This is a genomic window from Rhizobium skierniewicense Ch11, from assembly GCF_023757665.1.
GTDB classification, from domain to species: domain Bacteria; phylum Pseudomonadota; class Alphaproteobacteria; order Rhizobiales; family Rhizobiaceae; genus Agrobacterium; species Agrobacterium skierniewicense.
The window spans coordinates 170,574-285,916 of the sequence record NZ_RXPG01000028.1 but is presented as its reverse complement, the minus strand read 5'-3'; the positions used below and the strand labels follow the sequence as shown (position 1 = coordinate 285,916).

Here is a 115,343-nt window from a genome sequence, read left to right as displayed (position 1 = left end):
GACGTTCTCGGGGTTCTCCCTCGCTCTGTTATTCGGATTTTTTTCTTGATGATGCGCGCATTGGGGAAGGCATTTGTTGCGAAACAAAACGTCGCAAGGTTCGGTGCGATTGCCAGCAAAGCGCTAGGGTTTGTTTTTGGGTACGCCTTTTTCGATGATACCTTTCAGCCCGTTTTCACCTATGGCAAACGGTGGCTGATCGTCGTTGGGTGTCTTGGCCTTGGCTTTCTTGTCGGTAAGGTCATCGAAAAATATATCCGCAAATTTTATCTGGCACCGATTTCATCCGACGATGGCGACGGCGCTTCGATTATGGACCAGCCCCCTCAACGAAGATTCGGGTTGGCGCGCAGCCGTGTCAAACGAGGGGCCGTGCTGGCCCTCATCATAACCGTTTATGCCTCTACCTTTATATTTGGCTCCGCGGCCCTCGTTTTCCTTCTCCTGCCATTTGCGTTCCTGGTTGCAGCAGATACCTATATTTCATTGAACGCGGCGGATCGACATGTCAGAGCGTCAGTTGTCAGCGAGCTGGTTTCGGGTACTTTCTGCGGCCTATTTACCGGATATGCGTTTCCGATATCGTCGCTTTAGTTAGCGGTTACGCCTTTGATACCGCGCCCGTAGCCAGAAGATCAGGAAGAAGGCCAGCACGGCCACTGTGTCGAAGATGGCGGCGACCCAGACTGAGTAGCGGTCGGCTAGCCAGAGCGTGATGGTCGGCATGAGGTAGAACAGCAGGCCGAAGCCCAGAACGATCGCGATGGCGGCAATGGCAGCCGATATGCTTTTGCCGGTCATGTGGACAGGCCTGCGCGAATGTCTTCGAGCTTCTGTTTCTGGAGGCCTTCGGGGCCAAAATTGTCCGGCGCGAGCCATGTTTCGAAGGCTTGTCTTAGCACCGGCCACTCGCCGTCGATCATCGAGAACCATGCGGTATCGCGATTGGCACCCTTGGACACCATGTGCTGGCGAAAGACGCCTTCGAACAGGAAGCCGTAGCGTTTGGCGGTGGCTTTTGAGGCTTCGTTTTCGTTGTGGCACTTCCATTCGTATCGGCGATAACCGAGGTCATCGAACACATGGCGTGCCATGAGGTAATGCGCTTCGGTTGCAAGGGCGGTGCGCTTCATCGCCGCGCCGTGCGCGACAGAGCCGACTTCCACCACGCCGTTCTTGGGATCGGGGCGCATATAGCTTGCCATGCCGACGACATCGCCCGTGGCATTTTCGATGAAGACGAGGGTGACCCAGCCGAACGCGGTCTGCGCGCCTTCGATCCAGTCGCCAAAGGCCTGCGAGTTCAAAAAGCCGTCCTGCGGGAAATATTTCAACAGGTCGTTGATGCCAAGACCACCCAGCGCGTTCCACAGCTTGTCGAGATGCTGTGCCCGCTCAAACGGCGCGGCCGTGACGAGACGACCTTCGAGCGTGACGGGTTGCGGGGCCGGACATCCCTTGAACTGGCTGAGATCGCGCATTCTTTTCCTCATAAAATGACGAAAAAGACTTACGGTAGGCGGGTGGTAAAGACAACAGGGGATTGGGTTCGGAGCATCCCCTGTTGTCTGCGAAAGTGGCATCAGGCAGCGCGGCGCGTGGTGTCGACCGGCTGCAGCCTGAACTGTCCGACCATGGCCGACAGCGAGGTGGTGGCTTCCGCAATCGTTTGGCTGACGGCGTTGGTTTCTTCCACCATCGCGGCATTCTGCTGGGTCATCTGGTCGAGCGAGTTGACGCTGCTTGAGATTTCCTGGAGGCCTGTGGACTGCTCGCGGGCGGCGGTTGCGACGCTGTCGATGTTGGTGTCGATGCGCGAAACGAAATCCTCGATATCGGTCAGCGCATTGCCGGTGGACTGAACAAGTCTGACGCCGCTTTCCACCTGCTCTCCGGATTTGCCGATGAGATCGCGGATTTCCTTCGATGCCTTGGCCGAGCGCTGCGCAAGCTCGCGCACTTCCTGTGCCACGACTGCAAAGCCCTTGCCAGCCTCGCCGGCGCGTGCGGCCTCGACACCGGCATTCAGCGCCAGAAGATTTGTCTGGAAGGCGATTTCGTCGATGACGCTGATGATGGACTTGATTTCGCCCGATGCGCTTTCGATGCGCTGCATGGCCGAGATCGCCTCGTTGACGACGCTTGAGGACTGGGTTGCGGAGCGGCGTGCTTCCTTGACCAGATCGCGTGTCTCGTTGACGCGCGCTGTCGATGTCTTGACTGTGGAGGCCACCTCTTCGAGGGCAGCGGCCGTCTCCTCCAGAGCTGCGGCCTGCTGTTCGGTGCGGCGCGCAAGATCGCTGGCGGCGCCATTCATCTGGTGTCCCTGACCGCGCAGATGATCGGCCTCGGCCAGGATTTGTCCGAGCGTTGACTGGAGATTGAGGACAGAGGCGTTGAAATCCTGGCGCAGGGTTTCGAATTTGGCGTCGAAACGGCGATCAAGCGTCTTGCTCAGGTCGCAATTGGACAGGTTGTTCAGGCCGCTTCCCAGTTCTTCGATGGCAAAGCGAAGCGCATCCGCTTCCGCCAGACGTTCCTTTTCGCGGTTTTCACGCTCTTCGTTGGCTGCCAGGCGCGATTGCTCGGCTTCGCTTTCAAGCTGGCGCTTGGCCAGACCCGCATCCCGGAAGATTGCCAGCGCGCGCGCCATGGCGCCGATTTCGTCATGACGATTGAGGTGCGGCGGTGCTTCTTCGAGGTGGCCCTGGGCCATGTGGGTCATCGTCCGGGTGATCTGCGTGATCGGGGCGATGGCGCGGCGGCGAAGGAAGATGGTGGTTGCGATGGACAGGATGATGAGCAGGCCGCCCAGGATGTAGTTGGTATCTTGCAGGAAGGCGGTTTGTGCGGCAGCCTCGGTCTCCTTCGCCTTGCCATAGACGGTGCCCATGTCCACCAGTTGATTGACCGCATCCTCATGCGTGTGGAACGCCGTGCTGAGGTCGTTCAGTGAGGTGGTGATCCTGGCTGCGTCTGCCGATGCAAGTGCTGGAAGGGTGTCGGTTTCCAGAAGAGCCCAGAAGGCGTCGCCCTTGATGAGCACATCGTTTTGCAGCTTCTGTTTCAAGGTGTCCGGGAGCGTGGTTGTCTTCCAGTATTCGCGTCGCTCCTGATACTGACCTTTCAGTACCTTGATCCGATCGACATTCTTTGCCATCCGGTCCTGGTGAAGCGCGGCCTCGTTTGTTACGGCATAGGTCTCGATCAAATAGAGCGGCGGCGGCAGGATGTCTGCGATCAGATCCTTGCTATCGACGATTTCCTGATAGATCGGGCCGTTGACCTTCAGCTTGTCCAGCGCATATCCGCCGGTCAAAAGAGTGAGGATGACGCCGGTGGCCAAAGCGACGCCGGTTGCGGTGACGAGTGCGGAAATAGACAGTTTCATTGTGAAAGATCCAGAGACGGAGCGCATGGCTTGGGAGAATGAATTTTATGTATCGTCTGCCGAAAATCGGCGGCATTGAATGATTTCGAGCCACGCTGTCATACGGCAGCCTGTCGTGCTCCAGAGCACTGGTATGTATGCTGGCATAACGAGGCGGCTGATAAACAGTTCACCACAAGCTTTGCGGGGTCATATTTCACCATCAGATATTTATTTTTCATTAAGATGGTGAAATATCTAAATCATTGTTTTAATGTAGTTTTTTCTAAATTATATCTTTCTTCTGAATTTGAGTAAAAATGACCTGTCGCCTTTAAACTTTGGGTGACTTTTGGTGTCAGAAACTGCCGCTGAAGCGCGACGAAACGGCACTGCCGCGACAGGCGGCATCGCCATCCTAGACATCCATTCCGTGTGCGATTTTTCCAGGGAGGCCTCGTTTGCTTGCCATGAGCTTTCACGAGGCTGGTCTCAAGGGCCGTGACCGCACCGCCCAGCGTCGATCTTGGTGTCTGCAACGACAAAGACCGTGATTACAACGCGAAGAAGCATCGCCACGAGGGCAGCCTCTTAGCGTCTGATCGCCAATGCATGGCGTAGAAACGGGCCATTATCGGGTGAACCTGTGGCGGGCGGGGAGTTGAAAAGCTCCCCTTTTTTAAGGACGCCATGCCGATAGGATGAGGTGATCACATCGCCCTCTACGCCGTGTTCGACAATCGCAGGTAATATCCGTCCGGATCAACGACCCGAAAATCGGTGACACCCCATGGATGGGTGGCCAGATCACCGGAAATTGGCCATCCGCTCGCCTTTACCCGGTCGTATAGCGATTGCAGGTCATCGACCTCAATAACGATTTCAATCCCCCGACCGGCGCGTTCACCAGTCACCACTTTCGTTGGATGATCCTCTGGAAGAGAGTCATTCCTGTTCAGAGATAAACGAATATCGCCCTTCGAAAGAGGTGTGTAGCCGCCGTAACCCTCTAGGCCCGCGGTGAAATCAAGCACGCTCGTGTAAAAGCTTTTCGACCGGGCAATGTCCGCCACGAAAAGCTCAACGCATAATTTCGGCCTTTTGGTATCCATCGACGGTCTCCGAAATCGCAATAGGGGTAGCTGTACCTCGTAGCCTGCGAACGATCGCTGTTTCAACGAAATGACGATGGGGCGTTTACGCTGTGATATCCACGATGCCGCAATCGCCGGCTTCGGATGCAAATGCCAGCAGGTTGCCGTTGTTGCTCCAGTCCATGGAGGTGATGGCACCCTTGCCGGGGCGGCGCAGCAGCGCTTCCTTCTGGTCGGCGATGCGAACGCCCAGGATCATGCCATCGGCAAAACCAATGGCCAGCACTTCGTCCAGCGGATGGAACGCGACATGGGTTACCATGATGTTGGCGCGCGTGCCAAGCTCCAGCGGAGCCTTGCCCATCGGGCCATCCTTGCCGGAGAAGGGCCAGACGATGGCGGCCGGCGCGCCGGATGAAGCCAGCCACTTGCCCTTGTGCGACCAGGAGATGGATTTGACCTTGGCGGGATAGCCCGTCATGCGCATGTGGCGCGTTTCCATGCCGCCCTTGGTCGCTTCCATCTTCCAGCCGTGCAGGGCGTTTTCCTGCATGGTGGTGACGAGGAATTTGCCATCTGCCGAGAAGGTGACGCCGGTATGGGCACCCTTCCAGTCGAGATCGATCGGGTCGCCAGCGCTTGCCACCCAATGGAGCGTGACACCATTGTAGCGAGCGGCGGCGATGCGCAGACCTTTCGGTGCGAAGGCGATGGCCTCGACCGTACGTTCTTCCTTGAATTCCTTGACCGTGCTGTCACCCAGACGCACGAAGCTCGACTTGCCGACGCCATAGGCGATGGCGTTTTGGGGGCCGCCTGCGACGACGCTGATCCATTTGCGCGGCACATGCGCAAGCTCGGTGACGGAGCCATCATGGCCGATGCGCAGCACCTTGCCATCTTCGCCGCCGGTCAAAAGTGTTGCGCTGTGGGGATCGCGGATACAGGTGAGCAGGCCCTGATGCGCTTCAACGACCTTTTCGCCACCATCCAGCCGGTGAATATTGCCGGACGCGGTGGCAAAAAGTGGTACTTCGCCCAGAAAATGCGTCGCGACGACGTGGCCTTCAAGGTCAAGAGGAGCAACGGTGGGCATGGGTATCGGGTCTTTCCGTGATTTGTTTTTACTCGGTAGTGGAAAGAGCACCTTGATGGCGAATCCCTTTCCGTCGTCATGCTCGGGCCTGTCCCGAGCATCTTCTAAGGCTCGATTTTGGTGAGGTGGTTGATCCTCGGGACAAGCCCGAGGATGACGACGGAGAGGGTCGTGCCGGTTCCGTCCCACTCACCGCAGTGCAACTCAATCAGGCAGCGGCAACGCATGCGTTGAAGCTGTTTTCGAGCTTTTCGCGGTCCAGATCGCGGCCGATGAAGACGAGGCGGCTTTCGCGCTTCTCGCCGTCTTTCCATGGTCGCTGGTGATCACCTTCGATGATCATGTGCACGCCCTGAACGACATAGCGTTCGGCATCGTCCTTGAAGGCTATGATGCCCTTGAGGCGCAGGATTTTGGGGCCATCTGTCTGCGTGACCTTCTGAATCCACGGGAAGAAGCGGTCGGCATTCATCTCGCCACCGCGCAAGGACACGGACTGAACCGTCACATCATGGATAGGCGAGGGGGCGTGGTGGTGTCCGTGGTCATGGTGGTCGTGATCATGCCCGTGGCTATGGTCATGATCGTGATGATGGTGATCATGCCCATGGTCATGCCCATGATCATGACTGTGATCGTGGTCGCAATCGGGACCACAGACGTGGTCGTCATGGTCCTGCGCGAGGAAGTGCGGGTCGTTTTCCAGCGCGCGCTCCAGGTTGAACGCGCCCTGGTTGAGCACGTGGGCGAGATCGACGCCGGAGCGGCTGGTCTTGTGAATGCGAGCCGACGGGTTGATGGCGCGCACGACGTCCTCAATCACGGCCAATTCCTGCGGCGTGACGAGGTCCGTCTTGTTGATGACAACGACATCGGCAAAGGCGATCTGGTCTTCGGCTTCGCGGCTGTCTTTCAGGCGCAACGGCAGGTGCTTGGCATCCACCAGCGCAATGACGGCGTCGAGCTCTGTCTTGGCGCGCACATCGTCGTCCATGAAGAAGGTCTGTGCGACGGGGACAGGATCGGCAAGGCCGGTGGTTTCGACGATGATGCCGTCAAAGCGGCCCGGACGGCGCATCAGGCCTTCCACCACGCGGATGAGATCGCCGCGGACGGTACAGCAGACGCAGCCATTGTTCATCTCGTAGATTTCTTCGTCCGATTCGACGATGAGATCGTTATCGATGCCGATTTCGCCGAATTCATTGACGATGACGGCGTATTTCTTGCCGTGAGTTTCCGACAGGATGCGATTGAGAAGCGTGGTTTTGCCCGCGCCCAGGTAGCCCGTCAACACGGTAACGGGAATAGGCTTGATGGTTGGTGCTGCTTCGGTCATGAGAAACCTCTGAAGAGAATGGGCCGCGACGCGGCTTTGAATGCGTTGCCGTTCATATAGGCGTGTGGCGGAATGAGTTCAAAGAGAATCTGCCGAAGATTTTTGATCCGAGCTTTCAAGCAAATTCATGTCGAAGGCGCAGACGTCTTCTAGAAGCTCCAGCAGGCCCGCCACCGCATGGGCGATGATCGCCCCACCCTTTTCAGCCGTTGCGGCGGCTGCATTGCCTGCCACGCCCTGCGGGTTGAGGTCCGACATGCGCCAGCCGAAAGCATGGGGGCCATAGGCGCGCAGGTGTGTGAAGCGCCGGACAAATTGCGATTGGTTCGACGAAAAATTTTCCGCCTTCTCCATCCGCACCAGCTCCGGATGTAAAGCCAGCATGACGGAGGTTTCGATGTCGCCACCGTGAATGTCGATGGCTTTTTCCTCCGGAGAAATAACGCTGTGCGGCATGCCGAAACGGGTCCAGCTGGTGGCAACCGCCAGCATGCCGAACCGCACCCGCGCTTCGGTGGCAACGATGGTCATCAGCGCAGAATTGCCGCCATGGGCGTTCAGCATGACGAATTTGCGGACGCCCTTGCGGTGCTGCGCTTCAGCGATCTTGAGCCAGCGTTGGACGGCTTCATCGAAGGCCAGCGTTTTCGTCCCGGGGACATCCATATGTTCGATGGAGTATCCGACAGGTTCGGTGGGCAGGAAATGGATGGGGGAGGAAGAAGCAAGCGCTTGCTTCAATCGCTCCACCACCCCTTGAGCGATCAGCGTATCGGTCTCGAACGGCAGGTGGGGTCCGTGCTGTTCGTGCGCCCCTAGAGGAAGGACGCTGACAATCTCGTTTTGCGCTGAAGATGCGGCTGTTACGTTATTGTCGTGAATATGCGTATATGTGTCTGACATCTGGCGATCTGCGCGTGCATTCGTTAAGTGTTACCAAGAACATATCGTCGTCCGGGACTTCAGGAAAGGCATTTGCTGATGAGCAAGGATAAGCTGGCCAAAAAGAACAAGTCCGAGAAGAAAGCCAAGTCCGGCAAAAAGAAGGACGTCCCGTTCAACCCGGAAGAACTGGCCCAGTCCATCACGCAGGCCGCACGCTCCATGCGCACGGCGCTGAGCCACAACCTTTCCGCCAGCGGTCTTTATGCAGGGCAGGACGGGGTGATCCTCGCGCTGGCGCAGGAAGGCAGCATGACGCCGGGCCAGATTGCCCAGAAGCTTGGCGTCAAGGCACCGACCATGACACGCACGATCGGCCGGATGGAAGCACAAGGTTTTGTCGAGCGCAGCGCAGGCGACGGTGATGGGCGGTTGACGATGGTAAAGCTGACGGAGGCGGGTCTGAAAAGCGTCGAACACATCAACACGTCTCTGGCCGACTGTAACTCCCGCGCCGTGGATGGATTGTCCGCCAAGGAGGTGAAAACAGTGGTCAAGCTGCTGCGGACCATCGACGCCAATTTGCAATCCTTTGAATCAATCGATTAAAATTTTGAATTTCATTCTGCCATCGCCTTTAACCTCTTAAAATCGTTGCGCGCTTTGTTTAAATTGTTTAGTCACAATTTAAAGGCTGCGGAGGCGGCTTGCGTGACTGTGGGAGGGACCTGTGGCGCAAAAAATCAAACTATCGACCATTGCCGAAAGCCTTGGGCTATCAACCGCGACCATCTCGCTGGCATTGCGCGACAGTCCGCTGGTGGCGGCCGATACGCGCGAAAAGATCAAGATTCAGGCGAGGGCGCTGGGTTACATCTACAACCGCCGCGCTGCCAGCCTGCGCACCTCACGCTCCGGCATTATCGGTGTGGTGTTCCACGATGTGATGAACCCGTTCTACGGGGAGATTCTCAAAGCGATCGAAAGCGAGCTGGACCGCAGTCGCCAGACCTTCATCCTGTCCAACCATTACGATTCCGTCGAGAAGCAGCGCACCTTTATCGAAACGCTGCTGCAGCTGGGCAGTGACGGCATCATCATGTCGCCTGCCATCGGCACGCCGCTGGAAGACATGACGCTGGCTGAGGAAAACGGCATGCCCGCCATTCTGGTGGCGCGCTCTATGGATGGGGTGGATATGCCGACGTTTAGGGGCGATGACAGCTATGGCATCTCGCTGGCCACCAACCATCTGATCAGCCTTGGCCACCGCACCATTGCGATGGTGGGCGGCACCGACCAGACATCGACCGGTCGTGACCGCTATCAGGGCTATGTCAATGCGCTGCGCAAGGCTGGCATCGAGGTTGACCCCAACCTGCGCATTCCCGGTGCACGCTCCAAGCAGGGTGGGTTCGAGGCTGCGGTGAACTTTCTGTCGCTGCCCCAAAAGCCGACCGCTGCGGTGTGCTGGAACGACCTTGTTGCCATCGGCCTGATGAACGGTGTCTCCCGCGCCGGCTTCGTGCCGGGCAAGGATATTTCCGTGACCGGCTATGACGATCTGGAAGAGGCAGCGATTGCGACACCGGCGCTGACGACCGTTTCCAACGGTCAGGCGGAAGTCGGGCGGTTGGCGGCGCGTGCGCTGCTGGACCGGCTGGCGGGCAGCCATGAGCCTGACGGTATCCACCTCATCAAGCCGGAAATGCGCATTCGTCAGTCCACCAGTCCCTGCGTTCCGCGCACGTAGCTTTTTGGGTTCCGCTTTGTGAGCCTATCGGCTAGCTTGGCCTCATGCATCGTAGGAGGATATAAAAGCATGTCAGACAGCAAAGCCGTGGTTCTCGTTCCGGGAAAAATCCATCCTCGCGTTCTCGAGCGCTTCGAGGGCAAGGTGGAGGTCATCAAGGCACCGGCGGGACCAGAGCCGACCCTTTCTGCTGTGGATGCGCAGCGCGTGACGGCCGTTGCGGTTGCCGGTGGCTTTAATGCCAAATGGATGGACGGGCTGCCCAATCTGAAGGTAATCGCCAATTTCGGCGTCGGCTATGATGGGGTGGACGTGAAGCATGCCGCCTCTCGCGGCATCATCGTCACCAATACGCCCGACGTTTTGAACGACGAGGTGGCCGATACGACGATTGCCCTGCTGATCAGCACCGTCCGGCGCCTCTATCAGGCGGAAAAGCATCTCCGTGATGGCAAATGGGTGGCCGAAGGGCCGTTTGCGCTTTCACCGTTTTCGCTGCGCGGCCGCAAGGTCGGCCTGTTCGGCATGGGCCGCATCGGCCAGGAAATCGCCAAGCGGCTGGAGCCGTTCAAGCTTGAGATCGGCTATCACACCCGCAGCAAGCGCGACGAGCTTTCCTACACCTATTACGGCTCGCTGAAGGAGATGGCCGAGGCTGTCGATATCCTCATCTGCATCGTGCCCGGCACGCCAGCAACGCACAAGGCCATCAATGCCGACATCCTCGCCGCACTCGGTTCGAACGGAGTGTTCATCAATGTGGGTCGCGGTTCCAGCGTGGACGAAGACGCGCTGCTGACGGCACTTCAGGACGGCACGCTGGGGGCTGCTGGTCTCGACGTGTTCTACGAGGAGCCGAAGGTGCCGGAGGGCTTCCTCTCTCTGCCGAATGTGACGTTGCTGCCGCATGTGGCATCGGCGTCCGTGCCGACGCGCAATGCCATGGCCGATCTGGTGGCGGAGAATGTGCTGGGGTGGGTGACCAGCGGCAAGGTGGTGACCCCGGTGCCGGAAACCCCTGTCAAGGGGTGAGGGGGTGATGAGCTCTCCCCTTGTGGGAGAGGACGAACATCGTGATCTGAGCTCAGGCTAAGTCAGGGATTTTTCAGGACAGACGTGGGTGAAGGGTGCTGCACACCCCTCACTTGCGATTTCTGACACGTCAGCAAGCTTAAGATACGGAAAACACCTTCTCTCCCACACGGGGAGAGCTGAACGCCGCGAACTTGGATTCGATCTTGCCTGCCTGATATTTCCTAACGGCTCGTCCGAACGCCTCAAACAGCGCCCGGGATGGCGCGTCGGTCTGCGCCCAATATTCCGGGTGCCACTGTACGCCGACAGCGAAGCCTTTCGCGTCGATGACGGAGACGGCTTCGATGGTGCCATCCTCAGCCGTTGCTTCCACCCGAAGTGATGGTGCCGTCTGCGCGATGGCCTGGCGGTGGAGTGAGTTGATCTGGACTTCGCCTGCCATACCCAGATGCTGGGCGATGCACGATCCCTGGCGGATGAAGACCGGCTGGCGGATGGCAAAGGCCTTGTCACGGTCGACATCTTCGGGTTTGCGGTGGTCCCAGTTGCCGGGTTGTTCCTGAATTTCGCTGGCGAGCGTGCCGCCCAGCGCCACGTTCAATTCCTGAATGCCACGGCAGATGGCGAGCATCGGAATGCCGCGTTCGATGGCGCGGCGGATGAGCGGCAGGCTGGTCGCATCGCGCGCGTGATCGAACGGGCCGTCGCTGTCCTTGGCTTCTGCGCCATACAGCGAGGGGTGCACGTTGGTCGCGGAGCCGGAAACGAGCAGGCCATCGACGCGGTCCAGAATGGCGTCGACATCATTGCCCTCTTCGAGTGCAGGGATGATGAAGGACATGACACCGGCCACGTTGAGCGCAGCGGACAGATACTGCGTCTGGGCTGCGTGCCATTCCGCACCAGCAAGAAACCTGATATCCGCGGGAATGGCGATGATGGGTCTGGACATGATGGCTCCGATGTCAATGTCATGCAGTGTGACGTCGTAAGGGGGCATTCGTCAAGCTTTACGCCCGCTGTTTTCGCTTATCTCTTTATTCTAAAGTATTAGGAAGGACTTATTCTTGAGCGATATGCTTGTCAGCATCTCAGACCCGTGCTTTGCTTGCGACAGGCCTGATAGCGGAGGGGAATTCGGCTGGAGGCTTCAAGATTCGTATCTGGGAGGATATTTATGGATCGTCGTTCGTTTATTAAAAAAGGTGCCGTTTCGGGTGCCGGAGCAGCCGCTGCTACCGTTCTCGCAGCACCGGCCCTTGCCCAGCAGAATACCAAGATCACCTGGCGCTTGACCTCTTCGTTCCCGAAATCGCTGGATACGATTTTTGGCGGTGCGCAAGACGTGGCAAGCCATGTTGCGGCAGCAACCGACGGCAATTTCAACATTCAGGTCTTTGCCGCCGGTGAAATTGTTCCGGGCCTGCAAGCCGCAGATGCGGTTACATCCGGCACCGTCGAAATGTGCCACACATGCTCCTATTATTACGTCGGCAAAGACCCGACCTTTGCGATCGGTACCGCCATTCCGTTCGGTCTCAACGCGCGTCTGACGAATTCCTGGTTCTATGAGGGCAATGGCAACACGCTGCTCAACGAATTCTACGCCAAGCATAATCTCTACGGCCTGATTTCCGGCAATACCGGCGTGCAGATGGGTGGCTGGTTCCGCAAGGAGATCAACACCGTCGAGGACTTCAAGGGCGTGAAGATGCGTATTGCTGGCCTGGCCGGCAAGGTGGTCGAAAAGCTGGGCGTGGTGCCGCAGCAGATTGCAGGCGGTGACATCTATCCGGCGCTCGAAAAGGGCACCATCGATGCCGCCGAGTGGGTCGGCCCCTACGACGACCACAAGCTGGGCTTCCAGAAAGTGGCGAAATACTACTATTACCCAGCCTTCTGGGAAGGTGGCCCGGTTATCCATTCCTTCGTCAATCTGGACAAGTGGAACAACCTGCCGAAGCACTATCAGGCCGTATTGAAGGATGCCTGCTCCTTTGCCAACACCAACATGATGGCGAAATACGACGCCAAGAACCCGACTGCGATCAAGCAGATCGTGGCGGAAGGCGCTGTGCTGCGACCGTTCAGCCAGGATATTCTCGATGCCTGCTACAAGGCCGCGCTGGAGGTCTATGCCGAGATTTCGGCCGTCAATCCCGATTTCAAGAAGGTCTACGAAGATCAGGTCGCCTTCAAGCGCGAAGGATATCTCTGGATGCAGCTCGCCGAATATACGTTCGATACGTTCATGATGATCCAGCAGCGCAACGGCAAGCTCTGAACGTCGTTATGGGTTGGGCAAAAATCGCAAACCCGGATCGAAAGATCCGGGTTTTATTTTGCGCCGAATGGTTGTCGGCACTCGACAAATACATCCTCAACCCTATGATCGCAATGGTTGAGCGCTAAAGCAGCACACTCCGGGGCCAGACGGAGTATCGGCGGAGACAGGCCCCGCCGACCTTGGCAACGGCCTTGCTGTTCAACTGTGGAGGTGATGCGATGCGAAAGCCGCTGAGCATTACGCTATTGTTTAGAAAAAGCCGGACAGGCTGGTCAATAGCTGTCCGGCTAACATTTCTAAGCAGGTAGTAAACCGGAAGGTAGAGTTAGCGCTCTGCCTTCCACTTCACCAGTATAATCTGTTTTAACACACGTAACAAGTGTTCTGCCTTACGGGCCGATCTTTGGTGGCTCGTTGAGATTGGGCGCGGCTGGAGCAGGCTGGGTTGGTTGCGGCCCTCCGAAGTTCAGCGGTGGCAAGCCAAGGCCGTTCTGCAACTGGGTGCCATTGCCGCCTCCAAGCGGTGGCAGTGAAAGCCCACCACCCGTGCCGAAACTGTCAGGTATGTCCAGTTTGATCGTGGTCGGATCCGCTGTCGGATTGTCGGTCTTGTAGTGCATGACCAGTCCGGGGAAGAAGATCACCACCATGATCATCATGAACTGGATGACGATATAGGGGAAAACACCCTTGTATATTTCCATGGTCCTGACACCCGGCATGGTCCTTTTGGTGACCTTGTCGACCCAAGGCGATTTGGGAGCGATCGAGCGCAGGAAAAACAGCGAGAACCCGAACGGCGGCGTCAGGAACGATGTCTGGAGATTTATGCCGAGAATAATACCGAACCAGACGAGATCGATTCCGAGCTTTTCTGCGACAGGTGCCAGCAGCGGCACCATGATGAAGGCGATCTCGAAGAAATCGAGAAAGCAGCCCAGAATGAAAATGATGATGGTGACGGCGATCAGAAAACCATATTCGCCGCCCGGCAGTGCCAGAAGCAGTTCCTCGATCCAGACATTGCCGTTGATGCCGTAGAATGTCAGGCCGAAGACGCGTGCGCCGATGAGGATCATCATGACGAAAGCGGACAGTTTCGTCGTTGCATCCAGAGCGTTTTTGATGATGCCGATCGACAGCCGTCTTTTGGCCAGGGCAAGCAACAGCGCACCGGTGGCGCCCATGGCACCGCCTTCCGTGGGGGTTGCGATGCCGAGGAAAATGGTGCCGAGGACCAGAAAAATCAGTGCAAGTGGCGGTACGAGGACGATAATGACCTGTTCCGCCAGTCTTGAGATGATGTTCAGCTTGTAGACATTGTTGGCAAGGGCCAAGCCATAGACGACAAAGACCGCAAAGGCGAGCGCTGCCACCAGTTGCCATTCGGGGCTGGAAATTCCCGCAAACAGCACATGCATTCCCAGAAAATACAGGGCGCAGGCAGAGGCGATCATGACGATCAGCGATGTTACCCCGTTTCCGAGTGTGCGCGCTTCGATGGGAAGAGCGGGAACCATGGCGGGACGGAACATTGAAACGGCGAAGATATACAGGCAGTAGGAGGCAATGATCAGCAGTGCCGGATAGAGCGCGCCGACATACATATCCCCCACCGAGCGACCGAGCTGGTCAGCCATCACGATCAGGACCAGCGAAGGTGGCACGATCTGCGCCAGTGTACCGGAGGCGGCAATCGTGCCGGCAACCAGAGGCCGATTGTAGCCATAGCGCATCATGATCGGCAGCGAAATCAGGCCCATTGCCATGACGGACGCGGCAACCACGCCCGTCGTTGCACCCAGCAGCGCGCCCACTAGGATGACGGCATAGGCAAGGCCGCCCCGGATTGGGCCGAACAGCTGCCCTATCGTGTCAAGCAGGTCTTCCGCCATGCGTGACCGTTCCAGAATGATGCCCATAAAGGTGAAGAACGGGATCGACAGTAGGGTATCATTGTACATGATGCCGTAAATGCGTTCCGGGTGGGATTGCAGCAGGGGCCAGAACAATCTGATTTCAGGTGAAATCCAGGAGAGCTCCACACCGATGGCGAAGTAGATCAATCCACCGGCGGCCAGGGTAAAAGCAACGGGATAACCGAGCAGCAACATCAGCATGACGCTGCTGAACATGACCAGTGGCAGGTTGTGAGCGATAAAATCGATCATGTCAGTTCCCCGCTGTTTCTGGTTTGCCGCTGCTATCCTCTATCTCTCGCGGGTCCTGGATCCGCCCGGTCAGCACCGCATATCGCTTGATGATCTCCGAGAATGCCTGGATGAGGAGAAGTCCGAAGCCGAGCAGCACGACAAGTTTGGCTGGCCAGATGGGCAGGCCGCCGGCATTGGACGAGACTTCTGCTGATAGAAAAGACGACCAGAACCATGGCCAGGCCAGATAGGTCATCAAGGCTGCAAACGGGACGAGGAACAGGATGTGCAACACCAGATCGACAAGATCGCGCGTGCGTTTCGACCAGTTTGCCGAGAGAACGTCGATGCGAACATGCTCGTTTTTCAGCAATGCATAGGCTGCGGCCATCATGAAAACGGTACCATAGAGATACCACTGGATTTCAAGCCAGGCGTTTGACGACACATTGAAAGCCTTGCGAACCACGGCGTTGGTGGCGCTGATCAAGATTGCGGCCAGCAACAACCATGAAACAGATTTCCCGATGGCTTCCGTAACTTTGTCTACGGTCGCGCTGAGCACGAGTAAAAATTTCATTTCCCCTCCTCCTTATGCTTGCGGCTCGTCGTTCAATCGACGTTTAGCCGTCCACCCTCTTGTTTTGCATCTTCATGAAATGGCTCGATCAAAGCCTTTTTTCTCTTAGAGCGCATTTTGCCAAATGCAACCGCATCGCATCACACCCACACTGCTGAATGCTATTTTGGTGGTACATCAATTATTAGCATGTTGCACTGCTTTTGGCTGGGACACCATGGCGCGGCAGAGTTTTACAGCATCCAGTCATTGTCTATTGGTCTAACGATCGGATTTTTCGTGCTGGTGTTGCTCACAAGGGTTTCCGATATCTTTGAACCTTGTGGGGTGAGTGGATTGCGTGTTTTGCAAACTTCATGTTACGTCTGGTGGTGGAGTTGGTTCGATGTTCTTAGCGCCACGGTGAGGCTGCCCTTGTGGCGGGGCACGAGGCGTTCAGCATCGTATGATTGAAGGGGAAATGGCATGAGCGAGCATCACAATGGTCCACTCGAAGTGGGCGCGCCGATGAACTATTCCGAGCACGAAAAGACCTATAACGGTTTTCTGGCTGCCTCGAAATACGGCACGATGATGGTGTGTGTCCTCATGCTCGCCATGGCCGTGGGCTTCTTCACGACTGGCGGCTTTTTCGGCGGGCTTCTCGTATTCGTCATTCTGACAGCGGCCGGTTTCGTCCTGCTCAGCTAATCCTTTTCGACCTTGTTGATCGGGATCGTGAAAGGCTTCTGTCTTTCACCCCTTCGTCGTGCGGTGTGATCTCTGCAAGTTTCCATTATGTCGTGCAATCTCAGATAAAATTTTGTCTGGGGAAGCAATCCATGGTTAAATCCTGGCGATTCTCGATGCTGTCGCCTTTCCTTTTCAGTTTTTCTGTCGGGTACCATGGCTTTTTCAGACTTCGTCTATCGCCCGTTCGAAGGGTTGATCCGTCCGCTTGATATTCCCTATACGCCACTACCTTCGCAGGGGCCGTTTCATCTTTTGATGCATTTCGTGCGGATGTTTCGTGGGGTGCTGATTGCGGTCTCGCTGTTCGCGATGTTGATGGAGGCGACCAACCTTTTTCTGATCTGGAGCTTTTCGAGCATCGTGGATGGCGTGACGGCGCAGGGTGCGAGACCATTTCTGGACAATGAGTGGCCGCTTTTGGCGATCATGGTTTTCCTGCTGTTTCCCGTGCAGCCGGTCCTCGCATTCCTGACCAATACGCTGTCGTCGCAAGCACTTGGGGTCGGCATGCCCGCAGCAATCCAATGGCAAGGGCACAAGTCGGTTGAGCGTCAGGATATGCGCTTTTTTCATGACCTGTTTGCCGGGCAGGTTGCCTCACGTCTGTCGCAGGTCGCCTCGGCTGTGCAGCAACAGGTTGTGGTGGGCTTCTACTCCATCCCGTTTTTCCTGATGCAATTCATCGGTTCGCTTTTCTTGCTTGGTAGCGTTGCATGGCCGCTGGCGGTGCCTGTCCTCATCTGGATCATCTTCAGCATTGTGATTGCCGTTCGCGCCGTTCCGAAATTTTCAGAACTGAGTCGGCGCTCGGCCAAGCAGCGTAGCCTTCTGGTGGGCTCGATGACCGATCTCTACGGCAACATACAGATGGTCAAGCAATTCGCGGCTGAAGACAGTGAAGCGGGAATGTTGCGCAAGGTGTTTGGCAATGTCATCGAAACCCAGCACAAGGAGCGGCGGGTCTATCTGACCACACGGTCCAACGTCCTTCTTCTCAGTGTCTGTCTCTGGATCGCCATGCTGGCCATCGGGTTCTGGGGCATGGTCGACGGCTTTGTCACCACCGGCCAGTTTGCAGGCTCCATCTATCTCACCCAGCGGCTTTCTGGAAATGCCCGTGCCTTCCTCGATATGGGACAGCAAATCTTTCAGGCAATTGGCACCATTCGTGACGCGATGCCGGTGATGACGACGCCACCGACCGTTATCGATGCGAAGGATGCACAGCCGCTCCGTGTGCAGCGAGGCGAGATTTGCTTCGATAAGGTCCATTTCAGTTATCGCCCCGACAAGACGGTGATCGATAATTTGACCTTGACGGTCGGGGCCGGTGAAAAGGTCGGTCTTGTGGGTCTTTCCGGTGCTGGCAAGACAACTCTGGTCAACCTGTTGTTACGGTTTTACGACGTGAATGCCGGTGACATTCTGATTGATGGCCAGAGCATCCGCTCCGTGACGCAAGGTAGCCTCCGCGAAAATATTGGTGTCATCTCACAGGATGTGTCGCTGCTGCACCGGTCGGTTGGCGACAATATTCACTATGGCAAGCCGGACGCCTCGTTCGAGGCGATCGAGGCGGCAGCGCGGGCAGCACAGGCGGAAGGATTTATCGCCGATTTGACCGACAGCGAAGGGCGCCGTGGCTACGAGGCCTTTGTTGGTGACCGGGGCGTCAAGCTTTCGGGTGGCCAGCGCCAGCGTGTGGCCATTGCGCGCGTGCTTTTGAAGGACGCGCCGATCCTCATTCTGGATGAGGCGACGTCTGCGCTCGACAGTGAATCGGAAGCCGCCATTCAGGATAAGCTCGATGTGCTGATGGCGGGCAAAACGGTGATCGCCATCGCCCACCGCCTTTCGACCATCTCGCGGATGAACCGGATCATCGTGCTCGACAAAGGGCAGATCGTGGAGGAGGGCGCACCGGCGGCTCTTCTCGAACAAGGCGGACTTTATGCCCAGCTGTGGCGCAGGCAGACTGGCGGATACATTGCCGACAGGCGCGAGTGATGAGCTTTGGGTTTCATCTTCAAATGACAGTCAAGGGAAGGATGCCGATGAGGGCGCTGATATATTCTTTTTTCATCATGTGTATTGCAGGCCCATCTTCGGCGCGTGATCTGACAGATTTCGAATTGATGACGCTTCATGTGGAGATTGCGGGGTACGAGACGGCGATGAAGCGTCACGATCTGGCAAAAATCAGCGAGACAGTTCCCCCTCGAATCATACATTTCGTCGCCCAACGCGCAGGCGTTCCGGACGCGCAAGTCCGCAGTGTGCTGACGGCGGAATTGCAGACCATCATGGCAACGGTCACATTTCTCAAATTCGAGATGGACGAAAAGAATATCGCTTTCAGGCAGACCCCGACCGGCGTTCCCTATGCCCTGGTCCCCAGCATGACACTCATGGAGATCAAGGGCGTCAAAATGGAAGCGAATTCGGAAACTCTGGCGATCATCGATGGTAAGGACTGGTACCTCTTGCGGGTCGACGACGAAAGCCAGATCTCGGCCTTGCGCCAGGTTTATCCTGATTTTGCCGATGTGACGTTTCCGACCGGGTCGGTGAAGGAGGTCGAGTGAAGGAGCTGGACGCCTGACCCTTCTCTCCTTTGCACCGTATCAGGCGTTGGAACCTCACGGTTTTCTATGGCTGGGAAGGTCGGGGCGTGGGGAGTGGAACGTCGTCGTTTGCGGTTTCGCTTTGCCAGGTGGAGATGGTGCGGACCTGTCCAGGAATCTGGTCGGTCAGGAAGGATTCGTGGCCCGGCAGGCCCATGGGATAAAGCGCTTCGCGTTCCGCTTCGTAAGGAATGCTCTTGTCCGTACACAGGCGAATGCGCATGTCCTGCGGGGCAACATCCGGGCGGTTCTGGATTGCGTCTACCGGGCCGGACGGGGGCAATTGACCGTTAAAGGCCTGCGTCAGGAATTGGGCGGCGCGTTCGTCGCGTTCGCGTTCCGTCGTCGCCCCCATCATCACGACCATGATGCGTTTTCCATTGCGGGTGGCAAGGCCGACATAGTTTCGGCCGGAAGCGCAGAGGAAGCCGGTCTTCATGCCGACGGTGCCGCTGAAACGGGTCAGCAAAGCATTGTTGGATTTGACCTCCTTGCCGTCGATGATGACGGCCGAGCCCTGAAAGAAGCGCGCATAGTCGGGAAATGTCTTGTCGATTTCCATGCCGAGGATCGCAAGGTCGCGGGCTGTCGAATAATTCGTCTTGTTGAACAGGCCGTTGGGGCTGGCAAAATGCGTTCCCGTCATGCCAAGGCGCACGGCCTGCGCGTTCATGCGTTGAACGAAGGCGGCCTCATCGGGTGCGACGGCTTCGGCCAGTGCCACGGCGACATCGTTGGCGGAGGCGGTGAGGGCGGCAAACAGGGCGTCTTCGAGCGTCATGGTCCGCCCAAAGGTCAGGCCCGATTCCAGAAAGGCCTGTTTCGTCGCGTTGCGCGTCATCATGACCGGCGTGGCCAGCGTCACCTGTCCGGATCGCAGGGCTTCAAAAACGACGAGTGCGGTCATGAGCTTGGTGGTGGAGGCCGGATACCAGGGCACGCCGGCATCTTCCTGATAGAGCACCTGGCGTGTTGCCGTATCAACGACCAGCACAGGTGTGGCGCTGGCCACGCTGCTTGCCAACAGGGACGCCGCAAACGCCAGATGGGTCCAAAGCCGTGCGGCTAATATAGTCTTTGTCATCTACCATTCTCCACGGAATGGTATTCTCATGGCATGAGTGGCCTTGCCGGTACAAGGGTTCGATCACGCTCATGGCCGACAAGGTGAACAGATGGTCGCGAGAAGACGGAATCACCACCGCTCGGGCACAGCGGGTCCGCTCTGCCCTCATGGAGCAGAGACGGCCCACGTGACTGGTCACGATGCTTATTTCGTGACGGTGAGGGTGGCGTGCATTCCGGCCTGGTAGTGACCCTTGATGTTGCACAAAAGCACATAGGAGCCTGGCGAGAGCTTGGCTTTCAACGTGCCATTGGCACCGGGTTTCAGATCGGAAACCTCGCCCATGCTTTTCAGCTTCTTCTCATCGATGCGGTTCTTGCCCGCAACGACTTCGAGCTTCTGGTCCGGCGACTTCAGTTTTACCAAGACCATTTCATGGTCTTCCGACATTGCGTCATTGTGAACCAGAAATGTCGTCTCGCCGGCGGTGATGGTCGATTTGTCCAGCATCAACGTCATCGGTCCACCACCTTCACCGCCTTCTGTGACCTTGATGGTGGTCGCGGCAAAGCTTTGCGATGCCATCATGAGAACGGCGGCGGCGGCGAGTGTGTAACGGATGTGTTTCATGGTTATGATCTCTCCTCGTTGATGCACGAAGGAGTAGAACGCCAGGCTGACACGAAGCTGAATGCAATGAGGTCGGTTGCCTGTTGAAAACGCCATAGTGGAAGTCAAAACGAAAAGCCGGACTGGGTCCGGCTTTTCTATCAAATGGCAGCGATGCGGCTTAGGAAGCGCTGGCGCCGCGTGTGCGGGCAAGGCCATCCACGGCGGGCTTGTATTTGGGGTCAAGACGGGCGGCGTGGCCATAGGACTTGGCGGCCTTGTCTTTTTCGCCACGGCGCTCGTAGACCAGCGCCTGGTTCGCCCAGGACTCGGCCAGATTTCCATCGAGCGCAATCGCGTGGTTGAAGTCGGCGAAGGCGTTTTCGTCGTCATTCAGCGCGACATACGAGATGCCGCGACCATTGTAGGGCTCCGGCGAGTTCGGTGACAACGAGATGGCTTTCGAGAAGTCCTCGATGGCCTGTGTGTGCTGGTTGCGCAACTGATAGATCAGGCCGCGATTGTGCCATGCGCGGCCGTCTGTCGTATCCAGATTGATGGCGGCAGAGAAGTCGTTGAAGGCTTCGTTGACGCGGCCCGTCTGGCGATACAGATTACCGCGACCGATCAACGCTACATCATAGCTTGGGTTGATCTGGAGCGCGCTGTTGTAATCCTGAAGCGCTTGGCTCTGCTGGCCGCTGTTGCGGTAGACGAGCGCTCGGTTGGCATAGGCCTGGTAGAATCGCGGATTGAGCTGCAATGCGCGCTCGAAATCGGCGATGGCGCGCTTGGAATCGCCAGCGCGACCGTAAGCTGAGCCACGGACGTTGTAGCCTTCGGGATCTTGCGGATTGGCGTTGATGACGGACGTCAGCGATGTGATGTTTTCAGCCGAGCCCTGCGCGCGATCGAGCTGGAAAACGTCATTCGTTTGCGTGGTGGTGGCGCAGCCGGACAAAGCGGCGACAAGGCCACAGACGATCAGGGAAGAACGAAACCGCATTTTGTCTCTCTGGGATACACCGCTTGAAAACGGATTTCTAAAATCACGGGGATCAACAGCGTTCATGCGATTTGGGTTCCCTCTAGCAAGCCCGTTCCATGGCCATAAACTCAAAGAGCGGCGGCGAAAAAATCGCCCCCGCCCCATAAGCATACAAAAACGTCTAAAAGACGACCTATCAGCGAGCCGGAGCGCGCGGACCAGCAATCAGACCTTCGCGCTGCATGCGCTTGCGTGCCAGCTTGCGAACGCGGCGAACGGCCTCAGCCTTTTCGCGAGCGCGCTTCTGGGAAGGCTTCTCGTAGAAATCACGCATCTTCATTTCGCGGAAAATGCCTTCGCGCTGCATCTTCTTCTTAAGAGCGCGAAGCGCCTGATCAACGTTGTTGTCGCGGACTAGTACCTGCACGTGAATCCCGTTCCTTTGGTTGGTTATTTTGCCGTGTGAATAGTGGCATTCGCAAGCAAACAAAAAATCGTTCGGTTGGCCGTTTGGCCGCGCGATTGGTGAAGGGCAATATCAGATCATTTTTGCGAAGTCCAGCCGTTAACGCAAATGCACCGAGGGAAACGCATGTTTTTAGGGGTCTCATCCGTCAATTGTGGCATTGACCCCTGGTTGCTGGTGAGATTGCCGAGCGTTTTCGAGATGGATCCACCTTGATCAACGATCGTCCAGGTCCATGTCAGATGCCGTGTCATTTGCCGCAGCGCTGACGTGGTGTACCACGATTGTCGTGTAACACGCGTGAAGAGGTTACGGGCTCCTTTCGACATGGCTTTCTTGCAATGTCGATACTGTCTGTCGCGGCGTCGCAAAATGGACATGACTGTGCTTATTGATTTGTCATGTTCTGACTTACGCCGGCAGCTGTGATCCGGTCATCTGAGGAGTGGTTCGTCCATGCGCAAATATTCGGTTTTCGCTGTCGCTCGCGAGGCTTTGCGCGGGCACAAGGGCTGGGATGCGCAGTGGGCTTCCCCCGAACGACGCAAGGAATACGATGTCATCATTATCGGTGGTGGCGGGCATGGACTGGGTGCTGCTTACTATCTGGCCAAGGAGCACGGCATTACCAATATTGCGGTGCTGGAAAAAGGCTGGATCGGCGGCGGCAACAGCGGGCGCAACACCACCATTATCCGCTCCAATTATCTCTATGAAGAGAGCATGGACATCTACGAGCATTCCCTGAAGCTGTGGGAAGGCTTAAGTCAGGATCTCAATTATAATGTGATGTATTCGGCACGCGGCGTGATGATGTTGTCGCATAATGTGCATGACCAGCAGTCTTTCAAGCGCCACATCAATGCTAACCGTCTTTATGGTATAGACAATGAATGGCTGACGCCGGAGCAGGCGAAGGCCTATTGTCCACCGCTCGATATTTCCGCCAATGCGCGTTACGCCATCAACGGCGCGGCCTTGCAGCGTCGGGGCGGCACGGCGCGCCATGATGCCGTGAACTGGGGTTATGCGCGTGCGGCATCCGATCGTGGCGTTCACGTGATCCAGAACTGCGAGGTGACCGCCATCCGGCGCGGGCCTGATGGAGCGGTGACGGGGGTGGAGACCAATCGCGGCTTTATCGGCGCCAAGAAGATCGGCGTTTCGGCGGCGGGGCATTCCTCTGTCGTCATGAAGATGGCGGATGTGCGGGTACCGCTGGCCTCCAATCCGTTGCAGGCGCTGGTGTCGGAGCCGCTCAAGCCGATTTTCCCCTGCGTGGTGATGTCCAACACGGTGCATGCCTATATCTCGCAATCCGACAAGGGAGAGCTGGTGATTGGTGCGGGGACGGACCAATATAATTCCTATTCCCAGACCGGTGGTCTGCAGATCATTACCCACACGCTGGATGCGATTTGCGAGCTGTTCCCGATTTTCCGCCGCGTGAAGATGATGCGCCAATGGGGTGGCATTACCGACAATACGCCGGACCGTTCCGCCATTCAGAGCGTGACGCCGGTGCCGAACCTGTTCCTCAATTGCGGCTGGGGCACGGGCGGGTTCAAGGCGACACCCGGGTCGGCGCATCTGTTTGCGCACCTCATCGCGCGCGGAGAGCCGCACAAGCTGGCGGAAGGCCTCAACCTGGACCGGTTCCGTTCGGGACGGCTAATCGATGAGGCGGCGGCGGCGGCGGTGGCGCATTGAAAAGGGCGGTCGCGCTTCTTGCTGCTGTTTTTGCGGCGAGTGCGGCGAGAGCCGACGGCTTTATGCCGCAGGCCAAGGACGTGCGTATGCAGACGATCCGCAAAGCGCAGGGCGAGACGAATTGGCCTTTTGTGGCCGATGAGGGTTTTCTGTCCTGCGTGCCGGGCGGGGGAGAGCGTCTGGTCTATTTCGTGCCCAAGGGTGCACCCGGCGAGAACGTGTTCGCGATCAACCTAAACACCAATGTCATGGCGATGGCGTTGATCAATATCGGGCGCGGGGATGCATTCCGGCCCTATGCCAATTTTGAAGACCTGATAGGCAGGCTATCTCCCTACATCACCATGGGAAAGCGCCTGTGTGACCAACCCGCCGGAACGGTCGTTCCGGAAAGCTCTCTTTGAGGCAAAACATGCTGCTGATCCGTTGTCCCTATTGTGAAGAAGAGCGTTCCGAGCTGGAGTTCCGCTGGGCTGGGGAGGCGCATATTGCGCGGCCTGAAAATATTTCGGCCATTTCCGACGAGGAATTCGCCGAATATTTCTTCATGCGCGACAATGACAAGGGCATGGTGTTCGAGCGCTGGCGGCACATTCATGGCTGTGGGCGTTTCTTCAATGCGGCGCGCCACTCGGTGACCGACAAAATCCACCTAACCTACAAGGCAGGCGAGCCGAAGCCGGATGAGGCCACCATTCTCGCTGGACATGAAGGAGCAGCCCGATGAGCGGCGCCTATCGCATCAAGGGCGCTGGCCGCCTGACACCGGCGCGCACGGCGCGCTTTACCTTCGACGGCAAAATCTACACGGCGCTTCAGGGTGACACGGTGTCCTCTGCGCTGCTGGCGAATGGTGTGCATCTGATCGGCCGCTCGTTCAAATATCACCGTCCGCGTGGGTTTCTCTCCGCCGGTCCTGAAGAGCCGAATGCGCTGATTGACGTGTCACGCGATAGCAGCCGCAAACAGCCGAATGTGCGCGCCACGGTGCAGGAAGTGTTCGACGGGGCGATCGTGTCTTCGCAGAACCGGTTTCCATCGCTGTCCTTCGATGTCGGTGCCGTCAATGATTTCCTGTCGCCGCTGTTCGTGGCGGGATTTTACTACAAGACCTTCATGTGGCCCAAGGCTGCGTGGGACAAACTCTATGAGCCGATCATCCGCCGTGCCGCTGGGCTGGGCAACGCGCCCAAGGAAGGTGACGCAGACCAATACGCCAGCCGTTATGCCCATTGCGACGTTCTGGTGGCAGGTGGTGGCGTCGCCGGGTTGACGGCGGCACTTGCCGCAGCAAAAACCGGTGCCAAAGTCATGCTGGCAGATGAAAATCGAGAGGTTGGCGGCGCGCTTCGCTTCGATACCGGCACGACCATCGACGGTATCAACGGCTATGAGTGGGCGCAGAAGGTGCTCGCCGAGTTGAAGGCCATGCCGAATGTTGAGGTGCTGACGCGTACCACCGTGTTCGGCTACTACAATCATAATTTCATAGCGCTGGCAGAGCGCGTGACCGACCATCTGGCGACACCGGGACATGCGCCGCGCGAGCGGCTGTGGCAGGTGCGGGCGAAAAAGGTGGTGCTGGCCACGGGTGCTATCGAGCGGCACATGGTGTTTGCCAATAATGACCGGCCGGGCATCATGCTGGCATCGGCGGCGCGCACCTATCTCAACCATTACGGCGTGACGGTGGGTCACACTGTGGGTGTCTATACCGCCCATGACAGCGCCTATGAAACCGCATTCGATCTGAAGCGGGCAGGTGTGACGATTGCCGCTATCGTGGATTGCCGCACCAACCCGGACGCGAAGCTTCTGGACGAGGCGCGGGCGCTGGGTATCGAGGTGCTCGCTGGCCACAGTGTTTACAATACGTTGGGGCGTTTGCGCGTGTCCTCCATCACCGTCGGGCGCAATGGCGGGTCTTCCAAACGCAAGATCAAGGTCGATGCGCTGGTGGTGTCAGCGGGCTGGACGCCGTCTGTGCATCTGTTCTCGCAATCACGTGGCAAGCTGACATATGATGCTGAGAACCAGCGTTTTCTCCCCGATGTGCATGTGCAGGATTGCATCTCCGTCGGTGCCTGTAATGGCACGGATGATCTGGGTGCCCTGATTGCCGAGGCTGCTGCCGCTGGCGGCGGCACGGTGGAGTTTTCCGGCCACAATGCGCATGCCTGGACCGGTGGAATGATTGGCGCTGGCGAAGGGGCGGGCGAAGGCGACAATGTCAAAGCCTTCATCGACTTCCAGCATGATGTCTGCGCCAAGGATATCCGCCTTGCGGTGCGCGAAGGCATGCATTCTATCGAGCATATCAAGCGCTTTACCACCAATGGTATGGCGTCGGACCAGGGCAAGATGTCCAACATGCATGGTCTGGCCATCGCCTCCGAAACGTTGGGTCGTGATCTGCCGAAGGTAGGGCTGACGACATTTCGTGCGCCCTATACGCCTGTCACTTTCGGCACGCTGGTGGGGCATTCCCGCGGCACGCTGTTCGACCCCGCCCGTAAGACGCCGATGCATGCACTGGAAGAGGCGGCAGGTGCCGCCTTCGAAGACGTGGGCAACTGGAAGCGCGCATGGTTCTATCCGCGCGCCGGTGAAGACATGCACCAGGCGGTGAACCGCGAATGCAGGACGGTGCGCGCAGCGGTGGGCGTTTTCGATGCGTCAACACTGGGCAAGATCGAGGTTGTCGGGCCTGATGCGGCCAAGTTCCTCAACCTGCTTTACACCAATGCCTGGGATACGCTGAAACCCGGCCGCTGCCGCTACGGCATCATGACCCGCGAAGACGGTTTCGTTTACGATGACGGCGTGGTGGGACGCTTGGCGGAAGACCGTTTCCATGTGACGACGACAACAGGCGGTGCGCCGCGCGTGTTGCAGCACATGGAAGACTATCTCCAGACGGAATTCCCTGATCTCAACGTCTGGCTGACATCGGCCACCGAACAATGGGCTGTGATTGCCGTGCAGGGGCCCAAGGCGCGTGAGGTGATTGCGCCGCTTGTGGAGGGCATCGATCTTTCGCCTGAAGCCTTCCCGCATATGGCGATTGCCGAGGGTACGATCTGCGGCGTGGCGACACGGCTGTTCCGCGTATCGTTTACGGGCGAACTGGGTTTCGAAATCAACGTGCCCGCGGATTTCGGCCCTACCGTCTGGAAAGAGATTGCGGAGCGCGCGCAAGCCGTCGGCGGTTGCCTCTATGGCACCGAAACCATGCATATTCTGCGGGCCGAAAAGGGCTATATCATCGTCGGTCAGGACACCGACGGCACGATGACCCCTGACGATGCGGGGCTTGGCTGGGCGGTTTCCAGGAAGAAGACGGATTTCGTCGGTATTCGCGGGCTTCAGCGCCCGGATTTGGTGCGCGATGGCCGCAAGCAACTGGTGGGCCTGTTGCCGAAAAATCCGCATGACGTGCCGGAAGAGGGCGGGCAGATCGTGGCCGATCCGAACCAGCCGAAGCCGATGACGATGCTGGGGCACGTCACATCATCCTACTGGTCGGAAAATCTCGGCCGTTCCATCGCCTTCGGGCTGGTGGCCGGGGGCCGGGCGCGGATGGGCGAAACGCTTTACATTCCGCTGGCCGACAAGACGATTGCAGTGGAGGTGACGGACATGGTGTTCTTCGACAAGGAAGGAGGCCGCATCAATGGCTGATCTGGCAAACCGTACACTGGTTCTGGACGGCGCCCGCGCTGGCTCCGCAAATGTCTCCATCAAGGTCGCGGCACCCGCTTACCGGCTGTCGCTGCGGGCCAAGGCGGATGCGGTGACCGAGCTTTCGCAAGCGCTTGATATCAGTCTGCCGCAGACCCCGAAAACCTCCACCACATCAGCCTTGCGGGCTGCGCTCTGGCTCGGGCCGGACGAATGGCTGGTGATCGATCAGGGCGAGAGCAACCTGATGGACGCCTGCGCGACCGTCTCCGCCCCTCATTCCGCCACCGACGTCTCCCACCGCAACGTGGCCATCACCGTTTCGGGGGATGGCGCGGAAGCCACGTTGAACGCGGGCTGCCCGCAGGATCTGTCGCTTGCAGCATTCCCGGTTGGTGCTTGCTCGCGCACGCTGTTCGGCAAGGCCGAAGTTGTGCTTTTGCGCGTGACGGACGATACGTTCCGGGTGGAATGCTGGCGCTCGTTTGCGGAGTATGTGTTCGGATTGCTGGACGAGGGCGCGCGGGATGCTTGAGGCCTAATTGGATGAAGTTTTGGGTTTGTACAGTGCTGCGCCCGCTTTTTGTGCCGCAGCCGCCAATCGCTTGTCTCTGGTCCACAAGACGGCTCTGGTGTCAATCAGCGTCGATGCAAGCAGGTTTGCGTCGGTGTAGCCAATACCCATGCTGAAGAGCGAATGCCGGTCGATCATGACCATGACTTCATCGTGGGTCGCGACGAGTACCTCTTGTTGGGCAGCCAAAAACGTTATCACATCATTGCGGTTGCGAAGACTGCCGAGCCCCAGCTCGCCAATGATGGCGGGGTGACAGAGAAGGTTATCCGCCTCGATGATCTTCCGTAATTCGTCATCATGGTGACGAAAATGATCAATCCAGATGGACGTGTCTACCAGTATCACTTCGTCGTATCGCCCCGGCGGCGGGGGGCTGCCTCCGCGTGAGGCATTGAACTTCCGAGCGCAATGAGGCGCTTGCCGGATTCGATCCGGATCAGCGTCTCCAATGCCTGCCGAACCAGGGCAGCTGTTTCGTTCGTGCCCGTCAGTGATTTTGCCCGATCCAGAAGGGTGTCATCAAGATTGATCGTTGACCGCATATCAGCATCCTGCTCAGAAGTGGCACGGGTTTATGAGATATATCTAGCACCAAATGGTGCAGAAATCCATGCGTCGTTTCACTTTACCCTGAGCCGAATGTTTTTCCAAAGGTTGACACCGCAACCGCTGATTTCAAGCCGCCTTCTGCTGCATCTTCATGAACCCAACCGTTGCCGCCCACAGCGCTACGCCGATCAGCAATAACACGCCCGCAATCGAGTACTGCACCATGTCTCGCCCCGTCCATGGGCCGACGAGGAAGAAGCAGCTGATGGCGCCGATGATCGGCAGGATGGTCGGCGTGCGGAAGTGTTTGTGGGCAACCTTGTCCTTGCGAAGCACGAGAACCGCGATGTTCACGATGGTGAACACGCCGAGCAGAAGCAGCGCGGTGGTGCCGCCGAGTGCCGGGACGCCGCCTGCAAAGGCGATGAGGCCGATGGCGATGATCGAGGTGAAGACAATGGCGACGTAGGGTGTCTGGCGGCCCTTGTGGACTTTGCCCAGCGCTGCGGGCAGCACGCCTTCGCGGCTCATGCCATAGATCAGGCGGCTGGCCATCATCATGTTGATGAGCGCGGAATTGGCGACGGCAAACATGGTGATGATGCCGAAAATGCCGATAGGGAAGTTCGGTGCGCCAGCGGCGACGACCTTCAGCAGTGGTGTTTCACCTTCACCAAGGTCGGACGCCGAGACGAGGGTGATGGCCGATATCGCGACCAGAATGTAGATGATGCCGGTGATTACGAGGCCGCCCAGCAGCACCTTCGGGAAGATGCGCGAGGGCTGCTTGCATTCCTCGGCCATATTGACTGAGTCCTCGAAGCCGACCATGGCGAAGAAGGCGAGCGTCGTGGCCGCAACCACTGACCAGATAACGCCGTGATCTCCCGCAGGCTCGAAGGTCCAGACGCGTGATACATCGCCCTGGCCGTTGCCGATGGCCCAGAAGCCAATGCCGATGATGATGAGAAGGCCGGTCAGTTCAACGATGGTCAGGACAACATTCATCTTCACGCTTTCCCCGACGCCCCGGAAATTGATGAGCGCGATGGCGGCGATGAAGGTGATGGCAACGCCGGTGACACCGAAAGCGCCGAAATCAAAGCCCGTCACCGTCGTGAAGTTGGCGGCGAAGGCGCGCGAGGCGGTGGAGGCGGATGTCACACCCGACGACATGACGGTAAAGGCGACGAGAAATGTGATGAAATGCACGCCGAACGCCTTGTGCGTATACAGTGCGGCACCTGCTGCTTTCGGATATTTCGTCACCAATTCGAGATATGAGCAGGCAGTCAGAAGCGCGACGCCGAAGGCGATGAGGAAAGGCAGCCAGACAACGCCACCGACCTCTGCTGCTACCTGACCGGTCAGCGCATAGATGCCCGTGCCGAGGATATCGCCCACGATGAACAGCAGCAAAAGCCCTGGGCCGATGACGCGTTTGAGTTCGGTTTGCGGCTCAGCGGAGTCGTCGGGTTGAGTCACATTTTGCGCCATTGAATCGTCCCCCATGCAATGTGTTGCATTGAACGCAGAAAGGGGGACTAGGTTCCCGTTTTGGTGAGCAAAACGTTGTGCGCAATGCATGATCGTCGGCGGACTGGAAAGATTGAGGAGCATCGCGTATATATCTTCTGAAGAGGAGGCCGTCCGATGCAGGTTCAGGTCAATCAATATCCACAGCTAAGAACGCTCTGCTGGAACCGTGCCGACGACGTGGTTCTGGACAGCGGAGAGGCATTTTCCCTCTACGAACGGAACTGGCGGTTTGTGGATCAAGACGTGCTGACGACGGAGGAAATGGCTTTGCTGCAAGACCTTATAAAGGAGCACGGGCCATTGCTCGTGGCGGCTTAACAATTGCTTCTGTTTCGCCGTCCGCACCACAATGCAGTCTTGGCGGTTCTTCATGCGTTGAACGGCGCATTGTTCAGGGAGGCTGATTGCTATTTTGGAGGCGGCACTGCAATTGCACTCGAGCTCGATGAATACCGTGAGAGCGTGGATGTCGATTTTCTCTGCTCATCGCAAAAAGGATATCGAAAACTGCGTGAGTCGGTATGGGTTGATGGTTTTACAGCGTTGACCAAGCCTGGTGCCAAAGTTAGCGCGCTGCGTGATCTTCAAAGTGATCAATATGGGATACGCACATTCGTTCAGGCCGGCGATGTCAGGATAAAGTTCGAAATCGTTCGTGAAGCGCGTATCGCGTTATCTGGCGCCATGGACGAGCGCTATGGCATTCCAGTCTTGGCGCGGAGCGACATGTTTGCGGAAAAGCTGCTTGCAAACGCTGACCGTTGGCCTGACCGCGCTGTGCGCAGCCGTGATATTATCGATCTGTCGATGATGATCTCACGCTGGGGTGATATTCCGCCGTCATCTTGGAAAAAAGCCCGTCTTGCCTACGGCGAGACGGTGGATCGCGCCTATGAGAGTGCAGTCGATGCCATTCGTGATGTCAAATGGCTTGGCGACTGTGCACAAGCCATGCAGATGGATGAGGCATTGGTTCCAGAAATTTTGAACGTTCATGGCGGGCCAAAGCCTTCAATCGTTTGACGCTCAGTCTTCCGGCCTGTCTTCCGGGTTGAACTGGCTGATCGTTGTCCACCGCGCCGTCAGTGCCGGTTTCTTTTCGTCTTCGATTTCCACCGTCACGTCATAGGTGTTCATCAGCATTGCGCCGCCGCGGAAGCGGGCTTCTGCGAGCGTGAAGTGGCCGCGGATGCGGGCGCCGCTTTTGACGGGGGCGACGAAGTGGAGTTTTTCGAAGCCGTAATTGATGCCCATGGTCTGTTCGCGGATTTTGGGCAGGGCGCTGTAATTCATGGCCGAAAGCAGCGAGAGCGTCAGGAAACCGTGTGCGATGGTGCCGCCGAAGGGGCTTTCGGCGGCGGCGCGTTCCGGGTCCGTGTGGATGAACTGGTCGTCGAGCGTCGCCTTGGCGAAGGCGTCGATCATCGGCTGATCAACGGTGATCCAGTCCGATACGCCAACCTCGGAGCCGACGAGATCCTTAACGTCAGCCAGAGAAATTTCCTTGGGCATGTTTCCTCGCGAAGACAGGACGTTTGAGCACGGTGACGTGCCGAACTCTACAGCGGCGGGCCTAAAGAACAATGGCCTTTTTGCAATGCAGCATTCAAGGCTTCAGATAGAACACCACCGAACGGGCTGGCAGGTGGGCGGGATTGCCGAAATCCGTGCCGATGGCTTGCCAGCCCTCGCCGGGAAGCGAAAACGGCACGACGGCGCCAGTTCGGTTAAACAGGATGGCCAGCCGGGCCGGTTCATCGGTCGTGGTATCATGGGTTTTGACGATAACGGCGAGCGGGGTGCCTTGCGGGTTTTCCCAGTTCGTTGCGGTCATCGGTTCTCCGGACGGCGACAGCCAGCAGATGTCGTCGGTGTGGGGCGAGAAGAAATGCATCTCGCTGAAAGCACCGAAGCGCTTTCGCAGACTGGACAGGAACGCCGTGTGCTCGATCAGTTCTGGCGAAAGTGCTGACCAATCGACCCAGGTGACCGCGTTGTCCTGACAATAGGCATTGTTGTTGCCCTGCTGGCTGCGTCCACCTTCGTCACCGGCCGTCAGCATGATCGTGCCGCGCGTGGCAAAAAGCGTTGAAAGCATGGATTTGACGTCGTTGATACGGGCCGTAAGGATGGCCTTGTCATCCGTCGCGCCTTCGACGCCATTGTTCCAGGAGTAATTTTCGTTGTGGCCATCGCGGTTGTCTTCGCCGTTGGCCTCGTTGTGTTTGTGGGCATGGGACACGAGATCGAACAGGGTGAAACCATCGTGGGCGGCAAGGAAGTTGACGCTGCGGGTTTCGGTTCTGTCGTGGCGGGAAAAGACGGGCGAGGAGCCAGCCAGCGCATCGGCGAGCGCGCCAGTCGTCGAGGCGTCTCCACGCCAGTACCGGCGCAGGTCGTCGCGGGCGCGATCGTTCCATTCAAGAAAGTTTTCCGGGAAATTGCCGAGCTGGTAACCGCCGGGACCGATGTCCCAGGGTTCTGCAATCATCACGCGGTCGTGCAGCAAGGGATCGGTATGGAGGGCGGCAAGTGTTTCGCTGGTAGCGTCGAAGCCGGTTGACGTCCGGCCAAGAATGGGCGCAAGATCGAACCGGAAGCCATCGATACCGGCATGCGCCACGAAGTGCCTGAGCGTATCAACGATCAGTTGGCGGACCTGGCTGTGGTCGCAGGCGACCGTGTTGCCTGTGCCGGTATCATTGACCAGTGTGCCGGGATCATCGGGTAAATGGCGGTAATAGGTGAGGTTATCCAACCCGCGCAGGGAAAGCGTCGAGCCGAAGTGGTCGCTTTCGCCGGTGTGGTTGAAGACGAGATCGAGGATAACGCCGATGCCATTGTCGTGGAGGGTCGCCACCGTCTCGCGCAGTTCCTTGATGCCGCCGGGGCACAGGCGCGGATCGAGAGCCATGAAGCCGACCGGGTTGTAGCCCCAGCCGTTGGTCAGGCCAAGCGGCGGCAAGTGACGCTCATCGATCCAGGCGGTGATCGGCATGAGTTCGATGGCATCGACGCCGATGTTTTTGAGATGAGCGATGATAGCCGGGTGGGCGAGAGCGGCCACCGTTCCCTTGGTGGCTTCTGGCACATCCGGGTGCAGCATGGTGAAGGGCTTGACGGCGATTTCGTAGATGAGGCCGCCCGGCGAAAACAAGGGTGGCTGGCGCTTGACCGGCTGGTACTGCGAAACGATGGCCTTCGGCATGATCGATGCGGTGTCTGTGCCAAATGTCAACAGGGCTGGATCATGGGTGAACGGTCGGTCGATCTGCGTGGCATAGGGATCGAGCAGGAGTTTCGAGGGGTCGAACCACAGGCCGTGGTCGGGCGCGTAGATGCCATCGGCGCGAAAGCCATACCGGGTGCCGGGGGGTGCGTCCGTGGTGATGTGGTGAATGTCGTTTTCCCCACGCTGCATGGGAATGCGGGTGGTCTGGATGTTGCCGGTGGGGTCGAAGAGGCAAAGGTCTATGTGTGAGGCGTGGCGGGAGTAGACGCAGAATGCCGTTCCGTTTTCCGTGGGGTTGGCGCCGAGGGGAGGGACGGTAGGGTTTGGCATTCAGGGGTCCGTTCGTTAGGGTTGGGTCCGCGTTTAAGGTTTGTGGGTGGGCCTACCCCCCTCTGTCCTGCCGGACATCTCCCCCACAGGTGGGGAGATCGAATCGCCGCACCCTTTCGGCCATATTGACTGTCGAGATTTAAGTGCTGTCGTCGCGCCCAGCCGATCTCCCCACCTGAGGGGGAGATGCCCGGCAGGGCAGAGGGGGTAAGCCCACCCAGTGCCCTGGCAAACTGTCAGGTAATCACCGTCGGAGCATCGCGCCCGGTGTGCTTCTTGATGCCCGCAATCGCATCGGCTGCCGAAATCAGGTCGGCCAGAGCCTCCTGCGTCTCGATATTGTGGCGCGATGCGTCTCCTTCGTAGCGCTCGACGTAGAGGCGGAGCGTTGCGCCCGCCGTGCCGGTGCCCGACAGACGGATGACGATGCGGGAGCCGCCCTCGAAGAGGATGCGAATGCCCTGATTTTTGCTGACCGACTGATCGACCGGATCATTATAAGCGAAATCATCGGCAGCTTTGACCTTCAACGCGCCGTAGGTGGTGCCGGGAAGGGTTGCGAGTTTTTCGCGCAGGATCGAGACCAGCGTGTTGGCGGCATCGCTATCGACCTCTTCATAGTCGTGGCGCGAATAGTAGTTGCGGCCATATTCGGCCCAATGCTTCGTCACGATGTCCTTGACGCTCTCCTTGCGAGCAGCGACGATATTCAGCCAGAACAGCACGGCCCAGAGACCGTCCTTTTCGCGCACATGGTTGGAGCCGGTGCCGAAGCTTTCTTCACCGCAAACGGTGACCTTGCCGGCGTCCAGCAGATTTCCGAAGAACTTCCAGCCCGTCGGCGTCTCGTACATGCCGATACCGAGCTTTTCGGCCACGCGGTCAGCGGCGGCACTTGTCGGCATGGAACGGGCAATGCCGGAAATACCAGCGGCATAGCCGGGCGCCAGCGTGGCGTTGGCAGCGATGATGGCAAGGCTATCGGACGGCGTCACGAACATGCCCTTGCCGACCACCATGTTGCGGTCGCCATCGCCATCCGAGGCCGCGCCGAAATCCGGGCCATCGGCGCTCATCACATCGTCATACATGTCCTTGGCGTGGACGAGGTTGGGGTCGGGATGGTGGCCGCCGAAATCGGGAAGCGGTACGGAATTGCGCACCGATCCCGCGGGCGCACCCAGGCGCTTTTCGATGATCTCGACAGCGTAGGGGCCGGTGACGGCGCTCATGCTGTCGACCACGACTTTGAAGCCACCGGCGATGAGGTTACGGATGGCGGAAAAATCGAACAGCTCTTCCATGAGGGTCGCGTAATCGGCAACGGGATCGATGACCTCAACGGTCATGCCGTCAACGTCGCAGGTGCCGATCGTGTCGAGGTCGATATCGGCTGCGTCGGAGATGCAATAGGTCTCGATGGCCTTGGTGCGGGCGAAAATGGCATCGGTGATCTTTTCGGGAGCCGGGCCACCATTGCCGATATTATACTTGATGCCGAAGTCTTCGTTGGGGCCGCCGGGATTGTGGCTGGCCGACAAAACGATGCCGCCGAACGCCTTGTATTTGCGGATGATGTTGGATGCTGCAGGCGTCGAGAGAATGCCGCCCTGACCGACCAGAACCTTGCCGAAACCGGCTGCGGCTGCCATCTTGACCGTCTTCTGGATGACGTCGCGATTGTAATAGCGGCCATCGCCGCCGATCACCAGCGTCTGCCCCGCAAAGCCTTCCAGGCTGTCGAAGATCGACTGGATGAAGTTTTCCGCATAGTTTTCCTGCGCAAACACAGGCACTTTCTTGCGAAGGCCCGACGTGCCAGGTTTCTGATCCTGAAATGGTTTTGTCTGAACAGTGGTGATCGTCATTTATTGGCCTTTCGAAATGAGCTGGGCATAAAGCTGGGCATAAAGCCCTGCACTTTTTTCCCAGGAAACGTCCGATTTCATGCCCTGCTTCTGCATTTGCGTCCATAATTTTGGTTCGCGGTAGAAGCGCACGGTGCGGCGAATGGCATGCCGCAGCCCGTCGGCGGTGATGGAGGAAAACTGCACGCCGGTCGCGACCTTGGCAGCGATGGCGGCATGGTTGGCATCGATGACCGTATCGTTCAGCCCGCCATTGCGTGCCACGACCGGAATGCAGCCATAGCGCAGGGCGTAAAGCTGGGTCAGGCCGCAGGGCTCGAAACGCGAGGGGATGATGATGGCATCGCAGCCCGCCTGCATGAGGTGAGACAGCGGTTCGTTATAACCGATGGCGACGCCGACGCGGCCCGGATGACGCGAGGCCGCTGCCAGAAGCGCACCTTCCAGCGAGATTTCGCCAGCACCCAGAACGACCAGACGACCGCCCATGGCGACGATGTCATCAACGACTTCGCTGACGAGATCGACGCCCTTTTGCCAGGTCAGCCGCGAGATGACGCAAAACAGTGGCCCGCTGTCCTGATCGATGCGGAAATGGCTGGCAACGGCAAGTTTATTCAGCGCTCGCAGCTTGAGATTGGCGGAGGAATAATTGTGGTTGATCAGGTGGTCGCTTGCCGGGTCCCAGACCTCGGCATCGATGCCGTTGACGATGCCGTGCATGACATGAGCGCGGCTTCTGATAACACCTTCCAGCCCCATGCCGAATTCTGGCGTGAGAATTTCTTCGGCGTAGGACGGGCTGACGGTGGTAATGGCCGTTGCGGTTTGGACGCCACCCTTCAGGAAGCTGATGTCGTTGTAATATTCGATGCTTTCGGTGTTGAAGGCATGCGCGGGCAAGCCCAGCTGGCTGAAGATATTGGCGCCGAACTGGCCCTGGAAGGCAATGTTGTGGATGGTGAGAATGCTCGGAATTTCAGGCGTTTCGGCGTAGCGCATATAGACCGGGGCCATGGCGGCCTGCCAGTCATGGGCGTGCATCAGGTCCGGTTTCCAGCCGGGCAGCTTGCCGATGGCAATCTCCGCCGCCGCATAGGACAGGGCGGCGAATCGCTTCCAGTTGTCGGCGAAATCCTTGCCTGTCGAGTCCAGATAGGGGCCGGCGGGGCGATCGTAATAGGCGGGGGCATCGACAATCAGAAGGTCCAGACCTTCGTGATGTGCCTCCAGAATATCGGCATGTTCGCCAAGCAGGTCAATCTCGGCGATCTTCACGGCATCCGGACATGCAGACTTGACCGCCGGGTAACCCGGAATGAGCGTGCGGGTGGTAACGCCGAATTTCTTGAGCGTGATGGGAAGCGCGCCAGCAACATCGGCGAGCCCCCCTGTCTTGATGAGTGGATAGACTTCGGACGCAACCGAAAGAACATTCATGAGGTCTACAAATCCAGCTTGTCGATCATCGATTGGGTTATCAGGCAGATGCCGCTTTCCGTGCGGCGGAAACGCTTGCCATCCAGTTCCGGGTCCTCGCCCACGATCAGCCCTTCGGGAATGACCACGCCATGGTCAATCACCACTTTGCTGAGTTGCGCGTGGCGACCGATCTTCACACTCGGCAACACGACGGCATCTTCCAGACGCGAATAGGAATTGGCCCTGACGCCTGTGAACAACAGGCTGCGGTTAAGGGACGAGCCTGAGATGATGCAGTCGCCCGCAACAACAGACGAAGTAGCCGAACCACGGCGCTTATCATCATCATGTACGAATTTGGCGGGCGGCAGAATTTCCGCATAGGTCCAGATCGGCCATGACTTGTCGTAGATGTCGAGGTCGGGCACGATGTCTGTCAGGTCGATGTTGGCCTGCCAGTAGGCGTCGATCGTGCCGACGTCGCGCCAGTAGGGGCCGTTTTCGAAATCGGAGCGCACACAGGAAGCCGCAAAACGATGCGCAACCGCTTTGCCGTGACGCACGATATGGGGAATGATGTCCTTGCCGAAATCGCGACTGGAGTTGGGGTCGGCGGCGTCGCGGCGCAGGCACTCCATCAGGAACTTGGTGTGGAAGACGTAGATGCCCATGGAGGCAAGCGCCATATCCTCATTGCCGGGAATGCCCGGAGGGTCGGCGGGCTTTTCGATGAAATCGATGATTTCATCCTTCTCGTTGACGTGCATGACGCCGAAACCGACGGCTTCCATGCGAGGCACTTCCAAGCAACCGATGGTGACGTCTGCACCGGAATCCACATGCTGTTGCAGCATGTATTCATAGTCCATCTTGTAGATGTGGTCGCCGGCCAGAATGACCATGTATTCGGGGCCATAGGGCTCGATGATATCGATGTTCTGATAGACCGCGTCGGCGGTGCCTTCATACCATTGCGTTTCGGATACGCGCTGGGAGGCGGGCAGAATATCGAAGCTCTCGTTACGCTCCGGGCGGAAGAAGTCCCAGCCGCGCTGAAGGTGGCGGATGAGCGAGTGAGCCTTGTACTGTGTGGCGACGCCGATGCGGCGAATGCCGGAATTGAGCGCATTCGACAGCGCGAAATCGATGATGCGGGCCTTGCCGCCGAAATAGACGGCCGGCTTGGCGCGCCGGTCCGTCAACTCCTTCAGGCGGCTGCCGCGGCCGCCAGCAAGCACATAGGCCATCGCATCACGTGCCAGCGGTTGAACTCTTTTCTCACTCATAGCAATCCTCCCGAAAAAATGTCGTCTGTTCCCATAATAGCAAAGCGCCGATTGTGTGTTCGGCGCCTGTTTTATTCAAGCTCGAGCATGATCACGGCGAGCGGCGGCAGTGTCAGTGTCGCGCCGACCTGGCCGCCTGCATCGACCGCCTGCACGCGTCCGCCATTGCCCTTGCCGGTGCCGCCATAGATCTCGGCATCGGTGTTCAGCACTTCGCGCCAGCGACCGGCTGTCGGCAGAGGCACGTAAAAATTCTCCCGGTAGACAGGCGTCAGATTGGAGATAACCGCGACCGGCTTTTCACCCGGTGCGAGGCGCAGCCAGGCCAGAACCGAATTCTCGTGGTCATCGGCAATCAGCCACTGGAAGCCTTCCGGCTCGCAATCGCGCGCATGCAGCGCACCCTTGGAGCGGTACATGAAGTTCAGGTCGCGAACGAGGCGGCGCATGCCCTCATGCATATGATATTGCAGCAGGTTCCAGTCGAGAGAGGTCTTTTCGTTCCACTCGCTCCATTGCGCAAATTCCTGTCCCATGAACAGGAGCTTCTTGCCGGGGTAACCCCACATGAAAGCGTAGTAGGCGCGCAGATTGGCGAATTTCTGCCAGTCGTCGCCTGGCATCTTGGCAATCATCGAGCCCTTGCCGTGCACCACTTCGTCGTGTGAAATCGGCAGCACGAAGTTTTCGCTGAAGGCGTAGAGCAGGCCGAAGCTGAGCTCCTGATGGTGGAACTTGCGGTGCACGGGCTCGCGCTGGAAGTAGCTCAGCGTGTCGTGCATGAAACCCATGTTCCACTTGAAACCGAAGCCCAGCCCGCCCTCATGCACCGGCTGCGACACCTTCGGCCACGAGGTGGATTCCTCGGCAATGGTCATGACACCTGGGTGGTTGCCATAGATAAGCGTGTTCATCTGCTGGAGAAAACGCACGGATTCAAGGTTCTCGCGCCCACCATATTCGTTGGGTACCCACTCGCCTTCCTTGCGGGAATAATCGAGGTAGAGCATCGAGGCGACCGCATCCACGCGCAGACCATCGAGATGGAATTTTTCGGCCCAATAGAGCGCGTTGTTGATGAGGTAGGACATGACCTCGACACGCCCGAAATTGTAGATCGCGGTGTTCCAGTCGGGGTGGAAGCCCTGACGAGGATCGGCATGTTCATACAGGGCCGACCCATCGAACCATTTCAGGCCGTGCTCATCAACCGGGAAGTGGGCGGGAACCCAATCCAGGAGAATGCCGATGCCGACCTTATGCGCGCCGTTGACGAAGCGGGCAAAGCCTTCCGGCTCGCCGAAGCGCGCGGTGGGCGCATATAGGCCGGTTGTCTGGTATCCCCAGGACGGATCGTAGGGATGCTCGGAAATCGGCATGAATTCGATGTGGGTGAAGCCCATGTCGGCGCAGTAGGGAATGAGGCGTGCGGCCAGTTCATCCCATGTCAGAAACGCGCCATTTTCGCCATATTGCCACGATGAGGCGTGAACCTCGTAGATGGTGATGGGCTGGCGGCGCTGGTCGATGCTGGCCCAATGCTTGCGATGCGCATCGTCATCCCATTCCTGCACGAGTTCAGGCGTGGTGATGGAGGCGTTCTTTGGACGCAATTCGGCGCGGCGGGCATAGGGGTCTGCTTTCAGCGGCAGCAATTCGCCGTGTGGGCCGATGATTTCAAACTTGTAGCTACAGCCAGCATAAACATCCGGCGCGAAGATTTCCCAAATGCCGGTGTCCTTGCGGAAGCGCATGACGTGGCGGCGGCCATCCCAATTGTTGAAATCACCCACCACCGACACGCGCCGGGCATTGGGTGCCCAGACGGCGAAATGGAAGCCTTCAACACCTTCGAGCTTGAGCGGATGTGCACCCATCTTGTCGAACAGTCGAAGGTGTGAGCCTTCTCGAACGAGGTAATCGTCCATAGGCCCAAGAACCGGACCGAAACTGTAGGGATCCGTCACCGCCCATTCCGCGTCGTCGCGCAGCGCGCGATAACGAATGGGCTGACGTTTGGACAGGGTAATGGCACCTTCGAAGAAACCGTCGGCGTCGGTGCGGGTCAATTCCCCCGCGACCGAGCCATCGAGCGCCATGACGGTGACTTCTTCCGCACCGGGAATGAAGCAGCGGGCCACAAAGCCGTCCGGCGTCTGGTGGACGCCCAAGACGGCAAAGGGGTTGGAATGCAAACCGCTCTTGATTGCCTCGATCTCAGCCTTAGCGATGGTGCCAGTCTTTTTCTCTTCGGCAGAATTGAGCGGTTTTTTCATCAGGCTCTCCAGATTTCGGACGCATATTGCCGGATCGTCCTGTCGGACGAGAACCAGCCCATGCGTGCCGTATTGCGTACGGTTTTTTCGTACCAGCTTGCCGGTTCGCTCCAGATGGCATCGACGTCACGCTGTGCCTGTGCGTAAGCGTCGAAGTCTGCAGCGACCATAAACCAGTCATTGTTGTAGATGCCGTCCATCAGTCCGGCAAAGCGCGATGGGTCATCTGGCGAAAACACGCCGGATGCGATGGATGACAGGGCTTGCGACAGTTCGGCGGAATTTTCGATGATAGCGCGCGGATTGTGGCCCTCGGAGCGCGCCTCGGACACTTCCTGTGCTGTCTTGCCGAAAATCATGATGTTTTCCGCGCCGACATGCTCCAGCATTTCGACATTGGCACCGTCCAGCGTGCCGATAGTGAGTGCGCCATTCAGACCGAATTTCATATTGCCGGTGCCTGACGCCTCCATGCCAGAGGTCGAAATCTGTTCTGAAAGATCTGCTGCTGGAACCATGATTTCTGCGAGGGACACATTGTAATTCGGAATGAAAACGACTTTCAGAAGCCCGCGAACCGCCGGGTCGTTGTTGATGACACGCGCTATATCGTTTGCCAGTTTGATGATGAGCTTGGCATTGTGATAACTCGGTGCCGCCTTGCCCGCGAAGAACTTAACGCGCGGCACCCAGTCCAGTTCCGGGCGAGAGCGAATTTGATCGTAAAGGGCCACGGCCTCGATCAGGTTCAAAAGCTGACGCTTGTATTCGTGGATGCGCTTGATCTGGATGTCGAACATGGCCGAGGGATCGACACGGATGCCCATGCGTTGCGCCACCAGATTGGCAAGGCGGACCTTGTTCTGACGTTTGATTTCGGCAAACTTTTCACGGAAGCCTGCATCCTCTGCAAAGCGATCGAGCGCCACCAGCTTTTCCGCGTCATCCAGAAATTCGTCACCGATGGACTGGCGAATGAGGCCTGTGAGGCCGGGGTTGCACTGCATCAGCCAGCGGCGCGGGGTGATGCCGTTGGTCTTGTTGTTGATGCGGTCGGGGTAGAGCATGTGAAGGTCGGAAAACACCGTTTCCTTCATCAGTTCCGTGTGCAACGCCGACACGCCGTTGATGGAATGGGAGCCGATGAAGGCGAGGTTGCCCATGCGCACGCGACGTTCGCCACCTTCTTCAATGAGCGAGATGGAGCGGATCTGCTGGTCGACCAGTTTCTTTTCCTTGCGGGCAAAGACCAGCGTCTGCGCGTTGATCGCGTAAATGATCTGCATATGGCGCGGCAACAGGCGCTCCAGCAACGGCACCGGCCAGCTTTCCAGCGCTTCGGGCAGAAGCGTGTGGTTGGTATAGGAGAACGTGCCGCGCGTCAGGGTCCAGGCTTCATCGAATGTCAGTCCGTGGACATCGCACAGAAGGCGCATCATTTCGGCAATGGAAATCGCTGGATGCGTATCGTTGAGCTGGATGGACACCTTGTCCGGCAGGTTGGTGAAATCAGGGTACTGCTGCAAATGGCGGCGCAGGACGTCCTGCAGCGAAGCGGACGAGAAGAAGTATTCCTGTCGCAGGCGCAGTTCCTGGCCCGCCGGATTGGCGTCGGCAGGATAAAGCACGCGGGTCAGGGCTTCCGCCTTGTTGCTTTCCCGGAGCGCACCGATGTGGTCGCCCGCGTTGAAGGCGTCGAGGAGAATCGGGTCGATGGGCTGGGCCGACCACAGACGCAGCGTGTTGACGCGGGTTCCGCGCCAGCCGACCACGGGCGTGTCGAAGGCGGTGGCGATCATGCGCTCGGATGGTTTCCAGACGAAACGCTCCGGGTCTTCGTAGCCGCCGACGGTTTCGACCGAGCCACCAAAACCGATTTCATAGGAGCTTTCGCGACGCTCGAATTCCCAAGGGTTGCCGTGGGCAAGCCACGTCTCGGGCAGTTCCACCTGCCAGCCATCGGCCATCTGCTGGCGGAAAAGGCCGTGGACGTAACGAATGCCATAGCCGTAAGCGGGAATATCGACGGTTGCCATGGATTCCATGAAGCAGGCGGCAAGCCGGCCAAGACCGCCATTGCCCAGCGCTGCATCCGGCTCCAGACCGGCGATGACATCGTAATCGACGCCGAGCGACGTCAGCGCCTCCTTGATTTCGCCCATCAGGCCGAGATTGGAGATGGCATCGCGCATCAGACGGCCGATGAGGAATTCTAGCGACAGATAATAAACGCGTTTGGAATCGGTGGCATAGGCCTTACGAGTGGATTCCATCCATTTGTCGATGACGCGGTCCCGAATGACCAGAATGGTGGCCGTCAGCCAGTCATGCGGTTTTGCAACCTTGACGTCCTTGCCGATGCGGTAGGTCAGTCGTTCGATGATTTCAGAGGCGAGAACGTCCGGTTCCGAGCTGCGCGGCGCGGGGCGAGGAAGATCGTTTGTTTCGAGTTTATTGATCATTGGTCGGTCAGCACCTTGGTGGGAGGATAGTGTCTGATTCTGTCGATCGGCATGGCTGTCATCCCGGCAATTTATGCATCGATAGCAGTCTGTGGCAACAGCCGTTTTGTCGAAAGTATGAATGACTTTAGAGTGTTACGACAAGCATGTGCTTGTTGTATGAAAATAACGAAAAAACCACGCAAACCGGTGTGGTCTGCGTGGTCTGTAAAACGGCGGTTGAGGATTTCAGTTTGTCAGACGACTGATGTTTCCAGAGGCTTTTCTGGCGATATCGCCAAAGGCCGCGACGATTTCTTCCATATTCTCCGGCGCGTAATAGTTGTCGGCGCTGGTGGCGCAGGACTGGAGAAGCGATTTGCCTCTGACGGGCGCCATGAAGGCAACGGTGAAGATCTTGATGTCGTCGGCTTTCGCTTTGACGCAGGTGGCGCGGACCGCCGCATCGACGGATGGGTTCCAGCTTGCGCTGTCCCCCGTCATTTCACCATCGGTCATCAAGACGATGAATCTCTGGAAGGATTTGTTTCCGCTGTCTTTTTGCGCCTTTGCCTCAGCCGGATTTGAGGATTTCAGAGCATCGTAGGCTGCCGTCAGTGCGGCATTCGCATCCGTTCCGCCTGTGGCCGACAGGGCCTGAATATAGGTGTTCGACCTTCTCGTGCCCCAGTTCAGGGCTTGTGGCATTGAACTTTTGTCGTTGTAGGCAATCGCGCCGGTTCGCACGAGGGTGGATTCGGGCGAGCCATTTGTCCGATGCGTTGGATCTGATTTGTTGAGCGTGTCCACCAGATAGCTGACGGCGGTTTTCAAAGACGTCATTTTATTGACGTAACAGGGTCTGCTACTGCTCATCGGACTGGGCCAGTTGAGCTCATCATAGTTCGCACAGGAATACTTGCTTCTATCGACCGTGTTGGTCTTGAACGACATCGATCCCGAGCGGTCCAGCACCAGATACATGGACAGCGGCGCGCCGTTGTTGACGCTGCTTTCCGATGTGCTGGTGGCGCTCAGGGTCATCGACTTTGCCCAGATGAGACCGAGAAGAGGGTTAAGCGGCATCTGGTAGCTGATTGTCGTGGAAATCTGGAAATTGGTGCCCTTGGCGGTATCGGTGCGTTTGGTGACGCTGCTGATATTGGCGTCCAAGGCTTTTTTCTCCACCTCGGACAGGTCCTGCGCAAAGCTTTGTCCTGCAATGAACTTGTTGCCCTGCGCCTTCAACTCATCATCGCTTTTGTCGCCCTCGGATTCGCGAAACATGGTGGCGGCGGACAGTGTTGCGCCATCGGCTGCGTTCTGAAGATCGGATTTGACCTGCATGGCCTTGGTGAGCTCGAGGCCTGCGCCTGCAACGCCCATCAGGAGCGGCAGTGTTATGGCCGTCATCATGGCGAAATTGCCCTGCCTGTCGCCCAGCAGCGCCCGCATCCGTGTCTTCATTCCGGCACCGTTGAACATCATGTCCGCCTGTTCGATCGTGAGATGACATCACATCTACTGCGAGGCGATGGAGATTTTCCTAACGCAATATCGACAAATTGAACGAGTGTTCAAAACGGGACGGATTTCTGTGGTGAAACGAGGCTGTGCGCCATCCCGATACGATGCTGGCACCGTTGTGGGACGGTCAGGCCTTGACGGGGATGACGTCCACGGCCTGTGTGGTCTGCTGGTTGCCGTAGCTTTTCAAGACGCCGATGACAGGAGCGATATCGGCATAGTCGCGTCCGTAACCCACGACGATGTGGTCGTTGCCCGCAACGATGTCGTTGGTGGGGTCCAGTTCGATATAGCCCGTTGCCTCACCGCACCAGACACGCACCCAGGCATGCATGGCGTCGGCACCCTCCAGCCGTTCCTTGCCCGCAGGCGGAATGGTTCGCAGGAAGCCAGAGACATAGCCCGCGGGAATGCCGAGGCTGCGCAGGGCCGAGATCATGATATGCGAGAAGTCCTGGCAGACGCCACGTTTCAGCTTGAAGGCTTCGGCTGGTGTCGTATCCACCGTGGTCGCCTCGCCATCATATTTGAAGTCCTTGTAGATGCGTTTGCACAGCGCCAGCGCAATTTCGCGGATCGTCATGCCCGGCTTTATCGTCTCGCGGGCGTAAGCCGCAATGGCGGCGTTTTCACCGATACGGGGGCTGATGCCTGCCAGATGGTGAGGCGATTGCGCATCGAGCGACCAGACGGTGGCGAGATCGCGCGGGAGCTTTGAAAGCTCGGGCGAAAAATCTGCCGTCAGTGAGGTGCTTTCCACCGAAACGCGGGCTTGCATACGGATGTCCAGCTTGTCATGCGACGCCCGCAGAAAGACCGAGGTCGCGGTTTGCTGGAAGAAATCGTTGAAAACCGTGCGCTCTTCGGGTGCGGGGGAGACGCTGAGCGAACCCGCGATCAGCCTTTGCCTGCCGGGAATGGACAGCGGCATCACGCGGATGATGTGGCGGGCCCCTGACGCCAGCGTATCGTAAATATAGCCCATGTGCAGCGTCAGGTCGTAGAGCATGGGTTATCCAAGATATGTCTGGGCAAGAAGGTCTGAGAGGTGTTCGAGATCCTGCTCCAGCTGGACGAAGATGGCGGGTGACAGGTTTTCCGGGGTCATGACGGCAAGGCCGGAATGAACCCGCATGACCTCGCGGTAAAAAGGCGACATCTGACCATTGACGAAGGCGTTTGGCAGCTGCTCCACCTCGGTGCGGATTTCGTTGAGCTGGAAGAGAATGGAGCGCGGGTTCAGCGGGTCGAGACCGAGCAGGTCCATTACCGTCAGCGCGGCTGTATTCACGTTGTAACGGCGGCGATGGGTCATGACGCTATCGCCGATTTCGAGCAGCATGTCGTAGGACCCATCCGGTGCATCTGGGCCGCTCATGTGGCCGAGCAGACGTGTCAGATGCAGTCCGCGTTCCAGATATCGACCGATGGAGAGGAAGCGCCATCCGGTGAAACGGTACATGTTTTCGTGCACCAGACCGGCAAAGCCTGCCAGTTTGCGCAACAGGACCGTCATGGCGTGGGTGGCGTCGTCGCCGGCTGCGACCTTGCTCTGGAAGCGGCGGGCGGTCTTTGCCAGATCGTTCAGCGCCAGCCATCCATCCGGGGAGAAGCGGTCGCGAATATTGCTGGCGGAATAGATCGCACTGTTGAGGTTGGCGATCAGGCTTGCCGGAACGGATTCGTCGACGTCGATATCGACGGTTTCCAGATAGGCAGTGACGTGGGCCAGAAGCGGTTGCTTCGGATCGGCGGATTCGGCAAAGCGGGCGTGCCAGGCACGCAAAATCCGCAACGCTCCTTCGGCGCGCTCGATATACCGGCCCAGCCAGAACAGATTGTCGGCGGCACGGCTTGGCAGGCTGCCGGGCATGTTGCGGATGAAGTTTTCTTCCGCCGGCAAAAGCGTCGTGCGTTCCACAGGCTTGTCGGAGACGATCCAGACATCGGCGGCACTGCCGCCTGCCTGCATGGCGATGGCGGCCGTATCATTGCTGCGACCGATGCGGGCAAAGCCACCGGGCATGACCTGCCAGCCATCCTGGGTACGGGCTGCAAAAACGCGCAAACTCATGGGGCGCGGGACTAGCTTGCCGTCGACATAAGCGGGTGTGGTAGACAGTGTGACGACTTCCTGTCCGACCAGCTTGTGGCCATCGCTTTCCAGCCAGTCGCCAATGGAATCCTTTGCGGTCTCCCGCAGCGACGAGCCGAGAACCGACTGGCCGTTATCATCGAAGAAGGGCAGGCGGGAGTAGGCCGGGCCGATGACCATGCGCTCGATATTGCGCGCCACGTGCTCACGTTCCGACGGCTGGCCGCACCACCATGTGGCGATGGACGGCATGGCCAGGTCCTCGCCCAGAAGATGGCGGCAGATGGCGGGTAGGAAGGCGAGAAGCGCGCGCGTTTCCAGGATACCGGTTCCCAGCGCATTGACCATGCTCAGCGAACCAGCGCGCAGCGCCTGCACCATGCCGGGGGTGCCGATATGGGAGTTCTGGTCCAGTTCCAGCGGGTCGGTGTAGGACGCATCCAGCCGCCGCCACAAAACGCCGATCGGTTTGAGACCCGCCACGGTGCGGACCATGACGCGGTTGTTGACCACGGTCAGGTCTTCGCCTTCCAGCAGCATGAAGCCAAGATAGCGAGCGATATAGGCGTGTTCGAAATAGGTTTCGCTCGCAGGTCCCGGCGTCAGAACCGCGATGCGGTCGTCTGGATGCTGGCGGTGCGATTGCAACGTATCGCGAAAGGCGCCGAAAAAGGAGGCGAGGCGGTGAACGTGGGATTCGGCGTAGATATCGGAAAAGGCGCGCGTGGTGGCAACGCGGTTTTCCAGCGCAAAACCTGCGCCGGATGGCGCCTGCGTGCGGTCTGCCAGCACCCACCAGTTGCCGTCAGGACCTCGTCCGATTTCGAACGAACAGAAATGCAGGTAGTGGCCATCGGCCGGTTTGACGCCAGCCATCGGGCGCAGATATTCGGGGTTGGAGGCGAGCAGGGACGGTGGGACGTAGCCTTGCTGGACCAGACGGTTTTCGCCGTAGAAATCCGCAACGATCGTTTCCAGCAGATTGGCGCGCTGAATGAGCCCTCGGGAGACCGCCTCCCACTCCTGCTCATCGATCAGAACGGGAATGTGGGAAATCGGCCAGTTGCGCTCTGTATTTCCCTGCGCGCTGTAATCGCGATAGAAGACGCCGGCATCTCGCAGGTAGCGGTCGGTGCGGGCGAAGCGCTCATGCAGCTCGCGCTCCTCCATGCGACCGAGCGCATTGACGAAGTGCCGCCAGACCGGGCGAATATTGCCATTTATATCCAGCATTTCGTCGGCAATTCCGGGCATGGAGCGATATCCCAGCATGGATGCCATGTCGTTTTTACCGCTCGTCCGTTTCATCGCCGGTGCCTTTGCCAAGTCACACTCCCTGTGGGCGTCTCAAATCAAGCGTCAACGGGAACTCTGGCGAAGCCGCTTCCGGCAACAGAGGGTAATTTCCCGCCGTATGTCCCCAAGGTTCGAAACGGGCCAGCCTGCGCGCTTCCGCTTCGTTCCCATTGATCGGGAACGTCTCATAGGTGCGACCGCCCGGATGGGCAACATGATAGATGCAGCCGCCGATCGATCGGTTCGACCATGTATCATATATATCGAAGGTTAGCGGTGTGTTGACCGGAAGCGCCGGGTGGAGACCCTGCGCTGGCTGCCATGCCTTGAAGCGCACACCTGCTACCGAAATACCGGATGTTTCCGTCTGTTTCATCGGTACGGCGCGGCCGTTGCAGGCCACCGTGTAACGGGCCGGATTGGAGGTTTCCAGCCGGACCTGCAAGCGCTCGACCGAGGAATCCACGTACCGCACGGTGCCGCCGATGGCACCCTGTTCGCCCATCACATGCCATGGCTCCAGCGCCTGACGCAGTTCCAGTTTCGATCCCTCATATTCGACCTCGCCGAAGAAGGGGAAGCGGAACTCGAGTTGCGCCGCGAACCATTCCGGTTTCACGTCGAAGCCGTTGTCCTTCAGGTCTGCCAGCACATCCAGGAAATCCGCCCAGATGTAATGCGGCAGCATGAAGCGGTCGGCGAGCGCCGTGCCCCAGCGCACGAAACGGCCACCGGACGGGTTCTTCCAGAAGCGGGCGATGATGGCGCGCACCAGCAATTGCTGGGCCAGCGACATGCGCGCATTCGGCGGCATTTCGAAACCGCGGAATTCGACGAGGCCGAGGCGACCGGTCGGTCCATCCGGTGAAAAAAGCTTGTCGATGCAGATTTCCGAACGGTGGGTGTTGCCGGTGACATCGGTCAAGAGATTGCGGAACAGTCGGTCCACAAGCCACGGCAAGGGCGCGTCACCCTTGCCGGGCATCGGCACCTGCGCCATGGCGATTTCCAGCTCGTACATGCTGTCATGACGGGCTTCATCGATGCGGGGTGCCTGGCTTGTCGGGCCGATGAACAGGCCGGAAAACAGGTAGGACAGCGACGGGTGCCGCTGCCAGTGCAGCACGAGGCTCTTCAACAGATCGGGACGGCGCAGGAACGGGCTGTCATTGGGGTTGGCACCGCCCACCACCACGTGGTTGCCACCACCGGTGCCGGTGTGGCGACCGTCGATCATGAATTTATCCGCACCGAGCCTCGTCTGGCGGGCGTCCTCATAGACTGATGTGGTGATATCGACGCAATCTTTCCAGCTGGCAGCGGGGTGGATGTTGACCTCGATGACACCGGGATCCGGCGCGACGCGGATGACGTTCATGCGCTCGTCATGCGGCGGGGTGTAGCCTTCAATATGGACCGGCAGGCCAAGATCGGTCGCGGCGGCTTCTGCGGCGGCAACGAGATCGAGATAGTCCTCGATCCGCTCCACCGGTGGCATGAAGACGCAGAGCCTGCCGTCCCGTGCCTCGACCGACATGGCGGTGCGGACCTCGCCGTTGATGTCGCTGATGGATTGCTCGATGCGTTCCTGCGTGGCCCCTTCCGAGGCCTGAAACGATGCTTCTGGCAAAGAGCGGGCGGAGGGTGCAACGGTATCTGGCAATGGTCCACGCGGGACAGACGGATCTGCCGGGTGGATATGGGGGTATTTTGATTCCGGAACGTGGGGAAGGGTGCCCAGCGGAATGCGATACCCAACCGGACTATCGCCCGGCACAAGGAAGATGCGGCCGCGCCGGGTCTTCCACTTCTCGCTCATCCAGCGCCTCTCGGATGTCGCCTTGGCATTCCATGCCTGTACCGGCAGGACATAGCCGGTTGGCGTGGTCAGTCCGCGTTCAAAGACGCGGGCGATGCGGTTGCGCTCTTCCGGATCTTTCAGCTTGGAATTCGACGGATCGACATTGTCGGGAAGGTTGCCTTCCTTGATCACCCATTCCGCCGGGTCTTCGTAGGCGGGCAACACCAGTTCCGGTGCGATGCCGATGTTTGTAGCGATATTGGTGAGCAGCTTTTCCGCATCTTCCGAGGTCACGCCGGTCTCTGCGCCCTCGCGCGCCACCAGATCGGGGTTGTGCCAGACGGGCTTGCCGTCCTTGCGCCAATAGAGCGAAAACGTCCAGCGCGGCAGGCTTTCGCCGGGGTACCACTTGCCCTGGCCGTAATGCAGGAAACCGTTGGGAGCGAAGCGCTCGCGCAGCTTGCGGATCAGCACATCGGCCTTTTCCCGCTTGGTCGGGCCCACGGCATCGGTGTTCCACTCGCCCGATTCGAAATCGTCGATGGAGACGAAGGTCGGTTCGCCACCCATGGTGAGGCGCACGTCCTGTTCGTTCAGAACCTTGTCCACCTGTTCGCCCAGCGCATTCAGGCGGTCCCAGCTTTCGTCCGAAAACGGCTTGGTGATGCGCGGATGCTCGGCCACGCGCGTGACCTTCATGTCGAAGGCAAACTCGGTGTTGGCCTCGCCATAATAGCCGCCGGAAATGGGGGCTGCATTGCTGAAGTGCGGGGTTGCGGCCAGCGGCACATGGCTTTCGCCGGTCAGAAGGCCCGATGTCGGATCAAGACCCACCCAGCCAGCGCCCGGCAGATAAACCTCGGCCCAGGCATGAAGATCGGTGAAATCGACCTCCGTTCCCGAGGGACCATCCAGTGCCTTCAGATCCGGTGTCAGTTGAATGAGATAACCGGAGACGAAGCGGGCGGCAAAGCCGAGATGGCGCAGAATCTGGACCAGCAGCCAGCTCGTGTCGCGGCATGAGCCCTTTGCACTGCCCAGCGTTTCCTCAGGCGTCTGCACGCCGGTTTCCATGCGGATGACATAGCCGATTTCGCTTTGCAGGCGGGCGTTGATGCCAACAACCATATCGACGGTCGGCTGTCCTTTCGTCCAGTCGAGCGATTTCAGGTAGTCTGTCAGAAGAGGACCTGAAGGTTCTGGCGTCTGGTAGATCGACAGATCCGCCTGCAGTGTCTCGGGATATTCGAAAGGCCAGTAGGTGGCGCTTTCTTCCACAAAAAAGTCGAAGGGATTGTAGACCGTCATATCCGCGACAAGATCGACCTCGATCCTGAATTCCGTCACCGGGTCCGGAAAGACGTAGCGCGCCAGAAAATTGCCGTAAGGATCCTGTTGAAGATTGACGAAGTGGTTGGCAGGCGTGACTTTCAACGAATGGCTGATGACATGGGTGCGGGAATGCGGCGCAGGCTTCAATCTGATGATCTGAGGTCCGAGGCGAATCGGATTGTCATATTTGTAATGCGTCAGATGATAGATGCTTGCTTTGATTGACATACTTACCCTTGCCCGGTTTTCCCGGTTTGCGCGCGGATCATGCCGCCCCTCTTTGATTGCTGCGACTTTGTGCAATGCACGCACAGAAAGCAAGGAACATTTCCAACCCTTTGCGCATTGCAGCGCCACGGTCTCCATCCGGGTTTCCCGTTGCACATGGACAAGCATGCACGCCATGCTATTGCTGTCACGCTACGCACTTATGGTCGATGCCTGCAGGAGCCTTAGAATTCAAAATTTCATGGAAACGGCAAGGTACTGATGGCGCAAGGTAATCTGTCCACCGAGACGGTCGGCCATCCGACGTTCGATCTGACATTCAAAGCACAACTGGCGATGATGGGCAGCGCGTTTTGGACATCCAAGGTGCGCGGCAGGCTCATCCTGCTGATGTGCGCGCTGCTGACCATCATCCTCGTCACGGCTTACGGGCAGGTCAAGCTGAACGAGTGGAACGCACCGTTCTACAACGCACTCGAACGGCGCGATCTCAACGCATTCCTGCACCAGCTGGAAGTGTTCGCGATGATTGCAGGAGCGCTGCTGCTGCTCAACGTCTTCCAGACATGGCTGAACCAGATGACGGCGCTCAACATGCGCGAAGGTCTGGCAAAGGACATGGTCGACCAATGGTTCAGGCCCGGCCGTGCCGCACGCCTTGCCGGCTTCGGTGCCATCGCCGTCAACCCCGACCAGCGACTGCACGACGATGTGCGCAACCTGGCCGAAAGCAGCACGGCGCTTGCCATCGGGCTCGTCAATGCGACGATCCTGCTGGTCAGCTTCATCGGCGTTCTCTGGGGCTTGTCGGCGGGTTTTGCCATCGAGATCAGTGGCAAGATGGTCGAAATACCAGGTTACATGGTCTGGGCGGCGCTCATTTATGCAGGCTCGGCCTCGCTGCTGAGCAACATCGTCGGCCACCGTCTGGTGCCGTTGAATTCGGAGCGCTATTCGAAAGAGGCGGAGCTGCGCTTCTCGCTGATGCGGGCCAGCGAAAACGTCACCGCGATCACGCTGGCGCGCGGAGAGAAGAACGAGCGTCACCGCATCGGTGAAGACATCAACGCCGTGCTGTTTGTCATCAGGGGGCTGGCCATGGCGCTGACCCATCTGACATGGGTCTCGTCCGGTTACGGATGGCTTGCCATTGTTGCCCCTATTCTTATCGCCGCGCCCGTGTATTTTGCGGGAAATCTCAGCTTCGGCGGATTGATGATGGCAGTGGGTGCCTTCAACCAGGTCAATGTGGCTTTACGCTGGTACATCGATAATTTCGGTCCCATCGCCGCCTGGAAGGCGAACTTGCAGCGCGTCTCTGTGTTCCGCAATGCGCTGATCCAGATGGACAGTATCGAGCGGCACGGCAATACCATCGAGATCGAACCCGATACTGCAGGGCCGATCCGCTGGACGTCCGTCGAAATCTGCCCGGAGGCGGGCGGGCAGGACCTGTCCCGTGTTTTCCGGCTGCGGGAAGCGCCCGTGGAAATCAATATTGGTGACCGGCTGATGGTCAACGGCGATCAGGGCGTCAACCGGCGTCTGTTCTTTGCAGCCGTTGCGGGGCTATGGCCCTGGGGCCAGGGCAAGATTACGATGCCACCGCGCGAGGAAATGCTGTTCATCGCCCAGCATGGCTATCTACCGGCAGCGCCGTTGCGCGAAATCCTGTGCTATCCTCGCAGCCCGCAGAAATTCCAGGAGCAGGATTTTCTGAATGCCATGGAAAAATGCGGCCTTGGCCACATCATTCCGCGCATGGATGAAAACATCCGCTGGGACAAGAAGTTCGATTCCGATGAGCAGGCCTGCGTTCGCGTGGCCAATGCGTTGGTACTGAAGCCACGCTGGCTGTTTATTGACGATCTCCTCGAAGGGCTTGAAACAGAAACGGTCGAACGGCTGGCATCGGTGCTGGCGGGGATGACGGATACGGCCATCGTCTACATCGGCCGTTCGGAGACCATATTGCAGGTGCTGTCCCCGCGTGTGGTCCACCTCGATCTGGTGAAGGTCTGATGCTTACAGCTTCGCAAGCGGCGGGCTGATAGTCAGTGATGTCGTGTCGATGATGTGTACCGTCGGTGCCGCGACACGCATGAGCCGCATCGGCGCGAGCGTCATCAATAAAACCAGCGCGACGACAGCCAGAACGACGACCCGGTCGTCGCGCTTTTGCTTGACGGTATTGCCACTCCAATCATATGCCATAGCGGTCCTCGCGTATATTAGTATGAAAGAATTCAACGCAAGAGTGCCGCATTATAGTTAATAGACTGTTACTGGTCGGTTTAATTCCATGCTGACAGGGCCTTAGGAGAATGCCGAGCGACAGACGTCGCACTACGGATGACAATTAGCGCGTGTAAGTCTGTGCTCCGGTGGAGGCTGGAGGCTCAGCAGGCGTCGTGCGCCTACATGCCTGAGAGTAGCGCCAGCGCCTGTTCGTGAAGGGCTTTACTACTGGCCGCGATGATGCGGCCCGCGGCTTCCGGTCTGCCGCCATCCCAGTTTGTGATGACGCCACCCGCCTGCTCGATGATGGGAATGAGCGCGCCGACATCATAAGGTTTCAAACCGGATTCGATGACGAGATCGGCATGACCGCTCGCCACCAGGGTATAGGCGTAGCAATCGACACCATACCGGAAGAGGCGAACCTTTTCCTCGACGGCGCCGTAGCGTGCGGCTTCTTCAGGCGTGAAAATATGCGGGGACGTGGTGAAAAGGATCGCATCCGAAAGCGTTTCGCACGCGCGGGTCTTGATCTGCCTGTCACCACCGGGGCCGAAATACCACGCCTTCTGCCCGTCGGCAAAATAACGCTCGCCGGTAAAGGGTTGATCCATGATGCCCATGACGGCGCGACCGGAGGATTGAAAGCCGATCAGCGTTCCCCAGACGGGTAGGCCAGAAATGAAGGCGCGGGTGCCGTCGATCGGGTCGATGACCCAGACATGCTCGCGGTCCGTTCCGACATTGCCGTGCTCTTCGCCCAGGATGCCGTGTTTTGGAAAGTGTTGGGTTATCAACGCGCGAATGGCGGTTTCAGCGGCCTGATCGCCCTCTGTTACCGGATCGTAGCCGCCATCCTGCTTGTTGGCGACGGCGATGCCGGTGCGAAAGCGGGGCAGCGTTTCAGCTTTGGCGGCATCGGCAAGACGAAAGAAGAAATCGCGATCTGGCAGCATCAGAACCTCACTATTGCGAACATCATCCGGTCATAGCGTGCTTCTACCGGTCACGTCCACTGATGTGCGACTGTTCAAAAAGCGAGCACGTTTTTTGTGTGGTGGTGCGAATTGCGAGCAATCTGTATCAATTTGAGTAATATATGGGCAAAAATAAAGATGATTGACAATTGAGCACTTTGGGCATAATTTTTCAATCACAGTCTTTGACTGTAAATACCCTCCTTGGGTGTTTCCTCCCTAGACTTGACCGCGCCAAGGCGCGGTTTTTTTTGTCCGCCTCTCAGTGCGAGCCAAAGGATCAATTGTCGTCCGTGATTGGGGCGGCTACTCGGCGGCGAATGCCATGTCGATCGCATATTCGGAAACGAACATGGAAAGCTGGCGCATGAAGGCTTCGAGCGCCGCTTGCAGGGCGGCAAACTCCCGCGTTTTCAGCAGCGTCTTTTCATCCACGTAAAGCGCACGGCTGACCTCGATCTGCAGGGCATGCAGTGAACGGACGGGGCGACCGTAATGCTCGGTGATGAAGCCGCCAGCATAGGGTTTGTTGCAGACAGCGGTAAAACCCAGCTCTTCGAGAAAGTGCAAGGCCGCGCGGGAAATTTCACCGGATGCGCTGGTGCCGAAGCGGTCACCGATAATGACATCGGGACGAATGTTGGAACCCGCAAGTCTGATATTGCCCGGCATGGAATGGCAATCGACCAGCACGGCCATGCCGAAATTGGCGTGGGTGCGCGACACCAGCTTGCGAAGACAGGCGTGGTAGGGCTTGTAGATTCCCTCGATGCGGGCAAGACCTTCGTCCACCGGCAGGCGGTGGGTGTAGATGTCCATGTTCTCGGCGACGATACGCGGCACGGTGCCCAGCCCACCCGCAACCCGCATGGACCCGATATTGGCATAGGAGGGCAGGGCGCCCTCGAACATGCGTGGGTCAAGCTCGTAGGGCTCCCGGTTCACATCCAGATAGGCGCGCGGAAAATTGGCCTTGAGCAGAGGTGCGCCCATATCGACGGCACCGGAAAACAGCTCATCGACGTAGTGATCTTCCGAGCGGCGGATCTCGTAGGCGTTCAGCCTTGATGATTCGAGGAAGGAAACAGGGTAGCAGCGCCCACTGTGGGGCGAGTTGAAAACGAACGGAATGCTGTGAACGGCTGGTTCGTGCACCTCGAAGAGTTCGTACTCGCCCGTGACCCAGTCCATTCCGCCCCGTTTACCATGTCATAATTCTGCCAGAAGCTTCATGTTGCCAGTTAAGGCAGAGCAAGTCCATACTGCGTCACAGTCGCCCGAGTCATGATTCTACCGTTCACGTGATATTTACTGAAGATGCGGTATGATCGGGATAAGGTATTCCAATTAATCCAGAAGCTACGGTCATTTAAATGGTACAGAAAATTCTTCTCGCAGAAGATGACAATGATATGCGCCGCTTTCTCGTGAAGGCGTTGGAGAAAGCCGGATACAAGGTTTCCTCGTTCGATAACGGCGCAAGCGCCTATGACCGGCTTCGTGAAGAGCCCTTCTCGCTTCTCCTGACCGATATCGTCATGCCGGAAATGGACGGTATCGAGCTCGCCCGCCGCGCCACCGAACTGGACCCTGACCTGAAGGTCATGTTCATCACAGGCTTTGCGGCGGTCGCACTGAACGCTGATTCGAAAGCGCCGAAGGATGCGAAGGTGCTTTCCAAGCCTTTTCACCTGCGCGATCTCGTCGATGAAGTGAACAAACTCCTTGTGGCGTAAGGCCTCGCATAAAGCTTTCACAAAACTGAAAAAAAGCAGTTGACGCTTCATCCGGTTTCGTGATTTATGCGCCGCAACGGATGGGCGTATAGCTCAGCGGGAGAGCACTACGTTGACATCGTAGGGGTCACAGGTTCAATCCCTGTTACGCCCACCATCCAGTTTCAGAAGTATAAGGGCCTTGCGAGTGATTGCGAGGCCCTGCACTTGGCGTTCTTCGAGTTTACCGAATTTCACCTGCAAGCGTTATTCCGGTTCATAGACGCTTCATGCCGCGCATTATTTGGCGGGAGATGGCACCAAGCGCGCTGGTGACACGTTGAAGCAGATCGGCGGCGACGTCACCCCGTATATGAGACGCGCTGCTGGTGCTTGGCAACAGCTATGAACATGCCGCTACATAATAACAAGATATCGAAGGCGGGAAAACCCCGTCTGTCCTGTCCGCTGTCAAATGGGCAAATGTCAAGCTGGAATCGACTGGCGAAACAGGACGTAAAGGTGAGGTTCGCAAGATGATGAAGCACCCGCTTACCAATAGTCCTAGTTAACTTTTGCCCTGCCACGCTTATCGCAATTGATCGCGCTATCGAATAGATATACAAAAGAAATTAAATGGAAACTTTTCATCTGCGCATCTTTCAAAGCCAAGTACTTGACCAATGTAGGTTTCTATTGTTTGCTGCCGACGGGGTGAACAAGGGCCTGCAAAACAGTAATGTCGCGTTGGTCTTCTACAATTTGCAAAACATGCTCAACTCAGGAGCAAATATTTCAAAAATGCTCTGGGGCTCGAAAGGCAAAAAATCAGAGGAGCGACAAGCTCTCCGCGCCTCTATCGGCGTCCCGGAAAATTCTGCCCTTCGTGATGTAAACATGCGCAACAACTTTGAGCACATGGATGAAAGGATCGATAGATGGTGGCAGGAATCCAGCAATCATAATTACGCTGATAAAAACATCGGGCCAGAACACTTCATAGGTGGTCTAGCGCCCTACGATATGTTCAGAATGTTCGACCCATCATCAGCCAGTGTTACTTTTTGGGGCGAGAAATTTAACCTCCAAGCTCTCGTGACTGAAGTAGAAAGGATATTGCCAGTCCTCGAAGCCGAAGCGGCAAAGCCTCACTGGGAAAACTAAACGCCCACCTTGTGACGGGCGGGATCATTGATACATGCCTGCCTACAGGCTCACGGACAACTCAATCGTCGTCAAAAAGTTCTTCCGGTGGAGGTGAGGCCTTAATACTTGCCTGAGCCTCTGCGTGATCTAGCCAATAGGATTGACGTCGCGAAGGGTGGTGGCAGGATTCCATAGCGAACCTCCGGCCCCTTCGTTCAGGATATAAAACGAAATCAATGTTGGACCGTTAAGAAGTAATGCACAGGTCGAGCGAACCTAAAAGTCAGAACGCGAGAAGGACATTGTGCCGAAACAGCCCTTTACGAAAGGGGTATTTCTCAGAAATGCAGGACTTTTAGCAATTGGACAAAAGTTCACATCGCAGAGGTCTCAGGTTCAATCCTGTCACGCCACCACCCAATCAAGAAGTAGCAAGGCCTTGCGGGTAATCGCAGCGCCTGTTCTTTTTTTTGGCCCAAAATTTCTCTCGCAATGCACGGTTTCTCACCATCTCCATATATGACCTATGCGTCTAGTGCATGGCGGACGTGAGAGCTTGTGTCTTATCGCGGGGTGAGTTGAGGGCTATATTCCGGTGATCGAAACGACGTTGGAACCGAAGCAAGGTTGCTGGCGTCAGGAAGCCTCACGAAAGGGGATTATCATGAACGTAGCACGCTCTTTCAACAACTGGCGCAAATACCGTCAGACCGTTACCGAACTTGGCCGTATGAGCTCGCGTGAGCTTCAGGACCTCGGTATCAACCGCTCCGACATCCATAGTGTCGCTCGCGCGTCTGTCGGTCGCTAACACCGCCTGTATTCCAGATTTGATGATATCAAACGCCTGCGCATGTCGCGGGCGTTTTTGCGTGTGGCTTATCCCGATCTCTTCGATGCCATCAGCCACAGCAGGTAGGGGCCGCCGATAAGGGAGGCAAAAAGGCCAACCGGGATTTGGTACGGATAGATGACGACCCGGGACAACCAGTCGGCCGCCATCAATAGGCCTGCACCGATGAGGAGGGCGGCAATAAGCTGGTGGTTCGGTTTCTGGAAGCCGATGAGCCGGGAAAGGTGGGGCGCGATGAGACCCGCCAGGCTCAAGGGTCCCACCAGGAACGACGCGATCGCCGTCATCAGGGCGGCCAACATCGCAAGCACCAATCGGGCAGAGACTGTCTTCACACCGAGGCTGCGAGATACGGCGTTGCCGAGCGGTAGAATGGTGAGCCATCGGGTCATGAACAGCACCGGCACTGTCAGCACCACCAACGCGATGATCGCCGTCCAGGCCTCGAAGGCGCCTGCGCGGTTTGTCGATCCGAATAGCCACGTCAGAAGGGTGAAGCTGCGCATATCGCCTTGCGCCAAGACGATGCTGATGATGGCCATGGAAAAGGCGCTGATCGCGATGCCTGCCAAGAGCAGGCGTTCGGCAGCAAGGCCGGACCGTCCGGCGACGGCGATCATGACGAGGAAAGCCGTGAGAGCGCCCACGGCCATGCCTGCCATCATCACCACGGGTGAGGGGAAGCTGACGAGGAAAAGCGTGACCGTCAGGCCAACGCCGCCGCCTGTCGAAACACCCAGCACTTCCGGACTGGCGATGGGGTTTCCGGTCACCCGTTGCATGATGAACCCGGCTGCGCCCAACATGGCGCCAGCACCGCCCGCTGCCATAATGCGTGGCAGCCGGAACGGGAGGAGGTCGGCAAAGGATTTCCCGAAGGCCATGTGCCAGCCTTCAGTGGACTGGCCCAAGCTGATGACGGCGATGAACAGAATGGTGATGGCTGTTGCCAGAACAGCCAGTGCCATCACTGGTTTGCGCAGCGGTCGCAGCGCGGTGGCGGCACTGGCTGTCACCATTGAAAAACCCTGCACGCGGGGCAGGAGCAGCAAAACAAGTGGGCCGCCCAGAAGTGCCGTTGCGGCTCCAGTGGGGGCGATATCAGCAAAACCCGAACCCAGCAATTGCGTCAGGCAATCGGTCAGAAACAGGATGGCCGCGCCTGCAAGCGGTGCGACCGTCATGATCTGTGCCGTGGTGCGCGCACCGCACAGCCGTGCGACGCTGGGCGCCGCCAGGCCCAGAAAGCCGATGATGCCGACGAGCGCTGTGACCGACGCCGAAAGCCAGACAGCCAGCAGCAGGACAGCAAACCGGGTGGCGTGGAGCGCAACGCCCAAGCTTTTGGCGCTGGTGTCATCCAGCGCGAGAAGATTGAGCGGGCGCATCAGCGCCCAGGCTGCGAGAAGCCCCGCGGCGAGTTTCGGTACGAGCGAGATTACACCGCTCCAATCCTCCTGGTTCAGCGCGCCTGCGCCCCAGATGTGGATGGACAGCGCATATTCGCCGCGTGCCAGAATGAGCGCGATGCTGAGAGAGGCCGCGATGAGGCTGACGATCATGCCCGAGATCGCTACTGTGACCGGATCGAGCCCGCGCCGCCAGCTGAGTGCAAGCACGATAGCGATGGCCCCGAAACCGCCGCCGAGCGCGATCAGTTCCCGCGACAATCCGCCCAAAACAGGGACAATGCCGAGGCCCAGAGTGAGAGCCAACTGCGCGCCGGATGCGATTCCCAGCGTCGATGCATCAGCGATCGGGTTGCGCAGCACCCGCTGAAGCAATGCGCCCGACAGACCAAGGGCCGCACCGGCAAGAAGCGCGATGCTGGCACGTGGCAGGAGGCTGTGCCACAACAAAATCGTGTCGAGGGCAGCAGCAGAGGGTGTGTCTGGCGGAACATGCGGGCGCGAGATGACAAGCAGCACGAAGGCGGCGATGCAGGTGATGCCGAGCATGGTGGCGAAGATCGGCCCTGACGTACGTGTTCTCTCTGGCACAATAAGACTAGCCGTTCTGGACATGGGACAATCCTTGCACCAGCATATCGGCAAAGCGGCTTGCGGCGGGTAAAGCGCCGTAGGGGTTGACGGACCCGATTGTCAGCACGCGCCTCTCCCGCACGGCAGGCAGAGCGTTCCAGAACGTGCTTTTGGTCAGCGTTTCCAAGGCGTCTTGCGGGTGCGGCGGTATCAGAATGATGGTAGCATCCGGCATGGAGGCCAGCGTCTCGATGCCAACAGGCGCCGTTGCCGAATAGCTGGTGGCGCTTGTCCACGCATTGGTGAGGCCGATGCGTGTCAGAACCTCGCCGAACATGCTGTCTGCGCCAAAAACGCGAAAATGGCGTGCATCTCCCAGATTGATCAACAAAACAGGCTTGCTGTCGGCGCTGGAAAATGTGGTTTTGTAACGTTCTAGCCTTTCCACGAGATCCCCGACCAAAATCTTGGCCGCCGGTAGCTCGAGCTTCTCGCCGATTTCCAGCGTTGCTTTTTGTGCAAGTTGATAAGGGTTTTTGTCGGCGACGTAGATTGCGTGGCTTTCCACAGGCGCTATTTGTTCGATCAGCGGATCCGCCCAGGCGTAGAAATTCGAGTTGAAGATGATATCGGGACGGGCCGCATAGAGCGCTTCGAAATTCGGTGTGCCGCGCAGGCCGATATCCGACGTTTGGGCCGGCACGTCGGGCTTTACCGCCACCTGGGCAAATTGCCGAAGCTCGGTTGCAGCCACGACATGTGCGCCGATGGCTAATAGTGTTTCCAGAAGAGCCCAGTCAAGCGTTGCAACGCGTGGCACCGCAGGTTGAGCGCCTGCGCGGCTGGTCACAGCAAAGGTGGCAGCCGTTGCGGCAAGCAGGGTCCTGCGGGTCAGGCTTGGCATGTCCGGTGTCTCTCCTTGCCGGTATCGGATGGTTCGATATCCAGACGCCGGGCTTCAATAAACTTGCATTCGTTTATCAACTTTGTGTATGGCGTCAATATCGATGGTCTTTGACCAGAATGTTCCAGCCTTAAACGAAGTCCGTGTGGATATGCCCTATGCCCGACGTGTCGAAAGCCCGCAAATCGCCTGTTCTGTCGCTGACGGATGTGAGCTTTTCCATCGAGGGACGCACGCTTTTGCATCCGTTGACGCTTAAACTGGAGGCGGGCAAATCCATTGCGCTGATCGGCCATAACGGCTCCGGCAAATCGACGCTTTTGAAACTGATCGGGAGACAGCAGAAACAAAGCGGTGGCAGCATCCACTTTGAGGGCAAGCCTCTCGATGATTGGAGCGCACGGGATTTTGCCCGGCGGCTTGCCTATCTGCCGCAGAGAACACCTGCTGCGCCCGGCATGCTGGTTCGTGAACTTGTGGCTCTGGGGCGTTACCCCTGGCACGGCGCGCTGGGGCGGTTCGGAGCGAGTGATCAACAAAAGGTCGACGAGGCCATTGAGTTGACCGGCATTGCGCCCTTTGCCGAGCGCATGGTCGATAGCCTTTCAGGCGGAGAGCGCCAGCGTGTTTGGCTTGCCATGCTGGTTGCGCAGGATGCGTCATGCCTGTTGCTGGATGAGCCGATTTCCGCGCTGGACATCGGCCATCAGCTGGAGGTGTTGTCGTTGACGCATGCGCTGTGTCGCAAGAAGGGCATCACCGTTATCACCGTGCTGCATGACGTGAACATGGCCGCGCGGTTCTGCGACGAGATTGTCGCATTGCGGTCGGGACATTTGATTGCCTGTGGCACGCCGCAGGAGATTATGACGACCGATGCGCTTGCCCGAATCTATGGTGTGCAGATGGATATTCTTCACCAGCCATCCAGCGGACGTCTGGTCGCGCTGGCGCAGTAGGGCACTGCCTAGTTCTGGCCTGCCCGGCGCATGGGCATGCGGTCGATCAGATCAAATAGCGCGACGCTGCCGACAACATCCTCGCTGCGAAGCTTGACGCCACCATCCTTGCCGATCAACACAGCCTTGAAGCTGTTTCCATCGGCGCCAGCTTCGCGGGCCAGCGCTTGCGCGTCGATACCGCCCGTATTTCCGAAGATCGGCGTGACGTTATTCTGGGTGACATGCAGCACGACCATGTCACGATCTGCCAGTTCGGCTTCCTCCGCGCGGATCGTGGTGATCTGCTTTTTGACCTTCGCGTCGTCCGTCTGGCCAAAGACCAGCAGGACCCGGTTTTTCCATGTGAAATGCGACAGGCTATCCATGCTCCACCCTTGTGTGTGCGACGCCAGCAGCAGGGCTGCGGCCAAAACAAGCTTTTTCACGGTCTCATACCTCACTATGAGCACGGGGAACGCAAAATGCACGCTTCTGGTTCTCACACGGTTTGGTGTTCCGCGTTATGAAAGCTCGGCGGCGGAAGGAGAAAGGCTGCTCCGGTCGGTCGCCACTGTCATCTTATTGCCGCGCCATGAGACGGAGGAGCCCAGAAGGCTTTTGATCCAGATGGCAGGCAGGAGAATGTCGCGGATCATCATGGCTGGGACGCTTCGCCATGAGGTGTGCCAGCCCGCGCGTCTGGCGAGGTAGAGCTCCGGCAGGTAAAAGCCCGCGATGACAGCACCTGCGCCCGCGAGAACCAAGGTCATACCGGCTCCAGCGAGGAAGAGCGCTGCAATGGTCAGCAGCAGAGGCGGGACCACACCGACGAAAATTTCTGGCGCGAAGAACAGCGGGAATGTGACGCGCCGCAGCCTGCCCCAGCGGGTTTGTCGAGACCATATCTCGCCGAGGCTGCGTCGCCCGAGCGGCTGCTCGAACGGAGACGAGACGAGATGAACATTCAGGCCGGCTGCCCGCACCAGCTTGGTGGCCGCTGCATCCTCGGCAATTTCAGCTCCCAGCGCCTCGATGCCACCCCGCGCATCGAGAAACGGTTTGTTCCACAGCATCGTCTTGCCCTGCGCGAAACCGTTGCCCAAGGCTTCCGCCGAATACTGATAACGGGCCTGGAACGTGTTGAGAAAGCAGCATTCGACCTCGGCCCACAGGTCTTGCGGCCGTGAGCCGATGGGCGGGGAGCAGACGAGGCCGGTGTCGTTGCGCCACGCCGCCATCAATGTCGTGATGTAGTCTGATGGCATTAACACGTTGGAATCGGCCAGCACCACCCAGTCATGGGCCGCTGCCCGCCAACCCTTGACGCAATTGTTGAGTTTGGGATTGGCGCTGATCCTGTCGTCGCCGATCAGCACTCTTGCGCTGATGTGCGGAAAGGCTGCCAGGTGTGACTGGACCTCTTTGATGACCGGATCGCTCCTGTCCGCCACACAGAAGATGATTTCGTAGTTCGGCCAGTCCAGAGTGAAGGCACGCGAAATCGTCAGCGGTGTGAAATTCTCGATGCCGCGCAGGGGAATGATAAGGGAAACAGGCGGTTTTGATGAGGCAAATACAGTGGGGAGCGGCGTTCGTTTCAACCGGACCGTTGCAAGCGCGATACTTAAAAGATGCACGAAGAGCAGGATGAGCGCGCCAACAACAAGGGCAATGTTCATGCGAGATCAACCTCCGCGCTTCGGTTCACGAGTCAAAACCGGCTTTGTGTTGATACAGCAATTATAACGCGTTCATGACAGGCGCGTGTCACGCGCCCGGTCTTTCCCCATCATACAAGCCTGTCAAACCGCGTGCGCAAGCGGCGGAGCAAACAGTGCTGGAACGGCCAGAGTCTCGAAGCTCGGTTTTGCCAGCAGGTATCCCTGGATGAGACTGACGCCGAGGTCTTTCAGCACCGACATCTCCCCGTAGGTTTCAACGCCTTCGCACAGGGGCGTGATGTTGAGTTCAAACAGCATGTTCAGCGTGTGCTTGACGATGATGCGTCTGGAGATATCGGTGTCGATACCGCGGATGAGGTCCATATCCAGCTTGACAATATCAGGTTGAAAAAGGGTCAGCAGGCCGATGCCCGAATGTCCGGCACCGAAGTCATCAATGGCGGTCTTGAAGCCCATATCCCGATATGTTCGCAAGATGTCGAGCACGTGCTTGGTGTCGAGCTTTTCGTTTTCGGTAAATTCGAAGATGATGCGGTTGAGCGGAAACCCTGTCTTCATCGCCGTCTGCAAGGTCAGGCGGATACAGGCGCGTGGCTCATAGACGGCGTTCGGCATGAAATTGATCGACAGTTTCACGTCGTCTGCAGGATCGTAGAGCTTTGCGGCAAGCTCGATGGCCTTGACTCGGCATTGCTGGTCGAACGCGTAGCGGGTGTCATCACTGACGCGACTTAAAACAGAGCCTGCACCTTCTCCCGTCGGGCCGCGCACCAGCGCCTCATGGGCGAAGACCTTGCCTGTTGTGATGTCGACAATCGGCTGGAAAGCCATGGAAAATGGTACGTCAAATGCTGCGCCGTCGCGGCAACCATTGCACTGTGTGGGCATTGGCAAGCTCTCTCTCTTCGATATTTTCGTCACATTAGAGGATAAGGGATTAAGCCTTTGTTGCCGCCGTGCTGCCCATCACAACTTTTGCGCTATGACAATGCTCTTCGTGTGTCCACCGCTCGCTTTTCGCCTCGAGAGACGGCATGATGATCGCACATGATTTGTCCACGCAGCCGAGACACGAAATGAACGATGCTCCCCAGCAGCCACCCAGGATCAACCGAGGCAGTCTTCAGGAACTGATTGGCGGTTTGAGCGATGGCATCATTCTTGTGGAGCCAAATGGCGATATCGTCTGGGCCAATGTATCGGCCCTTGAGATGCACCGCGTCGACAGCATCGAAGATCTGGGTGCCGATGCCAGGGACTATCGGCGCCGCTTCACGCTGCGCTATCGGAACAACCACCTGCTGGACGAGGGGCAATACCCGCTCGAACGCCTGCTGGCGGGAGAAACGATCGACGATGTGACGGTGGAGATATCACCTGCCGACGATCTCGATCTGGTTTGGGTGCACACCGTGCGCAGCATGATCATTTCCGATGGCACAGACAAGCCGGATGTTCTGGCGCTGATCCTGCGCGACGAGACGCCGCGTTTCGAGGCCGAAGAACGGTTCGAGCGCTCTTTCAACGCCAATCCCGCGCCGGGTCTCATTTGCCGGCTGGATGACCATCGCTTCATTCGCGTCAATGAAGGCTTTCTGGAAATGACGGGATTTTCCAAGGAAGACGTGGTCGGCAAGACGGTCGAGGCGATCGGTCTGTTTTCGAACTGCGACACGGGCGAGGATGCCTTGACCAAGCTGAACGATGGCCGGGTGATCCGCCACCGCGAGGCGCTGGTGCCGTTGCCCGATGGTGGCGACCGGCTGGTGATCGTGGCCGGAGAACCGATCTCTGTGGTCGAGGAGCCGTGCATGCTCTTCACCTTCGCCGATCTCGATGCCAGACGAAAAGCCCAGAACGCCCTGCGCCAAAGCGAGGAGCGCTTTTCCAAATCCTTCAAGCTTTCGCCTGCGCCCGCTGCGGTTTCGCGACTGGACGATTTTGTGTTTACGGAGGTCAACGACGCGTTTCTACAGATTTCCGGTTATGGTGTGACCGAAATTACCGGGCGCACGGCAAGCGATCTTCGGCTGTGGGAGGATGTTGCCGCACGCCGTGCGCTGGAGGAAAAGCTGCGCGACAATATCTTTGTTCGCAACGAAGCCATGCGCATGCGCCAGAAGGACGGTGGTACGGCCGACTGCCTCGTCTCGGCAGAGCGGGTGGAGATCAATGACGAGCAATGCGTCATCTGGGCCCTTCAGGACGTGACCGAGCGACGCCGCAGCGAAGCGCAGCTTGTCGAAGCCATCGAAAGCGTGATGGCCGATACGTCCTGGTTCAGCCGGTCCATCGTCGATCGTCTGGCGACGCTCAAGCACCAGTCGAGTGCTGCCCCCACCGCGCAGCTGATGGAGCTGAGCGACCGCGAGCGTGAAATTCTCGGCCTCATCTGCAACGGCCAGACCGATGCCGAGATGAGCGACACGCTGCATCTGTCCAAGAACACGATCCGCAATCACATTGCCTCGCTCTACGGCAAGATCGGCGTCAACCGCCGCGCGGCGGCGGTCATCTGGGCACGCGAACGCGGTTTTACCGGCACGAGTGACAGCAAAAACGGGACAGGCGCCAAGGCCAAAACCGGAAAATAATCAAAAAACGGGCAAGACTCCGTAAAAAAGGTCATTTTCTACCAATTCGAATAGTATTTTTCGCTCTGCAAAACCTTGTCGGGCGGCTGTATCTCCTATGGCATGACGTTGGCTCCATCGCGGGCTCCCCACCGACGTCAGACCGTTAAAAACACAGTTTTAGGAAGGATACATCATGGATAAGAACCGTATCGAAGGTGCCGCCAAGGAACTGAAGGGCACAATCAAGGAAGCTGCCGGCAAACTGACCGGCAACAAGAAGCTGGAAGCCGAAGGCCGTGGCGAAAAGATCGCCGGCGATGTGCAGAGCACAGTCGGCAAGGGTGTGGACGCTGTCAAAGGCGCGTTCAAGTAAACGTCGACCCAGAGCCGGGCTCGCCAAACGGCGTGCCTGATCAACGGAGGCAAACCCACCATGTTTTTCCCCGTCTTCTCCCCGTCATCGGAGACATCGTCCGGCCAGTGTGCAACCAGTGCCGCGATCAAATCGTTACTGGCCTACGCACACGGTCTTGAAGACTGCCGGATCGACGTGGAGGTTTCTTCGGGCGTCGTCACGCTCACCGGCAGCGCCACGTGCGTGGCGGCCGTGGACAAGGCGATCGGGATTGCCGCCGACATTTCGTCCGGGCCCGTCTTTGCCGACATCGATGTGCGAGAAACGTGCCTGACCCCACCCAAGCAGCCAGTCCGTGGCCCGAAGAGGGATCAACGGACATCTGGCAAAATTCTTCAGATGAAAAGAGACATCACATGAAAAAGACACTGATCCTCGCGCTTGCAGGCGCAATGGCCATGACCTCCGCCGCTTCTGCCGCCAGCAACCAGCACTCAAGAAAGCCTGTTGAAAAGGTTGTCAGCCAACCTAAGGAGCGTCTGGGCACGCTGTCTTGCGAAGTGGCAGGCGGCATCGGTCTTCTGGTCGGCTCCAGCCGCGCGGTCGATTGCCAGTTCAAGCAGCGCGCCGGCAAGGTGGAGCGCTACACCGGCACCATCGGCAAGCTCGGTCTTGACGTGGGCGTTACCGGCAAGTCCTACATCAGCTGGGTCGTGGTCAACACGGAGCCAACGACGATCGGTCAGGGCAGCCTTGCAGGCACCTATGTCGGCGCATCCGCCCGCGCGTCTCTGGGTATCGGTCTCGGTGCCAACGCGCTGGTCGGTGGCAACGCCAAGAACTTCGGCCTCCAGCCACTCAGCGCTGAATCCGGCATGGGCGTCAATGTTGCAGCTGGCGTCTCGCGCCTGCAGCTGCGCGCCGTTCGCTAAGACCTGATCTGAACGACGGACGCCCCTTTTCGTGATGGAAGGGGGCGTCTTTTCGTGTTGTGTGAAGGGGATATCATTCCCGCCTCTTGGCGTCTTCCGAAGGCTGCTTTAAGACAGACCTGAAGGCGAGCGAGGGGAATGAACAGTGCAGGCAGCGGTTGAGGCGTTCATTGCGCGTTGGCAAGGGCAGGAAGGCGGACAGGAGCGAGCGAATTATGCGCTGTTTCTGACCGAGATGTGCAGCCTGCTGGACCTGCCGCAGCCCGACCCGGCCTCCGCCTCGCCCGACACCAATGATTATGTGTTCGAGCGCGTGGTGAAGGAAACGACCCGCGACGGCGCTGTTAATTCCAAGCGGATCGATCTTTACAAGCGCAACTGCTTCGTGCTGGAAGCCAAGCAGAGCCGCCTTTCCGGTGACAAGAAGCTGGCAGACACTCCGACGCTGCCGGGGCTGGAAAGCGCGCCACGCGGACGCCGCGCCAGCGCCAACCGCGCCTGGGACGTGTTGATGATGAATGCCCGTGCACAGGCGGAAAACTATGTGCGCCTGTTGCCCGCAGCCCATGAGCCACCGCCCTTTGTGCTGGTCTGCGATGTGGGCCACTGCATTGAAATCTATGCGAATTTTCGCCGTGACGGTAAAGCCTACGACCAGTTCCCGGACCGCCGCTCGTTCCGCATCTATCTGGAAGATCTGCGCGACGAGACGGTGCGGGCGCGGCTGAAAGCCATCTGGACCAATCCCGTTTCGCTCGACCCCTCGCTGCATGCGGCAAAGGTCACGCGCGATATTGCCACCCGCATCGCCAAGGTCAGTCAGGCGCTGGAAAAATCCGGCTATGCGGCGGAAGAGGTGGCCATGTTCCTCATGCGCATGCTGTTCACCATGTTTGCCGAGGACGTGCAGCTTCTGCCGAAGGATTGCTTCAAGGACCTGTTGAAGGACTGCGCGCAAAAGCCGGAGATTTTTCCCGGCATGATGGAAGACCTGTGGAAGGCGATGGATGAGGGCGGCTTTACCGCCACCATCCGCCAGAAGGTGAAAAAATTCAACGGCGAGTTCTTCAAGAACCGCAAGGCGCTGAAGCTTGCCAAGGAAGAAATCGGCGAGCTGGTGGCGGCTGCCAACCACGACTGGAAAGACGTGGAACCGGCCATTTTCGGTACGTTTCTGGAACAGGCGCTGGACCCCACGGACCGGCGCAAGCTGGGCGCGCATTACACGCCGCGCGCCTATGTGGAGCGGCTGGTCATCGCCACCGTGATCGACCCCTTGCGGGCAGAGTGGGACAATGCCCGCTCCACCGCCGACCGGCAGAAGGCCGAGGGCAAGGCGGATGCGGCCATCAAGACCGTGCAGGCGTTTCATGACACGCTGTGCGAAACCCGCGTGCTGGACCCGGCCTGCGGCACCGGCAACTTCCTGTACGTCTCGCTGGAGCTGATGAAGCGTCTGGAAGGCGAGGTGCTGGAGGCGCTGGTCAACCTTGGCGGACAGGAAGGGCTGGCGCTGGAAACCCACACGGTCGATCCGCACCAGTTTCTCGGCATCGAGGTCAACCCGCGCGCCGCCGCCATTGCCGAGCTGGTGCTGTGGATCGGCCATCTGCAATGGCACTTCCGCAACCGGGGCGTCGCCCCGTCAGAGCCTATTCTGAAGGCGTTCAAGAATATCCAGAACATGGATGCGGTGCTGAAATGGGATGGTTACCCCATGCCCAAGGTGGTGGATGGCAAGGAAGCCTACCCCAACCCGCGCCGCCCGGACTGGCCAAAGGCCGATTATATCGTCGGCAACCCGCCTTTCGTGGGCGGCAAGGATATTCGCGCCCGCATGGGCAGCGCCTATGCCGAGGCGCTGTGGAAGGCGCATAAACACATGAACGAAAGCGCCGATTTCGTCATGTATTGGTGGGATCGGTCAGCTGAAATTCTGCTGAAACCCAAGAGCGCCCTCAAACGGTTCGGGTTCGTCACCACCAATTCCATCAGCCAGGTGTTTCAGCGCCGGGTGATGGAGGCGCATCTCAACGCCAAGAAACCGCTCTCGCTCATCATGACCATTCCCGACCACCCATGGACCAAGGTCACCCGCGACAGCGCCGCCGTGCGCATCGCCATGACGGTGGCGCAGGCGGGCAAGCATGAGGGGCGGTTGATGGAGGTAACCTCGGAAGAGGGGGTCGAGACGGACAGCCCGGTGATCTTGTTTGAGGAGCGCCAAGGGAAGATCAATTCGGATTTGACGGTTGGAGTGGATGTGACGATCGCAGAGAAACTTCGGGGAAATGAGGGAATTTGTTCTCCCGGCGTCAAACTGCATGGCGCAGGATTCATAGTGACGCCTCAAGAAGCTGAGATGCTCGGTCTTGGTACGAAGGCAGGACTGGACGCACACATCCGCCATTACCGTAACGGAAAAGATCTTACTGCGCGCGCTCGTGATGTGATGGTGATCGACAATTACCCTATGTCGCAAGAGGAGTTGAGATCACGGTTCCCGGCCGTTTATCAGCATGTCGCGACCAAGGTGAAGCCTGAGCGAGAAGGCAACAACATGGAGTTTCGCCGTGTCAATTGGCACTGGTTTGGGGCGACACATGAAATGTATCGAGCATTCGCGAAGGGACTAGCTAGACTAGTAGTTACACCAGAGACCGCCAAGTATCGCGTCTTTCAATTTCTTGATGCCTCGATCTTACCAGACAATAAGTTGGTCGCCATCGGCTCGCAGGATGGCTCTACGCTGGGTGTTCTGTCCTCAAGATTACATGTGATATGGGCCATGAGAACTGGCGGTTGGCTTGGTGTTGGCAACGACTCTGTCTATGTCAAATCCCGCTGCTTCGACCCCTTCCCATTCCCCGACGCTACCGACATCCAGAAAGTCACTATCGGCGCGATTGCCGAGGAACTGGATGCGCATCGCAAGCGGGTTCTGGACGAGCATCCGCATCTGACGCTGACGGGGCTTTACAATGTGCTGGAGCGGTTGAAGGCGGGGGCGAGGCCGGATGAGTTGAACGAGAAGGAGCGGCGCATTTTTGATGATGGGCTGGTGCTGATCATCAAGGAGTTGCATGAGCGGCTGGATGCGGCGGTGGCGGATGCCTACGGCTGGCCTGTCGATCTGGCGGAAGAAGAGGTGCTCGCGCGGCTGGTGGCGCTCAACAAGGAGCGGGCCAAGGAAGAGAAACGCGGTCTGGTGCGCTGGCTGCGGTCGGATTATCAGATCCCCCGCTTCGGCTCCGACAAGGAAAAGGCCGAGCAGATCGAGGCTGATTTTGGCGAGGCGGCGGTGGCCAAACCCGGGCCAAAGCCGAGTTTTCCGACCGACGAGCGAGACCAGACGCCCGCCGTTCTGCACCAGCTTATGGACGCGGAAGGACCTGTCGATGCTGCCACAATTGCCAGCAGCTTCAAGCAGGGTCGCAAGTGTTTGGGGGCCGTGCAAGCGGTGCTGAACGCCCTGTCTCGCATGGGGTTAGTGTCGACGGTGGATGGGAAGCGCTTCGCGTGGCGGCGGGTGGCTTAGACCGTTGCTCCCTTGAACGGGGAAACGCGCTGAGGCTTTAGGTCTCGATTTTCTCGACCACCAAGGTTCGGCCATGGGCGGAGGCGATGCGAACGCGGGTGCCGGCGGGCAGGTCATCGCCTTGCACCGGCCACCAGGTATCATCCAGCCGGATGCGGCCACGCGCTTCGGCAATGGGTTCCTGCAAGGTCGCGGTTCGGCCGATAAGGCTGGCTTCACGCTGGTTGAGGAAGGGCTCGTCGGTCTTGGCGTGATCGCGGCCGTAATAGCGGCGACCCAGAATGGCGAAAGCAACCGACAGCACGGCAAACAGTAGCAGCTGGACGTGCCAGCTCCATAGTGCCGTATCCCACAGCGCCAGCGAGATGGCGCCGATGACGAGGGCGGCGGCACCGATCCAGATCAGGAACACGCCGGGGGCGACGAGTTCTGCGGCCAGAAGGATGGCTGCGAGGATCCACCAGCTCCACGGCCCCAGATCGATGACGAGCCTTGCGATCATCTCATCTCTCCGAGGACGGGCCGAACGGATTGTTGGGTATGGTCACGCTGATGGTATTGGCTGTCGGGCGGCTGGAAGACGGCGGAACGGAGCTGCGCTGGCGTGCCGGGGCCGGTGTTTCGGGTGCAGCGGCGGCGTCACTGTTCTTGCCGAACACGTCCTTGGCGATGGCACCGATGCCGCCGAGCGAGCCGATCAGCGACGACGCCTCCATCGGCATCAGCACGATCTTGGAGTTCTTCGCGGTGCCGATGGCGGCCATGGCCTCGGTGTATTTCTGGGCGATGAAGTAGTTGATGGCGTGGATATCACCGGCCGCGATGGCTTCAGACACCATGCGGGTGGCGTTGGCTTCCGCTTCGGCCAGACGTTCACGCGCTTCGGCATCGCGGAAGGCGGCTTCGCGCTGGCCCTCGGCCTCGAGAATGGCAGATTGCTTGGCACCTTCGGCGCGCAGGATCTGCGCGTTCCGGGCGCCCTCAGCTTCCAGAACCTGGGCGCGCTTTTCGCGCTCGGCCTTCATCTGGCGGGCCATGGAATCCACCAGATCCTTCGGTGGCGCGATATCCTTGATCTCGATGCGGGTGACCTTGATGCCCCAGGGGCCGACGGCTTCATCGACCACGCGCAGCAGGCGATCATTGATGGCATCGCGGTTGGACAGGAGCTCGTCCAGATCCATTGAGCCCATAACCGAGCGAATGTTGGTCATGGTCAGGTTCTGGATGGCAAATTGCAGATTGGTAATCTGGTAGGCGGCCTGTGCCGCATTTAGAACCTGATAGAAGGCGACGGCATCTGCCGAAACGCTGGCATTGTCCTTGGTGATGACCTCCTGGGTCGGAATGTCCAGCACCTGTTCCATAACGTTCAGCCTTGCGCCGACGCGTTCGATATAGGGCGTGAGGATGTTGAGGCCGGGCTCCATGGTGCGCGTGTAGCGCCCGAAACGTTCCACCGTGTAGCGATACCCCTGCGGAACCGTCTTGATGCCGGCAAACAGCGTCAGAATGACGAGCCCCACGACGACGATCACGACAATATCGAAACCACCCAGATCAAACATCCCCATCTCCCTCATATGCTGGCAGGTGTCAGAGCAACTCCAGCAAAAGTGTATCGCGGTTTTGCGTCCGGAGTTGCGTTAAGACAAAAGACCGCAGGCTGCGGTTACACCCAGCCCTGCAACTCCCTGCGTACAACCTTTTCGAGAACCCGCATACCCTCTGAACTGTCGTTCAGGCAAGGGATATGGGAAAATTTCTCGCCGCCGTTGTGGTGAAAAATCTCGCCTGCTTCGCCTGCGATTTCTTCAAGGGTTTCCAGACAGTCCGACACAAAGCCCGGATTCATCACCGCGATGCGCTTGACGCCCTCCTTGGCCAGCCGCTCCACCGTCTTGTCGGTATAGGGCTGCAACCATTCTTCCGGTCCGAAGCGGGACTGGAAGGTGATCATGAAACGGTCCTTGTCGAGCCCCAGCTTTTCACGCAGAAGACGACCGGTTTTCATGCACTGGCAATGATAGGGATCGCCTTTCTTGAAGTAGGATTGTGGAATGCCGTGGAAGGAGGCAATGATCTTTTCCGGCTCCCAATCCAGCGTCGCCAGATGCGTTTTCACGGAGTTGGCGAGCGCATCGATATAGGTGTCGTCGTCATGATAGGGCGGCACGGTGCGCAGCGCAGGCTGCCAGCGCTGCTTCATCAGATACTCGAAGGCCTTGTCGTTGACGGTCGCCGTGGTTGCTGCCGCAAACTGCGGATAGAGCGGAAACAGCAGGATTTTTTCACATCCTTGCGCCTTCAGCGCGTCCATGCGTTCGGCAATGCTCGGTTTGCCATAGCGCATGCCCCAATCCACCACCACGTTGGGCAGGTCGGTCAGCATTTTGGCCAGCGCCTCGCCCTGGTTGCGGGTGTAGGTGCGCAGGTAGCTTTCGTTCAGGTCGTGGTTCCAGATTTCCTCATAAGCCTTGCCGACCTTTTGCGGGCGCTTGTTCAGCACGATGCCGTAGAGAATGGGGTACCAGAACAGTCGCGACCACTCGATCACACGCTTGTCGCTGAGGAATTCCGCCAGATACCGGCGCATCGACCTGTAGTCGGTGCCATCGGGCGTGCCGAGATTGACGAGGAGGACACCGACCTTGCCGAAGGCGACCTTCGGGTGGTCTGGCGGGAAATGCGCTGTTTGAAGCGTGGAGTTGTCTGCGATCATGAAATCGTCCTGAACCTGCATTGTTTGCCAAGCCATACGGCTTGATCTGCACCATGGATCATCTTGTAGAGTATCGGTGCGGCAATCTGAATTGAATTCTGCCGGTCGCGACGTGACATTTCAACGCGTAACAGTCTTGGCGCTTTTCCGTGTTGAGTGGACGGAAATGAAAAAAGCCGGCCCGCACCACGGACCGGCTCTCTCGTATGTGTCTGATATCAGTTGGCGGGAACGTTCAGCTCTTCACCGACCTCGATATGGTTCGGACGCTTCAGCGCATTGGCTTCGGCGATCTTCTTCCACTCGGCCCCGTTGCCGTATGTCTCGGTAGCGATTTTCCAAAGGGAGTCACCGCGGGCGACCACGTATTTCGCTGCGTTCGCCGATGTCGTGGTTGCCGGTGCAGCAGGTGCTGCGGCGGCTGGAGTCGTTGCTGTCGCTGGTGCCTGCGCTGTGGTTGCCGGAGCAGGAGTGGCAGGCTTTGCTTCCTTTGGAGGTGCTACATAGTCAGCGGGTGTGACATCCGTCACGCGGCCATCGGTGTAAGGCTTGTAAGGGCTGTGCGAACCGATGTAGGTGGCAACGGCGTCTTCAAGGCTTGGTCCGAAGTCGTAAGCGTTAATGGCCTTGGTCGCAAAGGTCTTGAAGCCGTCGCCGCCGGTGCGGGTGTAATTGTTGGTCACCACGCCATAGGTTTTTTCAGGGTCGAGCTTGACGAAGGTGTCGCCTTCCTTGACCTCGACGGAGACAATGCGGCTCCCTGCTGGCTTGGAGCGGTCGAACGCGTATTTCAGGCCAGCCGTCTGCACGAAGCGGCCAGCGCCTTCCTCGATCTGGCTTGCGCCATTTTCAAGGGCTGCGACGAGATCGACGCCCTTGATCTGGAAGGTCGCGATGGAGTTCTGGAACGGCAGAACCGTCAGCACTTCGCCCATGGTGACGGGACCGGCATCGATGGAGGCACGCAAACCGCCGCCATTCTGGATGGCGATGGTGATGCCCTGATCCTTGACGCGGTCGAGCAGCGCATCCGACACAAGGTTGCCCATGGAGCATTCCTTGACGCGGCAGACTTCGCGCGCGCCTTCGATGGCGGCTTCGCTTGTGCCGATTTCCTTTTGCTTCATCTCTTCCAGCGGAGCGGCGAGTTCTGCCACGCGCTTGGTGAAGGCTTCGTCCGGGGTGACCGATGCGTCGAGCAGCTTGGGCGCGCCGCTGGTGGATTTGACCACGCCGTTGTCGTCGAAGGTGACCGAGAGGTCGCCGAGATATTTGGAATAGGCATAGGCTGTTACGATCGGCACGTCGACGCCGGAAGGGTCCTTGACGAGCGTGGGGTAGGGACCGGCAGCCTTCGGATCGGTGCTCGAAAGCAGCGTGTGGCTGTGACCACCGACGATGACGTCGATACCATCGACCGAGCGCGCGATTTCCTGATCCTTGACATAGCCGACATGGGACAGAAGAACGATCTTGTTGACCCCCTGATCCTGGATGTCCTTGACGGCACCCTTGAGATATTCGATCTCGTCTTCAAACGTCACCTTGTCGCCGGGCGATGAGGTTTCGTTGGTGTCCTTGGCCAGCACGGACACGACGGCGACCTTCTGTCCGCCCATGTCCTTGATGATGTAGCCCTTGAACTTGTCTTTCAGCTCGGAGCCATCGGCAATCTTGGTGTTGCCGGAAATGATGGGGAATTTCACCGCATTGATAAGCTTGAGCAGTTCTGCCGGGCCGTCATCGAATTCGTGGTTGCCGATGGCCATGGCATCGAAGCCGATGCCGTTCATGAACTCTGCCACGGGGCCGCTTTTATACTGGGTGTAGAACAGCGAGCCCTGGAACTGATCACCGGCATCGAGCACGAGAACATTCGCATTGGCACCCAGTTCGGCGCGGCGGGCGTCGATGGCGCTTTTGACGCGGGCGATGCCGCCGAAACATTCTTTCTTGTCAGCTTCCGCCGTGGAGCAGGTGGAGTCGAACTTGTTGATCGCTTCGATGCGCGAATGCAGATCGTTGATGTGGAGAATATTGAGTTGGTAATCGGCCAGAGCCGCACCGGCGGAAAGCGCAACGACCGAGGCGGTCATCAGGCCAAATCTCAAAATTCTGTTCATCGTCGTTTCTCTCCTGTTGTAAGCGAAAAGCTGAAAGGCTCGTCCCGGCCATCATAGCTAGTATGAAAGTGTGTCAGTCATTCAACGATGATGTTTTCATCTCGCAGCATCTGCCGCAAGTAGAATTATGACAGGTTTGCGCAAATAAAAACGCGCGCTGCACGCGCGCGTTGAAAGGAACGCCCTAGAGAGACTTGACGTCGGGATCAGCCCTGACGCGTCAGCGTGAACTGGCTGTTGCTGTCGGTCGTGCAGTTCAGCTGCGAACGGGAAATCATTGCGCAGTTGACGCGGGACTGGGTGTTGCGCACAAGCGATGTCATGTTGATCTCGTAAAGTGTCGGAGACAACGTCACATAAGTACCAGATGCCAGAAGCGTGTTGCTATCCGTCGAGCGGGTTGAGAAAGCGCCCGCCTGGAATGTCGAAACTATACCGTTCTTGTCAACCCAGCGACCGTCCACGGCCGGACCCTGCGGCATGGCGGATGCCATAGGGCGCGGGGATGGCGCATTGGGAGCGCATGAAGAGGCGGCAAATGCGGCCAGAAGCAAGGCTGCGCCTGTCTTGAAATTCATCTCTTTCGTCTCCTGCGATTCTTCCCGATCTACTTTGAAAGACCATGGATGGAAGTTTAATCTAATGCAAGCGAACGACGAGCGCTATGCACCGGTTCCCAGTACGTCTGACAAAAGCAGAGGCGTTGCAAACTGGCACCAGTGCTCGCCAGATGCTAGCCCCGCACCAGAATATTGCGGAACTGCCACGGGTCGCTGGTATCGATATCGTCAGGAAACAGGCCCGGTCTGCCATCGATCGGCGTCCACCCGGTGTAATGTCCTTCGACAGGGCCAAGGTAGCGCTTCTGGATGCCAAGGCAGCGGCGATAGTCGATCTCGTCGGCTTCCACGATCCCGGCTTGCGGGTTTTCCAGCGCCCAGACCATGCCGGACAGAACGGCCGAGGAAACCTGAAGGCCTGTGGCGTTCTGGTTTGGGGCAAGTTGACGCGCCTCTTCCAATGTCAGGCGCGAGCCATACCAATAGGCGTTCTTTTCGTGGCCGTAGAGCAAAACGCCCAGTTCGTCTGCACCATCTGCCAGTTCGTCTTCGGTCAGAACATGCTGAACCGGCTGGGCCGTGCCGCCATTGCCGAACATTTCATAGAGCGAGAGCACCGCATCATTGCAGGGGTGATAGGCGTAGTGGCAGGTCGGTCGGAAATCGACATGGCCGCGCTTGTCGCGCACGGTGAAGTAGTCAGAAATTGAAATCGCTTCATTGTGAGTGACCAGCAGGCCATATTGGGGGCCAAGCGTTGGGCACCATGTGCGCACGCGGGTGGTCGCGCCGGGCTGATCGAGAAAGATGGCGGCCTTGCTGCCTTTCTTTTGTTTCCTTGCGTTTTTCGGCATCCACTTCTCGTGACTGCCCCAGCCCAGTTCCGCTGGCTGCATGCCTTCGGCAATGAAACCTTCGACCGACCATGTGTTCCAGAAGGTGTTGAAGGGCTTCGGTTCCTTTGCGCGTTGCGTATCGCGCTCGGCAATGTGGACGCCCTTGACGCCGAGCGTCTGCATCAGCAGCGCCCAGCCTTCGCGGTCGTCGGCTACCGGTTCTTCGAATTCGAGGCCGGTGTCGTTTGCCAGATTGACCAGCGCCTGTTTGACGAACCACGACACCATGCCGGGGTTGGCACCGCAAGTGGAAACGGCCGTCGTGCCGCCGGGGCGCTTGGCTTTTTCCTTCAACATGGTTTCGCGCAGCGCATAATTCGTGCGCGCTGAATTGTCTGCGTCGGTGTCGAAGTAGAAGCCCGGCCACGGCTCGACCACCGTGTCGATATAGAGCATGCCGTATTTGCGGCAGAGTTTCATCAGATCGACGGAGGAGGCATCGACGGACAGGTTGACGCAAAAGCCCTGGCCTTCGACGTTCTTGATCAGCGGCTTCAAGACATCCTTGTAGTTGTCTTTGCTCAGGTGCGATCGGATGTGGCGGATGTTGCGGCTTTGCAGATACTCGGCAATGTCTTCTCTCGGATCGATGACGACGAGACGCGACATGTCAAATTTGAAATGCCGTTCGATCAACGGAAGCGTGCCGCGTCCGATCGAGCCGAAACCGATCATGATGATGGGACCGGTTATTTCGCCATAGATCGGGTATTCAACGTCCGTCATTCTGTCATTTCCTGTTTGAAGACAAGGCTTAAGCTAGATGATTAGTCCCCAACAATAAAGGGTAGCCGGATGACGGGCGTATGAAGCTTGGTCAAAAGGTAAATCGATATCTGTGCCCAACTCATAAAATCATCCATACAGCTTAGGACTACGCTTTGGGGTGGCACAGGGTATAATAACCTCTGGAAACCCGGCACGACCTTCAGGAGAGCGATATCGTGAGGCAAGAGACTGCCAACCTGGATGGTCTTATCGAGCGTGTCATTGCCTTGCAGGACATGACGCCCGTCTTCATCGCGCTTTTCGACACTGAAGACCGGCTGCGTCACGCCAACCGCGCATTCCGGGAAGCCTTCAATCTGGCCAGCGATGCATTCCCGCCATGGGCCAATATCCTGCGCGATAATTATCATGACCGTAAAGGCCTGATCATAACCACCGCGGATTTCGAGGCGTGGTTACTGTCAGCGCAATCGCGTCGGGGCAAGCTGCCGTTTCGGGGGCTGGAGCTGGACCTGCATGACGGTCGCTGGATCTGGATGACCGAAACGGTTCAGGACGATGGCTGGATGCTGTGCGTGGGCAGCGACATCACCGCGCTCAAGCAAAACCAGCGCAGCCTGCGCCAGGATCGCGACATCGCCATGCGGGCCGCGCAGACGGATGAACTGACTGGAACCGCCAATCGCCGCTTCGTCTTTGCCAAGCTCGATGTCCAGATGGAAAAAGTCCAGAACGGGACGGAATGCCCGTTCGGGCTTTGTGTCATGGATATCGATTTCTTCAAGGTCATCAATGACCGTTTCGGCCATCAGGGCGGCGACACCGTGCTGCGGGACTTCGTCAAGATCGTTCATTCCACCATCCGTCGGTCCGATTGTTTCGGGCGCGTGGGCGGCGAGGAGTTCATGCTGATCATGCCGCGTACCCCCCTGCCGGATTGCGTCGGCATCGTGGAACGATTGCTGGACAAGGTCGCGAGATCCTGTCCATTTCCCGGTGCCGCCGATTTTTCCTACAGCTGTTCGGCGGGGCTATCGCTTTACCGAGCCGGAGAGACGGGTGCCGATCTCTATCAGCGCGTGGATCGTGCGCTGTATGCGGCAAAGCAAAAGGGTCGTGCCCGGGTTGAGTGGGTTCTGGAGTAACGCGTCGATTGCGTCAAACCAACTCTGCCGCAACCAGCCCATGCAGCGAATTGCCAACGAACAGCTTTCGTCCGTTCAGATCCTGTGGTCTCAACGCCTGTCCGCGTGCCCGGCGATCACGGATGAGGTCGGCGCGAAGGACGCCGGGTAAAATGCCACTGTCAAGCGGTGGGGTCAGCAACTGGCCTTCGGCAGCCTCGACAAAAATGCTTGTGGTTGATCCTTCGCAGATTTCGCCGCGTTCATTCAGCAGCAGGACCTCGTCGGCCTCACTTGTCGAGAATTCAGCACGTGCGGCGTCATAGGGTTCGCGGCGCGAGGATTTGTGGCGGTAGAAGGTATCGCTGGAATCCAGCCGTGTCTTTTCCGCGATCTTCACGCGCCAGACGGCATTGAAAGGTAGTGGCACAAAGGGCTCAGCGGCAATGTCGAGTTCGCCTTTGTAGGTCATGACCACCCGCACGGTCATCGGTTCGCTGCCGCCCACGACTGCGTTCAGCGCTTTGACCGTATCGACGGGTGCACGAAAACCCAGCGCATCGGCCGAGCGTAGCAGACGACGCGTATGCTGCTCCAGTCGCTGGAAACCGGTTGTCGGTTCCCAGCGCAGCGTTTCCCGCAAGGTCAGGTCGGCCGGTTTGCGTTTCATGATTGTCGTCCGTCATGCTGTTTACGTAAGGTAAGGCATATGAACCGGCGAAGCTTGCCCGAAATGGGAGCCTCGCCGGATTTCTCCTCGCCTCAGTCCAGTGCCTCCAGCTCATCGATCAGGCCTTCGATCATCGACAGGCCCTTGTTCCAGAAGGACGGATCGGTCGCATCGAGACCGAAGGGCTTGAGCAGCTCCGAATGATGTTTGGTTCCGCCTGCTTTCAGCAGCTCGAAATATTTGTCCTGAAAGCCGCTGTCGGCATTCTGGTAAACGGCGTAGAGCGAGTTGACGAGGCAATCGCCGAAGGCATAGGCGTAGACATAGAAGGGTGAATGGATGAAGTGGGGCACATACGTCCACCAGTTCTCATAGCCTTCCGAAATCCTGATCGCCGGTCCAAGGCTTGTCCGCTGGACTGAAAGCCATAGCTCGCCAATCTGGTCTGCCGTGAGTTCTCCGTCCTTGCGGGCGGTGTGCACCTTGCGCTCGAATTCGTAAAAGGCGATCTGGCGCACGACCGTGTTGATCATGTCTTCGACCTTACGGGCCAGCAGCGCCTTGCGTTCGCGTTTGTCCTTCGTGCCATCCAGCAGTTTGCGGAAGGTCAGCATTTCTCCGAAGACGGACGCCGTTTCGGCCAATGTCAGTGGCGTGGCGCACATCAGCGCACCCTGTCCACCGGCCAGCACCTGATGCACGCCATGGCCCAGTTCGTGGGCAAGCGTCATCACGTCACGCGGTTTACCGAGGTAATTGACCAGAACATAAGGATGCGCCGAGGGCACGGTGGGATGGGCGAAGGCGCCCGGTGCCTTGCCGGGGCGGGCGGGTGCGTCGATCCATTCCTCATCGAAGAAGCGGCGGGCGATATCGGCCATCTCAGGTGCAAAATCGCCATAGGCCGAGAGCACCATGTCCTTTGCGTCGTCCCACGGGATGACGGCGTTCGACGTATCGGGGAGCGGCGCGTTGCGGTCCCAATAGTTCATCTGCTCCATCCCCAGCCACTTGGCCTTCATCTTGTAATAGCGGTGCGACAGGCGCGGGTAGGCCTGTGTCACGGCCTGTGCCAGCGCAGCCACCACCTCGCGCTCGACGCGGTTGGCCAGATGGCGGCTGTCGGCAATGTCTTCGAATTTGCGCCAGCGGTCGGAGATTTCCTTATCCTTGGCGAGTGTGTTGGTGATCAGCGTGAAGACGCGCAGATTGTCCTTGAAGGTGGCGCTGAGTGCCTGCGCGGCCTTTTTGCGGGTTTCCGTGTCCGGCTCCTGCAACAGATTGAGCGTTTCTTCCAGTGCAAGGTTTTTGCCGTCAACGTCAAAGCGCAGCTCCGACATGGTCTCGTCAAACAGCCGGTTGAAGGCGGCGGCGCTGGTCATGGACTTTTCAAGGAACAGCTGCTCCAGACTGTCATCCAGCTGGTGCGGCTTATCCTTGCGAAGGTCGACGAGCCAGGGCTTGTAATGACCGGTCAGCGGATCGTTGGCGATGGCCGCGTCGATCGTCGCGTCGTCGATGCGGTTGAGTTCCAGCGCGAAAAACAACAGGTTCGACGACATCTCGGTCAGCTTCGACTGTGCATCACCGTAAATCTTGCCGTTTGCCGGATTGGAGGTGTCGGAAAAATAGGTAAGGCCTGCGAAGGAGCCGATGCGGCCAAGAAGATCGTCCAGCGCTTCATACTCCTTCAGCGCGGCGCCAAGTCCGTCATCGCCCGAAAGCCTGGCGGCTGCTTCCAGTTTGCCCTTCCATTTCGCCTCGAATGCCTTGGCATCTTTTGCCGCCTTTTCCAGCGCGCCCCTGTATTCGGACGAATCGGCGGAAGGGTAGAGATCGGACAGCTTCCATGTCGGGAGGTCACCGAGGGCTGCGGTGCCTGCTTCCGCCGGCGAAAAGGCGGGCAGGGAGATCGATGTCTTCAAGGTCATGTCGGGCGTTCCTCTTTATCTCTTCGCCAAAGCATATGGGGGCTCTGTTTCCCGTGGCAATGCATAAAATGCAAGCAAATCTCAAAACTGGATGTTCAAGCCTTCCGTGCCACATTCGGTTCAAAGGGTCTGCATGAAGCAGGTCCATAAACCGGAAACCGGAGCCTGACATGACAGCGCAAGTACTCGTTATCGATGACGATCCTGTTCAGCGCCGCCTTTTGAGACAAGCGGTGGAGCGTTATGGACACCATCCCATTCTTGCCGAAAACGGCCGGGTTGGACTGGAGCTGTTGAAACAACACAGCGGCGATATCAGCGTGATCGTTCTTGACCTGATGATGCCGGAGATGGACGGTCTTTCTTTCCTGAAAGCGGTCGGTGAGCTGGGCACGGACGTGCCTGTCATCGTGCAGACAGGGCAGGGCGGCATCGATACTGTGGTGCAGGCCATGCGCGCCGGTGCTTTCGATTTCGTCGTCAAGCCTGTCTCGCCTGAGCGTATCGGCTCGGCGATCGCCAACGCACTCAAGCTCGATCAACGCGAAGCAAAGGCCCGCACGGGCAAGCGCTCGCGCAACCACACCGTCAATTTCAACGACATCGCTTCTGCAAGCCCTGCCATGCTGCGCGTGATCGAACTTGCCCAGCGTGCCGCGCAATCCAATATTCCAGTCGTGCTGGAGGGCGAATCCGGTGTCGGCAAGGAGATGATCGCGCGCGCGGTCCAATCCGGCAGCGACCGGGCGGGTAAGCCTTTCATTACCGTCAATTGCGGCGCCATTCCGCACAATCTCGTCGAGAGCATTCTCTTTGGCCATGAAAAGGGTGCCTTTACCGGTGCCACCGAAAAGCACATGGGCAAATTCATGGAAGCCGATGGCGGCACGCTGTTTCTGGATGAGATCGGCGATCTGCCGCTTGAGGTGCAGGTCAAGCTGTTGCGCGCCGTGCAGCAGGGCGAAATCGAGACCATTGGTTCGGCACGAGTCCAGAAGGTCAATGTGCGGCTGATTTCGGCCACGAACAAGGATCTGATCGAAGAGGTCAAGGAAGGCCGTTTCCGCGAGGATCTTTATTATCGCCTCAACGTCTTTCCTATCACCATTCCCGCATTGCGTCGCCGCAAGGAAGACATTCCCTATCTGGCCCGCGTGTTTGCCGAGCGCTTCTCGATCGAACAGAAACTGCCGCATTCCCTCGGTGTCAGTGCCGGTGCGCTGGCCTTGCTGACGGCCTACGACTGGCCGGGCAATATCCGCCAGCTGGAAAATGCCGTTTTCCGTGCCGTCGTTCTGGCCCAAGGCGATGAATTAACGGAAGCGGATTTTCCGCAAATCGCACTTCAAGTCCCGGAATTTGCCGGCGACGTCGCCGACCACGACACGCCGCATCGCCCGACCGAGCGCTCGCTGCTGGTGGCACCTGCTGTGGAAAACAGAAGCAGTGCCGCAGACATCATGTCGGTGATGGAAGCCATGGCCACGGATGACGAGCGATCTGCAGCCGTGTTCCCCGGTGGCAGCCTGATTGCCTCGACGGATGACAGCGGCGATGTTCGCAAGATCGCCGATATCGAAGAGGAGCTGATTCGGTTTGCGCTGCGGTTCTATCGTGGTCAGATGAGCCAGGTTGCGCGCAAACTCGGGATTGGTCGCTCCACGCTCTACCGGAAGTTGAAGGATTATGGCATTGATCCTGATGATCCGCTGCGGGATGCCGCTTGATGCGGCAGACGAGGCCTAACCGAGCAAATGCGATTTTTGTTAACGCCTGAGCAAGGATATTCGCTTACGGTCTGTAAACCTCTTGTTAGTGGAGCGTTCACTATATAGAGGAAGGTTGCACATGTGTGGCAAATTTGCCATTGTGTCACCGTAATTCAGGTTCATTAGGACAATGTGACGAATTGTCTGCCAGGCGGGGATCAAATTGCCTTATCTGTATCGGAATAGCGCGCTGACCGCCAAGGTTGCGCGCGGCTTGATCAAAGATATATGCACGAAGCTATCGGCACGCGTTGTGACTTGCGCGTGCCTGTTGATGGCCGGTCTACCCGCTATTGGTGTTTCGGCGACAGAAGCTGCTGCCGAAACCCGCAGTCTGAAGCTTTATTATATCCACACCAAAGAAAAAGCCGTCATCACATTCAAGCGAAATGGCAAGTACGACCAGAAGGGTCTGCAGGAGCTGAACCGCTTTCTGCGTGACTGGCGCCGCAATCAACCGACCAAGATGGATCCGCGCCTGTTCGATCTGGTGTGGGAAGTCTATCGCCGTTCCGGTGCCAACGAATATATCAACGTGGTGTCCGCTTTCCGTTCGCCTGAGACCAATGGGATGCTGCGCTCGCGCACCAAGGGTGTTGCCAAGAGCAGCCAGCATACACTCGGCAAGGCCATGGATTTCTATATTCCCGGCGTGAAGCTGGGTCGCCTGCGCGAAATCGCCATGCAGATGCAGATCGGTGGCGTTGGCTTTTATCCGACGTCCGGGTCTCCCTTTGTCCATCTTGATGTCGGCAACGTGCGTGCATGGCCACGCATGAGCCGCCAGGAACTGGTGCGGATTTTCCCCAAGGGCAACACCATTCACCTCCCATCCGACGGCAAGCCCCTGCCAGGTTACGACCAGGCGCTGGCCGATTATCGCAAACGTGTGAGCTCCTCTTCGATCCAGGTTGCCAGCACGGCTGGCGATGGCCCGGCTTCTTCCTCATCGGGTGGCAAACGCAAGACCTTGCTCGCCGCCCTGTTTGGTGGCGGTGATGAGGACGAAGATGCTGAAGGCATTGCAACGCCCGCGCCGACTGCTCGGTCGGCGGCACCCGTTGCTGCTCCTGTAGCGCAAGACGCTGAAGAAGAAGTCGCACCGCCAACGGCTGTGGCTGTTGCCTCTGCTCCCCCGCTACCTGGTGGCGTCAATGCCCCGTTGCCGACTGCCCGTCCAACTTTCCGCAATCAGGAAGGTGCTACCGGACTTGCGACAGCGCTCTACTCTCCAGCGCGTAACGCCGCGCAGGACGCACTTCAGGCGGCAACGACACCAACTCCCATGGCAGCCCCTGCCGAACAGCAGTTCGCCGATCTCGCGCAATATTCCATTCCTGTGCCGACCCTGCTCGGGCCTCGCCGCATGAAGGGTGACGCCGATGGCACAGTCATGGCGGCGCTGGGCTCCGAAAACATGCCGGGCGATGCGCTTGCAGCTCATGTTCCCGTTCCTGCCAACCGTCCAGCTGTTGCGGAAGCCCTGCTTGCCAACGCCAATTCCGAGACGGATGGCCAGGAAGACGAGGCGGAGCAATCATCGCTTTCGCCTGTCGTCGTCGCGGCTCTCGAGCAAAGCGGACAGGATGCTCGTTCGGCCATGATTGCAACGGCAATGCCAAGCGCTGCGCAGTTTCCGGCTTCCCTCACAAGTACCAAGCCGGCTCAAAAGCCTGTCCAGATGGCGAAAGCTGCGCCTGCTTCGACGTCGCAGGACTATGGCGACGAGTTTGACGTGAAGCCAAAGGCCAATACCGGCGGTCTGACTGCTGGCCTTCCTACAAAGGGCGGTCGTCCGAACAAGAAGGATGCTGCCGTCGCCGAAGAGGCGATGGTGAGCGGTGGTCGTTTGACACAGGAAGCCATTTCGGACTGGGCTCTGAGCCAGGACAAGGGCGTGACCGGTCGATCGGTCAAGGCGCCGCGCGTCGTCAACAACCGCATGCTCAGCCACGATATGTCGGCCTCTGCAGCGACGGCCAGCTTCCGCCCCGGTGCAGCAGCGATCGATTCAAGTCGCTTCAGCACCCCTGTGAAGATGCCATAAGGCAGCTGTCGTAACATAAAGATCAGAAGTGCCGCCCGGTGATCTCCTTGGAGACGACCGGGCGGTTTTCGTTTTGGCTGTTTAGGCCGCTTGCTTGCAGCTCTCTTCGAATTTCATTAGAGATTGGCAATAGATCTGCCGATAGTCGTGTTATCGCAATGTCGGGGCAAGATTCGTTGGGTAGACGATTACCATCTGACCAGTAATCGATGGTGTCGCGCGCTCATGACCATAATAGCCAACCTTGCTCCCAAGCAGATTGCCCAACTGTCTACGTCCACGATTGCTGGGCTCAGCAGTGCCGATCTTGGTCAACTCAATTCTGCGCAAATCAAAGCTTTTACATCCAATCAGGTCGGTGCGCTGACGACCACCGTGGTGGCGTCACTTTCCACACAGGCCGTGAGTGCGTTTGCGCCCAAAGCGATCACCGGACTGACCCTGTCGCAGGTCTCCGCGCTTGGAACGACGCAGGTGTCGGGCTTATCGACTGCGCAGATCAATGCGCTGTACGCCAGCCAACTCGACGGGTTTTCCGCACCGCTGATCGAAGCCCTCAACACCGCGCAGGTTTCGGCGCTGAGCAGTCAGCAGGTCGCTGTCCTGTCCGCCGACGACCTCAACAGCTTCACGTCGGAAGAAATCGCCTCCTTAAAGAAGTCCTCCATTCCCGGAATAAAGACATCGGCGCTTGCCGGTCTTGCCACTGACAAGATCACCGCGCTGACCACTGTGCAGGTGGCGGCACTGACATCGGCGCAAATGAAAGCACTGACCTCCGAGCAACTCACGGCGCTGACGGCGGAGCAGTTTTCGGCATTGACCGCAACGCAGATCGCCGGTTTGTCCACGGCGGTGATGAGCACGCTGAACAGCGATAAGCTCGCGGCCCTCAGCACCAAGCAGATTTCTGCCTTGACCACCGGCCAGTTCGAAGCCTTGAGTTCAACGAGCCTCATCGCGCTGAACGAAGGTCAGGTCTCAGGCCTGGGTTCACAGCAGATTTCGACGCTGTCTTCCACCGAGCTCAACAGCTTTACCCCTGCAGAGATCGCGTCGATCAAGAAGGCATCCATTCCCGGTTTATCGACGGTTGCCCTTGCGGGTCTGACCACCGACAGGATCGCAGCCCTGACGTTGACGCAGGTGGCAGCCCTGTCATCGACGCAGATGAAGGCGCTCACATCCGTGCAGCTCTCGGCGTTGACAGCGGACCAGTTCTCCGCGCTGACCACGAAACAGATTGCAGGGCTTTCAACCGAAGTACTCGCCAATCTCAGCAGCGAACGGCTCAGTGCGCTCTCCACAAAGCAGATTACCGCGTTGACCACCGTGCAGTTCGAGGCGTTGAACTCCACCAGCCTTGCCGGGCTCGATGCGCAGCAGGTTGTCGGGTTGGACGCGAAACAGGTCGCAACGCTGTCTGCGGATGAGCTTAACAGTTTCACGGGTGAGGAAATTGCGGCCATCAAGAAGGCAGCGATTGCCGGATTGACCCCTGTTGCCTTGGCTGGACTGTCTACCGACAAGATACCATCGCTGACGACGGCCCAGCTTTCGAGCCTCTCCGCCGAGCAGATGCAGGCGCTCTCGTCGGCGCAGCTATCGGCGCTGACGCAGGACCAGATGAGCGCGTTAGCGGCAAAACAGATCGGCGGCCTTTCGACGGCAGTCATTGCCAGTCTGGACGAGGACGTTTTCGCGGCGTTCAATACAAAGCAGATCGCAGCGCTAACGGCTGCCCAGTTCGAGGCATTAACAAGCTCAAGCATCGAAGCTCTTCAGGAAACCCAGGTGGCGGGGCTGAATTCCAAGCAGGTCGCGACCCTGTCCGCCGCAGAGCTGAATAGTTTCAGCGCCGAAGACATCGCGTCGATCAAGAAAGTCGCCATTGTCGGGTTGACGACCTCGGCGATTGCAGGCCTTTCGACTGATCTCATTCAGGCCTTGACGACGGGTCAGATCGCCGCGCTGTCTACCACGCAGATGAAAGCGCTGACATCCGATCAGTTGGCGGCACTGACACCCGAGCAGTTTGCGGGTCTGACGCCGCGTCAGATCTCCGGATTTTCGACAGCTGCCATCAGCCAGCTGGGCGGCGACAAGTTGGCAGCTATGGGTTCCAAACAGATCGCAGCGCTGACGGCAGCACAGTTTGCCGCTTTGAGTTCGCAAAGTATCGAAGCGCTCACGGATGTGCAGGTTGCGGCGTTGAATGCCCAGCAGGTTGCGACACTGGATGCGAGCGAGCTGAACAGTTTCGAAACGTCCGAAATCGCATCGATCAAGAAATCCGCGCTCGCGGGACTGTCGGTTGCTGCCTTGGGCGGGATGGATGAGGATAAGATCGAATCGTTCACGACGACGCAAATTCAGGCCATGAGCGCCGCACAGGTCAACATCGTGATTGCCGCCTACAAGGACAATTGAAGGCTCAATCCCGCAAGACGAAAAAGGCGCGGTCGAAACACCGCGCCTTTTTCTTTTCAATCCATTTCTGCTTTTCAGATCAGACGCCGCTCTGGCCGTCGGAACCGATATAGGCGATGCGCACCATGTTGGTGGCTCCGGGTGTTCCCAGGGGAACACCGGCCGAAATGATGATGCGGTTGCCGGGTTGGCCGAAGCCTTCGTCCACGACGATGCGGCAGGCGCGGTTGACCATGTCATCCTGGTCGCTGGCGTCGCCCGTGACGACGCAGTGCAGGCCCCAGACGACGGAGAGGCGTCGTGCGGTCTGAACGATCGGCGACAGGGCAATGATTGGAACCTGGGGACGTTCACGCGCGGCGCGCAGACCTGTCGTGCCTGACGACGTGTAGGTCACGATTGCGGTAAGGCCAAGCGTTTCGGCAATCTGGCGGGCGGCCAGCGAAATGGCGTCTGCGCCCGTCGCTTCCGGCTGCGGGCGCTGCGCGTAGATGATGTTGGAATAATATGGGTCCTGCTCCACGGTGCTGGCGATGGATGCCATGGTGGAGACCGCTTCGACAGGGTAATCGCCTGAGGCTGATTCGGCAGACAGCATGATCGCGTCGGCGCCTTCGAACACGGCGGTTGCCACGTCTGAGACTTCGGCGCGTGTCGGAACAGCAGCCGAAATCATCGATTCCAGCATCTGTGTTGCAACGACAACCGGCTTACCGGCCTTGCGACAAGCGCGTGTCAGCTGCTTCTGGATGCCGGGGACGGCTTCCAGCGGCATCTCGACCCCGAGGTCGCCACGCGCGACCATCAGTGCGTCGGAAAGCGCGATGATTTCTTCGATGCGCTCGACAGCCTGCGGCTTTTCGATCTTGGACATGAGCCCGACGCGGTCACCGGCAATCTTGCGCACTTCCACGAGATCTTCAGGGCGTTGCACGAAGGAGAGAGCAACCCAATCGACTTCGTTTGTCTCGAGCACGGCATCGAGATCGACGCGGTCCTTATCGGTCAGAACGCCGACACCGAGCAGGGTGTCCGGCAGGCTGATACCCTTGCGATCGGAAATCTTGGTGCCAGAAATGACGGTCGTCACGATGCTCTTGCCGTCGCATTTTTCAGCGCGCAGGTGCAGCTTGCCATCATCGATCAACAGGCGGTCGCCCGGTTTCACGGCTTCGAGAATTTCAGGATGCGGCAGGAAAACGCGGCTCTTGTCGCCGGGGGCTTCATTGTTGTCGAGCGTAAAGGTCTGGCCTGCCACGAGATCGACCTTCGTGTCAGCAAATTTGCCGACGCGCAGCTTTGGGCCTTGAAGATCGGCCAGAATGCCGATGGGGCGACCAACACGGCTTTCGACCGAGCGAATGCGCTGGATCAGCGTGCGCATCACATCGTGGCTGGCGTGGCTCATATTAATGCGGAAGAGATCGGCACCGGCCAGATGGAGCTTCTCGATCATTGCTTCATCGGAGGATGCTGGGCCGAGAGTTGCAAGGATTTTGACTTTGCGATTACGCTTCATCAGTTCTGACTTTCCTGTGTACCTGGCGTGTCGGAAAGCTGGACCATCCAGCTTCCCTGTCTGCCCGTATCGTATTCCTTGAAACCCATTCGCTGGAAACTACGGGCGTAGCAATCATCCACACCGGTGATCTTGAACTCGTTTTCCGCGACGCACATGTTGACGTCGCCCGTCCATCTGCCGCCACGGGCAGCGTCTTCGGCGTAGAGATAATAGTAGCGCGACTGCAACTCGCCTTCGATCAGCGTGGCACATGTGGAGGCGGGCACCTGCCACCAGCCTTCGCTGATCCAGCCTTCCTGCGCGCGGTAGCCGATAGCTACGCCGACCAGGTTCTGTGTGCTGTTGCAGACACGGAAATCCGCCAATGCCGGCTCTGCGAGAAGAAGCGGTGTTGAGAAGAGGGTGGCAGCGCAGAAAAAGCGGATCGCGCGCCGGAATTTTCGAAGCTTAGCGGAGAATGTCTGTGTCACGGCTTCCATCCGGATTCCATGGTTATAAAATGAGAACACTTCTTGGCGCGGACGCCCAAGAAAGTCAACGCAAGTTCAATCGATTGTATCTGTATGGAATGGATGCGGGGGTACTGCGGATGGCTTTCAGGCCGTTCAAACTTGCGCGTGGCACCGAGCCATGGCATCAAGCGTCTCTCCCTCATCATCGCCAGAAATCCAGAGATGCCCGACTTCCAGCCATATGAAATCATAGAAGGCGATTATGACAAAGGCATGGTTCTCCTTGCCGATCACGCCACCAACCTTCTGCCGCCGGAATACGGTCGTCTGGGGCTTGCCGCAGAGGCGTTTCAACGCCATATCGCGTTCGACATCGGCATTGAAGGCCTGACACGTGATCTTGCGGCACGGCTGGGTGTGCCCGCAGTCATGAGCCGTTTTTCGCGTCTGTTGATCGATCCCAATCGCGGTGAGGACGACCCGACGCTGATCATGAAGATTTCCGATGGCGCGATCATTCCAGGCAATCACCCTATCACGCAGGATGAATGGGACGTGCGGTTGAACGCCTATCACCGCCCCTATCACCGTGCTGTGGGCTCTGTTCTGGAGAAGGTCGCCGAGCAATCGGGAAAAGCGCCTCTGGTCTTTTCCCTGCATTCCTACACGCCGTTCTGGAAGGACGTCGCCCGCCCGTGGCATGCAGCCGTGCTTTGGGACACGGACGATCGGGCCGTCACGCCGCTGATCGCGCATTTGCGGGCGCCGGGCGATATTCTGGTGGGAGACAATGAGCCCTATGACGGTGCGCTGAAGGGTGACACCATGTATCGCCACTGCATGGTCAAGGGCATTCCTCACGCCCTTTTAGAGGTGCGGCAGGACTTGATCGGTGATGATGCCGGAATTGCCGAATGGGCCGCGCGGCTTGCTCCCATTTTTGCCGCAATGAATGATGATCTGACCTTGCACGACTACAAGCAGTTCGCATCGCGGACCGGACCTTACTGACAGGAGAGTGCTGTGAGCGACGTTGACGATACCCGAAACACCGAACTGGAAGCAGCGGCGTTTCGCAGGCTGCTCAAGCACTTGCGAGACCGCAGCGACGTGCAGAACATCGACCTGATGAACCTTGCCGGTTTTTGCCGCAACTGCCTGTCCAACTGGTATGCGGATGCGGCAAAGGACGCTGGTCTGGAGATCAGCAAGGATGCCGCCCGCGAGATCGTCTACGGCATGCCGTATGACGACTGGAAAAAGCTGCATCAGGGCGAAGCCAGCGATGCCCAGAAAGTCGCATTCGAGCAAAACAAGCCGCAGGAATAAAGGGCTTGGACCTGAAACGGCTTGACGTAGCGGCCTGAGACAGGCAGGTCACCAACCTGAAAAATTCGCTGCCACCGCAGCCAGGAGGCCTCCGCCTCGACCACTTTCGAATCACGCGGTTCTCTGTGCAGGGCCCCACGCAAAGGATGACACAATGGACGAAACAGCCACAACCGAAACCGTAGCCGCCGCCGAACTGCGTCAGTTCATCGAGCGCATTGAGCGCCTTGAAGAAGAGAAAGCTGCGATCTCGGGTGATATCAAGGATGTCATGGGCGAAGCAAAGGGCCGTGGCTACGACACCAAGGCCATCCGCACCATCATCCGTCTGCGCAAGAAAGATGCCAACGAGCGCATCGAGGAAGAAACGATTCTACAGACCTATATGGCTGCACTGGGTATGGAATAATCAATATTTGCGAGACGGCACTGTGCTCGTGGCCAGTGCCGTTTTCTATTCTGCGGGTGCGAAAAATGCGTCGATCGCTGCCAGCGCCTGGCTGCGGTAGACATCGCGCTCCAGAAAAAGTTCGTGCCGCGCGCCTGTCACCGGTATGAGTTGCGCCGCGCGGAAGTTGCGCGATAGCTCTTCCTGCCCTGCATAGGGCGAGATCGTATCGCGCATGGGTGCCAGAAGCAGTGTCGGCACCGTGATCTTCGTGAGATGATCCTGGCGCGTCACCCAGGGCATCGTTTTCAGCACTTCGAAAAGCCAGCGTGCCGTCGGAGCGCCGACGAAGAGTTCGGGGTGCTCGATTCCGATCGCAGCGTTGCGGGCAAAGCGGACGGGATCTGACGTGAGCGGATTGTCGTCGAATGAGCGTTCGCGCTGGTCTTTTCCCAATTGCACGCCGCCCAGCCCGATCAGGCTGAGGCTCGTGGCAACCAAACGAATGAACCAAGGGGGCATGGACTGTCCGCTCAGCGATATGAACGGTGCGCTGAGTGCCATGCGCTCGATGCGGTTTGACAGCGATGGCGCGATGGAAAGAGCTGCTAGTCCGCCGGTGGAATGCGCCAGCATGAAGAAGGGCAGGCGCGTATCGGGCAGCACCACATGCTCCAGAAACAGCGCGATATCCTTGCCGTAATCGGAAAAGCGCCGCACATATCCGGCATGGGCCTTCTTCAGCATTCGATCCGAGCCGCCCTGTCCGCGGGTGTCGAAGGTCGCGACCCAAAACCCTTTGGCGGTCAGATCGTTGATCGTCTCGAAATATTTCTCGATGCACTCGTTGCGACCATGCAAAAGAACGATTGTGCCACGCGCCACAGACTGGCTGGAGCGAAAGATCGCATAGCGCAACTTCTTGTTTTTATGACCGGTGAAATAGCCTGCGATGTGGTTTTCGGGCACGGGGTTGCCCTTGGTGGCGTGCAGGATGGCTTCGGTCATGATGGTGGTTCCGACTTGGCACTGAGGTGTTTCAGAACGGGATAAGAGGCGCGCCGCTGCGCGTCAAAGGAAAAGGTGCGCGCCAAAAGAAAAATGCCGGAACCGTCGGTCTTAGCAGTCGCGGTTCCGGCTGAGATGACAGAAGAAGAAGGGACGTTATCCTTCTGCCGCCGGAGATTGCCTCCGATGTCACGATCTCTAGCGCGTTGAAGCTGAACGCTTCGGGAACCACTCGTTCAGATGCGGTTCACAACAATTCCGTGGTTTCCCATCTCTTGAACTTGCCCGAAAGCTTTCCCATCTCTTGATCACGGTCGCCAGAACGGGGCCGTATCCGTCTCTTCACCGCCCAATCGGGGTGAAGACCGCAACCGCAAACAGTCGCTCACAGGAGGACACCATGCGTCACGTTGATTTTTCCCCGCTTTACCGCTCCACAGTCGGTTTCGACCGCCTTTTCTCCATGCTCGATGGTCTTGGCCAGCCGGAACAGGCGCAAGCCTACCCGCCCTATAACATAGAGCGCACCGGCGAGAACACGTACCGGATCACCATGGCCGTGGCCGGGTTCGATGAAAACGAACTCAGCATCGAATCGCGCGCCAATGTGCTCACCGTCAAGGCTGAAAAGGCTGATGAGACCAAGGACAGCGAAGGCGAATTCCTCTATCGCGGCATTGCCAAACGCGCCTTCGAGCGTCGCTTCCAGCTTGCCGATCACGTTGAGGTCCAGAACGCTTCCATGAAGAACGGTTTGTTGCACATCGATCTGTTCCGAAACATTCCCGAAGCCATGAAACCACGTCGCATCGCGATTGTTTCAGACGTTACGGACGAGCCAAGGCAGATCGAAGCACAGGTTACACCTGCCCAGGTCAACTAAACCTGTTGCATAGGTTCTGACGAAACGGCCCTCATTGCAGGGCCGTTTTTGTTTGTTCTGGCGCAAGCACGACCTCGGCGGTTTTTTGCTGTCCGATTTGCTGGGCCTTGCGGGCGTAGCGTTGAGCGATCACCGCGCAGGCCATCAACTGGATCTGGTGAAACAGCATCAAGGGCAAAACGATTGCGCCGATGCTCTGGCCCGCAAAGATCGCGCCTGCCATGGGCACGCCGCTCGCCAGGCTCTTCTTGGAACCGCAGAAGGTGATGGTGATCTCGTCTTCCTTCTTGAAGCCCAGCAGGCGACTGCCGAACATGGTGATGCACAGGACGAGAGCCAGCAGAGCAATGTCGATGCCGATGACGACGCCGATGTCTCGCAAGGTGAACTGGTGCCAGATGCCTTCGATGACGGCTTCGCTGAAGGCGAGATAAACGACCATCAGGATCGATCCCCGGTCGACAGGGGCCAGCAGCGTCTTGCGGGCTCTGATCCAGTCGCCAATCCACGGCTGCAGGATTTGGCCCAAAATGAAGGGTGCCAGCAATTGCAGGAAAATCTGGCCGAAAGCCCCGAGCGAGAAGCCGCCGCCATGGCCGCCCACTGTAAATAGAAAGCCGACGAGCAGCGGCGTCAAGAACATGCCGAATATATTCGATGCGGACGCCGCACAGATGGCCGCTGGAACGTTCCCGCCCGCCATGGAGGTGAAGGCGATGGAGGACTGCACGGTTGACGGCAGCACGCAGAGGAACAGGACGCCCATATAAAGCGGAGCGGGGAGGATACTTTGCGGAATGTAGCCCAACCCCACGCCGATCAATGGAAACAGGCCGAAGCTCACGAGCAGAATCACGATGTGCAGACGCCAGTGCAAGACACCGGCAATCACCACATCGCGCGACAATCTCGCGCCGTGAAGAAAGAAAAGAAAAGCGATCGCGCATTTCGTGACGATGCCGAAATACTCTGCTGCTTGTCCGCTGACGGGAAGGAGGGAGGCGATAATGACGGTGGCGACCAGCATCATGGTGAAGCGGTCGGGCAGGAAGCGGCTCATGATAGCGTGCTTTCGTGTTTCCGGTTTTTCGTTGAATTGGTCCGCACTATCACTCATCATGAAAGCAGATGCAAAAACTAACAGTTATCGTAATGTGAGATAACAATGCTCAATCTTCAGCACCTTGCCAGCTTTGTAACACTGGAACAGACCATGAGTTTCACCCATGCCGCCGAACGGTTGGGCATTGGTCAATCGACGCTCAGTCAGCATATTCAGCGGCTGGAGGCGTTTCTCGGCCAACGTCTGATCGCGCGTGACACTCACCGGGTCCGCCTGACGCCCGAGGGCGAGGCGCTGCTGGGGTACGCGCGCAACATGCTCGATATCAACAACAAGGTTGCTGCTCTCTTCGGGGAAAGCAAGCTGCGTGGCCGCCTGCGCCTCGGCGTCTCCGAAGATTTTGTCGCCAGCCGCCTGACGGTCATTCTGGAGGAGTTCACGCGGCTTTATCCGCTGGTCGATCTGGAATTGACGGTGGCGCTGAGCGGCGCTCTCTACGAAATGCAGGATAATGGTGAGCTGGATGTGGTGCTCGCCAAGCGGCGGCTGGGTGATCAGCTCGGCCACTTCCTGTACCGGGAACCGCTGGTTTGGTTGGCGAAAGACCCGGATGCCGTGTTGTCGCGCGAAAACGCTCTGCCGCTGATCGCTTTTCCAGCGCCCAGCATTACCCGCAAGGCAGCGCAGGAAGCGCTCGACCGCGCCGGTGTCGCCTGGCGCATCGTCTGCACCTGCGCCAGTCTTAGCGGCCTGGCGGCTGCCACTCGCGCCGGTATGGGGGTTCTCGTCCAGCCCCGTAGTATGGCGCCATCGGGATTGCGGGAACTGCCAAAGGGTGCGCTACCCGCATTGGAAGACGTGGAATTCGTGCTTCAACCGCGAAAAGGAGCAGATGCGGAACTGGTTGAGGCCTTATCCAAGCTGGTCATGGCGAAAGGTATGGTGCAGGGGAGTTTTGTTTGAGTTTCCGTTCGTCATTCCAGCCTTGTTTGCTGAAATGACGAACGTTGCCAAGCCCATTGACATTATCCTCGGCCTGTCCCGAGGATCCGATCCCGTTGCCAAAACCGAAAGTGGATAGATCCTCGGGTCAAGCCCGAGGATGACGTATGGAGCGTGGGTGTCCGCCCATCGGCCACCAAATCGGCGTCAAGCCGCGCCACAAATCCGCAGGAAATCGTCTACGTCGTTTTCCAGCGTTGCAAAGCTTGTGACGAGGCGGATGAGTTGTTCGTTGTCGCCAACGGGTTCCGGCATATCGTGCGGGACGGGCCAGTCGTAGAAGCTGGCACCGGCTTCTTTGGCAGCCTTCGCCTTGTCCTTGTTTAGCACCACGAAAAGCTCATTGGATTGGGTGGGCCAAGCCAGCCGTGCGCTGTTGGAGGCGGACAGTCCTTCGCGCAGACGCGTTGCCATGGCGTTGGCGTGGGTGGCGAGTTCCAGCCACAGACCGTCCGTGAAATAAGCGTCGAATTGGGCAGCCATGAAACGGGTCTTCGAGAAAAGCTGGGCGGAGCGCTTCCGGATGAAGGGCAGGTCTTCTGCCGTTTTGGGGTCCATGTAAACAATGGCTTCCGCGCACCAGCAGCCATTCTTGGTGGCGCCAAAGGACAGGATGTCCACGCCGCGCTTCCATGTCATCTCGGCCGGCGTCGTGTCCAGCGCGATCAGCGCGTTGCCGAACCGTGCGCCGTCCATATGAAGCGGCACGCCAGCATTTTTGGCGATCTTTGAAATGGCATCAATTTCATCAAGCTCGTAGACCGTGCCCTGTTCCGTTGCCTGTGTGACCGTGACCAGCATGGGCTGGCCCTGATGGATGGAGCCGGGTGGAAAGCGGCCAATGGCGGCTTCCAGGTTCTTCGGCAGCATCTTGCCATTGGGGCCAGCGACCGGCATCAGGCGCGAGGCATTGGAAAAGTAGACCGGCGCGCCGCACTCGTCCTCAATGACGTGTGCTTCGGAATGGCAAAACGCGATGCCGCCGGGGCGGGCGACACTGGCCATGGCAAGAGAATTAGCGGCAGTTCCAGTGCCAACGAAGAAGACGGCGACCTCACGCTCGAAAATTTCGTTGAAGCGCTTTTCGATGGCGCGGTCCAGTTCGCTGGTGCCGTAGGCTGCGGCGAAACGGGTGGATTCCTTCATCAGCCGCTCATTGATGGCGGGGTGGGCGCCTGCCCAATTGTCGGAAGCAAAAAACATGGGTCTGCACTTTCGATGAGTTGATGATGTCGGGAGTGGCTGGTCTGCCAAACGATTGTCGTTTTATGGTCTTATCCTTGGGAACGCAAATCGGACAATGAAAGCAACGATTTCGCTTCGTTGTCGGAAGAAAATTGCGCCAGGAATCTCGGGCGAGACATTTACCGTCATTTCGTCTGTTTATAAAATGTTGGCATGGACTTGCAGAGTCCGAGTGTTTCTGTCAAAATCTCACCAGAATTAAGACAGTATTGCTGTCCTAAATTGACAGGCGGACGCAAGGCCACTATCGGAAACGGTGAGGTGGCTGAGCTTCCGCCTCTTCGCGTGAAGCCATGCAACCTGTTGCAGGAGGGACGAAAAATGACAATCAAGCTGGAAGGCGAAAACGCCACTGCTACCTTGACCAATGACTGTCCGACGGACGTGCGGCCGAAAGCTGGCGCGCGCGCGACGATTGGTGGTCTGCCTCCCAAGCAGGGTCTTTACGATCCGCGCAACGAGCATGATGCCTGCGGCGTCGGCTTCGTGGCGCATATGAAGGGCCAGAAGTCGCACCAGATCGTCAAGGATGGCCTGTTCATTCTCGAAAACCTGACCCATCGTGGTGCCGTCGGCGCCGACCCGTTGATGGGTGATGGCGCGGGCATTCTGGTGCAAATCCCCGACAAGTTCTTCCGCGAGGAAATGGCGCTTCAGGGCGTGACATTGCCGAAGGCTGGCGAATACGCCGTTGGCCACATCTTCATGTCGCGCGACGCAGCTCAGATCGAGCACTACAAGAAGGTCATCATCGATGTCGTCGCCGATGCGGGACAGCAGTTCCTCGGCTTCCGCGATGTGCCTGTCGATAACTCCTCCCTGTCGGAGGCGCCCGAGATTGCCGCGACAGAGCCGCACCACGTGCAGGTCTTCATCGGCGCTGGCCGTGATGCCGCCACCAATGCCGATTTCGAGCGTCAGCTGTTTCTGATCCGCAAGGTCATTTCTAACACCATCTACGATGCGGGTGGCGGCAAGGAAGCACAGGATTTCTACCCCGTTTCGCTGTCTTCCTCGACCATCGTCTACAAGGGCATGTTCCTGGCCTATCAGGTCGGTGCCTATTACAAGGACTTGGCTGACCCGCGCTTTGAAAGTGCGGTTGCCCTCGTTCACCAGCGTTTCTCGACCAACACCTTCCCATCGTGGAAGCTGGCGCACCCGTACCGCATGGTTGCCCATAATGGTGAAATCAACACGCTGCGCGGCAACGTCAACTGGATGGCGGCGCGTCAGGCCTCTGTCGCATCGCCGCTGTTTGGTGAGGACATCTCCAAGCTCTGGCCGATTTCCTATGAGGGCCAGTCCGACACGGCCTGCTTCGACAACGCGCTCGAATTCCTCGTGCGTGGCGGTTACTCCATGGCACATGCCGTGATGATGCTGATCCCGGAAGCGTGGGCGGGCAACCAGTCCATGTCGCCGGAACGCAAGGCATTCTACGAATACCACGCAGCGCTGATGGAGCCATGGGATGGCCCTGCAGCCGTCGCCTTCACCGATGGTAAGCAGATCGGCGCGACGCTCGACCGCAACGGTCTGCGTCCCGCCCGCTATCTCGTGACCGATGACGACCGCATCATCATGGCATCCGAAGCGGGTACATTGCCGGTGCCGGAAGAGCGCATCATCAAGAAGTGGCGTTTGCAGCCCGGCAAGATGCTGCTGATCGATATGGAAAAGGGCGCGATCATCTCCGATGAGGACGTGAAGCGTGAACTTGCGACCAAGCACCCTTACCGGACGTGGCTGGATCGCACCCAGCTGATCCTCGAAGACCTGAAGCCTGTCGAGCCGCGCGCCTTGCGTCGTGACGTCTCGCTTCTGGATCGTCAGCAGGCATTCGGCTACACCAGCGAAGACACCAAGCTTCTGATGTCGCCCATGGCGACGACCGGTCAGGAAGCCATCGGCTCGATGGGCACGGATACGCCGATTTCGGCCATGTCGTCGAAGTCGAAGCTTCTCTATACATACTTCAAGCAGAACTTTGCGCAGGTCACCAACCCGCCCATCGACCCGATCCGCGAAGAGCTGGTGATGAGCCTCGTCTCCTTCATCGGTCCACGTCCGAACATCCTCGACCATGAAGGTGCGGCCCGCGCCAAACGTCTGGAAGTGCGCCAGCCTATCCTGACCAATGGCGATCTGGAAAAGATCCGCTCCATTGGTCACACGGAAGACCGCTTCGACACAAAGACGCTGGACTTTACCTATGCCGTCGAGCGTGGTGCCGAAGGCATGCCTGAGATGCTCGACCGCCTGTGCGAGCGTGCGGAATCGGCTGTTCGTGGCGGCTACAACATCATCGTTCTCTCCGATCGTCAGCTGGGACCGGATCGCATCGCCATTCCTGCGTTGCTGGCAACGGCTGCCGTCCATCACCACCTGATCCGCAAGGGTCTGCGCACCTCTGTTGGTCTCGTTGTCGAAACCGGCGAGCCGCGCGAAATCCACCATTTCTGCCTGCTGGCCGGTTATGGTGCCGAAGCGATCAACCCGTATCTTGCTTTCGATACGTTGCTGGACATGCACAAGCACAATGCCTTTCCAAAGGAAGTGTCTGATGATGAAGTGGTGTACCGCTACATCAAGGCTGTCGGTAAGGGCATCCTGAAGGTCATGTCCAAGATGGGTATTTCCACCTATCAGTCCTATTGCGGTGCGCAGATTTTCGACGCGATCGGCCTGTCATCGGAGTTCATCGAGCAGTATTTCTCCGGCACTGCCACGCAAATTGAAGGCGTTGGCTTGACGGAGATCGCTGAGGAAACCGTATCGCGTCACACCGACGCCTTCGGCAAGGACCCGATCCTCGCCAGCACACTGGATATCGGTGGCGAATATGCCTACCGCATACGCGGCGAGAGCCATGCCTGGAGCCCGGATGCGGTTGCCACCCTGCAGCACGCCGTGCGCGGCAACAGCCAGGAGCGTTACCGCGAGTTTGCCGAAATGGTGAACGACACCAATCTGCGCATGAACACCATTCGCGGTCTGTTCAAGGTGAAGTCTGCAGAGGCGCTGGGCCGCAAGCCTATTGCCATTGATGAGGTCGAGCCTGCCGTCGATATCGTCAAGCGTTTCTCCACCGGCGCCATGTCCTTCGGCTCCATCAGCCGCGAAGCGCATACCACACTGGCCATTGCGATGAACCGCATCGGCGGCAAGTCGAACACAGGTGAGGGTGGTGAAGAGTCCGACCGCTATCTGCCATTGCTCAATGGCAATCCGAACCCCGAACGCTCTGCCATCAAGCAGATCGCATCCGGCCGCTTCGGTGTGACGACGGAATATCTTGTCAATGCCGATATGCTCCAGATCAAGGTCGCGCAGGGTGCCAAGCCCGGCGAAGGCGGTCAGTTGCCCGGCCACAAGGTGGATGCGACAGTTGCCAAGACCCGCCATTCCACCCCGGGCGTTGGCCTTATTTCGCCGCCGCCGCATCACGACATCTACTCCATCGAAGATCTGGCGCAGCTGATCTACGATCTGAAGAACGTCAACCCGGAAGCCGATGTTTCCGTCAAGCTGGTGTCTGAAGTCGGCGTCGGCACGGTTGCCGCCGGTGTTGCCAAGGCACGCGCAGACCATATCACCGTCTCCGGTTTTGATGGCGGCACGGGTGCGTCGCCGCTCACCTCGCTCAAGCATGCCGGTTCCCCATGGGAAATCGGCCTTGCCGAGACCCAGCAGACGCTGGTCATGAACGGCTTGCGTTCGCGTATCGCTTTGCAGGTGGATGGCGGCTTGAAGACGGGTCGTGACGTCATCATCGGCGCTCTCCTAGGCGCAGATGAGTTCGGCTTTGCGACGGCTCCGCTGATTGCTGCCGGTTGCATCATGATGCGCAAGTGCCATCTGAATACCTGCCCCGTGGGCGTCGCGACGCAGGACCCGGTCCTGCGCAAGCGCTTCAAGGGCGCGCCTGAACACGTCATCAACTACTTCTTCTTCGTTGCCGAAGAAGTGCGCGAAATTCTCGCCTCGCTGGGCGTGTCCAAGCTGGACGAGATCATCGGCGCTTCGGAACTGCTCGAAAAGGATGAGATGCTGGCCCACTGGAAGGCCAAGGGGCTCGATTTCAGCCGCATCTTCCACAAGGTCGAAGCACCCAAGGAAGCGACCTACTGGACGCAGCGTCAGAAGCACCCGATCGACGATATTCTCGACCGCAAGCTGATCGAGAAGTCGATGCCGTCGCTTGAAAACCGCGAGCCTGTGGTTTTTGAAGTGCCGATCAAGAATGTGGACCGCTCGGCCGGTGCCATGCTTTCCGGTGCGCTTGCCAAGCGTTGGGGCCATAAGGGTCTCAAGGACGATACGATCCACGTGCTGTTGCGCGGGACGGCAGGCCAGTCGTTTGGTGCCTTCCTTGCCCGTGGCATTACGTTCGATCTGGTGGGTGACGGCAACGACTATGTCGGCAAGGGTCTGTCGGGTGGCCGCATCATCGTGCGTCCGCCGGAAAACTCCCGCATCGCTGCGGAAAACTCGATCATCGTCGGCAACACCGTTCTCTACGGCGCCATCACGGGCGAGTGCTATTTCCGAGGCGTGGCAGGTGAACGCTTCGCTGTGCGCAACTCCGGCGCCATCGCCGTTGTCGAAGGTGTGGGTGACCATGGCTGCGAATATATGACGGGTGGCATCGTGGTGGTGCTGGGTGAAACCGGGCGCAACTTCGCGGCTGGCATGTCCGGTGGCGTGGCCTATGTGCTTGACGAAAAGGGTGACTTCGCCAAGCGCTGCAACATGGCCATGGTCGAGCTGGAGCCGGTTCCGGAAGAAGACGACATGCTGGAAAAGCTGCACCACCACGGCGGCGACCTCATGCACAAGGGACGTGTTGACGTTTCCGAAGACATGACACGCCACGATGAAGAGCGCCTCTACCAGATGATCTCCAACCACTTCCATTACACCAACTCCAACCGCGCCAAGGACATCCTCGACCGCTGGAGCGAGTTCCGCCCGAAATTCCGCAAGGTCATGCCGGTCGAATACCGCCGTGCGCTTGAGGATATGGAACGGATGAAAATGGGCGTGGCTGCGGAGTAGTCCGACGCGTAAAGACACACCACCGACTGATCTTGCTCCTGATCACGGTCGCCGTTCCCACGGCGACCTTTTGGACGGGCAGCGAGATCAGACTTGAGTTTATCGTACTGAGAGCAGCCGTGGGCGGCGCTTAGACGTACTGGGGCCCGACGGGTGCCCTGCTTTGATGTGAGGATATAACATGGGCAAGGTTACAGGTTTTCTGGAGATCGACCGTCAGGTTGGCAAGTATCAGCCGGCGTCGGACCGTATTCGCCATTTCCGGGAATTCACCATTCCCATGTCGGACCCGGAAGTGCAGAAGCAGGCCGCGCGCTGCATGGACTGTGGCATTCCCTATTGCCACGGCCCAACCGGTTGCCCCGTTCACAACCAGATCCCCGACTGGAACGATCTGGTCTATAACAACAACTGGGAAGAGGCGATCCGCAACCTCCACTCCACCAACAACTTCCCGGAATTCACCGGCCGTGTCTGTCCGGCGCCGTGCGAGGAAGCCTGCACGCTGAACCTCGAAGACGCGCCGGTGGCGATCAAGACCGTCGAGCAGGCGATTGCCGACAAGGCCTATGAGCTTGGCTTCATCGTACCGAAGCCTGCGACCATTCACACCGGCAAGAAGGTCGCGATCATCGGCTCCGGTCCTTCAGGGCTCGCTGCTGCCCAGCAGCTCGGTCGCGCCGGTCATGACGTGCATGTCTACGAGCGCGAATCCAAGGCGGGCGGCTTGCTGCGCTATGGTATTCCCGACTTCAAGATGGAGAAGAACTTCATCGACCGCCGCGTCGAGCAGATCAAGGGCGAGGGCGTGACCTTCCATTACGGCGTCAATGTCGGCGTTGACGTGACCGTTGAAACGCTGATAGCGGATCACGATGCCGTGCTTTATTGCGGTGGCTCGGAGACCCCGCGTCCAGCCGGTATCGGCGGCACAGAATTTCACGGCGTACACGATGCCATGCCCTATCTGGTGCAGCAGAACCGCCGCGTCGGTCGCGAAAACATCGACAGCATCGGCTGGCCTTCCGATCCGATCCTCGCCGGTGGCAAGCATGTCGTCGTTGTTGGCGGTGGCGATACGGCGTCGGACTGCGTCGGCACGGCGTTCCGTCAGGGTGCGGTCAAAGTCACCCAGCTCGATATCCGTCCGATGCCGCCGGAAAAGGAAGACAAGCTCGCTGTCTGGCCCTATTGGGCGACCAAGATGCGCACGTCTTCTTCGCAGGCCGAAGGTGCAGCGCGCGAATTTCAGGTCGCTACGCTTGAATTCGTCGGTGATGAAGATGGTGTCCTGACCGGCGTGAAATGCTGCCAGGTGGATGACGCCCGCAAGCCGATTGCCGGGACCGAATTCATCATCAAGGCAGACCTCGCGTTCATCGCCATCGGCTTCTCCGGCCCGTTCACAGACAGCGTCCTCAAGGAACTGGACGGCAAGCTGACGCTGAACACCGACCGCCGTGGTTCCACCAACGTTGTTGCGAATGACAAGGACTACAAGACTTCGGTCGACAAGCTCTGGGTCGCCGGCGACGTCCGCCGCGGCCAGTCCCTCGTCGTCTGGGCCATCCGCGAAGGCCGTCAGGCCGCCCGTGCGATTGATGAGGCGCTGATGGGCGAGACGCTGTTGCCGAGCTGAGGCGGGATCGGTCTAAATATATAGCCTCCGAGGGTTTTGCCTTCGGAGGCTTTTTTTGTTGGTGAGCCATAATCGAGAGATTATTGGTGCGGGGTGAGGCATGGCAGTTCAGCCGCATAAGACCACCGTTTTCTTCGTCTGAAGGAAGGCTCTCAAACGAATCAGCGTTCCGGCCATGCCCATGCTGGAGGCTCGACGTTTGCGACAATCGTTTCGCCATTTTCCTTTTCCAATCCCAGCATCTGCGCACCATGATCGGCAAGGGCATCGACAAGCGCTTTGGCATGACTGACGACGATGACCTGACTGTATGCGCTGGCGGCGGCAATCATTCGTGCGAGCGGTTCAAGCAGACTTGGATGCAGGCTGCCCTCCGGCTCATTTAGGACCATTAACTCCGGTGGTCGCGGCGTATGGAGCACGGTGGCCAGCGCAATATACCGTAAGGTGCCGTCCGAAAGTTCCGATGCATCAAGAGGGCGGTGAAGCCCGCTTTGGCGCATCGAAAGGCGAAACAAGCCATTCGCTGCATCGATCTCAACAGACGATCCAGGGAAGGCATCCTCGATTGTTGCGTCGAAAGCTGGTCCATTGCCGATCTCGCGCACCGTCTGAACGGCTGGAGCCAGATCGGAGCCATCGGATGCCAGTGCGACCGTGCGCGTACCGATGCGGGGAATGCGCGATGGAGCATCACGGTCAGTGCGGAAGTGATCGTAGAAGCGCCATGCTTTCATGCGCTCACGCAGAAGGAGCAATTCAACCGCGTTGGTCGGATCGGCCGCACGCATCATCATCGTTTCGAAGGATGCGAGATCGGTCACGACAGGGCGCAGGCGACCGCTCGAATCCTGCACCAGAACCGATGCGTTGCCGCGTCTTGCGATGGTGTTGTGCCGTGACAGCCTCTCTCCGGCCCACACGGCTTCTGCTTTCACAACCGGATCGTCGCCAAAGAGTGAAGCATCCTCTCGGCTAGCGCCGGGTCCGGGGATGGGAAGACCCAAGTCGATTGCGTAGCCATAGTCATCCGACGCGAAACCGAGGCGAAGCGAAACCGGTCCACGTCCGATGTTTCCCTGCATCGGGGATCGTCCTGAGCGCATGGCGGTCGAATAGCCTGAGCCGCCGGCCCACATCGTCGACCGTAGACCTCCCTCGGCAGCGAGTGAAGCAATCGCCTGACCCTGCGCAACATCCGCGAGGAGATGCAGTGCGCGGTAAAGGCTCGACTTCCCGCTTCCATTCGCACCCGTAACCACGTTCAACCTTTCGAGCGGGAGCACGAGACTGCGAAGTGAACGGTAGCCGGATACGGCAAGAGTTATAAGTGCCATGAAGGATGTGTAGCACAGGCAAAGCCTTGTTGCACGGGAGAACGATCGAGTTGCTTCTTCTTTGGAAACAAACGGTTACGCCAACAGAAGAGTTTAGCCATTTATTTTGCCCACGACAATTCAACGGCGAAAGCTCATCGACTTGGCACTGACGTCACCGCCTACTTCGCCGCCGTTTCCCCTGGCGCTGGCAGGCGATAATCATCTACGCGGCCCAGCGGTGCTGCGTCCATCAAGCCTTGTTTTGTGAGCCTTTCCCGAGGGGAAGGCACGACTGAGAATTTGGCTGCGGGTTTGTCGCCCAAGAGCACGTCGCCGCCATCGAGGTCTGGGTCGGTCAGGCTGATGGGCTGGGTGCGGACCTGTTGGGCGTCGATGCCCAGGGCTGGTAGCGAGGTGAGGGCTGGCAGGTTGCTGCCGTCGAGTGTCGTGAGGTCAGGACTTGCGCCATCCAGATGGCGCCGCACGAATTTCTCGACGTAGAAGGCGAGCTTCTGCTTGCCGGCCTGCGTCATGCCGATGCCATCGGCTTCGCGCAGACGCGCCTGCTGGCCGTTGACGTCATAGCCGGTGGTCACGAATTTTCCGTTTTCGTCCACGAAGCCATCCCAGACGTCCACGAACTCTCCGCCCGCCTTTTCGATGTGGCTGCGATAAAGGCGGTTGAAGCCGACGAAATCTGCGGTGAGCGATGGCGACTGGAACGCAGGCAGGCCGACCCAGAGAACCGGCACCTGCTGGCGTTTGGCAAGGGTGATCAGCGCATCGATGCGACGCTCATATTCCTTAAACCACAGATCGGTGCCGTATTTCTCTTTCGTGCCGTTGATCTCCATCTGTTGGCGGTCGTTGGAGCCGATCATGATGACGACGGTGGCGGGCTTTGTCTCCGTCAGGAATTGCGGCAGGTTGCCAAACCAGTCATAATAATCCGTGCGCACGAGGCCGGAGGAGCCGTTCGAGCGCACATCGATCGTGATCGCGGGCGAACTCTGGAAGGTGGATACCAGCGCTTCACCCATGTTGCCCGCCAGAAAGTCGCCGATGACGAGAACACGGCGGGCATTTTCAAGCTTGGCCACGGGTGCTGGCTTTTCGGTGCGCATCTGCACCACGGATGGCGTCTTGCGCGGGGCAGAGGGGCGGGTGACTGCGCGGTTGTCGCGCGGTGGCGCGCGTCGCATCCGCTGCTGGTTGGGGTCGGGCGCATACATGCGGTCGTTGCGCCTGTTGGGAGAACCGAACATCATTTCAAACAGAGTGCGGCGTTCACGCATTTCCTGCGCGTCGGCCTTATGCGATGTGACGGGCAGGGATATGACAAGCGCGATCAACACAGCGATGGTCCGCCGCGTCATGCCTGCAAAACGGCCCGCTTTCTTTTTCACCACAGATGAACCTCCCGGACGGGTCCGATTGTTTTTGTTATTCTGGGTCCGCCACAGGCGGGTGTCAATTGCGCAGGGCGCGCAGCAACAGGCGGGAAGGTTCGCCGTCGTTTTCCATGCCCATGCGTTTCTGGATCGCGCTGATGGCAGCTTTCGAGCCGGAGCCGAAGTTGCCGTCCACCTCGCCGTCATAATAGCCGAGTTCTTTCATGCGCGACTGCAATTCGAACTTTTCCTTGACGTCGAGCGTGTTGTCCGGACGCGGCCAGCGCTGCTGCATGCCGCCTGTGCCGGCAATCTCGTCTGCGAGAAGGCCAACGGCAAGCGCATAGCTGTCGGACGCATTGTATCTTTTGATGGTGAAAAAGTTTTTCGTCATCAGGAAGCCGGGGCCGTTGTCGCCACCCTGCATTTTCAGCATGGCGCGGTCTGCGCCGCGCGGAAAGCCCTTGCCGCTGGGGCGGGCAAAGCCGAGCTTCTGCCATTCGGCCATGCTCTTGGTCTGGCCTTCATACCGTGCGCCACCGTTGGGTACGACGGCCTCATAGCCCCAGGTCCGGCCCGGTTCCCAGCCGTTCTTGGCGAGAAGGTTTGCAGCCGTTGCCAGCGCGTCGGGAATGGAGTGCCAGATATCCCGCTTGCCATTGCCGTCAGCATCGACGGCATACAGCAGATAGCTGGTGGGGATGAACTGCGTGTGGCCCATGGCACCGGCCCAGGAGCCGGTCAGTTGTTTTGGCGTCACGTCGCCGTTCTGCAGGATTTTCAGCGCCGCAATCAACTGGTTGCGGGCAAATTTGCCCCGCTTGGGATCGGAATAGGCGAGCGTCGCCAGGGCCTGTGTGATGTTGTGGAGCCGTTCGGGCTTTTCCAGAACCGCGCCGTAGTTTGATTCCATCGACCAGATGGCCAGAATGATGTGCTTGTCCACCTTGAAATTGCGCTCGATCCAATTGAGCGTCGTGGCATGCTTCATCTTCATTTCGCGGCCGATGCGCACCGTATAGGGATTGACGCGGCTATCGACGTAATCCCAGATCTTGGTGGTGAATTCCGGCTGGAAGGTTGCCTTGCGCAGGGCATCCGGGTCGGGCTCGGTCACGCCTGCGAACGCTTTCTGATAGGTCGATTTGGTGATACCTTGCTTGGCAGCGGTGGCATAGAACTGGTTGATCCACTGGCGGAAGCCTGCGTCGGCATTGGCGGTTGCAGGCGCAAGCGCTATTGCAATACCTGCAAATGCGATGCAGCCAAATTTGCAAATTTGGGAGCGGATGGGGGAAAGGGTCAGCTTTTTCATCGGCAGTCTTTCGTTTCTCTCGAATTTCATATCGATTGCGAGATACGCATCGGGCTTAACGATGTCATAGCAACTCAAGGTCAACAAATTCTTTACCATTAACCAAAGGTAACGTCACCTTTACAAAAGTTTGCCACTTTCTTGATAACAAAGTCGTGCGTGCTTAATGACAGTGATGAAATCTCTTAGGAGGGATGTGTGGTAGAACAGAAAAAAATTCGGAAAGCAGTTTTCCCGGTGGCCGGTCTTGGGACGCGTTTCCTGCCTGCAACAAAGGCTGTTCCGAAGGAAATGCTGACCGTGGTCGACAAGCCGGTCATCCAGTATGTGGTGGATGAAGCTGCCGAAGCGGGCATCGAGCACTTCGTGTTCGTGACCGGTCGCGGCAAGGGCGTGATCGAGGACTACTTCGACATCCAGTTCGAACTGGAGCAGATGCTCCGCGAACGCAACAAGAATGCCGAGCTGACACTTCTTGCCGACATTCTGCCCAAGGCAGGGACCGCAAGCTTCACCCGTCAGCAGGTGCCGCTGGGTCTCGGCCATGCGGTCTGGTGCGCCCGCGATATCGTCGGCGACGAGCCCTTTGCGGTTCTTTTGCCCGACATGATCATGCATTCGCAGAAAAGCTGCCTGAAGGGCATGGTCGATCTGTACGACCAGACCGGCGGCAACGTGATTGCGGTTCAGGAATGCGAACCTGATCAGGCGCATAAATACGGCATCGTCGGTGTCGGCGAAACCGTCGGTGAAGGCTTTAAGATCACCGAAATGGTCGAAAAGCCTGCCAAGGGAACGGCTCCGTCTAACTACTACATCAACGGTCGCTACATCCTGCAGCCCGAGATTTTCAACATTCTCGAGAATCAGGAACGCGGTGCAGGCAATGAGATCCAGTTGACGGACGGCATGCTGGCTCTTGCCAAGAGCCAGGAATTTGCCGGTTATCGTTTCAACGGCGAAACATTCGATTGCGGTGCCAAGGATGGCTTCATTCTCGCAAACCTTGCTTTCGCACTGGAACGCGCCGACATTCGCGCATCCATCGAAGAACCTTTGAAGGCAATGGTCAGCAAGCTGAAGTAAGCTTTCTGGCTTCAAATGAAAAATCCCGGCCTCTGTGCCGGGATTTTTTTGTGGCTAACGCTTCAACGTCAGGCCTGCACCGATGCGCCATGTGCTGTTATCGGTCACTGGCGTCGTCTCGTAGCTGATGTCGGTGGTGAAATCGAGATAGCGATTGATGCTCCAGGTCAGTCCCGCACCGATGAGATATTCGGTTTCGTCTCGCAGAGACGATGTCTGATAGTTTCTGCGTTCCAAACCTGCGGTCAACCGCGCCACGAGATCGCGGCGCAACTGCTGCGTCAGCCCGGCGATGAGTTCGCGCGAAACCCAGCCGCCCTGCGCGCCGCCTGCAAAATCCTCGATTGTCGTTCGCAGACCAAGGCTGACATCCGTGCCGCGTTGCGGCGACCAGACGAGGTTGCCATCCAGCGACATGGCATTGACCGCCGACAGTCGGCTGTCGTCATATTCCTTGCGCAGATAGCCGATGGCCGCCTCACCGCGCAGCTTTTCACCCAGATCGATCTGCGTGCCGACCTTTGCTCCATAGCTTTGCGAAGAGCGCTCATAGCCTGTGTTGTCGCGGGTCTGGTCGTAATTTGTCAGCCCCGCAGTTGCTTCCAGAAACGGAACCAGTGCAGGTGACAGCTCATAACCCACGCGAGCGCGAAGTCCTGCACCGTAGCGGTCACGGTCGCTCAGGCTGATGGCCTGGCCGTTGACGCCCTTGGCGTCCGTATAGAGGGTACGCGAGAGATCGAGAGCAGCGAGCGCTTTCAAGATTCCGACATTGCGCTCAACCGACGCGCCAGCGGTAAAGACATGCTCGCCGCCCTGCACGGAGGCGCCGGAGACGGCGTTGGGATCGTTGGTGTCTTCACGGCTGAAGGCGTAACCTGCGGTCAGATTGGCCTGTGTGCCATCGCCCAAATCAAGGCGCAAGTCGGCACCAAGATTTGCGCTCGGCTCTTGCCCGGCACTGCCTCCCCCCAGATTGCGCTGGTATGCCCCGTCGCCGGTGATCGTCAATGCGTGACGCGACCAGTCACTGGTCAGCGTGCCGCGAATGCCTGTCGTCAGATAATTGCGGCTGCTCGATCCACCGGGGAACGTCTTGTTCTCATGGTTTATCGACTGGCTGATGGACGGGCGCAGCGTCATCGTACCGATACGGATGCCCGGTGCCTGGCCGTCATCGGCCTGGATGTTCTGGCCACCATCGACCGTCGGCTCATACGGGTTTTGCGGCTCCTCATAAACCACGGTCGCTTCATCCGGCGGCTCGGAAATGGTCTCGCCGGGCGTAGACGATGGACGAAGGCTGCCAGTTGTCACAGTGTCGGCGGCAGTAGCCGTTCGCGCATCGTCACGCGCCGCACTGTCCGGATCTACGACGGAGAGATTGTTCTGGCCGATGTTGGGGTCGGCGCTGGTCAGCGTTCGCAACGATGTCGCGGCGGCAGGCTGAGACGAGGAGGACTGGGAAAAAGCCGGATAGACCGGGCACAATAGGGTGCACGCCAGCAGCGTTGCAGCTGCTTTCCGCCACGTCACCTGACGTTTTGCGGTGTTCTCATGAACCATACGTGCTCTTACCCATCCAGTTTGAATTCTCAGCCAATCGCAGATACTGCATCTCGATTCCGTCCGCTCTGCCGAAGAATAGGATAAGCCTATGGTTTTCTTGGCAGAATACATGTTTGGAAATGCGTCGTTGAACCGCCATGGTGCCCGTGCCGGGTTATTTTATGGTTAACAGTCTGTGAAAATCGATGACCTGATAAAACGGCGTGGTCATCGATATTGGCCGATAGACATGATTTCTCGAAAGGAGTATCAGTCGCGCCATGATTACGAGAGCTGTCACACTGGTGGAAAATAACGCCGTCGAATCGGCTTTGAGAACCATTTCGATTGAAAAGGGTGGTTTGTCGGCGCTGGAAGACGCCTTGCAAGGGCCCTTGGGCGACGAGTTCTGCCGCGCCATCGACGTTATTGGTAAATCGGGCGGCCGCCTCATTATTACGGGCGTTGGCAAGAGCGGCCATATCGGCTCCAAGCTTGCCGCTACTTTTGCCTCCACCGGAACACCTGCTTTTTTCGTTCATGCGGCTGAAGCCAACCACGGCGATCTGGGCATGATCGGCAGTCATGATGTGGTAATGGCTATTTCCAAAGGCGGAGAGAGTGCGGAACTCCGTAGCATCATCAATTACACGAGGCGATTTTCCATTCCGCTGGTCGCATTGACCTGCGCAAAGCAGGGCTCGCTTGCGAAAGCGTCCGATATCGTGCTTCTCATTCCCGATGAACAGGAAGCCTGCCCGCATGGCCTGGCACCGACGACGTCGACGATGATGCAGCTGGCGCTGGGCGATGCCCTCGCTGTCGCCCTTCTGGAGGCACGCAGCTTTACGGCTGGTGATTTTCGCGTGTTCCATCCGGGTGGAAAACTTGGAGCATCACTCACGCTTGTTGGCGACATCATGCATACGGGCGAGCGTCTGCCGCTCGTCTCCAAGGGGACATCCATGCCCGAAGCTGTCAGCATTCTGGCGCGCAAGCATTTCGGCTGTGTGGCGGTGCTGGATCACGATGGCCGCTTGTGCGGGATTGTGACCGAAGGCGACATGGCGCGTAATCTCACGCGCAACCTGTCAGAACTCAGCGTCGATGAGGTGATGACGACATCGCCGAAGGTAGTGACGAAAAACGTTCTGGCGACGGCTGCTCTCGCCACGCTTGAGAAGCATCATATCGGCGCTCTCATCGTTGTTGATGACGACAACCGTCCCATCGGTCTGGTACACTTCCACGACCTGCTGCGCATCGGCGTCGCATAAGCGTCTCCGAAAAGATCCTTAACTGCGCGTTCCCGCCAATTTCTCCGTAAGGTCGGTGGCTTCCTTCTGCGCGTCCTTGTCTGCCGGGTAGAGCGCCAGATATTGCTCCCAAACCTTCAGCGCCAGCTCATTGCGTTCGTTGCTCTCAAGAATATTGGCAAGGCTGGCGAGCGCCGGGAAATAGCGTGGTTCTTTTTCCAGCGTGCTGTTCAGGTCAGACATGGCCTTGCGTGTATCGCCATCGGAATAATGGACAAGAGCGCGGCGGTACCAGGCCTGTGCGAAGTCGGGTTCAAGATAGATCGCCTGATCCAGAAAATCGTAAGCTGCTGCCTTGCGCTTCTTTTCCGCGGCTTCTTGCGACCACGTCATCAGAAGGTTGATGGTCGCGCTGCCGGAATCCGTCCATTCGCTGACAATTTCGTTGGCGATGACGCGGGCTTTCTGGGCGTCGCGCTCTTTTTTCAAGCTGGAGAACAGATTGTCGATGGAGGTTTTTGGCGCTGCTTCTGGTGCAACCGCTGTCTGTTGCGTGGGCGCGCTGCTTGCCAGCTCGGCAGCCCGTGCTGCGGAAACATGGGCGGAGGGCAGGGGGCTGAGGGTCAAAAACCCGAGGGCGACTGCGAGAAAGGTCTGAAAACGAAATTGGCGCATGCGGTTAACGTAATCCGCCTGCGCCAATTATGGAATTAAATTCTGCAGTCTATCAACAATGTGATCCGTCTCGACCGGACGGGCACGCGTGAAGAGGGTAATCAGCCCTGACGAGCCTTGAAACGTGGGTTCATCTTGTTGATGATGTAGACGCGGCCCTTGCGGCGAACCAGACGGTTATCGCGGTGACGGGCCTTAAGCGCTTTAAGCGAGTTCTTGATTTTCATTTTTCTGGTCCGCAGTTTGGCGTGACGCTTCTTGCCACGCATGTATAAACAATCAAAAACGCGCTACGAGGGCGCGCTTTTTTCGGTTGGCAGGCAAATACCCCGTCAGTCCCAGCCTGTCAACACGCTAAGGCGTATTTTGCCGGGAAAGACTTGGTTTTCCGGGGTTCGTCAGCTGTGTGACATGGCCCATCTTGCGGCCTGCGCGTGCTTCGGTCTTGCCGTAAAGGTGCACGAGGCAATCGTTTTTCGCCAGCCAATGCGGCACCGCGCTGATGTCGTCGCCGATCAGATTTGTCATCACGCAGTCTGAATGGCGCTGCGTCGAGCCGGGGGCAAGACCTGCCACGGCGCGAATGTGCTGCTCGAATTGGGAGACCACACAAGCAGCCTCCGTCCAGTGGCCGGTGTTGTGCACGCGCGGGGCCATCTCGTTTGCCACCAGTGAACCATCCGGCAATACGAAGAATTCGATACCGACCACGCCGATGTAGTCGAGAGCGGCCAGCAGCTTTTCTGCCGATTCCACCGCAACGGTTCTCGCGGCGTCGGAAAGCTGCGCCGGAACTGTCGAGGTGTGGAGAATGCCGCTCAGGTGCACGTTTTCTGCCGGATCGTAACAGGTGACCGTGCCATCCCGAAAGCGGGCTGCGATGATCGAGATTTCGCGCTCGAAGGGTACAAAGCTTTCCAGAATCAGCGGAACGCCGCCCAGTGCGTTGAACGCACCGGCCAGGTCTTCGCCGCCCTTGAATACGCGCTGGCCCTTGCCGTCATAGCCCATTCGGCGGGTCTTCAGGACGCCCTTGCCTGCGAAATCAGACAGCGCGGCTTCAAGGCTCGCCTGATCGTCCACCTGGGCGAAGTCGGCTGTGGGAATACCGCAATCATTGAGGAAGCGTTTTTCCGTCAATCGGTCCTGCGAGGCGCTGAGTGCTTCCGCTGGCGGATAGACGGGAACGGAGGCCGCCAACGTCTGGGCTGCGACGACGGGGACGTTTTCGAACTCGTAAGTCACGACGTCGCAGACATTTGCCAGTTCGGCCAGCGCTTTTTCGTCATCATAGGCAGCGACGATCTGGCGGTTACAGACTTGCGCTGCCGGACAGTCGGCCTGTGGCTCGAGTACGATGGTGCGGAAGTTGAGCCGGGCCGCAGCCATGGCCAGCATGCGTGCAAGCTGACCGCCACCGATGATGCCGATGGTTCCTGATTTGCCGGTCACGTCCAGGCTCATTGCGGGGTGTCCATGGGGTATTCCGCAATCGCGGCCGTCTGGCGCGCGCGGTATTCATCCAGCCGGTCAGCCAGATCCTCGTCGGACAGCGCCAGAACGGATGCTGCCAGAAGGGCTGCGTTGATGGCACCGGCCCGGCCGATGGCGAGCGTGCCGACGGGAATGCCTGCGGGCATCTGGACGATGGAATAGAGGCTGTCCTGACCCGACATGGTTTTCGATTGAACGGGAACACCGAACACCGGAAGCGGGGTCAGGGCTGCTGTCATCCCTGGCAGGTGGGCTGCACCACCGGCACCGGCAATGATGACCTTGAAACCTTCCTCGCGCGCGCCGCTGGCGAAGCTGAACATGCGCTCGGGCGTGCGGTGGGCGGAAATGATGCGGGCTTCATATTCCACATCCAGCGCATCCAGCGTATCGGCTGCGTTTTTCATGGTTTCCCAGTCGGACTGGCTTCCCATGATGATGGCGACGGGCGGTGTCTCTGTGCTCAACGGTCTCTCCGTATCAGGCGATGATGTCGGGGATAATATGGTCTTCGATCTGGGTCATCTTGTCCTTGATGACCAGCTTTTTCTTTTTCATGCGCTGGATCCGCAATGCCTCGCAATTGGTCTGGATCATGGCATTGATCGCGGCATCATAGTCTTCATGCTCCTGGCGAAGTCGCGCAAGCACCAGCCGAACGTCGGCTTGATCCTGATCGGGCATCTCTTGTGGTCCCCATATGATACAGCCGGACCGCCATCCGGCCATTTTGTTTTCAGCTTTCGTGCCTGTACCATTAAATGACGGTAACGGGAAGTTTCCCGTGTCAGCATTTTGCCCCGATATTGCCTTGATTTCTCCTTCGACAACAGCTGCCTTCCGTGTCACATTGGTGTCGTAAACCTGAAACTCCAGCGATGGAGCGCTGGAGGTAGGTTCAACAAGGAAGGACGTGCCGCATGACCATTCAGGCTCATATAGCATCGCTGGAAAAGAAACACGGTGCTCTTGAGGAGGAGCTCGAAACCGTTCTCGCTTCCCCCTCTTCGGATGATAAGCAGATTGTGGATCTAAAACGCAAGAAACTGCGCCTGAAGGACGAAATGCAGAGGCTGCAAGCCTCCACCAAGCATTGATCAAATCATATCTTTGTTGCCTGACGTCAGTATAGTTTACGTCGCAGCCTGAAAGCCCGGCTCTGATTGCTCTCGCGATCAGGGCCTTTTGTTTGTGTAACCGTCTCGCTTCTAAAAAGGCAGCCCGTCCCACAGAAGCTTCAACGCTGCCAGGAACGCCATGCTGTACATCAGCGGATAAAAAATCGCGGGCTTCATGTATTTCACGATTTTTGCCCCCGCGAAGGTTGCGGCCATGGCAACGGGCAACAGTATGGCTGAGGTGGTAAGGTTGTTAACATCCAGTGCACCAAGGGCAAAATAGGGTATGAGCTTGATTGCGTTCATGATCGCAAAGAAGCGAACGCTCATCCCGGTGTAGACTTTCGGGTCCAGTTTCAACGGCAGCACATAAATCTGGAAGGGCGGGCCACCGGCATGTGCAACGAAGCTGGCGTAGCCTGAAAGGCTGGACCAGATGGTCGCT

98 protein-coding genes, 1 tRNA gene and 2 pseudogenes (2 of these 101 cut by a window edge) are annotated in these 115,343 nt (G+C 58.3%); 42 read left to right on the top strand and 59 right to left on the bottom strand.

The window, feature by feature from the left end; genetic code table 11:
- Together EKM04_RS17975 and EKM04_RS17970 are read left to right on the top strand one after the other, a co-directional pair.
- Positions 1–49, top strand: partial view of a hypothetical protein gene (locus tag EKM04_RS17975; protein WP_183896030.1) — the final stretch only. Its footprint begins 467 nt before the window's first position; the window shows 49 of its 516 coding nt (coding positions 468–516); the start codon falls outside the window, past its left edge; the stop codon is at positions 47–49.
- On the top strand, positions 49–594 hold the full coding sequence (locus tag EKM04_RS17970) for a hypothetical protein (protein WP_183896028.1): 546 nt from the start codon (positions 49–51) through the stop codon (positions 592–594). Before EKM04_RS17975 ends, EKM04_RS17970 begins: the two co-directional genes overlap by 1 nt.
- Here the strand turns inward: EKM04_RS17970 and EKM04_RS17965 are convergent, their stop codons facing one another.
- The 7 genes from EKM04_RS17965 to EKM04_RS17935 all read right to left on the bottom strand — a co-directional run bounded on the left by EKM04_RS17965 (position 595) and on the right by EKM04_RS17935 (position 7,802).
- Complete coding sequence (locus EKM04_RS17965) at positions 595–801, bottom strand: hypothetical protein (RefSeq protein WP_183896026.1); 207 nt, start codon at positions 799–801, stop codon at positions 595–597.
- Positions 798–1,481 (bottom strand): GNAT family N-acetyltransferase, encoded by a 684-nt coding sequence (locus tag EKM04_RS17960; protein WP_183896024.1) that lies wholly within the window; start codon positions 1,479–1,481, stop codon positions 798–800. Before EKM04_RS17960 ends, EKM04_RS17965 begins: the two co-directional genes overlap by 4 nt.
- Before the next feature lie 101 nt (positions 1,482–1,582).
- Positions 1,583–3,391 carry a methyl-accepting chemotaxis protein gene (locus EKM04_RS17955; protein WP_183896022.1) on the bottom strand — a complete coding sequence of 603 codons (1,809 nt, stop codon included), beginning with the start codon at positions 3,389–3,391 and terminating at the stop codon, positions 1,583–1,585.
- A gap of 701 nt (positions 3,392–4,092) precedes the next feature.
- Positions 4,093–4,443 carry a VOC family protein gene (locus tag EKM04_RS17950; protein ID WP_183896020.1) on the bottom strand — a complete coding sequence of 117 codons (351 nt, stop codon included), beginning with the start codon at positions 4,441–4,443 and terminating at the stop codon, positions 4,093–4,095.
- A 124-nt stretch (positions 4,444–4,567) separates the two neighbouring features.
- Positions 4,568–5,560 carry a WD40 repeat domain-containing protein gene (locus EKM04_RS17945; RefSeq protein WP_183896018.1) on the bottom strand — a complete coding sequence of 331 codons (993 nt, stop codon included), beginning with the start codon at positions 5,558–5,560 and terminating at the stop codon, positions 4,568–4,570.
- Between the two features lie 208 nt (positions 5,561–5,768).
- Positions 5,769–6,899 (bottom strand): CobW family GTP-binding protein, encoded by a 1,131-nt coding sequence (locus tag EKM04_RS17940; protein WP_183896016.1) that lies wholly within the window; start codon positions 6,897–6,899, stop codon positions 5,769–5,771.
- 78 nt (positions 6,900–6,977) lie between these two features.
- Positions 6,978–7,802 (bottom strand): creatininase family protein, encoded by an 825-nt coding sequence (locus tag EKM04_RS17935; protein WP_183896014.1) that lies wholly within the window; start codon positions 7,800–7,802, stop codon positions 6,978–6,980.
- A gap of 78 nt (positions 7,803–7,880) precedes the next feature.
- On the opposite strand from EKM04_RS17935, the gene EKM04_RS17930 reads away from it, so the two are divergent.
- The 3 genes from EKM04_RS17930 to EKM04_RS17920 all read left to right on the top strand — a co-directional run bounded on the left by EKM04_RS17930 (position 7,881) and on the right by EKM04_RS17920 (position 10,566).
- Positions 7,881–8,390, top strand: a complete 510-nt coding sequence (locus tag EKM04_RS17930) for a MarR family winged helix-turn-helix transcriptional regulator (RefSeq protein WP_183896012.1) — start codon at positions 7,881–7,883, stop codon at positions 8,388–8,390.
- A gap of 121 nt (positions 8,391–8,511) precedes the next feature.
- Positions 8,512–9,534: a LacI family DNA-binding transcriptional regulator gene (locus tag EKM04_RS17925; protein ID WP_174153964.1), complete on the top strand. Its 1,023-nt coding sequence runs from the start codon at positions 8,512–8,514 to the stop codon at positions 9,532–9,534.
- Between the two features lie 69 nt (positions 9,535–9,603).
- The gene (locus EKM04_RS17920; protein ID WP_183896010.1) at positions 9,604–10,566 is read left to right on the top strand and encodes a 2-hydroxyacid dehydrogenase; all 963 of its coding nucleotides are present in this window, start codon (positions 9,604–9,606) and stop codon (positions 10,564–10,566) included.
- Positions 10,567–10,705: 139 nt separating this feature from the next.
- Here the strand turns inward: EKM04_RS17920 and EKM04_RS17915 are convergent, their stop codons facing one another.
- On the bottom strand, positions 10,706–11,521 hold the full coding sequence (locus EKM04_RS17915; RefSeq protein WP_183896008.1) for a gamma-glutamyl-gamma-aminobutyrate hydrolase family protein: 816 nt from the start codon (positions 11,519–11,521) through the stop codon (positions 10,706–10,708).
- 225 nt (positions 11,522–11,746) lie between these two features.
- Here EKM04_RS17915 and EKM04_RS17910 point away from each other — a divergent pair, with 225 nt between their 5' ends.
- Entirely contained in the window at positions 11,747–12,853 is a 1,107-nt protein-coding gene (locus tag EKM04_RS17910; protein ID WP_183896006.1) for a TRAP transporter substrate-binding protein, read from the top strand.
- Between the two features lie 392 nt (positions 12,854–13,245).
- On the opposite strand, the gene EKM04_RS17905 is transcribed toward EKM04_RS17910, so the two are convergent.
- Positions 13,246–15,027, bottom strand: coding sequence for a TRAP transporter large permease (locus EKM04_RS17905; RefSeq protein ID WP_174153960.1), 1,782 nt, complete (start codon positions 15,025–15,027; stop codon positions 13,246–13,248).
- A 1-nt stretch (position 15,028) separates the two neighbouring features.
- Positions 15,029–15,589 carry a TRAP transporter small permease subunit gene (locus EKM04_RS17900; protein WP_174153959.1) on the bottom strand — a complete coding sequence of 187 codons (561 nt, stop codon included), beginning with the start codon at positions 15,587–15,589 and terminating at the stop codon, positions 15,029–15,031.
- A 465-nt stretch (positions 15,590–16,054) separates the two neighbouring features.
- On the opposite strand from EKM04_RS17900, the gene EKM04_RS17895 reads away from it, so the two are divergent.
- The 3 genes from EKM04_RS17895 to EKM04_RS17885 all read left to right on the top strand — a co-directional run bounded on the left by EKM04_RS17895 (position 16,055) and on the right by EKM04_RS17885 (position 18,906).
- On the top strand, positions 16,055–16,279 hold the full coding sequence (locus tag EKM04_RS17895) for an aa3-type cytochrome c oxidase subunit IV (protein WP_174153958.1): 225 nt from the start codon (positions 16,055–16,057) through the stop codon (positions 16,277–16,279).
- A 195-nt stretch (positions 16,280–16,474) separates the two neighbouring features.
- Positions 16,475–18,328 carry an ABC transporter ATP-binding protein gene (locus EKM04_RS17890; protein ID WP_183896004.1) on the top strand — a complete coding sequence of 618 codons (1,854 nt, stop codon included), beginning with the start codon at positions 16,475–16,477 and terminating at the stop codon, positions 18,326–18,328.
- A 47-nt stretch (positions 18,329–18,375) separates the two neighbouring features.
- On the top strand, positions 18,376–18,906 hold the full coding sequence (locus tag EKM04_RS17885; protein ID WP_183896002.1) for a hypothetical protein: 531 nt from the start codon (positions 18,376–18,378) through the stop codon (positions 18,904–18,906).
- 64 nt (positions 18,907–18,970) lie between these two features.
- Here EKM04_RS17885 and EKM04_RS17880 read toward each other — a convergent pair whose 3' ends face one another.
- The 4 genes from EKM04_RS17880 to rpsU form a co-directional block, all read right to left on the bottom strand.
- Complete coding sequence (locus EKM04_RS17880) at positions 18,971–20,029, bottom strand: D-alanyl-D-alanine carboxypeptidase family protein (RefSeq protein WP_183896000.1); 1,059 nt, start codon at positions 20,027–20,029, stop codon at positions 18,971–18,973.
- Between the two features lie 186 nt (positions 20,030–20,215).
- Positions 20,216–20,641, bottom strand: coding sequence for a sulfocyanin-like copper-binding protein (locus EKM04_RS17875; protein WP_183895998.1), 426 nt, complete (start codon positions 20,639–20,641; stop codon positions 20,216–20,218).
- Positions 20,642–20,801: 160 nt separating this feature from the next.
- Positions 20,802–21,626 carry a tetratricopeptide repeat protein gene (locus EKM04_RS17870; protein ID WP_234910933.1) on the bottom strand — a complete coding sequence of 275 codons (825 nt, stop codon included), beginning with the start codon at positions 21,624–21,626 and terminating at the stop codon, positions 20,802–20,804.
- Between the two features lie 178 nt (positions 21,627–21,804).
- Positions 21,805–22,035, bottom strand: a complete 231-nt coding sequence (gene rpsU / locus EKM04_RS17865) for a 30S ribosomal protein S21 (protein WP_174153952.1) — start codon at positions 22,033–22,035, stop codon at positions 21,805–21,807.
- Between the two features lie 495 nt (positions 22,036–22,530).
- On the opposite strand from rpsU, the gene EKM04_RS17860 reads away from it, so the two are divergent.
- The 5 genes from EKM04_RS17860 to EKM04_RS17840 are packed head-to-tail and all read left to right on the top strand — an operon-like array spanning position 22,531 to position 28,000.
- Positions 22,531–23,784 (top strand): sarcosine oxidase subunit beta family protein, encoded by a 1,254-nt coding sequence (locus EKM04_RS17860; protein ID WP_183895996.1) that lies wholly within the window; start codon positions 22,531–22,533, stop codon positions 23,782–23,784.
- Positions 23,781–24,188 (top strand): hypothetical protein, encoded by a 408-nt coding sequence (locus EKM04_RS17855; protein WP_183895995.1) that lies wholly within the window; start codon positions 23,781–23,783, stop codon positions 24,186–24,188. Before EKM04_RS17860 ends, EKM04_RS17855 begins: the two co-directional genes overlap by 4 nt.
- Positions 24,189–24,196: 8 nt before the next feature.
- Positions 24,197–24,511 (top strand): sarcosine oxidase subunit delta, encoded by a 315-nt coding sequence (locus tag EKM04_RS17850; RefSeq protein WP_183895994.1) that lies wholly within the window; start codon positions 24,197–24,199, stop codon positions 24,509–24,511.
- Positions 24,508–27,465, top strand: coding sequence for a sarcosine oxidase subunit alpha (locus EKM04_RS17845; protein WP_183895993.1), 2,958 nt, complete (start codon positions 24,508–24,510; stop codon positions 27,463–27,465). Before EKM04_RS17850 ends, EKM04_RS17845 begins: the two co-directional genes overlap by 4 nt.
- Positions 27,458–28,000 carry a sarcosine oxidase subunit gamma gene (locus tag EKM04_RS17840; protein ID WP_183895992.1) on the top strand — a complete coding sequence of 181 codons (543 nt, stop codon included), beginning with the start codon at positions 27,458–27,460 and terminating at the stop codon, positions 27,998–28,000. The genes EKM04_RS17845 and EKM04_RS17840 overlap by 8 nt, the downstream gene beginning before the upstream one ends.
- Before the next feature lie 3 nt (positions 28,001–28,003).
- Here EKM04_RS17840 and EKM04_RS17835 read toward each other — a convergent pair whose 3' ends face one another.
- The 3 genes from EKM04_RS17835 to EKM04_RS17825 all read right to left on the bottom strand — a co-directional run bounded on the left by EKM04_RS17835 (position 28,004) and on the right by EKM04_RS17825 (position 30,088).
- Positions 28,004–28,387: a type II toxin-antitoxin system VapC family toxin gene (locus EKM04_RS17835; protein ID WP_183895991.1), complete on the bottom strand. Its 384-nt coding sequence runs from the start codon at positions 28,385–28,387 to the stop codon at positions 28,004–28,006.
- Positions 28,384–28,584 (bottom strand): type II toxin-antitoxin system VapB family antitoxin, encoded by a 201-nt coding sequence (locus EKM04_RS17830; protein WP_183895990.1) that lies wholly within the window; start codon positions 28,582–28,584, stop codon positions 28,384–28,386. Before EKM04_RS17830 ends, EKM04_RS17835 begins: the two co-directional genes overlap by 4 nt.
- A 133-nt stretch (positions 28,585–28,717) precedes the next feature.
- Positions 28,718–30,088 carry an APC family permease gene (locus EKM04_RS17825; RefSeq protein ID WP_183895989.1) on the bottom strand — a complete coding sequence of 457 codons (1,371 nt, stop codon included), beginning with the start codon at positions 30,086–30,088 and terminating at the stop codon, positions 28,718–28,720.
- A gap of 156 nt (positions 30,089–30,244) precedes the next feature.
- On the opposite strand from EKM04_RS17825, the gene EKM04_RS17820 reads away from it, so the two are divergent.
- Positions 30,245–30,448: a hypothetical protein gene (locus EKM04_RS17820; RefSeq protein ID WP_183895988.1), complete on the top strand. Its 204-nt coding sequence runs from the start codon at positions 30,245–30,247 to the stop codon at positions 30,446–30,448.
- Positions 30,449–30,451: 3 nt separating this feature from the next.
- Positions 30,452–31,153 carry a nucleotidyl transferase AbiEii/AbiGii toxin family protein gene (locus EKM04_RS17815; protein ID WP_210290082.1) on the top strand — a complete coding sequence of 234 codons (702 nt, stop codon included), beginning with the start codon at positions 30,452–30,454 and terminating at the stop codon, positions 31,151–31,153.
- Positions 31,154–31,156: 3 nt separating this feature from the next.
- On the opposite strand, the gene EKM04_RS17810 is transcribed toward EKM04_RS17815, so the two are convergent.
- From EKM04_RS17810 to EKM04_RS17760, 11 genes are all read right to left on the bottom strand, one after another.
- Positions 31,157–31,642, bottom strand: a complete 486-nt coding sequence (locus EKM04_RS17810) for a MaoC family dehydratase (RefSeq protein ID WP_183895987.1) — start codon at positions 31,640–31,642, stop codon at positions 31,157–31,159.
- A gap of 94 nt (positions 31,643–31,736) precedes the next feature.
- Complete coding sequence (gene glgX, locus EKM04_RS17805; RefSeq protein WP_183895986.1) at positions 31,737–33,692, bottom strand: glycogen debranching protein GlgX; 1,956 nt, start codon at positions 33,690–33,692, stop codon at positions 31,737–31,739.
- A 236-nt stretch (positions 33,693–33,928) separates the two neighbouring features.
- A complete protein-coding gene (locus tag EKM04_RS17800) occupies positions 33,929–35,560 on the bottom strand; it encodes an alpha-D-glucose phosphate-specific phosphoglucomutase (RefSeq protein ID WP_183895985.1) in 1,632 nt (543 codons plus the stop codon).
- Positions 35,561–37,000, bottom strand: a complete 1,440-nt coding sequence (gene glgA / locus EKM04_RS17795) for a glycogen synthase GlgA (protein WP_183895984.1) — start codon at positions 36,998–37,000, stop codon at positions 35,561–35,563. It lies immediately after the preceding gene.
- Between the two features lie 5 nt (positions 37,001–37,005).
- Positions 37,006–38,268 carry a glucose-1-phosphate adenylyltransferase gene (gene glgC / locus EKM04_RS17790; protein ID WP_174153939.1) on the bottom strand — a complete coding sequence of 421 codons (1,263 nt, stop codon included), beginning with the start codon at positions 38,266–38,268 and terminating at the stop codon, positions 37,006–37,008.
- A gap of 71 nt (positions 38,269–38,339) precedes the next feature.
- Positions 38,340–40,544 (bottom strand): 1,4-alpha-glucan branching protein GlgB, encoded by a 2,205-nt coding sequence (gene glgB / locus EKM04_RS17785; protein WP_174153938.1) that lies wholly within the window; start codon positions 40,542–40,544, stop codon positions 38,340–38,342.
- A complete protein-coding gene (locus tag EKM04_RS17780; protein ID WP_183895983.1) occupies positions 40,544–43,006 on the bottom strand; it encodes a glycogen/starch/alpha-glucan phosphorylase in 2,463 nt (820 codons plus the stop codon). The genes glgB and EKM04_RS17780 overlap by 1 nt, the downstream gene beginning before the upstream one ends.
- 228 nt (positions 43,007–43,234) lie before the next feature.
- Positions 43,235–44,470 carry a TadE/TadG family type IV pilus assembly protein gene (locus EKM04_RS17775; RefSeq protein WP_234910932.1) on the bottom strand — a complete coding sequence of 412 codons (1,236 nt, stop codon included), beginning with the start codon at positions 44,468–44,470 and terminating at the stop codon, positions 43,235–43,237.
- 169 nt (positions 44,471–44,639) lie between these two features.
- Positions 44,640–45,521, bottom strand: a complete 882-nt coding sequence (locus EKM04_RS17770) for a transglutaminase family protein (protein WP_183895982.1) — start codon at positions 45,519–45,521, stop codon at positions 44,640–44,642.
- 3 nt (positions 45,522–45,524) lie between these two features.
- Positions 45,525–47,933, bottom strand: coding sequence for a circularly permuted type 2 ATP-grasp protein (locus tag EKM04_RS17765; RefSeq protein ID WP_183895981.1), 2,409 nt, complete (start codon positions 47,931–47,933; stop codon positions 45,525–45,527).
- A 1-nt stretch (position 47,934) separates the two neighbouring features.
- Positions 47,935–51,264, bottom strand: coding sequence for a transglutaminase family protein (locus EKM04_RS17760; protein WP_183895979.1), 3,330 nt, complete (start codon positions 51,262–51,264; stop codon positions 47,935–47,937).
- Between the two features lie 261 nt (positions 51,265–51,525).
- Here EKM04_RS17760 and EKM04_RS17755 point away from each other — a divergent pair, with 261 nt between their 5' ends.
- The gene (locus EKM04_RS17755) at positions 51,526–53,286 is read left to right on the top strand and encodes an ABC transporter ATP-binding protein/permease (protein ID WP_183895977.1); all 1,761 of its coding nucleotides are present in this window, start codon (positions 51,526–51,528) and stop codon (positions 53,284–53,286) included.
- A gap of 3 nt (positions 53,287–53,289) precedes the next feature.
- On the opposite strand, the gene EKM04_RS17750 is transcribed toward EKM04_RS17755, so the two are convergent.
- The 3 genes from EKM04_RS17750 to EKM04_RS17740 form a co-directional block, all read right to left on the bottom strand.
- Entirely contained in the window at positions 53,290–53,478 is a 189-nt protein-coding gene (locus EKM04_RS17750; RefSeq protein ID WP_183895975.1) for a hypothetical protein, read from the bottom strand.
- 203 nt (positions 53,479–53,681) lie between these two features.
- Positions 53,682–54,458 carry a histidinol-phosphatase gene (hisN, locus tag EKM04_RS17745; protein ID WP_183895973.1) on the bottom strand — a complete coding sequence of 259 codons (777 nt, stop codon included), beginning with the start codon at positions 54,456–54,458 and terminating at the stop codon, positions 53,682–53,684.
- A gap of 327 nt (positions 54,459–54,785) precedes the next feature.
- A complete protein-coding gene (locus EKM04_RS17740) occupies positions 54,786–55,670 on the bottom strand; it encodes an N-formylglutamate amidohydrolase (protein ID WP_174153930.1) in 885 nt (294 codons plus the stop codon).
- A 182-nt stretch (positions 55,671–55,852) separates the two neighbouring features.
- Here EKM04_RS17740 and cpdR point away from each other — a divergent pair, with 182 nt between their 5' ends.
- The 4 genes from cpdR (at position 55,853) to EKM04_RS17720 (ending at position 58,151) form a co-directional block, all read left to right on the top strand.
- A complete protein-coding gene (gene cpdR, locus EKM04_RS17735; RefSeq protein WP_027675545.1) occupies positions 55,853–56,215 on the top strand; it encodes a cell cycle two-component system response regulator CpdR in 363 nt (120 codons plus the stop codon).
- An 82-nt stretch (positions 56,216–56,297) separates the two neighbouring features.
- Positions 56,298–56,372: transfer RNA gene (locus EKM04_RS17730), tRNA-Val, on the top strand.
- Positions 56,373–56,830: 458 nt separating this feature from the next.
- Positions 56,831–57,358 carry a hypothetical protein gene (locus EKM04_RS17725; protein WP_183895971.1) on the top strand — a complete coding sequence of 176 codons (528 nt, stop codon included), beginning with the start codon at positions 56,831–56,833 and terminating at the stop codon, positions 57,356–57,358.
- A gap of 646 nt (positions 57,359–58,004) precedes the next feature.
- Positions 58,005–58,151 (top strand): DUF1127 domain-containing protein, encoded by a 147-nt coding sequence (locus EKM04_RS17720; RefSeq protein ID WP_174153929.1) that lies wholly within the window; start codon positions 58,005–58,007, stop codon positions 58,149–58,151.
- 68 nt (positions 58,152–58,219) lie between these two features.
- Here EKM04_RS17720 and fhuB read toward each other — a convergent pair whose 3' ends face one another.
- Together fhuB and EKM04_RS17710 are read right to left on the bottom strand one after the other, a co-directional pair.
- Positions 58,220–60,217 (bottom strand): Fe(3+)-hydroxamate ABC transporter permease FhuB, encoded by a 1,998-nt coding sequence (gene fhuB, locus EKM04_RS17715; protein WP_183895969.1) that lies wholly within the window; start codon positions 60,215–60,217, stop codon positions 58,220–58,222.
- Positions 60,201–61,079, bottom strand: coding sequence for an ABC transporter substrate-binding protein (locus EKM04_RS17710; protein ID WP_183895967.1), 879 nt, complete (start codon positions 61,077–61,079; stop codon positions 60,201–60,203). Before EKM04_RS17710 ends, fhuB begins: the two co-directional genes overlap by 17 nt.
- Positions 61,080–61,237: 158 nt before the next feature.
- Between EKM04_RS17710 and EKM04_RS17705 the strand changes: the two genes are divergently transcribed.
- The gene (locus tag EKM04_RS17705; protein ID WP_183895965.1) at positions 61,238–62,038 is read left to right on the top strand and encodes an ATP-binding cassette domain-containing protein; all 801 of its coding nucleotides are present in this window, start codon (positions 61,238–61,240) and stop codon (positions 62,036–62,038) included.
- An 8-nt stretch (positions 62,039–62,046) separates the two neighbouring features.
- On the opposite strand, the gene EKM04_RS17700 is transcribed toward EKM04_RS17705, so the two are convergent.
- The 3 genes from EKM04_RS17700 to EKM04_RS17690 form a co-directional block, all read right to left on the bottom strand.
- Positions 62,047–62,466: a DUF4174 domain-containing protein gene (locus tag EKM04_RS17700; protein ID WP_183895963.1), complete on the bottom strand. Its 420-nt coding sequence runs from the start codon at positions 62,464–62,466 to the stop codon at positions 62,047–62,049.
- Positions 62,467–62,541: 75 nt separating this feature from the next.
- Positions 62,542–63,699, bottom strand: coding sequence for a ceramide glucosyltransferase (locus tag EKM04_RS17695; RefSeq protein WP_183895961.1), 1,158 nt, complete (start codon positions 63,697–63,699; stop codon positions 62,542–62,544).
- Positions 63,700–63,822: 123 nt separating this feature from the next.
- Positions 63,823–64,590: an EAL domain-containing protein gene (locus EKM04_RS17690; RefSeq protein ID WP_183896148.1), complete on the bottom strand. Its 768-nt coding sequence runs from the start codon at positions 64,588–64,590 to the stop codon at positions 63,823–63,825.
- A gap of 188 nt (positions 64,591–64,778) precedes the next feature.
- Here EKM04_RS17690 and EKM04_RS17685 point away from each other — a divergent pair, with 188 nt between their 5' ends.
- From EKM04_RS17685 to EKM04_RS17665, 5 genes are all read left to right on the top strand, one after another.
- Complete coding sequence (locus EKM04_RS17685) at positions 64,779–66,296, top strand: helix-turn-helix transcriptional regulator (RefSeq protein ID WP_183895959.1); 1,518 nt, start codon at positions 64,779–64,781, stop codon at positions 66,294–66,296.
- A gap of 175 nt (positions 66,297–66,471) precedes the next feature.
- Positions 66,472–66,651, top strand: a complete 180-nt coding sequence (locus EKM04_RS17680; RefSeq protein ID WP_183895957.1) for a CsbD family protein — start codon at positions 66,472–66,474, stop codon at positions 66,649–66,651.
- 60 nt (positions 66,652–66,711) lie between these two features.
- Positions 66,712–67,053 (top strand): BON domain-containing protein, encoded by a 342-nt coding sequence (locus EKM04_RS17675; RefSeq protein WP_183895955.1) that lies wholly within the window; start codon positions 66,712–66,714, stop codon positions 67,051–67,053.
- On the top strand, positions 67,050–67,565 hold the full coding sequence (locus EKM04_RS17670; protein ID WP_174153919.1) for a DUF992 domain-containing protein: 516 nt from the start codon (positions 67,050–67,052) through the stop codon (positions 67,563–67,565). The genes EKM04_RS17675 and EKM04_RS17670 overlap by 4 nt, the downstream gene beginning before the upstream one ends.
- A 145-nt stretch (positions 67,566–67,710) precedes the next feature.
- Complete coding sequence (locus EKM04_RS17665) at positions 67,711–71,103, top strand: class I SAM-dependent DNA methyltransferase (RefSeq protein WP_183895953.1); 3,393 nt, start codon at positions 67,711–67,713, stop codon at positions 71,101–71,103.
- A gap of 37 nt (positions 71,104–71,140) precedes the next feature.
- On the opposite strand, the gene EKM04_RS17660 is transcribed toward EKM04_RS17665, so the two are convergent.
- From EKM04_RS17660 to EKM04_RS17635, 6 genes are all read right to left on the bottom strand, one after another.
- Positions 71,141–71,605: an NfeD family protein gene (locus EKM04_RS17660; RefSeq protein WP_183895951.1), complete on the bottom strand. Its 465-nt coding sequence runs from the start codon at positions 71,603–71,605 to the stop codon at positions 71,141–71,143.
- A 1-nt stretch (position 71,606) separates the two neighbouring features.
- The gene (locus EKM04_RS17655) at positions 71,607–72,671 is read right to left on the bottom strand and encodes an SPFH domain-containing protein (protein WP_174153916.1); all 1,065 of its coding nucleotides are present in this window, start codon (positions 72,669–72,671) and stop codon (positions 71,607–71,609) included.
- A 104-nt stretch (positions 72,672–72,775) separates the two neighbouring features.
- Positions 72,776–73,825 (bottom strand): ferrochelatase, encoded by a 1,050-nt coding sequence (gene hemH / locus EKM04_RS17650; RefSeq protein WP_174153915.1) that lies wholly within the window; start codon positions 73,823–73,825, stop codon positions 72,776–72,778.
- Between the two features lie 218 nt (positions 73,826–74,043).
- Complete coding sequence (locus EKM04_RS17645) at positions 74,044–75,948, bottom strand: 5'-nucleotidase C-terminal domain-containing protein (protein ID WP_183895949.1); 1,905 nt, start codon at positions 75,946–75,948, stop codon at positions 74,044–74,046.
- Positions 75,949–76,154: 206 nt separating this feature from the next.
- Positions 76,155–76,526 (bottom strand): outer membrane lipoprotein Omp10, encoded by a 372-nt coding sequence (omp10, locus tag EKM04_RS17640; RefSeq protein WP_174153913.1) that lies wholly within the window; start codon positions 76,524–76,526, stop codon positions 76,155–76,157.
- A gap of 155 nt (positions 76,527–76,681) precedes the next feature.
- On the bottom strand, positions 76,682–78,130 hold the full coding sequence (locus EKM04_RS17635) for a homospermidine synthase (RefSeq protein WP_183895947.1): 1,449 nt from the start codon (positions 78,128–78,130) through the stop codon (positions 76,682–76,684).
- Between the two features lie 239 nt (positions 78,131–78,369).
- On the opposite strand from EKM04_RS17635, the gene EKM04_RS17630 reads away from it, so the two are divergent.
- Positions 78,370–79,278 carry a GGDEF domain-containing protein gene (locus EKM04_RS17630; protein ID WP_183896146.1) on the top strand — a complete coding sequence of 303 codons (909 nt, stop codon included), beginning with the start codon at positions 78,370–78,372 and terminating at the stop codon, positions 79,276–79,278.
- Between the two features lie 13 nt (positions 79,279–79,291).
- Here EKM04_RS17630 and EKM04_RS17625 read toward each other — a convergent pair whose 3' ends face one another.
- On the bottom strand, positions 79,292–79,927 hold the full coding sequence (locus tag EKM04_RS17625) for an aminotransferase class IV family protein (RefSeq protein ID WP_183895945.1): 636 nt from the start codon (positions 79,925–79,927) through the stop codon (positions 79,292–79,294).
- Between the two features lie 92 nt (positions 79,928–80,019).
- Positions 80,020–81,858, bottom strand: a complete 1,839-nt coding sequence (locus EKM04_RS17620; RefSeq protein ID WP_183895943.1) for a M3 family oligoendopeptidase — start codon at positions 81,856–81,858, stop codon at positions 80,020–80,022.
- A 170-nt stretch (positions 81,859–82,028) separates the two neighbouring features.
- Here EKM04_RS17620 and EKM04_RS17615 point away from each other — a divergent pair.
- From EKM04_RS17615 to EKM04_RS17605, 4 genes and pseudogenes are all read left to right on the top strand, one after another.
- Positions 82,029–83,217 (top strand): annotated as a pseudogene (locus EKM04_RS17615) (sigma-54-dependent transcriptional regulator); the annotation flags it as partial.
- 167 nt (positions 83,218–83,384) lie between these two features.
- Positions 83,385–83,585, top strand: a pseudogene (locus EKM04_RS23180) (helix-turn-helix domain-containing protein); the annotation flags it as partial.
- A 205-nt stretch (positions 83,586–83,790) separates the two neighbouring features.
- Positions 83,791–85,674 (top strand): peptidoglycan L,D-endopeptidase MepK, encoded by a 1,884-nt coding sequence (locus EKM04_RS17610; RefSeq protein ID WP_183895941.1) that lies wholly within the window; start codon positions 83,791–83,793, stop codon positions 85,672–85,674.
- Between the two features lie 225 nt (positions 85,675–85,899).
- Entirely contained in the window at positions 85,900–88,104 is a 2,205-nt protein-coding gene (locus EKM04_RS17605) for an ice nucleation-like protein (RefSeq protein WP_183895939.1), read from the top strand.
- A 79-nt stretch (positions 88,105–88,183) separates the two neighbouring features.
- On the opposite strand, the gene pyk is transcribed toward EKM04_RS17605, so the two are convergent.
- Together pyk and EKM04_RS17595 are read right to left on the bottom strand one after the other, a co-directional pair.
- Complete coding sequence (gene pyk, locus EKM04_RS17600; RefSeq protein WP_183895937.1) at positions 88,184–89,623, bottom strand: pyruvate kinase; 1,440 nt, start codon at positions 89,621–89,623, stop codon at positions 88,184–88,186.
- Complete coding sequence (locus EKM04_RS17595; RefSeq protein ID WP_183895935.1) at positions 89,623–90,105, bottom strand: DUF1036 domain-containing protein; 483 nt, start codon at positions 90,103–90,105, stop codon at positions 89,623–89,625. Before EKM04_RS17595 ends, pyk begins: the two co-directional genes overlap by 1 nt.
- A gap of 195 nt (positions 90,106–90,300) precedes the next feature.
- Between EKM04_RS17595 and EKM04_RS17590 the strand changes: the two genes are divergently transcribed.
- The 3 genes from EKM04_RS17590 (at position 90,301) to EKM04_RS17580 (ending at position 91,816) form a co-directional block, all read left to right on the top strand.
- Entirely contained in the window at positions 90,301–91,089 is a 789-nt protein-coding gene (locus EKM04_RS17590) for an N-formylglutamate amidohydrolase (protein WP_183896144.1), read from the top strand.
- A 12-nt stretch (positions 91,090–91,101) separates the two neighbouring features.
- Complete coding sequence (locus tag EKM04_RS17585; RefSeq protein ID WP_183895933.1) at positions 91,102–91,407, top strand: DUF1244 domain-containing protein; 306 nt, start codon at positions 91,102–91,104, stop codon at positions 91,405–91,407.
- A gap of 154 nt (positions 91,408–91,561) precedes the next feature.
- The gene (locus EKM04_RS17580) at positions 91,562–91,816 is read left to right on the top strand and encodes a DUF2312 domain-containing protein (protein WP_042617583.1); all 255 of its coding nucleotides are present in this window, start codon (positions 91,562–91,564) and stop codon (positions 91,814–91,816) included.
- Between the two features lie 45 nt (positions 91,817–91,861).
- On the opposite strand, the gene EKM04_RS17575 is transcribed toward EKM04_RS17580, so the two are convergent.
- Positions 91,862–92,803 (bottom strand): alpha/beta fold hydrolase, encoded by a 942-nt coding sequence (locus tag EKM04_RS17575; RefSeq protein WP_183895931.1) that lies wholly within the window; start codon positions 92,801–92,803, stop codon positions 91,862–91,864.
- Between the two features lie 400 nt (positions 92,804–93,203).
- On the opposite strand from EKM04_RS17575, the gene EKM04_RS17570 reads away from it, so the two are divergent.
- Positions 93,204–93,686: an Hsp20 family protein gene (locus tag EKM04_RS17570; RefSeq protein ID WP_174153902.1), complete on the top strand. Its 483-nt coding sequence runs from the start codon at positions 93,204–93,206 to the stop codon at positions 93,684–93,686.
- A gap of 31 nt (positions 93,687–93,717) precedes the next feature.
- Here EKM04_RS17570 and EKM04_RS17565 read toward each other — a convergent pair whose 3' ends face one another.
- Positions 93,718–94,746, bottom strand: coding sequence for a bile acid:sodium symporter family protein (locus EKM04_RS17565; protein ID WP_183895929.1), 1,029 nt, complete (start codon positions 94,744–94,746; stop codon positions 93,718–93,720).
- A gap of 105 nt (positions 94,747–94,851) precedes the next feature.
- Here EKM04_RS17565 and EKM04_RS17560 point away from each other — a divergent pair, with 105 nt between their 5' ends.
- Positions 94,852–95,712, top strand: a complete 861-nt coding sequence (locus EKM04_RS17560) for a LysR substrate-binding domain-containing protein (protein WP_183895927.1) — start codon at positions 94,852–94,854, stop codon at positions 95,710–95,712.
- A 186-nt stretch (positions 95,713–95,898) separates the two neighbouring features.
- Here the strand turns inward: EKM04_RS17560 and EKM04_RS17555 are convergent, their stop codons facing one another.
- Positions 95,899–96,954: a threonine aldolase family protein gene (locus EKM04_RS17555; RefSeq protein WP_183895925.1), complete on the bottom strand. Its 1,056-nt coding sequence runs from the start codon at positions 96,952–96,954 to the stop codon at positions 95,899–95,901.
- A 363-nt stretch (positions 96,955–97,317) separates the two neighbouring features.
- Between EKM04_RS17555 and gltB the strand changes: the two genes are divergently transcribed.
- Positions 97,318–102,057 carry a glutamate synthase large subunit gene (gltB, locus tag EKM04_RS17550; protein ID WP_183895923.1) on the top strand — a complete coding sequence of 1,580 codons (4,740 nt, stop codon included), beginning with the start codon at positions 97,318–97,320 and terminating at the stop codon, positions 102,055–102,057.
- 181 nt (positions 102,058–102,238) lie between these two features.
- Positions 102,239–103,696 carry a glutamate synthase subunit beta gene (locus EKM04_RS17545; RefSeq protein WP_183895921.1) on the top strand — a complete coding sequence of 486 codons (1,458 nt, stop codon included), beginning with the start codon at positions 102,239–102,241 and terminating at the stop codon, positions 103,694–103,696.
- A 161-nt stretch (positions 103,697–103,857) separates the two neighbouring features.
- Here the strand turns inward: EKM04_RS17545 and EKM04_RS17540 are convergent, their stop codons facing one another.
- The 3 genes from EKM04_RS17540 to EKM04_RS17530 all read right to left on the bottom strand — a co-directional run bounded on the left by EKM04_RS17540 (position 103,858) and on the right by EKM04_RS17530 (position 107,721).
- The gene (locus EKM04_RS17540) at positions 103,858–105,033 is read right to left on the bottom strand and encodes an AAA family ATPase (protein WP_183895919.1); all 1,176 of its coding nucleotides are present in this window, start codon (positions 105,031–105,033) and stop codon (positions 103,858–103,860) included.
- Positions 105,034–105,194: 161 nt separating this feature from the next.
- Positions 105,195–106,391: an SGNH/GDSL hydrolase family protein gene (locus tag EKM04_RS17535; protein ID WP_183896142.1), complete on the bottom strand. Its 1,197-nt coding sequence runs from the start codon at positions 106,389–106,391 to the stop codon at positions 105,195–105,197.
- 94 nt (positions 106,392–106,485) lie between these two features.
- On the bottom strand, positions 106,486–107,721 hold the full coding sequence (locus tag EKM04_RS17530; protein ID WP_183895916.1) for a lytic murein transglycosylase: 1,236 nt from the start codon (positions 107,719–107,721) through the stop codon (positions 106,486–106,488).
- Positions 107,722–107,919: 198 nt separating this feature from the next.
- Between EKM04_RS17530 and galU the strand changes: the two genes are divergently transcribed.
- Positions 107,920–108,807 carry a UTP--glucose-1-phosphate uridylyltransferase GalU gene (gene galU, locus EKM04_RS17525; protein WP_174153895.1) on the top strand — a complete coding sequence of 296 codons (888 nt, stop codon included), beginning with the start codon at positions 107,920–107,922 and terminating at the stop codon, positions 108,805–108,807.
- Positions 108,808–108,861: 54 nt separating this feature from the next.
- On the opposite strand, the gene EKM04_RS17520 is transcribed toward galU, so the two are convergent.
- The gene (locus EKM04_RS17520) at positions 108,862–110,373 is read right to left on the bottom strand and encodes a surface lipoprotein assembly modifier (protein ID WP_183895914.1); all 1,512 of its coding nucleotides are present in this window, start codon (positions 110,371–110,373) and stop codon (positions 108,862–108,864) included.
- A 263-nt stretch (positions 110,374–110,636) separates the two neighbouring features.
- Here EKM04_RS17520 and EKM04_RS17515 point away from each other — a divergent pair, with 263 nt between their 5' ends.
- Positions 110,637–111,632: a KpsF/GutQ family sugar-phosphate isomerase gene (locus tag EKM04_RS17515; protein WP_174153893.1), complete on the top strand. Its 996-nt coding sequence runs from the start codon at positions 110,637–110,639 to the stop codon at positions 111,630–111,632.
- 18 nt (positions 111,633–111,650) lie between these two features.
- Here EKM04_RS17515 and EKM04_RS17510 read toward each other — a convergent pair whose 3' ends face one another.
- The 5 genes from EKM04_RS17510 to EKM04_RS17490 all read right to left on the bottom strand — a co-directional run bounded on the left by EKM04_RS17510 (position 111,651) and on the right by EKM04_RS17490 (position 114,464).
- Complete coding sequence (locus tag EKM04_RS17510) at positions 111,651–112,286, bottom strand: hypothetical protein (protein WP_183895912.1); 636 nt, start codon at positions 112,284–112,286, stop codon at positions 111,651–111,653.
- A gap of 101 nt (positions 112,287–112,387) precedes the next feature.
- Positions 112,388–112,513 carry a type B 50S ribosomal protein L36 gene (gene ykgO, locus EKM04_RS17505; protein WP_007607121.1) on the bottom strand — a complete coding sequence of 42 codons (126 nt, stop codon included), beginning with the start codon at positions 112,511–112,513 and terminating at the stop codon, positions 112,388–112,390.
- 127 nt (positions 112,514–112,640) lie between these two features.
- Positions 112,641–113,750: a 5-(carboxyamino)imidazole ribonucleotide synthase gene (locus EKM04_RS17500; RefSeq protein ID WP_183895910.1), complete on the bottom strand. Its 1,110-nt coding sequence runs from the start codon at positions 113,748–113,750 to the stop codon at positions 112,641–112,643.
- Entirely contained in the window at positions 113,747–114,214 is a 468-nt protein-coding gene (gene purE / locus EKM04_RS17495; RefSeq protein WP_174154093.1) for a 5-(carboxyamino)imidazole ribonucleotide mutase, read from the bottom strand. Before purE ends, EKM04_RS17500 begins: the two co-directional genes overlap by 4 nt.
- A gap of 46 nt (positions 114,215–114,260) precedes the next feature.
- Positions 114,261–114,464, bottom strand: a complete 204-nt coding sequence (locus EKM04_RS17490; protein WP_174153890.1) for a YdcH family protein — start codon at positions 114,462–114,464, stop codon at positions 114,261–114,263.
- A 236-nt stretch (positions 114,465–114,700) separates the two neighbouring features.
- On the opposite strand from EKM04_RS17490, the gene EKM04_RS17485 reads away from it, so the two are divergent.
- Positions 114,701–114,877 carry a YdcH family protein gene (locus EKM04_RS17485; RefSeq protein WP_111837586.1) on the top strand — a complete coding sequence of 59 codons (177 nt, stop codon included), beginning with the start codon at positions 114,701–114,703 and terminating at the stop codon, positions 114,875–114,877.
- Between the two features lie 111 nt (positions 114,878–114,988).
- Here the strand turns inward: EKM04_RS17485 and EKM04_RS17480 are convergent, their stop codons facing one another.
- On the bottom strand, positions 114,989–115,343 hold the 3' portion of the coding sequence (locus tag EKM04_RS17480; protein ID WP_183895908.1) for a sulfite exporter TauE/SafE family protein. 413 nt of this gene lie beyond the right edge of the window; only the last 355 of its 768 coding nucleotides appear in the window; its start codon lies off the right edge, out of view — the gene reads right to left on this strand; it ends in the stop codon at positions 114,989–114,991.

Excerpts from the sequence above, each read along its gene's own strand:
- EKM04_RS17970 (WP_183896028.1), top strand. The coding sequence starts at position 49 with ATGATGCGCGCATTGGGGAAGGCATTTGTTGCGAAACAAAACGTCGCA.
- EKM04_RS17965 (WP_183896026.1), bottom strand. The coding sequence starts at position 801 with ATGACCGGCAAAAGCATATCGGCTGCCATTGCCGCCATCGCGATCGTT.
- EKM04_RS17960 (WP_183896024.1), bottom strand. The coding sequence starts at position 1,481 with ATGCGCGATCTCAGCCAGTTCAAGGGATGTCCGGCCCCGCAACCCGTC.
- EKM04_RS17955 (WP_183896022.1), bottom strand. The coding sequence starts at position 3,391 with ATGAAACTGTCTATTTCCGCACTCGTCACCGCAACCGGCGTCGCTTTG.
- EKM04_RS17945 (WP_183896018.1), bottom strand. The coding sequence starts at position 5,560 with ATGCCCACCGTTGCTCCTCTTGACCTTGAAGGCCACGTCGTCGCGACG.
- EKM04_RS17940 (WP_183896016.1), bottom strand. The coding sequence starts at position 6,899 with ATGACCGAAGCAGCACCAACCATCAAGCCTATTCCCGTTACCGTGTTG.
- EKM04_RS17935 (WP_183896014.1), bottom strand. The coding sequence starts at position 7,802 with ATGTCAGACACATATACGCATATTCACGACAATAACGTAACAGCCGCA.
- EKM04_RS17930 (WP_183896012.1), top strand. The coding sequence starts at position 7,881 with ATGAGCAAGGATAAGCTGGCCAAAAAGAACAAGTCCGAGAAGAAAGCC.
- EKM04_RS17920 (WP_183896010.1), top strand. The coding sequence starts at position 9,604 with ATGTCAGACAGCAAAGCCGTGGTTCTCGTTCCGGGAAAAATCCATCCT.
- EKM04_RS17915 (WP_183896008.1), bottom strand. The coding sequence starts at position 11,521 with ATGTCCAGACCCATCATCGCCATTCCCGCGGATATCAGGTTTCTTGCT.
- EKM04_RS17910 (WP_183896006.1), top strand. The coding sequence starts at position 11,747 with ATGGATCGTCGTTCGTTTATTAAAAAAGGTGCCGTTTCGGGTGCCGGA.
- EKM04_RS17905 (WP_174153960.1), bottom strand. The coding sequence starts at position 15,027 with ATGATCGATTTTATCGCTCACAACCTGCCACTGGTCATGTTCAGCAGC.
- EKM04_RS17900 (WP_174153959.1), bottom strand. The coding sequence starts at position 15,589 with ATGAAATTTTTACTCGTGCTCAGCGCGACCGTAGACAAAGTTACGGAA.
- EKM04_RS17895 (WP_174153958.1), top strand. The coding sequence starts at position 16,055 with ATGAGCGAGCATCACAATGGTCCACTCGAAGTGGGCGCGCCGATGAAC.
- EKM04_RS17890 (WP_183896004.1), top strand. The coding sequence starts at position 16,475 with ATGGCTTTTTCAGACTTCGTCTATCGCCCGTTCGAAGGGTTGATCCGT.
- EKM04_RS17885 (WP_183896002.1), top strand. The coding sequence starts at position 18,376 with ATGAGGGCGCTGATATATTCTTTTTTCATCATGTGTATTGCAGGCCCA.
- EKM04_RS17880 (WP_183896000.1), bottom strand. The coding sequence starts at position 20,029 with ATGACAAAGACTATATTAGCCGCACGGCTTTGGACCCATCTGGCGTTT.
- EKM04_RS17875 (WP_183895998.1), bottom strand. The coding sequence starts at position 20,641 with ATGAAACACATCCGTTACACACTCGCCGCCGCCGCCGTTCTCATGATG.
- EKM04_RS17870 (WP_234910933.1), bottom strand. The coding sequence starts at position 21,626 with ATGCGGTTTCGTTCTTCCCTGATCGTCTGTGGCCTTGTCGCCGCTTTG.
- EKM04_RS17860 (WP_183895996.1), top strand. The coding sequence starts at position 22,531 with ATGCGCAAATATTCGGTTTTCGCTGTCGCTCGCGAGGCTTTGCGCGGG.
- EKM04_RS17850 (WP_183895994.1), top strand. The coding sequence starts at position 24,197 with ATGCTGCTGATCCGTTGTCCCTATTGTGAAGAAGAGCGTTCCGAGCTG.
- EKM04_RS17845 (WP_183895993.1), top strand. The coding sequence starts at position 24,508 with ATGAGCGGCGCCTATCGCATCAAGGGCGCTGGCCGCCTGACACCGGCG.
- EKM04_RS17840 (WP_183895992.1), top strand. The coding sequence starts at position 27,458 with ATGGCTGATCTGGCAAACCGTACACTGGTTCTGGACGGCGCCCGCGCT.
- EKM04_RS17830 (WP_183895990.1), bottom strand. The coding sequence starts at position 28,584 with ATGCGGTCAACGATCAATCTTGATGACACCCTTCTGGATCGGGCAAAA.
- EKM04_RS17825 (WP_183895989.1), bottom strand. The coding sequence starts at position 30,088 with ATGGCGCAAAATGTGACTCAACCCGACGACTCCGCTGAGCCGCAAACC.
- EKM04_RS17820 (WP_183895988.1), top strand. The coding sequence starts at position 30,245 with ATGCAGGTTCAGGTCAATCAATATCCACAGCTAAGAACGCTCTGCTGG.
- EKM04_RS17810 (WP_183895987.1), bottom strand. The coding sequence starts at position 31,642 with ATGCCCAAGGAAATTTCTCTGGCTGACGTTAAGGATCTCGTCGGCTCC.
- glgX (WP_183895986.1), bottom strand. The coding sequence starts at position 33,692 with ATGCCAAACCCTACCGTCCCTCCCCTCGGCGCCAACCCCACGGAAAAC.
- EKM04_RS17800 (WP_183895985.1), bottom strand. The coding sequence starts at position 35,560 with ATGACGATCACCACTGTTCAGACAAAACCATTTCAGGATCAGAAACCT.
- glgA (WP_183895984.1), bottom strand. The coding sequence starts at position 37,000 with ATGAATGTTCTTTCGGTTGCGTCCGAAGTCTATCCACTCATCAAGACA.
- glgC (WP_174153939.1), bottom strand. The coding sequence starts at position 38,268 with ATGAGTGAGAAAAGAGTTCAACCGCTGGCACGTGATGCGATGGCCTAT.
- glgB (WP_174153938.1), bottom strand. The coding sequence starts at position 40,544 with ATGAAAAAACCGCTCAATTCTGCCGAAGAGAAAAAGACTGGCACCATC.
- EKM04_RS17780 (WP_183895983.1), bottom strand. The coding sequence starts at position 43,006 with ATGATCAATAAACTCGAAACAAACGATCTTCCTCGCCCCGCGCCGCGC.
- EKM04_RS17775 (WP_234910932.1), bottom strand. The coding sequence starts at position 44,470 with ATGTTCAACGGTGCCGGAATGAAGACACGGATGCGGGCGCTGCTGGGC.
- EKM04_RS17770 (WP_183895982.1), bottom strand. The coding sequence starts at position 45,521 with ATGCTCTACGACCTGACGCTGCACATGGGCTATATTTACGATACGCTG.
- EKM04_RS17760 (WP_183895979.1), bottom strand. The coding sequence starts at position 51,264 with ATGTCAATCAAAGCAAGCATCTATCATCTGACGCATTACAAATATGAC.
- EKM04_RS17755 (WP_183895977.1), top strand. The coding sequence starts at position 51,526 with ATGGCGCAAGGTAATCTGTCCACCGAGACGGTCGGCCATCCGACGTTC.
- EKM04_RS17750 (WP_183895975.1), bottom strand. The coding sequence starts at position 53,478 with ATGGCATATGATTGGAGTGGCAATACCGTCAAGCAAAAGCGCGACGAC.
- hisN (WP_183895973.1), bottom strand. The coding sequence starts at position 54,458 with ATGCTGCCAGATCGCGATTTCTTCTTTCGTCTTGCCGATGCCGCCAAA.
- EKM04_RS17740 (WP_174153930.1), bottom strand. The coding sequence starts at position 55,670 with ATGGACTGGGTCACGGGCGAGTACGAACTCTTCGAGGTGCACGAACCA.
- cpdR (WP_027675545.1), top strand. The coding sequence starts at position 55,853 with ATGGTACAGAAAATTCTTCTCGCAGAAGATGACAATGATATGCGCCGC.
- EKM04_RS17725 (WP_183895971.1), top strand. The coding sequence starts at position 56,831 with ATGGAAACTTTTCATCTGCGCATCTTTCAAAGCCAAGTACTTGACCAA.
- EKM04_RS17720 (WP_174153929.1), top strand. The coding sequence starts at position 58,005 with ATGAACGTAGCACGCTCTTTCAACAACTGGCGCAAATACCGTCAGACC.
- fhuB (WP_183895969.1), bottom strand. The coding sequence starts at position 60,217 with ATGTCCAGAACGGCTAGTCTTATTGTGCCAGAGAGAACACGTACGTCA.
- EKM04_RS17710 (WP_183895967.1), bottom strand. The coding sequence starts at position 61,079 with ATGCCAAGCCTGACCCGCAGGACCCTGCTTGCCGCAACGGCTGCCACC.
- EKM04_RS17705 (WP_183895965.1), top strand. The coding sequence starts at position 61,238 with ATGCCCGACGTGTCGAAAGCCCGCAAATCGCCTGTTCTGTCGCTGACG.
- EKM04_RS17695 (WP_183895961.1), bottom strand. The coding sequence starts at position 63,699 with ATGAACATTGCCCTTGTTGTTGGCGCGCTCATCCTGCTCTTCGTGCAT.
- EKM04_RS17690 (WP_183896148.1), bottom strand. The coding sequence starts at position 64,590 with ATGCCCACACAGTGCAATGGTTGCCGCGACGGCGCAGCATTTGACGTA.
- EKM04_RS17685 (WP_183895959.1), top strand. The coding sequence starts at position 64,779 with ATGAACGATGCTCCCCAGCAGCCACCCAGGATCAACCGAGGCAGTCTT.
- EKM04_RS17680 (WP_183895957.1), top strand. The coding sequence starts at position 66,472 with ATGGATAAGAACCGTATCGAAGGTGCCGCCAAGGAACTGAAGGGCACA.
- EKM04_RS17675 (WP_183895955.1), top strand. The coding sequence starts at position 66,712 with ATGTTTTTCCCCGTCTTCTCCCCGTCATCGGAGACATCGTCCGGCCAG.
- EKM04_RS17670 (WP_174153919.1), top strand. The coding sequence starts at position 67,050 with ATGAAAAAGACACTGATCCTCGCGCTTGCAGGCGCAATGGCCATGACC.
- EKM04_RS17660 (WP_183895951.1), bottom strand. The coding sequence starts at position 71,605 with ATGATCGCAAGGCTCGTCATCGATCTGGGGCCGTGGAGCTGGTGGATC.
- EKM04_RS17655 (WP_174153916.1), bottom strand. The coding sequence starts at position 72,671 with ATGTTTGATCTGGGTGGTTTCGATATTGTCGTGATCGTCGTCGTGGGG.
- hemH (WP_174153915.1), bottom strand. The coding sequence starts at position 73,825 with ATGATCGCAGACAACTCCACGCTTCAAACAGCGCATTTCCCGCCAGAC.
- EKM04_RS17645 (WP_183895949.1), bottom strand. The coding sequence starts at position 75,948 with ATGAACAGAATTTTGAGATTTGGCCTGATGACCGCCTCGGTCGTTGCG.
- omp10 (WP_174153913.1), bottom strand. The coding sequence starts at position 76,526 with ATGAATTTCAAGACAGGCGCAGCCTTGCTTCTGGCCGCATTTGCCGCC.
- EKM04_RS17635 (WP_183895947.1), bottom strand. The coding sequence starts at position 78,130 with ATGACGGACGTTGAATACCCGATCTATGGCGAAATAACCGGTCCCATC.
- EKM04_RS17625 (WP_183895945.1), bottom strand. The coding sequence starts at position 79,927 with ATGAAACGCAAACCGGCCGACCTGACCTTGCGGGAAACGCTGCGCTGG.
- EKM04_RS17620 (WP_183895943.1), bottom strand. The coding sequence starts at position 81,858 with ATGACCTTGAAGACATCGATCTCCCTGCCCGCCTTTTCGCCGGCGGAA.
- EKM04_RS17605 (WP_183895939.1), top strand. The coding sequence starts at position 85,900 with ATGACCATAATAGCCAACCTTGCTCCCAAGCAGATTGCCCAACTGTCT.
- pyk (WP_183895937.1), bottom strand. The coding sequence starts at position 89,623 with ATGAAGCGTAATCGCAAAGTCAAAATCCTTGCAACTCTCGGCCCAGCA.
- EKM04_RS17595 (WP_183895935.1), bottom strand. The coding sequence starts at position 90,105 with ATGGAAGCCGTGACACAGACATTCTCCGCTAAGCTTCGAAAATTCCGG.
- EKM04_RS17590 (WP_183896144.1), top strand. The coding sequence starts at position 90,301 with ATGCCCGACTTCCAGCCATATGAAATCATAGAAGGCGATTATGACAAA.
- EKM04_RS17580 (WP_042617583.1), top strand. The coding sequence starts at position 91,562 with ATGGACGAAACAGCCACAACCGAAACCGTAGCCGCCGCCGAACTGCGT.
- EKM04_RS17575 (WP_183895931.1), bottom strand. The coding sequence starts at position 92,803 with ATGACCGAAGCCATCCTGCACGCCACCAAGGGCAACCCCGTGCCCGAA.
- EKM04_RS17570 (WP_174153902.1), top strand. The coding sequence starts at position 93,204 with ATGCGTCACGTTGATTTTTCCCCGCTTTACCGCTCCACAGTCGGTTTC.
- EKM04_RS17565 (WP_183895929.1), bottom strand. The coding sequence starts at position 94,746 with ATGAGCCGCTTCCTGCCCGACCGCTTCACCATGATGCTGGTCGCCACC.
- EKM04_RS17560 (WP_183895927.1), top strand. The coding sequence starts at position 94,852 with ATGCTCAATCTTCAGCACCTTGCCAGCTTTGTAACACTGGAACAGACC.
- EKM04_RS17555 (WP_183895925.1), bottom strand. The coding sequence starts at position 96,954 with ATGTTTTTTGCTTCCGACAATTGGGCAGGCGCCCACCCCGCCATCAAT.
- gltB (WP_183895923.1), top strand. The coding sequence starts at position 97,318 with ATGACAATCAAGCTGGAAGGCGAAAACGCCACTGCTACCTTGACCAAT.
- EKM04_RS17545 (WP_183895921.1), top strand. The coding sequence starts at position 102,239 with ATGGGCAAGGTTACAGGTTTTCTGGAGATCGACCGTCAGGTTGGCAAG.
- EKM04_RS17540 (WP_183895919.1), bottom strand. The coding sequence starts at position 105,033 with ATGGCACTTATAACTCTTGCCGTATCCGGCTACCGTTCACTTCGCAGT.
- EKM04_RS17535 (WP_183896142.1), bottom strand. The coding sequence starts at position 106,391 with ATGACGCGGCGGACCATCGCTGTGTTGATCGCGCTTGTCATATCCCTG.
- EKM04_RS17530 (WP_183895916.1), bottom strand. The coding sequence starts at position 107,721 with ATGAAAAAGCTGACCCTTTCCCCCATCCGCTCCCAAATTTGCAAATTT.
- EKM04_RS17520 (WP_183895914.1), bottom strand. The coding sequence starts at position 110,373 with ATGGTTCATGAGAACACCGCAAAACGTCAGGTGACGTGGCGGAAAGCA.
- EKM04_RS17515 (WP_174153893.1), top strand. The coding sequence starts at position 110,637 with ATGATTACGAGAGCTGTCACACTGGTGGAAAATAACGCCGTCGAATCG.
- EKM04_RS17510 (WP_183895912.1), bottom strand. The coding sequence starts at position 112,286 with ATGCGCCAATTTCGTTTTCAGACCTTTCTCGCAGTCGCCCTCGGGTTT.
- ykgO (WP_007607121.1), bottom strand. The coding sequence starts at position 112,513 with ATGAAAATCAAGAACTCGCTTAAAGCGCTTAAGGCCCGTCACCGCGAT.
- EKM04_RS17500 (WP_183895910.1), bottom strand. The coding sequence starts at position 113,750 with ATGAGCCTGGACGTGACCGGCAAATCAGGAACCATCGGCATCATCGGT.
- purE (WP_174154093.1), bottom strand. The coding sequence starts at position 114,214 with ATGGGAAGCCAGTCCGACTGGGAAACCATGAAAAACGCAGCCGATACG.
- EKM04_RS17490 (WP_174153890.1), bottom strand. The coding sequence starts at position 114,464 with ATGCCCGATCAGGATCAAGCCGACGTTCGGCTGGTGCTTGCGCGACTT.
- EKM04_RS17485 (WP_111837586.1), top strand. The coding sequence starts at position 114,701 with ATGACCATTCAGGCTCATATAGCATCGCTGGAAAAGAAACACGGTGCT.